The sequence below is a fragment of the Streptomyces sp. NPDC050564 genome, assembly GCF_044457265.1.
In the GTDB taxonomy this organism is placed as follows: Bacteria; Actinomycetota; Actinomycetes; order Streptomycetales; family Streptomycetaceae; genus Streptomyces.
In genome coordinates this window covers 57,672-142,130 of sequence record NZ_JBITGS010000029.1, presented here as the reverse complement: position 1 = coordinate 142,130, position 84,459 = coordinate 57,672, and the positions used below count along the sequence as shown (strand labels likewise).

Here is an 84,459-nt window from a genome sequence, read left to right as displayed (position 1 = left end):
AGCCTCGCCATGCCCGCCGCGTCCCGTGACACGTCCGGGTACGTCTCGCTGTAGCTGCCCTCCAGCCAGGAGTTGGCGAGGACGGCGGGCCCGCCGTGGCCGGGGCCCCACACGCACAGCGCGTCAAGACCGCGCGCCGTGATGACGCGGTTGAGATGGGTGTGGACGAGGTTGAGGCCGGGCGAGGTGCCCCAGTGACCGAGGAGGCGCGGTTTGATGTGCGCGGGCGTGAGGGGCTCGGTCAGGAGCGGATTGGCCAGCAGGTAGATCTGGCCCACGGCAAGGTAGTTGGCGGCCCGCCAGTGGGCGTCCAGGGTGCGCAGTTCCTCATCGGTCAGTACGGTGCTGTCCTGGTGTTCGACCTTGGGCATGGTCACTCCGTAAGTCATTGAGGTACGTCATCGAGGTACGGCGTCGAGGTACGGCGTCGAGCGGAGCAGACGGCGTGGCCGGCGGCACGAGCAGAGGGAGACTCCGAGCATCCAAGACCCCGGGCGCCCGAGACCCCGGGGTCACGCGGACCGTGCCGTGAACTGCCGGGCGGCGGGCCGCCCCGGTGTCGGGCGCATGCGCCCGACCGCGTGATCCGGATCTCTGCGCTCCCGCTCACGCGGCACGCCCCTGAGTCGGTCACGGCGTTCACACCAACTGCGGTACGACGGCGACCGGGCAGGCCGCGTGGTGCAGCACGGCGTGCGCGACCCGGCCCAGCCCGAAATGGCCGTGGCGACGCTCGGCCCCGACGACGAGCAGGTCGGCGGTGGCCGAGGCGTCGAGCAGGGCCTTACGGGTGGAGCCCTCGACGGTGCGCCGGTGCACCTCCACGGACGGGTGGTCGGCCGCAGCGGCGCGCAGCGCGGCGTCCGGGGTGTCCGCGGCCCCCTGCTCGTGGAGAGCAGCGGAGTCTCCGGCCGGCCGCGGGCCGCCGGTGGCCTCGTGCGCAGGGCGGCGCGAGGACCCTACAACCTCCAGAGCGACCTGCCGTTTCTCCGCCTCCTGGAAGGCGAAGCGCACGGCCGCGGAGTTCTGCGGCTCCTCGCCGACTCCCAGCACGATGCGTTGCCGTGTTCCGGACTTCGCCTGGTTGTCGTGGCTGCCGCGCAGCACGATCACCGGGCAGTGGGCGCGGGCGGCGACAGTGAGGCCGACGGAGCCGAGCAGTAGTTCGGCGATGGCGCTGCGGCCTCGGGCGCCGAGGATCAGAGCGGTGGCGTTGTGGCTCTCGCGCAGCAGTGCGGAGACCGGCTCTTCGGGCAGCAGATCGGTGGAGACCTTCAACTCGACGTCGCGACGGTGTGCCCGCCGAGCGGCTGCGTCGACGATGTCCTCGGCCATCACCTGTTCCGAGGGGCGGTCCGGTCCCTGAGCGAGCGAGGTGCCCTCGTAGCGCTCCCAGAGCGAGGCGTACACCAGCCGGAGCGGCAGTCCGTGCAGGCCGGCCTCGTCCGTCGCCCAGTCCACGGCACGCAGGCTCGACTCGGAACCGTCGACGCCCACGACCAGAGGCAGCTCCATGATCCTCACCTTCCGTCGGGGAACGGGTGGACGCTCCGCGCGTCGAGCGGGCCGTGCGAGACGTCCTGGAAGGATTCGTCGACCGAGGCCAGGGGGCGGGACAGGGAGACCACCCGGGTGTGCCCCGCCGCGTGCGGCAGGAACACCTCGTCGGGGTTCTGCCGGATGCCCACGCCGGAGCCGATCACGCCGTGGCACATACCCGGGGCCGCGACACGAACGCGGACCTGGCCTGCGCCGGGCATCGGATCGCGGGACTCCTCGATCACCAGGGACTTTCCGAAGGCCGGTACGACGGCTGCCTGCATGCTCTGTCTCTCCTCGGGGCGAATCAGTCGTGCGGGACGAAAGCCGCGGGTGCCGCGGCATGGTGGAGTACGGCGCGGCGCATGGTCTCCACCTCCTGCAAATCGGGGCATCCGATTCCAGCGTCGTGTCCAGGGTGTTCGCGCTGGAGGGGCCAGAGGTACTCGGCGGGGGCCGATCGGCCCTATGAACGGCCCCCGCGGCGGCAACGTGCAGAGCCGACTCGGCCGGTGGATCCGGCCGTCGGCGCGGGCGCGCGGCACGACGTACGCCCGCTGCCGCTGGACGAGGCCTGCGCTTGCCGAAGCCGGCGTGTGGTGCCGGATGGTCCGGGTGTGAAGCGCCGCGTGGTTCGGGTCGAGGCACTGGCACACAATGGAACCGGCAGGTTCGTACGTCCGTCCGGGAGGCCGGTCATGAACGCTCCCCCCACCGCCGGCATGCTGCGGGCGCTGCCCGCCGAGTACAGGCAGCGACTGATGCATATCGCCCTCGAGGTGTCGTTCCCCCAGGGAATCCGCCTCTTCCACGAGGGCGGACGCGCCGACCGGTTCTGGATCATCCGCTCCGGCACGATCGCTCTCGACATGCGCGTGCCCGGCCGCCGGGCGGCCGTCATCGAGACCCTCGGACCCGACGAACTCGTCGGCTGGTCCTGGCTGTTCGCCCCGCACTGCTGGCATCTGGGGGCCGAGACGACTGCCCCGGTGCGCGCGTACGAGTTCGACGCCATGGCCGTACGGGCGCTGTGCCACGACGACCCCGCGCTGGGCCTCGCGGTCGCCGAGTGGGTGGGCGGCATCGTCGCCCACCGTCTGCGCTCGGCCCGCACCCGGCTCCTGGACCTGTATGCCCCGTACGGCAGCGGCAGTCCCCGATGACCGAACGGTGAAGCGACGCGACGACCGAGGAGCCACCCGCACGGCACACCGCAGACCTGACGCGGGGTGTTCCTCCGAGACGACGCGGACATCGCGGAGGCATTCCGCGCGGCGGTCGTGCCGTACCTCTGTCCTGGTGGATAGTCCCGGCGCGGCCCGGCGGCCCACAACCCGGCCTGGCCGGATACCGCCCTTCACGAATCGATGACTGTCGCTGCAGGTGACCACGGCCCCCTGAGCGCCGATACTGCCGGGAGTGGACTACTCGGCTCCCTCACGTGCACAGCACCAGATCCATGACAACCCGTCAGGAAAGCGGCGACGCGTCGGCGACAACCCCGCCGAAACCCCCTCCCGGCCGCCGCGGACCATCGAGATCAACATCCGGCCGTACGTGCGCTGACCAGGAGAGATACCGGTCAGAGGCTAAGCTGAAAATCTCACCAGGAGGTTCCCATGAAGATGCTCATCAACGTGGCGGAGACGGTGGTCGCGGACGCGCTGCGGGGTATGGCCGCGGCGCATCCGGAGCTGACGGTGGATGTCGAGAACCGGGTGATCGTACGGCGGGACGCCCCGGTGGCCGGAAAGGTAGGTCTCGTCTCCGGCGGCGGCTCGGGGCACGAGCCCCTGCACGGCGGATTCGTGGGTCCTGGAATGCTGTCGGCGGCTTGTCCCGGAGAGGTGTTCACCTCTCCGGTGCCGGACCAGATGGTGCGTGCGGCGGCCGCCGTGGACAGCGGTGCGGGCGTGCTGTTCATCGTGAAGAACTACACGGGCGACGTACTCAACTTCGACATGGCGGCCGAACTCGCCGAGGATGAGGGCATCCAGATCGCGAAGGTCCTGGTCAACGACGACGTGGCCGTCACCGACAGCCTCTACACGGCGGGGCGGCGCGGCACCGGGGCGACGTTGTTCGTGGAGAAGATCGCGGGTGCCGCCGCCGAGGAGGGCGCGCCGCTGGAGCGGGTCCAGGCGCTGGCCCGGCAGGTCAACGAGAACTCCCGGAGTTTCGGCGTCGCACTCAGTGCCTGCACCACTCCGGCCAAGGGCAGCCCGACCTTCGACCTGCCGCCCGGGGAGCTGGAACTGGGCGTCGGTATCCATGGCGAGCCGGGCCGCGAGCGGCGGGCGATGATGACCTCGAGCGAGATCGCCGACTTCTCGGTGCACGCGATCCTGGAGGACATGAACCCGCGCAATCCGGTGCTGCTGCTGGTCAACGGCATGGGCGCGACTCCGCTCCTGGAGCTGTACGGCTACAACGCGGAGGTGCAGCGGGTGCTGGGCGAGCGCGGAGTCCCCGTGGCGCGCACGCTCGTCGGTAACTACGTCACCTCGCTGGACATGGCCGGCGCCTCGGTGACGTTGTGCCAGGTGGACGAGGAGTTGCTGCGGCTGTGGGACGCTCCGGTGAAGACGCCGGGCCTGCGCTGGGGCGTGTGAACCCGGTCAACAGGCGGTCGGCTGCCGCCGATCGGCAACCGGTCGAAGCTCGTCACGCGCAGTCAACGCTCCTCCCCCTTCAACGCTCCTCCCCGCGTTCAAGCTCTTCCCTACCGTCAACGCTCCTCCCCCGCCCACCGACGCTCGCTCCACACAGTGACCGCTCGCACCAGGCAACCACGCAAGGAGATTCCGTGCTCGACGCCGATTTCTTCCGCCGTTGGATGACGGCTACCGCCGCGTCCGTGGATCGCGAGGCGGAACGGCTCACCGCCCTGGACTCACCGATCGGCGACGCCGACCACGGCAGCAATCTGCAGCGCGGCTTCACCGCCGTGGTGGCCACGCTCGAGAAGGAGGCGCCGGACACGCCCGGCGCCGTCCTGATGCTCGCCGGGCGGCAGCTGGTCTCCACGGTCGGCGGTGCGTCGGGACCGTTGTACGGCACCCTGCTGCGCCGGACCGGCAAGGCGCTCGGGGATTCCGCCGAGGTCACCGAGGAACAGTTCACGGACGCGCTGCGCACGGGCATCGACGCGGTGATGGCGCTGGGCGGAGCCACGCCCGGCGACAAGACCATGATCGACGCGCTGGTGCCCGCGGTCGACGCGCTCGCCGACTCGTTCGGCGCGGCGCAGGCCGCCGCCGAGGAGGGCGCTGTCGCGACGATCCCGCTGCAGGCCCGCAAGGGCCGGGCGAGCTATCTGGGCGAGCGCAGCATCGGGCACCAGGATCCCGGTGCCACGTCCTCGGCTCTCCTGATCGCGGCGCTCGTGGAGGCGGCTGGTGAGTGACTCCACGGACAAGCTCGTGGGGATCGTCCTGGTCTCTCACAGTGCCGCCGTCGCCGCCTCCGTGGCCGAGCTGGCGACGGGCCTCGCCGGTGGCGGCACGACCGCTCCGGTCGCTCCGGCGGGCGGCACCGTGGACGGCCGTCTCGGCACGAGCGCGGAGCTGATCGCCGCCGCGGCCGCGTCCGCGGACCGTGGCGTCGGAATCGCCGTCCTCGCCGACCTGGGCAGTGCGGTCCTCACCGTGAAGGCGCTGCTCGCCGAGGGCGGCGAACTCCCCGACAACACCCGTCTGGTGGACGCGCCCTTCATCGAGGGTGCGGTGGCCGCGGTCGTCACCGCCTCGGCGGGCGCGGACCTCGCCGCCGTCGAGGCGGCGGCCGTGGAGGCCTACACGTACCGGAAGGCGTGAGCCCCGGGAGCACGGGTTCCGGGCCTGATCAGGAAAGTCCTTCGGCCGCGACGGCGAGGGCCGAGCGAATGGTCGCCACCAGCTCGGCCTGTGCCGTCTCGGCGTCGGGTTCCTCCTCGTCGGTGCGCCACGCATAGTGCTCGACCGCCGTGCGCAGCGCAGCGTTGAGCATGGCGGCCCGGATTTCCGACCGCAGGTCGACGGCGGCCAGGCCGGCGCGGTCGGCGAGCGCGCGGGCAAAGACCGGCTCGGCCTCGTCGTGGGCCTGGAGCCAGACCGCGCGCAGGCCCGGCTCGGTGCGGGTCAGCCTCAGCAGCGCGCGGACCTTGGGCAGGTGCGGCCTCGCCATCGGGCGGTCGCCGGTCGTGGCCGCCCCTTCCAGTGCGTCCTCCAGCGGTTGGTCGGGGCGCCATGCGCGCAGCGCGCAGGCGATCGCCTCGATCCCGGCCGCGAACAGGGGGCTGACGCAGCTCTCCTTGCTCGGGAAGTAGCGCCACAGGGTCCGTGCGGAGACGCCGACCGCCTGTCCGATCTGCTCGCCGGTGGTCGCGACCACGCCCTGGGAGACGAACAGCTCCACCGCGGCGCGCGCGATCTCCAGCCGGATCTCCTCCTTGCGCTGCTCGGTCAGCGGAGGCCGTCCCGTTCGGCCGCCCGCTCGGCCGGGAGGTTCGGTGATGGCGCCGTCCGGCACTGGTGACTCCCTCGGTTCCGCCTGCGGCTGCTGCCCTGCACTGCGGTGAGTCTAACGATCTCGAAAAAGGCTCCCGGACTTTATGTCACTCAAGGACATTAAGTCGTACGGTGTGCAGCGCGGCGAATTCGCCGCGCCTCGCACGCACCCCTTCGGGAGAACGTCATGACCACCACTGGAGAGCGCCGTCAAGGACATCGTGTCGGCCGGCGGTACCGCCGTGGCCATCACGGGCGACCTGAGCGAGCAGGCCGTCGTCGACCGGGTGACCGCGACCGCGGTGGAGCGGTTCGGCGGGGTGGACGTGCTGGTGAACAACGCCGGCATCATGGACCGCATGTCTGCGGCGGGAGACGTGAGCGACGCGGAGTGGGAGCGGGTCATCCGGGTGAACCTCACCGCCCCCTTCCTGCTCACCCGGGCGGTGCTGCCGCACATGCTGGACGCCGGCAAGGGCGCCATCGTGAACACCGCGTCCGAGGCGAGCCTGCGCGGCAGCGCCGCGGGGGCCGCGTACACCGCCTCGAAGGACGGCATCGCGGGCTTCACGAAGTCCCTTGCCGTGACCTACCGGGACAAGGGCATCCGCGCCAACGCCATAGCCCCGGGCGGCACGCAGACCGGCATGGTTCCGGATGTCGAGCAGGGCGCGACGGGCCCCACGGCCATCCTCGCGTACATGGGCAACGTCGGCCGCGTCGCGAGCGCGGACGAGCAGGCCGCCGCCATCGTGTTCCTGGCCTCGGACGCCGCGAGCAACATCAACGGGGTGATCCTGCCCGTCGACAACGGCTGGGCCGCGGTCTGACTACCACCCGGGGCCGGGCCCGGCGGCCGCTCCGCGGTCGCGGACGAACTGCCCGGCCGGCCGCTCCCCCGCCGCCACGGCGGCCGCGTGGTCCTCGATGGGCGACATCCGGGAGTTCCTGAAGACGATGTACGTGACACCGGAGTCCGTCCCGCCACCCTGCGGGTCGGGGCGGATACCGAGCGCCTTGGCGGTGGCCTACGAGGCTTCGCCGATGGGGTCGCGCGGTCCCGCGTCGCCGACGACCGCGTACTGGACCCGGTCCCGGTAGATCACCGCGACGAACGACCCGCCGCGAACACCGCTTTCACGAGGGTCCCAGATGTCGCCGGCACTGGGCACGACGACGTACGGGAGGGTCTCGGCGCTCAAGTACCGCCCGTCGGACTGCTGGTTGGTCTCGGAGAAGAGCGGGTCGGTCTGCCGGTTGCACAGGGGGCCGGGCCCGCCGTCACAGTCGATGTCCAGGTCGGCCTTCCAGAACACCGCTTCCCGTGTACCGCATACGGGGATGTCGGCGCGGACTCCATCGTCGCTGCGGCAGCGCCCCTTCGAGACGGGGACACAGCCGCGCGGACGGCGTGCACGGACGCTCCGGCGGGCGCCGTGCGGCCGAGGGCTCGAGCCGCAGTCGGCTCGGGCCACTCGACCGCTCTCGCCGGCGCGGGATCAGCGACGACAGCGGTCCGCGCCGTGGACGTGAACTCCCCTGGGACAAGGGCGAGTTCACGTCACGTCAGGCATCAGCATACGTACCCCCGCGCCGGTCCGGCCAACAGCCGCCCATCCTCTTGATGTGACCGCGCCAGCCGTGTCTTATAGGTACAGACCAATCCCGTCGAGGTAAGGCAGGCCCGTGCGACGCGTTCCCCTTGCTTTGCTCCGCGGCGTCATGTGCGGGTCACTGCTCCTCCTGGCGTCGTGCGGGTGGGGTGCGCACCAGGACAGCCAGGGCGAACGACTCCCCTCGGCGCCGATGGGCGTCACCGCCGCGGCGGGCAGTGCGACCAGCGTGCACGTCATGTGGAACCTGGCTTCCGAGGATCCCGAGGTCACCCGCTACGAGGTGTATCGCGGCACCACAAAGGTCAAAGAAGTGCCCGGCGCGGAGCACATGGTGGACGTCACCCGGCTCCAACCGTCCACCACATACGTCTTCACGGTCCGGGCCCGGAACGCCGCCGGGAACTCCGGGCCGCCCAGCAAGCAGGTGCGCGCCACCACACCGGCGGCGGTCGCGGCCGATCACACTGCGCCCACCCGCCCCGGCCGACCGCACGGCCAGGCGGTCGGGAGCCGGGCGGCCCAGCTGTCCTGGGAGAAGTCGACGGACGACCGCGGCGTGGCCTCGTACGACATCTATCAGGGCACCTCGAAGATCCACAGCGTCGGCGGCGCGCAGACGGCGACGGTGGTCACCGGGCTGCGGCCCGGCACCCACTACTCCTTCACCGTGCGGGCGCGCGACGCGGCGGACAATCTCTCGCCCGGGAGCGACCCCGTCCGGCTCACCACCGCGCCGGGGTCGGACGACGGCCGGGGCACGGCGCCGACCGGCTTTCGCGCGACGACCCACCGCGCGGAGGGGGCGTACTACCTCGATCTGTCGTGGGACGCGCCGGAGGTGGACGGAGTGATCACGGAGTACCAGATCCATCTCGACGGGCGTCCGGTGACCTCGCTCGTGTGGGGCGGCATCCCGCCGCGCGGGAAGTCCACGTACAGCTTCTATGTGGGCCGGGATGCCGGGGTCGGGCACCGGGTGCGGATCAGGGCGAAGCTGCCGGACGGCACATGGAGCGGATTCTCGACGGAGCGCACGGTGACTACGGGAAGCCGACCATAGGCACGACCTAGAGTTGGTCGCATGTCCCATAGGGAAATCAATGCCGCCGCACCCCTCGATCTCTCCCTGCTGCGCACCTTCCTCACGGTGCACCGGTCCGGCTCCTTCACGGCGGCCGCGCGGCTGCTGAGCCTTTCCCAGCCGACGGTGACGACCCAGATGCGGTCGCTGGAGGAGCAGTTGGGCCGGGAGCTGTTCGAGCGGGGGCCGCGGGGCGTGGTGCCGACGTCGGTGGCGGACGAGCTGGCCGCGCAGGTCGCGGCACCGCTGGACGCGCTCGCGGCGGTCGCGGACCGCGGCGGCATCGGTGCCGACCAGCCGCCAGACCCGGTTCATGTGGCGGGTCCGGCCGAACTGCTGTGCGTGAAGGCGCTGCCCGCGCTTGCGCCGCTGACGGAACAGGGGGTGCGGCTGCGGATCAGCACCGGGCTGACCGACGACCTCCTGGAGGGACTGCGCGGCGGCCGCTTCGATCTGGTGATCGCCACAACCCGGCCGCGCGGGCGCACCCTGACATCCGTGCCGCTGATGGACGAGGAGTTCGTGCTCGTCGCCTCCCGGGCGTGGGCCGAGCGCATCGGCCCGGAGCGAGTGGCTGCCGAGGGGGCCGCCGCGCTGCACGGGGTGCCCCTGGTGACGTACGCCGAGGATCTGCCCATCGCCCGCCGCTACTGGCGGCATGTCTTCGGCGTACGGCTGACCGGGCAGGCCGCGATCACGGTGCCCGATCTGCGCGGCGTCCTCGCGGCGGTCGCCGCCGGCGCCGGGATCACGGTGCTCCCCCGGTATCTGTGCCTGGACGAGTTGGCCTCCGGCGCCCTGGTGCCCCTGCTGTCGCCCGAGGATCCGCCGATCAACACCGGGTATCTCACCCAGCGGCCCGGCGCCTCGGACAACCCCCATGTGGCACTCGTCCGGGAGCGACTGCTGCAGGCGGGCCGCTCGTGGTGACCGACGGCCGACTGCCGCGACAAACCCCCCGGCAATCCGCCGTACGAAGGTATTCATCACCTGCCCGGTCCCCCTCCGGGTGCGGACCGGGCCGGTGGCGCATTGGCTCTCCCTGAGGCAGCACGGGCCTTTCCAATCCTCGGCGGCGCATGGGAAGTACCGCCAACCGTGCCGCTGGAGGGCAGTCCAAATGCGAACTACTCAGATACCTCTCCGCTCCGGCCTGACCGTGGCCGCCGCCGCTGCGCTGCCGCTCACCCTGGCCGCTCCGTCGGCCGTCGCGTACGGTTCCGGAATCTCCGTGAGCACCACCGGCACCAGCGTCTCGGTCACCACCAGCGCGTGCCCGAGCAACGGCAGCAGCTTCGGCAACGCCGCCCTGCTCACCAGTGGACAGGCGAACTTCTCCCAAGGGCGCCAAGCGTCGTTGACGGGGACGAGCAGCAGTCAGTCCGCGAACTGGTCCGGCGTGAGCCCCGGCACCTACACGGTCATCGTGGTCTGCGCGAACGGAACGACGGCGGGCACCCAGTCCATCATCGTCTCGTCCCCCACGACCCCCAAGACCCCCAAAGCCCCCACGATCTCCTCGACGGCTTCGCCGTCGCGCGGAGTCATGGGCGGTTTCGGCGGAGCCGTCCGGGACTACGGCACGCTCACCCTGGTGGGCGGCGGCGCACTGGTCGGCACCGGCATCGTGGCGGCGGCCTGGTACCTGCGCCGCCGGGCCAAGCCCAACCGGCTCTGATTCAAGGGACCGTCACACCGGCAGCCGTCCACCCGACTCCGGTCGGAGGGACGGCCGCCGGTGCGGTGACCGCTACTTGGGCGCGGGCCCGGGCGGCCGCTCGAACTCCTCAAGCGCGTGGGTCAGCCACTGGGTCCAGAAGGTCTCCAGGTCGATGCCGGCGCGCAGCACGAGGTGCCGCAGGCGGTCCTGTGGGGTGTCCTTGTCCGGCGGGAAGTCGCGTTCCTGGATCTCCTCGTACTCCGCCAACTGCCGCTGGTGCAGCGCGAGATGACGGCGCAGGTCGGCCTCGACGCCTGCGGTGCCGACGACGGCCGAGGCGCGCAGCCGCAGCAGCATCGTGTCGCGCAGCGGCTTCGGATCCTGGGAGGCCGCGGTCCAGCGGGCGAGTTCGGCGCGGCCCGCGGGCAGGACCTCATAGCTCTTCTTCTGTCCCCGGGCCGGCTGCTCGGAGGGCAGGGCGCGAATGTAGCCCTCGGCCTCCAGTTTTCCCAGCTCGCGATAGATCTGCTGATGCGTCGCCGACCAGAAGTAGCCGATCGACTTGTCGAACCGCCGGGTCAGTTCGAGGCCCGACGACGGCTTCTCGAGCAGGGCGGTGAGGATCGCGTGCGGGAGTGACATGGGGTCATCCTAGGGAGGGCCGCCCCGGAGACCGGGCGCCCGGCCGCGGCCCGCCGGACGCCGCCACGGCCTTCCCGCCTCTCGCCCCTAGAGCGCCGCCGCCAGCTCCGTGCCCTGCTTGATGGCACGCTTGGCGTCCAGCTCGGCGGCCACGTCCGCGCCCCCGATCAGGTGCACGCTGCGCCCCGCGGCGAGCAGCTCCTCGTACAGGTCGCGGCGCGGCTCCTGTCCGGTGCACAGCACGATCGTGTCGACCTCCAGGACCTGGCTGTGCCCCTCGACGGTGACGTGCAGTCCGGCGTCGTCGATCCGGTCGTACTGGACGCCCGGGACCATGGTGACACCCCGGTGCTTGAGCTCGGTGCGGTGGATCCAGCCGGTGGTCTTGCCCAGTCCGGCGCCGACCTTGGAGGTCTTGCGCTGCAGAAGGTGGACGGTGCGCGGGGGCGCGGGCCGTTCCGGCGCGGCGAGACCGCCCGGGGCCCGGTAGTCCATGTCGACGCCCCAGTTGCGGAAGTACGTCGCCGGGTCCTCGCTCGCCTTGTCGCCGCTGTCGGTCAGGAACTCGGCGACATCGAAGCCGATGCCGCCGGCGCCGAGGATCGCGACGCGGTCGCCGACGGGAGCGTTGTCGCGCAGCACGTCGAGGTAGCCCACGACGCTGGGGTGGTCGACGCCGGGAATCTCGGGGGTGCGGGGGCTGACGCCCGTCGCGACGACGACCTCGTCGTAGCCGTCCAATCCGTCCGCGGTGACGCGGGTGTTCAACCGGACGTCCACGCCGTGCAGTTCGAGCTGTGTACGGAAGTAGCGGATCGTCTCGTCGAACTCCTGCTTGCCGGGGACCTTGCGGGCGACGTTGAGCTGGCCGCCGATCTGGGGGGCGGCGTCGTAGAGGGTGACGTCGTGGCCGCGCTCGGCCGCGTTGACCGCACAGGCGAGTCCGGCCGGACCGGCGCCGACGACGGCGACGCGCTTGCGCAGCCGGGTCGGCGAGAGGACGAGCTCGGTCTCGTGGCAGGCGCGCGGGTTGACCAGGCAGGAGGTGATCTTGCCGCTGAAGGTGTGGTCGAGACAGGCCTGGTTGCAGCCGATGCAGGTGTTGATGGCCTCGGGGCGACCGGCTTCCGCCTTGGCGACGAAGTCTGGGTCGGCGAGCATCGGGCGGGCCAGCGACACCATGTCGGCGTGGCCGTCCGCGAGCAACTGCTCAGCGATTTCGGGAGTGTTGATGCGGTTGGTCGTCACGAGCGGGACGGAGACGGCGCCCATGACCTTCTTGGTCACCCAGGCGTACGCGCCGCGCGGCACCGAGGTCGCGATGGTGGGGATACGGGCCTCGTGCCAGCCGATGCCGGTGTTGATGATGGTCGCACCGGCGGCCTCGACGGCCTTGGCGAGCGTGACGACCTCGTCGAGGGAGGAGCCGCCCGGCACCAGGTCGAGCATCGACAGGCGGTAGATGATGATGAAGTCCTCGCCGACCGCCTCGCGTACGCGCCGGACGATCTCGACGGGGAAGCGCATGCGGTTCTCGTACGAGCCGCCCCAGCGGTCCTCGCGCCGGTTCGTCTGGGCCGCGATGAACTCGTTGATCAGATAGCCCTCGGAGCCCATGATCTCCACGCCGTCGTACCCGGCCCGCCGGGCGAGGCGGGCGGCGCGCGCGTAGTCGTCGATGGTCTGCTCGACCTCGGCGTCGCTGAGCGCGTGCGGCGGGAAGGGGCTGATCGGTGCCTGCAGAGCGCTCGGGGCGACCAGGTCCTGGTGATAGGCGTACCGCCCGAAGTGCAGGATCTGCATCGCGATCTTGCTGCCCTCGCGGTGCACCGCGGCGGTGATCTCTGCGTGCTGCTCGGCCTCCGCCTCGGTGGTCAGCTTGGCGCCGCCCTCGTACGGCCGTCCCGCCTCGTTGGGCGCGATGCCGCCGGTGACGATCAGGCCGACGCCGCCGCGCGCCCGGGTGGCGTAGAACTCCGCCATCCGTTCGAAGCCGCGCTCGGCCTCCTCCAGGCCCACGTGCATGGAGCCCATGAGCACGCGGTTGGGCAGCGTGGTGAAGCCCAGGTCGAGCGGGTTCAGCAGGTGCGGGTAACGGCTCATCGGGGGCCCTCCGTGCGCGGTGTCGTGCGTCTGTTGTAGACGACAGGCCGCACTTTATGCAACTAGTTGCATAATGACGAGGGTCACTCGGCCGAGGGCCGGCCGGGCGACGAGTGCGCCGACCGGTGCGGGCCGGTCGGCCATCACCAGGTGGCCCGCATCGGGGACGGCGACCATCGTGACGTTGGGGCCGGCGTCGAGTCCGGCCCCTTCCGCCACGGTCAGCCGGCCGTGGAGATTGCGGCCGACGGCCACTTCGCAGGCCTGCTCGTCCTTGTGCCGCCGGCCTTCTCGGCGCCCGACGAGCCCGAGGCGTCCGTCGTCGCCGACCGTCCGGGGCGGCTGCGACATCGGAGCCCTGACAGCCGCAGAGTGGCGCGCCGGACGGGGGAACCCGACGATCCCTTACCGAACACGGCACGTCGGACGCACCGGCCCCGTGACTACGGCCGGATGCCGATCACGACGTTGGCGTACATCTCCCGCGAGACCTCCAGCCGCGTGATCAGACCGCTGCGGGCGAAGGTCTCGACGGCCAGGGGTGCCTGGTGTTCGCTCGTCTCGACGAGGAGACAGCCACCGGGGGCCAGCCAGCGGGACGCCTCGGCGGCGACCCGGCGCACGAGGTCGAGCCCGTCCGCGCCGCCGTCCAGAGCGACCAGGGGTTCATGATCGCGGGCCTCCGAGGGCAGCAGGCCGACCTCTTCGGTGGGGACGTAGGGCACATTGGCGGCCAGGACGTCGACGCGGCCGCGCAGCGTGTCGGGCAGGGCGGCGAAGAGGTCGCCCTCGTGGACGAGTCCGCCGAACGGCGCGACGTTGCGGCGGGCACAGCGCACCGCGGCCGGTTCGACGTCGGCGGCGTGCAGTTCGGGCCCGCCGAGGGCCGCGGCCAGAGCGGCTCCCACCGCGCCCGAGCCGCAGCACAGGTCCACGACGACGGACGCGTTCTTCGCGAGCGCCACGGCCTGGTCGACGAGGAACTCGGTGCGGCGGCGGGGCACGAAGACACCCGGTTCCACGCCGATGCGCAAACCGTGGAACTCGGCCCAACCGAGGACGTGTTCGAGGGGGAGTCCCGTCACGCGCCGGTCCACCATGGCCGTGACCTCGTCGGGGGTGCGGGCGGTGGAGAGGATCAACTCCGCCTCGTCCTCGGCGAAGACACAGCCTGCGGAACGGAGCGTTGCGACGACGGAAGCAGAAAGAGGGGTCATGAATGCGAGAGCCTTTCGAGGGGCCGAAGGGCGCTCTCGCGCTCACCTACAGGCGGTGAGCCGCATTGCCTCGAGGTGAGAGCACCCGACCTGACGCAGCGGTAATGGGTCTCACCCCCTCGACAACTCCTCGGCTGGGGCGGTCCGCAGCCGGGACGGCCACCTTACAGGAACCCTCAGACGGCGACCGACTCCGCCAGCTCTTCCTCGGCTTCCTCCACTTGGGGAACGGCCTCTTCCCGTACGGGGCCAAGGGCACGTGCCCGCTCGACGACGCCGGCGACGGCGGTGACCAGCAGGCCGACCACCAGCCAGGCGACCAGCGTTCCCACGTTGCCGGACAGACCGTCGCGGTCGAAGTAGAGGACGCTGCGGATGCCCTCGACGAATCCGGCGCCGTTCCAGAAGGCGTGCAGGGTGCCGAAGAAGCCGTTCTGGAGTTCCGGACGGAACAGGCCACCGGAGCTGGTGAAGTTGAGCATCACGAAGAGGACCATCATGGCGAGCGTGGTCCACCGCTTGAGGAAGGTGTGCAGCCCGACGCCGATGAAAAGGATGCCCGCGGAGTAGAGCCAGCTCATCCCCCACACGGTCGTGAGGTCGTGGTGGGCGAGGTGGAAGACGGGTCCGGCGAGCGCCGCGCCGATGACGCTCACGACCCCGGACACCCCGACGGCCAGCAGCGCGCGTATCCGCAGGGGCAGCCCCGCGCCCGCGGCACCGAGCGTGGCGACGGACGCGTAGGCGCCGATGCTCACCGCGATCAGCAGGAAGAACAGGCCCTGGCCCGTGGGGTCGTCGTCGACCGGCGGGGCGACGTCGGTGACCTTCAGTACCTCGCCCCGCTGGGCGGCGACCGGAGTGAAGACCTTCTCGACCGCCATGGCGCCCATGTCGGACGCGGCGGTGGCGACGACCAGTTCAGGCGACTTCGCACTCGGCACGTAAGCGCCGGTGATATCGCGGGACTTGAGCAGGTCCACCGCCTCGGTGCGGTCCGGGACGGTGCGGACGTCGAGCTTGTCCCCCGCCCTGTCCTTGACCGTCTGGGCGAACACCTTCGCCTTGGGGCCGGCGCCGACGACGGCGACGGGCAGGTGATGCGGCTCCGGCGTCACGAACGCGCCCATGTACGCCAGCCCCATGCCGAAACACATCATCAGAGGCGTGACCAGGTGCGTGAGCACATGGCGCAGGGCCGGGGAACGCAGGCCGGTGACCACGGATCCTCCATTGGTTGGCAAATACAACTCCCTATCAAGTTGTACTATACAACCAGAAGCGTGGAGGGAGGTCCCGTGAAGGCACCCGAAGAGTCCGATGAGACCGTTGTCACCAGCAGCGCGCCGATGGACACGGCCGGCACGCTCGCGGACACGGCTGGTATGCCGACGGCCGACGGGCCGGTGCCCGCAGCGTCGGCCGCCGAGTCGGCTGTCGAGACCATTCAGCGCGAGATGACCATCTTCGCCCGGCGGGCCCGGGCCTCGGCGGGGCGCATGCACCCCGAGCTGTCCCTGGTCTCGTACACGCTGCTCGGTCATCTGGAGGAGAGCGGCGGCTGCCGTGCCACCGACCTGGCCTCGCACTATGCGCTCGACAAGTCCACCGTGAGCCGTCAGGTGGCCGCGCTGGAGCGGGCCGGGCTCATCGAGCGCCGGCTGGACCCCGAGGACCACCGGGTGCAGGTCCTGCATCTGACGGAGGCGGGCACCCGGATTCTCGCCCAGGTCACCGAGAGCCGCCGTGACGCGTTCCGGGAGCGGCTCTCGGGCTGGGCGGAGGACGATCTGAAACGGTTCGCCGCGTATCTCGTGCACTACAACACGGGATACGAACCGCCCGTCAGAAAGGGAGCCGCGAGCTGAGGAGCTCTCCAGCCCGCGGTCTCCGGGTCCTCGTCGTCAGGTCGCAGGGTCCGCGTCGTCATTCGTTCGCCCGGTCCAGTCGTCATCGGGCTCCGACGACCCGTTCGTCCCCCAGCCGCTCCGGCACACGCGCCGCCATGAAACGAGTGGTGCGGCGCAGTCGGAAGCCCAGGGATTCGTAGAGGCGAATGGCATTGGTGTTGCCCGCGGCGGTGTGCAGGAAAGGGGTCTCGCCGCGCTCACGGATGCCGTCGGCGACGGCCAGGACGAGCCGGCCGGCCAGTCCCTCGCCGCGGAAGCCGGGGTCGGTGCAGACCGCGCTGATCTCGGTCCAGCCCGGGGGGTGCAACCGCTCCCCCGCCATGGCGATCAGGGCACCGTTCCGGCGAATTCCGAGGTAGGTGCCCAGCTCGACGGTGCGTGGCAGGAAGGGGCCGGGTCTGGTCCGCTCGACCAGGTCGAGCATCTCGGGCACGTCGGCGGGGCCGAGCCGCACGGCCTCGGCGTCCGGCGCCGTGGCGATCCCGTCGTCGACCAGTTGGACGCCGTCCAGACTGAAAGTCACCTCCCAGCCGTCGGGGGTCTGCCCGGTGAAGCCCGCCAGCGGGGCCTCGCCACCGGGGCCCACCAGGGCTGCCAGGTCCGCCCAGTCGTCGGCATCCGGCTCGTCGGGCAGGGCCAGCCACGGAGATACGTCCGCGGGGTAGCGCAGGACGCGGCCGCGGCGTTCGGCGAAGTGGGCGTGCGGCCCGGTCAGGGAGCGGAGGGCGGGATTGTCCAGCGGGTGCGGGCCGAGCGGCGAATCGAGCCCCGGATGCTCAGGCGAGTGCGCGCTCATGCGGACACCTCGATCACGATCTTGCCGCGCGCGTGACCGTCCTCGACGGTGCGCGGTGCCTCACCGGCCCGGTCGAGCGGGAACGTCCGCGTCACGAACGGCCGTAGCTTTCCGTCCACCACGAGCTGCGCCACCTCGTCGAGCACGGCGGCGGTCCGGGCGCGCGCGACGGGTACACCGCCGAGCCGGGCGACCGTCTCCCGGTCGGCACCCGTGATCAGCTTCGTACGGTCGGCCAGCAGCGTGGCCGCGGCTTCCAGCACCTCGCCTCCGACGAGGTCGAACACGGCGTCCACGCCGTCCGGCGCCGCCGCGCGCACCCGCTCCGCGAAGTCGGGCCCCGACGGGACGTGCACGGCTCCGAGCAACTCGACGAAGTCCTTCTTGCCGTCGCTCGCGACCCCGACGACGCGCAGCCCGAAGGCGCGCGCGATCTGTGTGGCGGCGACGCCGACCCCGCCGCCCACGCCGGTGATCAGCACGGTCGCGCCGGACGGAAGGTCCAGCTGGCGGATTCCGTCGTACGCGGTCGCCGCCGCGACAGGCAGGGCCGCGGCGTCCGTGGTCGACAACTGGGCGGGCTTGTGCGCGGTGACGGCCACGGGAAGGAGCGTGTACTGGGCGTATCCGCCGGCCACCGGGTTACCGAAGACCTCGTCTCCCGGGCCGAACCCGGTCACGTCGGCGCCCACCTCCACGACGACCCCGGCGACCTCGTTGCCGAACACCGCGGGCAGTTCGGGCTCCGCGGCGCCCGGGCGGCGGTACCCCGTCCGCTGCTTCCAGTCGACCGGGTTCACACCGGCCGCGCGCACGGCGACGAGGATCTGGCCGGGGCCCGGGCTCGGCCGGTCCTGCTCCACCAGGGCCTCGGTCTCCGGGCCGCCGTACCGCGTGAAGACGTACGCCTTGGGCATCTGCTCCCTCACTCTCCTTCGCTGTCATCGGTCGCGGGGCCACTGTCACCGGTTGTAGTTGTACGGGCCACCGGACTGGCTCTAGCGGCAAGGAAGATCGCGGCGAGGCTATTCCCCGGCTTCGGGAGAGTTCATACGTCCGCAATGATCGGGGCCCTGGCCCTGGCCCGGACCGGAGCACGGTGCACCACCCCGTACGGTTGAATGCGTAAGCAATGGTCACGCTCGATCCGCGGGCCGCCGTCCCGGACGGCCTGGAGGCACCACCCGTATGAATGTCACGCGAGGCTTCACCGGGCGTCCGCGCGCCCACAACAGCGGACTGCCACCGGGGCAGTACGACGCGGGCGACGACTGGCCGGTCCTGTCCGCCGAGGTCACACCCGACCTGACTCCCGGCGACTGGACCTTCCGGATCGACGGTCTGGTGGCCGAGCCGCGCACCTGGGACTGGGAGCAGGCGCACGCGCTTCCCGCCTCGGCGTACGAGGGTGACATCCACTGCGTGACGAGCTGGTCGAAGTTCGGGGTGCGCTTCGGGGGTGTGTCCCTGGACGCGTTCCTCGACGTCGCACGTCCGGACGCGACCGCCACCCACGCGGTGGCGTACTCGCACACCGGGTACACCACGAACCTTCCGCTGGCCGACCTCACCGGCGGCCGCGCCTGGATCGTGTGGGAGTACGACGGGAAGCCGCTGCCGGCCGAGCACGGCGGCCCGGTGCGGCTGATCGTGCCGCATCTGTACTTCTGGAAGAGCGCCAAGTGGATCGCGGGCCTGAGGATCCTCGACCACGACGAGCCGGGCTTCTGGGAGCAGAACGGCTATCACGCACGCGGCAACCCCTGGGAAGAGCAGCGCTACTCCGGTGACTGAGACGGCCGTATCCCCGATGACCGAGACCTTCATACCCCCGACGGCCTTCGCCGTGCCCGGGCGGATCGCCGTGAGCAATGGTGCCGCGGCCACCTGGCAGACGGCCACGCTCACCGAGATCCGCCAGGAGACACCGCACGCCGCCACCTTCCGCTTCGCGGTTCCCCGGTGGATGGGGCATCTGCCCGGGCAGCATCTGATGCTGCGGCTGACCGCCGAGGACGGGTATGTGGCGCAGCGCCATTACTCCATCGCGTCGCCGCCCGACGACGCCGGGCACATCGAGCTGACGCTCGATCATGTCGAGGGCGGTGAGGTCTCCGGCTGGTTCCACACCGTCGCCGAGCCCGGCGACTCGGTCGAGGTGCGCGGCCCGCTCAGCGGCTTCTTCGCCTGGCCCGGCGACCGGCCCGCGCTGCTCATCGGCGCCGGCTCCGGTGTCGTACCGCTGATGTCGATGCTGCGCCACCACCGCGCGCGGTCCCTGGATGTGCCGCTGCGGCTGCTCGTCTCGGCGCGCAGCCCCGAAGAGCTCATCTACGCGCGGGAGTACGGCGCGGAGACCACGCCCGTGTTCACGCGCCGCGCACTGGACGGTGTGCCGGTGGGGCGTATGACGGCCGCCCATGTGGCGCCGCTCCTGGCCGATCAGCCTCCCGGTGGGTGGGAGGCCTATGTGTGCGGCTCCAACGGGTTCGCGGAGCACGCCTCGCGGTTGCTGGTGGAAGCAGGTCAGCCCGTGGACCGGATTCGTATCGAGCGGTTCGGCTGAGACGTTTGCCGGGTCACGCCGTCAGTTGTGCGGCACGACCACCACGGGACACATGGCGTGGCGGATGAGTGAGTGCGCGGCACGGCCCAGGCCCTCGCCCGAACGGCGCCCGATGACGAGCAGGCCGGCCCGGGTGGACGCTTTCAGCAGATGGTGCCCGGGGTGGCCGTAGACGACCTGCTCGCAGACGGGTGTCTCGGGGAACTTGTGGCGCCACGGCTGCAACGTGCTGGTCAGCACGTGCCACTTGCCGTCCTCCCGCTCGACCGTGTCGCCGGGCAGGGGCACCACGGGCGCGTAGCCGCGCAGCGGTGGCAGGGTCCAGGTGTGCACCACATGCAGCGGCGCCGAGCGGAACGCGGCCGTGTCGAAGGCGTAGCGGATGAGGTCGTCCGCCGGATGGTCCAGGTCGAGGCCGAGGACCACCGGAAGGTACGGGGCGGCGCTCGGTGATGTGCCGTCGACGGCGGGCATCCGTTCGTCCTCGGGGAGTTCGCCCGCGCGCACCACGACGACCGGGCGTTCGGCGCGGGCCGCGACGCCCAGGGCCACCGAGCCGATCAGGAATCCGGCGAATCCGGTGAAGCCGTGTGAGCCGAGGACCAGGGTCTCGGCGTCCGCTGCCTCCGCGAGCAGCGCGGGGACGGCGGGGGTGTCGGTGGTACGGGCGATGATGTCCAGCGCCGGGTGGGCGTACGACAGTTGGATCGCCGCGCGGTCGAGTGCAGAGCGGGTACGCCCGGCCGGGACGTCGACGTCCGGGATCCGCGCGGGCACGACGGGTTCCGGACCCGCGTGCAGCAGACGCAGAGGGAGACGACGGCGCCCGGCCTCGCGGGCGGCCCAGTCGGCGGCGTCCAGACTGGCGCGCGAGCCGTCGATGCCTACGGTGATGGTGCGGGTGCCGATGGCCATGGCTCCTGCCTTCCGGGAGTTCGGCGGTCGGCCGGTCCAGGGTTGCCGTTCGTCGCGCGGAGTGGAGGGCGAGTTCCACAGCGGGCGCGATTCAGTCGCACGGGGCTGGAATCGGCGCGGGGTCCGCTGTGAACGCTGGCAGCCGTGCGCGGTCCGTCGGGAGAGGCGAACCGGCCTCCCCCCGGGGGGCCGTTCGGCCCGCGGGGCAGGGGCGGACGGGCCGCTCGGCCCAAGCCCGCGAGGAGGTGCCGCTCCGACGTCGTCGGCGCGCGAGCCGAACCGCAGTGGACGCGGCGAACGGCGTGACGCGTGCGGCGCACTCCCCCAGGGCAGCCACGCGCCCCCTGTGAAGGGACCGTTCGGCCCTGTCGACGTATGCCGTAGTGCGCGACGATCGATCGTGGGCCCCAGCCTCCGGGGCCGCAGCGTCCGGGGAGCAGTGGACATGGACGAACCACAGCACGCGCCGCCTTTGCCACCCGTGCGTGTGTTTCTGCTCGACGACCACGAGGTGGTCCGCCGGGGACTGCACGACCTCATCGACGCCGAGCCGGACATGAAGGTTGTCGGGGAGGCCGGAACGAGCGCGCAGGCGCTGGTCCGTGGACCGGCGCTGCGGCCGGACGTGGCGATCCTCGACGTCCGGCTCCCGGACAGCGACGGGATCACCGTCTGCCGTGAACTGCGGTCGAGGATGCCGGGGTTGGCGTGTCTGATGCTGACGTCGTTCGACGACGACGATGCGCTGCTGGACGCGATCATGGCGGGTGCGTCCGGCTATGTGCTCAAGCAGATCAGGGGCTCGGACCTGGTCTCGGCGGTCCGCACGGTCGCCTCCGGGCAGTCGATGCTCGATCCGGCGACGACCGCGCGGCTGATGAGCGCCCTCCGGGATCCTCAGGGCGAGGGCGCCGCACAGCAGGAGGAGGACGCCCGGCTGGCCGGGCTCTCCGAGCGGGAGCAGGAGATCCTCGCCCTCATCGGCGAGGGGCTCACCAACCGGCAGATCGGCGAGCGGCTGTACCTCTCCGAGAAGACGGTGAAGAACGGCATTTCGCGGCTGCTCGCCAAGTTGGGGGTGGAGCGGCGCATCCAGGCCGCGGTGATCGCGGCACAGTTCCCGCCGCGGCCGGGGCCGGACGGCTGACGTGGGCGGGACGGACTCAGCGTGACCGGAGCGCTACCCGCCACTCCAGGCGTGTGCCACCTTCCTGACGTGCCGTCACGGTCAGGTGCCCGCCCAGCCCTTCGGCCCGTTCCGCGAGGTTGCGCAGTCCACTGCGGCGACCGCCGTCCGTCTCCATGCCGACGCCGTTGTCGTCGACGCGGAGCGTGAGGTGCCCCTCACGCACGACGAGGGCCACCTTCGCCGCGGTGGCCGCCGCGTGCCGGGCCACATTGGTGAGGGCCTCGCCGACGACCGCGACGGCGTTCTCGGCGATGGCGCCCGGGACGTCCACGTCGATCAGCCCCTCCATACGCAGGGCGGGTGTGAAACCGAGCACGCCGGCCGCCTCCTCCAGGGCGCGCACGACGCGGATGCGCAGTCCGGCGTCGGGGGTCTCATGGGCGCGCAGGCCGAAGATGGTCGACCGGATGATCTTGATGGTGGTGTCCAGGTCGTCGACGGCCCGGCCGAGCCGTTCGGCGGCCTGCGGATGCTGCACGAAACGCTGGGCGCTCTGCAGGGTCATCCCGTCGCGAACAACCGCTGGATCGCCAGGTCGTGCAGGTCGCGCGCGATCCGGTCGCGGTCTTCCAGCAAGCTCATCTGCTCGGCGTCGCGCCGGCGTTCCGCCAGATCCATCGCGAGGGCGGCCTGCCCGGCGAACCCGAGCAGCGGCGCGGTCTCGACCTCCGTGAAGGGCGGCCGCCCGGCGCCCCGGGCCAGCATCAGGACACCGCGCAGCCCCTCACGGGTGCCCATGGGCACGGCGACGGCGGGCCCGGGGCCCTCCCAGCGGTCGGGGCCGTACGTGATCCGGGTGTCCTTGCGTACGTCGACGGTGGCTACGAGCGTGCCCGCGGTCAGTGCGGCGCCGGCGAATGTGCCCTCCCGGGGCAGCACGAGTCCCAGGTGGTTCTCGGCCTGGTGCCCCAGCGCGAGCGCCCCGCGCAGGTCCGCGGTGCCCTCGACCACCAGGTCGACCGCCCAGGTCGGCCCCTGTGATCTCCCGGGCCCGCTCCAGCATGACTTCCCTGACCTGCGGCTCGGGCACTCCCGACAGCAGCCCGCTGGTGATCTCCGCGCCCGCCTCCAGCCAGCGTTCCCTGAGCCTGACCTCGGCATACAGGCGGGCGTTCTCGATGGCCACACCGGCGGCCACGGCGAGCGTGGCGAGGACGGCCTCGTCCTCGGGGTCGAACTCTCCCCCACCGCTCTTCTCGGTCAGATAGAGGTTGCCGAAGACCGTGTCGCGCACCCGGATCGGAGCCCCGGGAAAGCTGCGCATCGGCGGATGGTGCGGCGGGAATCCGGGCGACGCGGGATGCTCGGACAGCTCCGCGAGCCTCAACTGTTCCGGGTTCCTGATGAGTTCACCGAGCAGACCGTGCCCGGAGGGCAGGTCGCCGATGGCCGCCCACACCTCGTCGCTCACGCCCACGGGGATGAACTGCGCGAGTTGCTGTCGCTGTCCGATCACACCCAGCGCTCCGTACTCGGCGTTCACCAGGACGACGGCGGCCTCGACGATACGGCGCAGCACCTGCGCCAGGTCGAGCCCGCGCCCCACCGACAGCACCGCCTCCAGCAGGCTCTGCAGCCGGTCGCGGGTGCCGCGGACGGCTTCGATCCGCCCCTGCAACTCCTCCAGCAACTCGTCCAGGCGCAGCTTCGGCACCCCGGCCCCGTCCCCGCCCATGCGCCCCTCCCCGGTCAGAGCCGACGAGACGTCACCGCTCGGTCCCTCACGGTAGCCGCTGAACGGGGCTGTGGCAGCGAGGAGTTCAATGTGGCCGTGACACTGCGATGCTGCCTGCGCACGACTTCACGACCTGACTCACCCACGGGGGACGGGGATGCACGACGCCCGCACCGCGGAGGCCACTCGGACACCGGTGGGAGGCAAGGCTTGGCGACCTCCGGCGGCACACGTACGGTGTGATCATCCGCACCTCTGATGTCAAAGGTGGTCCTTCATGGCCTTGTTCGACCTCCCCCTCGACGAGCTCCGCGACTACCGCAGCGCGTCCGCCGAGCCAGAGGACTTCGACGCCTTCTGGGCCAAGACGCTCCAGGAGGCCCGTGAGCACGACCTCGCCGCGCGCTTCGAGGCGTTCGAGACCTCCCTGAAGACCGTCAAGGTGTACGACGTCACCTTCGCCGGTTTCGGGGGGCACCCGGTCAAGGGCTGGCTGACCGTCCCGGCCTGGGCGAATGGGCCCCTGGCCACCGTCATCGAGTTCGTCGGGTACGGCGGCGGACGCGGCCTTGCGCACACGCATCTGCTGTGGGCCTCGGCGGGCTTCGCGCACTTCGTGATGGACACGCGCGGTCAGGGCAGCGCCTGGGGCGGCGGCGAGACCCCGGACCCGGTGGGAAGCGCGCCCGCGTACCCCGGTTTCATGACGCGCGGAATCGAGGACCCCGAGGGCTACTACTACCGGCGGCTGTTCACGGACGCGGTACGCGCAGTAGAGGCCGCCCGCTCGCATCCGCTGGTCGACGCGGAGCGCATGGCGGCCCTCGGCGGCAGCCAGGGCGGCGGCATCACCCTCGCGGTGGGCGGTCTGGTGCCGGACCTGGCCGCGATCGTGCCCGATGTGCCGTTCCTGTGCGACTTCCCGCGCGCCACGGTGATCACGGACCGCAACCCCTACCGCGAGATCGGCAACTACCTCAAGACCCACCGCGGCCGCACCGATCAGGCGCTGCGCACGCTCTCCTACTTCGACGGAGTGCACTTCGCCGCGCGCGGCCGGGCGCCCGCCCTGTTCTCGGTCGCCCTGGAGGACCAGACCTGCCCACCGTCGACGGTCTTCGCGGCGTTCAACGCGTGGGCGCACCACGACAAGAAGATCGAGGTGTACGACTTCAACGACCACGAGGGCGGCGGCCCCTACCAGGAGGCGGCCCAGCTGCGCTGGCTGCCCGACCACCTCTGAGGCCCGCAATGGACACGGCTCGGGCGGCGCGGCACTTCGTCAGGGTGTAGGAACAGGCCTGGGCGGCGCACGACGTCGAGGCAATCCCGGAGTTGTAAGCCATCGGCTGCGTCCACCGGTCCATGCCGTTCCGTGAGCCCCACCGGGGCCGGGACGAACTCGCCGCGTATGCACGGTGGTCCTTCACGGCCGAGCAGACGATCGGCGTTCGAATCTCCGAACCGATCGTCGGGCACGACGGTCTGGCCGTCGCCGAATTCCGCGTCCTGGCGGAGGAGGACGGTCAGCCGTCGTCGCCGGCGGGCTGCGTCTTCGTGCGCTTCGACGCGGCGGGGCCGGCCGTGGCGGCGCGCGACTAGGGTGCTGCACCTTGGCGAAGGCAACCTTCCGCCCACCTTGACCACAGGCTCCCCACCGGAGTGACTCCCCCTCGTCAACGGGGCCACCGGAACGGCTCCAACGCCGTCATCACATCGGTCACTGCCAGATCATCCTGCCTGACGACACTTGGGCGGTCGTGTTATAGGGAGGTATAAGGAGGCCGGTGACTTGCCTGGAGAGTCGTACGGCGGTACATACGGGGCACGCGCGCTGGGGAATCGGGGGGACGGGGATGGTAGTGCTGTGGCGCCTGGGAGTGCAGTCGAGGCGGGAGCAACAAGAGGAAGAGCGGCAGGCGGAGCGTACGCGGCTGCTGCGAAAGCCGCTCGAAGAGCTCGTGGAAGGGCTTCCGGAATTTCGAGGGATCGTGCCGCTGCTGGTATGTGATTTCGAGTTCATGGATTCGGAGGCGGAGGATTCCTTAGAAGAGCGAGATTGGCTGACAGTGCGTCGCATGACGATCGGCGCTTTCAGCGCAGCAAAAGCTCGCGGTGACGTGGCATCTGAGTTCGTTGATAACGACGAGCAGCGAAAAAGGATCAATTCAGAGGAGGTTGCCAAGATCCTGGAGGCTCGGAGGGAGAAGATTGCCGCCTTCATCGATGAGCTATCCGGGGTACGGGCGCGGAGGCGCTACGCGCGAGGATTTTACTTGGGGGTGGGGGCCAGTATCCTGGTGTTGGTACTGGTTGGGCTGGTCATGAAAGACCTCGTAATCACGCTTCGCAGTCCACTGAACGGGGGAAAGCAGCTCAACCCAAAGGAATTCTTCGCCTATAGGGATTCGCTGGCGTGCCTTGGGGGCGGTTCGTTGGGTGCCTCAATCAGCGTGCTGCTACGTCTCGGAGCCGAACATCGGGTTCCGCACCGCACAACATCGAAGAGGACGGCCCTCTACCGCATCACCTTGGGCTGGCTGTTCGCAGCCGGGATCTTATGTATGGTCAAAGGTCATATCGTGGCGGTCTTCCCAGATCCGACAGAGACTCTACTGAAGAGCGATGATCCGTTCAATAATGCTGCTGTCGCGCAGTCGTTCTTCTTCTGGGTTGGGATCGGGATTCTGGCGGGATTCAACGAACGGTGGGTCAAACGGCTGATCTCGCAGCCGATTAGCGACAAGGACAAGGGTGCGTAGCTCTGCTCAGTGACGCCCATCCTCCTGAGTGCCCAAGGCGGGCGGGTTGTTCCTCACAAAACATGCCAACTCCCGCCGGGGGTGGCGTTACGGCCAGAATCGGCTCCCCGCATCCGGCCTCCGGCCGCGGATCAGTGCGGCCGTAGCGGCCCGAGTGAGTCGGTGCAGCCAGCCCCCGGTCCGTCAGTCGCTTCAGCCTGGCCCGCATATAACCGACGAACCGTCACGAAATTTTGAGGCTAAAATGCGGAGTCGAGGTTGTGACCTTGGGGGTGAAGGTGAGGTTCCGATGGACAGTGCTGTCGAATGCTGGGTGAAGATCACCGACTGGCTGAGGGAATGCGCGCCCGGTACCTACGCGCAGCTTTCGTCGCCGGCCACGCCGGAGATGATCCATGGGACCGAGCAGAGGATCGGTTCGGTGATCCACCCTGACCTGAGGAGCATTCTCCTGGTCAACAACGGATGCGACAAGCCGGGCATGGACCGCACGACTCTGATAAGCCCGAACTACTGCGACGTGACGAATAATGGTCTCGGCATTCTTGGTCTGACGCACATCGAGGCGGTCCATGAGCACATGATGTGGATTCACCGCAACGCGGTCGAGGAGGGTGCCGCTGACGAAGATGACCCCCTGTGGAAACCCTCATATATTCCCGTCACGTCTGAATGGGACGGCTTTTACGGCACCTTCGTCGACTCGGGGACCGGCGAGGTCGGACGTTGGGCCGAAGGGGAGACGACGAAGCGTCACCAAGGCACCTCCCTGGCAGACCTCCTCACGGATGCGTTCGAGCGGCTTCGTCACGCCCACCTGAATGATGAAGGATTCCCGAGGGTCGACAACGGGTTCCTCATGTGGAACAAATACTGACCCTGAACACGAATGTGCGGCCCTGCGAATCATCGCAGGGCCGCGCATTTTCGTTCTACAGGGTGAACCCGTTCAGGTCCAGCCAGTATTCGTCGCCGTCCAGCAGACGGTTCTTGTTACTGAACCCGTATGCTCCGCCGAACGCGGACATGGAGCCGGAGTTCTGCCGCCCCGACATGCTGGAGCGTCCACACCCCTCGCGCCAGGTCGGATTCGGGAAGTCGGCACGCAGGTCGATGTACCACGAGCCGTCGGCCCTCTTGCCGACGAAGGTCTGTACGCACTCGTTGCCGTTGGTCTTCACCGGGTTTGTGCCGCCGATGCTCGCCGGCGTTCCGCCGCTCTGGTAGGAGGCGGCGAAGGCAATCTCGTCACAACTGACGGTGTCAGATGCGGATTGCAGGGCCGTACCCGGGCCGTTCTGCGGAAGGTAGGGGGTGAAGTTGTCCACGGTTCTTCCACAGATGGTGGAGCGGTTGACGTCCCGCTGTGTCTTGGTGGGGTCGGAAGGCGCCATCACCTCCTCCCCGAGGTACTTCAGCGGCTCTCCCTGCCCCTTGAGTCCAAAGTGGCTGGGAAGCTTGTTCTGCATCAGCCAGGCATGCGCAGCCGCCGCCGACCACTTCTTGGTGTTCATGACGTACGTCGGCTTGTACCAGCCGAAGACGCAGCCCGGCGTGGTCTTGGCCTTGGTGTCGCAGCGAACGACGAGGGCGTCCTTTTCCACGACGGCGTTGTCCTTCGTGGCAGACCCGTTGAGGGAGGCGTTGGCCTCCCAATAGGGGGTGATGTCCCCCTTGATGCCCGTTGTTCCGCTCTGATCCCAGGTGAGGTTCCTGGTGTAGGTGGCAGTGTGCGGGTCGCCCTTGGTCCAGGTGTCGGATCCTGCCCACTGAGGTGTGCTGACTGAGCAGTACCCGCGGCATTTCGCGTCGAAGATGAACCGCGCCGTGTAGATTCCGTCCGTCATGGAGAGAAGACTGACGTTCGCTTCTTCCTTGATGGTGGCGGAATTCGGATCCGGGTGGACACTCAGGCGTACGTTGAACGTCGCGCTTCCGATATACGCGCCGGTGCTGGAGTCGTACGCGGAGATTTTGATGTCGTCGTACGCGCATGCGGAGGTGCGGTTGTAGGTGATGGACTTCTCCGTCACCGAGCACGTATCCGTGTCGTTGCCGCTCACCGCGGCGGTGGCGTTAACGTTCGACGCCGACATCGCGGACAGTGCGGCTCCGCCCCCAGGGGTGAAGAAGGGCTCGTCGATACTCTGCGGCGTGGTGTAGTCCGCCGGGTCCGGAGCGGAGTCGTCCGGGGCCGGGAAAGTGCCGTTGTCGGGGATGCCGGAGTAGTCGCCGGGGACGAACGCGACGGCGTCGTAGGCGATGTCAGCGGATCCGTCGCCGCCATTGAAGTTGTCCAGGGTCACCTTGGGGACGACGTCGCCGAAGCGGTAGCTGCCGAGGTCGACCCACTTGTTGGACTGGTTGTCCTTCTGGGAGATCGTCTTGGTCTCGGTGCCCCACTGGGTGGTGATCTTGTAGTTGGCAGCGCCCGTCTGCGCTCCGTGATCGGGGACGAACGCGAACACCTTGGCCTGGCCGCCATACTCGGTGATCTTCCGGCCCAGGGTCCAGGTGCCGGTGACCTTCATACGGTCGCCGGGCGCTGGGTACGACTCGGGGCTGCGGGTGTGGGTGAACCAGAAGTGGTTGCCGTATCCGGCGCCGATCTGATGGGTGTCGATCTTGCCGGGATAGGTGGTGATGGTCTGCCCGGTGTCGGCGTCGATGATGTCGGAGGGCTGGTAGTTGAGGGTGAACGTTCCGTCGGACTTGGCCGCGCCGCAGCCGCGTGAGTCGGAGCCGGCCGGAGTGGTGCCGTCGGGGATGTCGTCCACGATCAGCGCGCCGGAGTCCAGGCCGCTGGTGCATTTCGGCGGGTAGGAGTTGGCGTCGGCCTGCTCGGGGTAGCTGGTGTTGAAGCGGTGGACCTGGTGGCCGCACTCGGCCTGCTTGTCACAGTCCTTCCACTGGGCCGGTTTGTCCCACCAGCAGTGCAGCCAGTGCGGGTTGGTGTCGCTGTCACCGGAGTCGAGGGTGCAGGCGCCTTGACCGGGGTCGTTGGAATCGGTGTCGCTGATCTTGGACGGGTCACAGTTGTTGGATGCGTCGCAGAACAGGTCGATCGGCGGCTTGACCGCAGTGCGCTCGGCCACGGTGTTCCACCAGGCGGCCAGGTAGCCGGGGCGGAAGTCGTTGACGCCGAACATGGCGGAGATGGGGCGCGCTGCCCATCCGAGGACCTTCTCCTCATACGGCCAGTCCTGCGGGTGCGCGGCGTGGGAGTAGTCGTCCTTGGACGGGTCGGTGGCGTTTTGCAGGAACGGAACCCGGTTGGCCTTCCACAGGGCGTTGGCCGGGTTGTTGGTCCAACCGAGGCCCATGTGTCCTTCGGAGTCCGGGGTGTTGTAGAAGCCGGAGTTGTAGGCCCACAGAGCGAAGAACCAGTTCTCGATCCACTGAGGGTTGCCGCCGTTGATCTTCATCCCGGCGTAGTAGGTGTCGTTCCACTTGTGGGAGAGAATCTGCACGCCGTAGGCGATGTTGGTGGCGTAGTCCAGGGCGACGGCGTCCTGCGTGTTGGGCGGAAGGGCGGTTTCGCCGTCCTTCGTCTTGCCCGCGAGGCGCATGCCGTCGGTGGCCTGCGTAATGCCGTAGCCGCAGTCGGCCTTGGAGAAGTTGATCCGCCAGGGGTCGGCCTGCGTGCCGTCGGAGGTGTACTGGGTGCCGTAGTAGTTGCCTATGAGGCTATTGGCAGTCACACCGGGCACAGCGAAGCGGGTGGCCTGCCACATGTTGGATTCCTGCGCGGTGACGCCGAGCATCACCTGTGAGGGAATGTGCCAGCGGTCGGTGACGGCCGGGTCCTCGTTGTCGAGGGTGCCGTTGGGGTCGCCGGCGAGGACGACCGGCGGGAACAGCCCCTGCGGGCTGTAGGAGTCCATGCCGGTGTTCTTCCAGTTTGCCGGCCGGTTGATGTGCAGCGAGCCGACGACGGCCTGGTCCACTGCCCACTCCACCTGTCGGGGAGTCGGCTGGAATGCCTGCTTCTTGGCATCGTTGCGGGCCACCGCACAGTAGCGCTCATCAGCGCCCTCGCTCGGACCGATCGGCGACGCCGTCAGCACCTGGGTGCGCGCCATCTGCGTGGACATACCCGCGCTGTCACCGCTGACCGACGGCTTCGCGGACGATTCTTTCCCCGTCGGGATGCCCAGCGCCGGGGAGGGGCGGCTTCCGGCCTCGGCCCGCTTGGCGGACAGCTGAGGTGTGGCGTCCAGCTCGGTGTGCTTGCCGGTGGCGACCACGTCCAGAGTGATCCGTGCATCCCGGACCTGCTTGGCCTCCTCGGGCGTGATCAGACTGGTCTTGCCGTCCGCCCAAGACGTGGACGCGCCCGCGTGGCCCAGACTCGACATGCGGGCACCCTTGGCAAGATGCCCCGGGTTCTTCACCGCACCCGGCAGAGTCCCCTTGCTCTTGGCCTCACCCGTGAGGAACACCGTGCCGCCAGGGGTGGCGGACAGGTCCCAGTCGGTGAGTTTTCCTTCAGCCACCGTCTTCGGGGTGGTCTTCTTCCCCATGACCTGCGCAACGTCCAGGTGCTTGGCCCAGGACTTCGCCTTGGTCTTCTTAGTGTCGGCTTCCCGGTCGATGAACGTCACGCCGTCGCCGCTGTCAGCCGCTATCTGGAACGGCACATGCTTCGTTACGGCGAGGACGGTTTCCTTTCGCCCGTTGATGCGGACGAGCTTGTTGCCGTGGCCGGCCACGATGCCGTGCCGGGTCGGGACAGCTGAGGTGACCTGACCAGGGAAGGCGACCGGCTGGGATTGTTTGCCTGTGGCTGCGTCCACGGTGATCAGACGGGTCTTCTGCTCCTTGTCCCCGTCGTAGGTCAGCTGGGTGAACACCACATCGTCCCCGGTGCCGCAGCCCGGAGAGAAGTAGGCCAGCGACGCGGTGAACGGCAGCTTGGTGACCTTGCCGCTGCCCAGGTCGACAACGGCGGTGAACGCGCCGCGCACCATGAGCTCGGGGTTGTTGGTGAATGTCCTGGGCGCATAGGCGATAGCCGCGTACTTCCCGGAACCGGTCACGCACGCGTTACCGATCCAGCTGTCCGCATCGAATCCGTCTTCGCGCAGGGTGGCTACGGTGGTGAACTTGTAGCCGTCTGTTTCCTTGCCTGTCAGGACATGGAAGCCGGTGCCGTCGCCGGAGGTGGACAGGGCCACATCCTTGGAAGAAGAGTAGTTCTTTCCCAGGACGGAAGTGCGGTCCTTCTTGCTGACCTCGTGGGGCTTGCTCGTTGTTTTCGGCAGGCTTTTGCCGCCTTGAACGGCGTTGTCGGGGACCTTCGGTCCCTGAGCCTGCGCGGAGGTGGACAGGGACGAGGCGATAATCGCTGTCGCTGCCGCTATCTCCACCGCGCGTTTCCACTGTCTTATACGCACAGTAAAGGTGTTCCCTTTTCTATTTTCGGTCGACGATGGGAGTGAATTCATCGACGTAAATCTTCGGAATCTGCGGAACCGGACCCATGCCTTCCGAGCCGATTACGGCGTCATCCCGTCCGGTTTTGCCCGGAGGGACATCCTGAAGCCAGAACCGGTTGTGCGCGGTCCAGCCCTTACCGTCAGCGATGCTGATCTGGATCGAGTACGTCGCATCCCGCTGGTAGGTATTGGCCACCTCGATCTCGGTACGCACACCGCTGCTTTCCGGCGTGGCACGAACGATCAGGTCTCCGTACTCCAAGACACGCGTACGGCCTTCGGAGTGCACCGAAGCCACAGGCGATGGACGCACTTGCGGACTGCTCTGCTCCGTGGTCGGAGTCGCCGGCCGCTGCGACGCGGGGGCCCTGTCAGCGGCGCCGTCCGTACACCCGGCGGCCAGCACGCACGCCGCCATCAGGCACAGTGCCCGGACCATGCACGGTCCAGGCACTACTGCACCAGCCTTCACCGGGCGGAAGCCGCCATCTGCTTGCGCGCGGCGGCGATTTCCTTGCCGTGCTGCTCCTCAATGCCGGTCAGCTGGCTCTTGTTGTCGGCGATCTGCTTGTCCTGGATCGCAGACTCCACACCGAACCAAGTCTTCACCAGGTCCGTCTGCTTCTTGCAGTCGATGTCGTCGACCGCCAGAGCGATGGACTCCTGCGACGGCTCCCCATCGTTGGTGACGCCCTGGTCCATCGCCTTGTACGGATCGGCAAGTCCCTTGTGTCCCTTGCCGTCCATGCATGAAGACCACGCGGCGATGGCCTTGATGACCTTGTCGTCCTTCATCGACTGCACCAGGCTGTCCCCGGCGAGCTGCGCCACGAAGGTCGAGTCGGCTTCCTTCACGTCGAGTTGATCCTTGGACCAGCCGATGCAGCCGCCCGTCTTCAACTTCTTTCCGTTGTATTCCGCCCGAGCGGGCTTCGTGCCCTGGCCGGGTCTGGCGACCGGCTCTCCCGCCTTGACTTCCTTGGGGGCCTTGGGCAGTTCGGGCTTGGTGTGGCCGGTCAGGACCTCGACCTCGACACCGGACAGATCACGCATGGTCTGCTCGGTGTGCTCCTGCAGCGCAGGGGGGAGCTCGTAGCCATACTTCTCGGCCTCAGCCCGGTCGGTGATGCCATAACGGCGTTCGATGTTGGCGTCGTTGTCACTGGGAGGCGGGTTGGCGCCGGCTCGCGGCAGCGTCAGGTCGATGCCATAGTCCTTCATACAGGACTGCTGAAGATCGTTGGCCGCCTGCTCGACGGTGACCTGGTCCTCGTAAGAGGCCATGTACGCCTCCAGCGGAAGGGTCAGATCCTTGGTCAGGCCACTGGTGGGAATCTTCTTGGGCCAGTTTTCCTTGTTCACGATCGGTTTGCCGTCGGCCGCGTTCTTCGTGGTGTCCGGAGTCGTGCCGGAGGAGCAGGCACTGACCAGGAGAGCTGAAGCGGTCAGGGCGACTGCGGTGGCTGTCCGCTTGATGTGCTTCACGGGGTTTCCTTCTTATGCGAAGTGGGAGGACGCGTTGTTGTTCTTAAGGGCGGAGATCAGGTTGGTGATGTTGCAGTCTCCGTAGGGTTCGTTCTTCGCGAAGTACTGAGATGTGCCGCCGTAGCCGGAGTTGAAGTACACGCGGTAGTTGTCGCCTTCGGCGCAGTTCTGCACGGATGCCGCATTGTTCTTCATGTACTGGCCGTTGCCATTGCCGCCGTTGCCGAAGACGTACCGGTAGGTCGTCAGTGAGGATCCCTGGTATTGGCTCGTACCCCAGTGGTCGGACACGTTGCCGTAGAACGTCGTGAACGCCGACTTGTAGTAGCCATCCTGGATGGCAATGTCCTTCGAGTTGTAGAACAGCCACAGATCACCGTACGAGCAGGAGATCCATGGAACATCACAGTTGTCGCTGACGTTGTACTCCGCCGCATGCGCCGGACCGGCGGTCGCCATCACAGCCGCTACGGCCGCGAAGGACGTAGCGAAGGCGGCTGTCTTCTTCTTGAAGCGGATACCCCTCATCACATCTCCATCGATAGATCATTTATGCGAGAAGGATCTTCACATCACGGTGGGTGTCATGACCATGGCCGTTGCATGATCGAGACCTGCCTGGGTTCGTCACGTGTGACCGAGGGCTCGTAGGGGCCGGTGGTAGTCGCGGCTGGTGCCGGCCGCGATGTGCTTCACTCCAGCTGCCCGGAGGGCTCTGACGGATCAACCGGAGCCGAAGCCCACTGTCGCCGACGTCGCGACGAGCACGGTGACTGGCATGCGTCCGCCCTTCGGTACCTGTTCAATCGCATACTCGGGCAGCTCTGTCACTGCCTTCAGGGGCGCGAGCTGTTGGACAAACGAACCGCCTTCCCCACCGAACTGGCCACCAAAACCTGCGTGTTGACAAAGTGAGGTGTCTGGCGCATCCTCACCAAGCCGCGCCTGCACGTACGTCACGCAGCCGCGCTCCTGCGTGCCCGGCGGGTTGACCAACATCGAGATTCGCACGCTGCCCGACGACCTTCGCCGCAGACAGCCGCCCACGACCGGCATGAGCATCCCGGAAACCGATCAACCCAGCTACTTGGCCTGCGACTTCAGGATGAACAGAGATGAGCGGACGGCGGCCGCGTACCGTCGGCGCATCGCTGGGCTGCGGAACGATGACGGGCCTCGGGACTGGCGGCCCTGGTAGCCGCTACTCGTCGTCCTCCAGGCGGGCGAGAGCGTCTTTACCTGGTCGTTGAAGGCGACCACGGTCGGGGTCATTGCGTGTGCGCTGACCTCGGTCCGGAAGACGGTGACGTAGCGCTGGAAGCGGGCGGACCGGAGGGAGCCGCCGCCTTCGACCGCAAGACTCGCGGTGCTGACGGCGGCTTCCAACTCGCCGTTCAGTAGCAGGCTTTGGGCGAGCGCCATGCGGCAGATCCCCGGAGTGCGGCGCGTACTTCGGATCGGTGTCGTTCACTGCGCGCGGTGCGTGATCGACGGCTTCGCGGCGCATCATGAGGTCACGGAAGCAGTGGCACAGGTTCGCCCATGAGTTCCGCGGAGTCGAAGTAGCTGAGCCACGCGGGATCTTCGGTTGAGTCGGCCTGCTCGAAGTGGCGTTCCGCTTCGTTCATCGCACGGCCCGCGCCGATCGGATCGCCCGCGTTGGACGAAGCGCGAGCCTCCAAGGCTGAGTTGAGCGCCATGGCGCACAACCTGGCCCGGCCCTGGGGTGTGTATCGAAAGTGCCTGGTGAGGATGGCAGAGAGCCCATTTGTGATCCAGAATGATTGGATGGTCACGCTTGAGACTCCCCGTTTGATCCTGCGTCGCTGGCGCGAGGAAGACGTTGCGCCCATGGCTGCCGTCCATGCCGACCCCGAGGTCATGCGGTGGATCCGTGACGGCAGCGTCCGTGACGAACAGCAGACTCGCGGCGGGGTCCAGGCATGGGAGAGCGAGTGGGAGTCACAGGGCTTCGGCCTGTTCGCCGTGGAGATCCGGTCCACTGGCGAGCTGGCCGGGTTCACCGGCCTTTCGGTGCCCGACTTCTTGCCGGAGGTACTGCCGGCGGTTGAGGTCGGCTGGCGGCTGGGACGTTCCCACTGGGGGCAGGGCTTGGCCACCGAGGCCGCTGAGGCCGCTGTACGGTTCGGGTTCGAAGAGCGGGGGCTGGAGCGGATCGTCAGCATCACTCAAGTGGGCAACGAGGCCTCCGAACGGATCATGACCAAACTGGGGATGCATCTGGTCCGTGAGACCGTCAATCCCACCTGCGGTCGGCGAGTACGGGTGTTCGAGTTGTCGTCGGACCGGTACGTCACCACCACTCGTTGATGGCGGCAACCAGGACGGTAGCCTCGTAGCGGACCGCGAGTCGTACCTGGTGGCCACGGCTCGATGTCTCTTGAGGCGATTGATGCCGCACTCGACCGCGTGCCGGGCCTTGTAGTCCTCTGGTTCGAACTTCGGTGGCCGGCCACCGCTGGACCCGCGCTTCTTGCGGTTGCGGACCTGGTCGGCCCTGTCCGGAATGGTGCAGCGGTTACCGCGACGCTGCGGGTAGGCGCGCTTCTTGCGGGACGCGTACGCCTTGTCCGCCCGCACCCGTCGTAGGCGCACGCGGGGCCTGCCGCACCCCAGTCGGGGCACCCGGATGCGGCCCAGCACGACCTCGAACTGCGGAGAATCCCCGCGCTGCCCAGCCATGATCACGATGGACATGGGCTTCTGCCTCTGTTCAACGGCCAGGTGCAGCTTGGTGGTAAGACCGCCGCGGGAGCGTCCTGGCCCGTGGTCGTCCGGCTCGCAGGCGACACCGCCAGGCGGTTCCCGTTGGAACCATCAGGAGCCCTCCGGTTCGCTGCCTCACCCAGAGGCAGGCCCATCGGCCCGCCGTCCTCCCTGCGGCGCCCGGGGACGTGGCGGCGGGCGGTGGGTACGGCTCCGCGGCCGAACGACAGATGCGGTCCAGCGCCTTCCCTCCAGTCCGACCAGTCGGTACGTTCAACTGGCCCGGCTCCTTCCGGGTTCATTCGCGGACGCATGACGGAGGTCCCATGTCCCAGCACGCGCCTGATGTGCAAGGCCACTGCGATGCGCGCTTCTCGGCGGTGCGCGCCGCGTTCGAGGAGAACTTCCGCGAGCGCGACGAACTGGGAGCGGCCGTGACCGTCACGTTGGACGGGGAGACCGTGGTGGACCTGTGGGGCGGCTGGGCCGACGCGGCGCGCAGCCGCCGCTGGGAGCGCGAGACGCTGGTCAACGTGTGGTCGACGTCGAAGGGGCCGACCTCACTGTGTGCCCACATCCTGGCCGATCGGGGGCTGCTCGACTTCGACGCCCCGGTGGCCACGTACTGGCCGGAGTTCGCGGCGGCGGGCAAGGAGTCGGTCCTCGTGCGGCATCTGCTGTCGCACCGGGCGGGGCTGTCCGGGCTGCGTGAGCCGCACACGCTCGCACAGCTCTGCGACTGGGAGCTGACCGTCGAGCGCCTCACGGCCCAGGAGCCCTGGTGGGAGCCCGGGTCGCAGTCCGGCTATCACGCGCTCACGTTCGGCCACCTGGTCGGCGAGGTGGTGCGGCGGGTCTCGGGGCTGCTGCCGGGCGCGTTCCTGGAGCGGGAGGTGACCGGGCCCCTCGGCATCGACTTCACCATCGGACTGCCGGAGAAGGAGGCCGACCGGGCGGCCGAGCTGGTGCATCCGCCGGCCGCGTCCAGCAGTGAACAGGCCGCGATCTTCGCCCAGTTGGCGCCCGCAGCACTGGCCGCGCTGGCCAATCCGCTCGTCGGTGCGACCGAGGCGAACACGCCACAGTGGCGGGCGGCCGAGATCCCGGCCGCGAACGGCCACGGGACGGCCCGCGCGGTCGCCGCGCTGTACGCGATCTTCGCCCGGCGAGGCGCGTACGGCTCCCGGCAGGTGCTCTCGCCGGAGGCCGCCGAGCGGGTGCGCGAGGGGCAGGGCAGCTGCCGTGATCTGGTGCTGGGCGCCGGGTTCGAGAACGAGACCGAGATCGGGCTCGGGCTGTGGCTGAGCGGTCCCAACGGGTCGTACGGACCCAACCCGCGCGCTTTCGGACACGACGGCTTCGGCGGCTCCTGCGGCCTCGCCGACCCGGAGGCGGGCGTCTCCCTCGGGTACGTCATGAACCGCATGGGCCCGCACATCGCCGACGACCCAAGGAAGATGGCGCTCGTGGACGCCCTGTACGGCGCGCTCTGAGCACGTCCGCACCGTACGGAGGGTGCGGGCTGAAATCGGCCGAACTACCCAGCCGCTCTTTCCTGGTGGTTTAGACCAATGCTAGATGTGGTGCCGCAATGAGCCCGCACGGCTACGTCTTGTCACCACACAGGAGGCGCGGACATGGCCCGCACCACCCATCCATCCGACCACGAACCGCTGTACTCGCGGATCGCCACGCAACTGCTCGGCGAACTGCGCGACGGTTCCATTCCGCCCGGTGAACGACTGCCGGGAGAACGGGAGTTGGCCACCCGCTTCGGCGTGAGCCGGGAAACCGTACGACAGGCGCTGCAGATGCTGCGACGCAGCGGTCTGGTCTCCACCGACCGGCGCGGCAGCCACGCCACGCTGCCCGGCACCACCGCCGAGCACGTCCCGTCCCTCGACTTCCCCGTCGGCGCGCACACCGCCGAACCGTGCGCAGTCCAGCGGACCAGGGTGAACTGGGAGGCTCCCCCACCGGAACACGCACACGCGCTCGGACTCGCCCCACGACGCCCGACGCTGGTCCACCGCTACGAATCGGCGGCAGCGGACGGCACCGGGCTGCGGACGGCCGTGACCTCCTTCTCCACGGTCGCGGTGACCGAGGTCGAGGAGCTGGCACGCTATCGCGACCGCGCGGACGGCACCGCGGAGGCGCAGTTGCGCCGGGCGTACGACTGGATGCGCAGGGCCGGGCTGACCCTGCACCACCGGGACTCGATCACCCGGCTCCCGCAGTCCGTGCGGGTCACCCGGCGGGTGCACGACCAGTACGACCGGCCCTTGGAGATCACCGATCTGGTGGTGGACGCCCAACAGGACACCCTGGTCTACGAGTTCACCCTGCCGGCGGCCGGATGACCTCTCCCGGGCGGCGGAAGTACAACGTGCGGTGGAGCCCGTGGGACCGAGTTCCTCGGCGACGTCCTTCCCGAAGCTGGGCGCCTGCCCGCGTTCCACGCTGCGGGACGCGCTGGACTCTTCGGGGAGCATGAGGAGGGTGAGGGCTACGATGCGAGCACATCCTCGCCCGGACCGACTTCGCCGAGGACCCCGCCCGTATCGACCGCCCCCACGTCCTTCCCTCACCGCCTCCGCGTTCGCGGACGGGAGAGATCTGCCCCCGCCCTGGGCGGGGGCAGACCCGGCTCAGCTCTCCTCGGCCAACCCGGAGGCGGCGGCCGAGGCGCGCCCGGACCACATCGAGGAAGTCAGCGAGACCCCCGCGCCGACCAGCAGTACCGCGACCACGACCCATGACGCACGGCCGACCGCGTCGGTGAAGGCGACCCGTGGATCATGGACTTGGCGGACGCGATCGTCGAAGCGTGAGGTCATCAGCGTGCCGAGCACGCTGGTGCCGAGCACGGCGCCGATCTGACGGGCGGCGTTCACCGTGCCGCCCGCCTCGCCCTCGCGGCCACGCGGCACATGGCTGACGGCGAGCGCGGTGGACGGCGCGTTGGCGAGACCGCAGCCGAGACCGAAGACTACGAGGGCGGCGGCGTATCCGCCGAACGTGGTGCCGGGGTCGACGCGTGCGAAGAGCGTGGCTCCGACAGCCGCGAGCAGCAGACCCGCGGTGATCAGGGTGCGCGGCCCCAGGCGTCGTACGAGCACTCCGGCGAGCACCGAGGCGGCGATGAACGTGCCGAATTCCGCCAGGAGTTGAGCGCCCACCTCCAGGGCCGTCAGCCCCCGCACCCGTTGCAGCCAGAGCACCTCCAGGAGGGAGAGGCCGACGAAGCCGAACAGGACGGCCGCGGCGAGCAGCAGCGAGGCGCCGTAGGACGGGTCGCGCATCAGACGCAGGTCGACCATGGGGGCCGTACGGCGCAGTTCGACCACGGCGAATGCGGCAAGGAGGACGACCGCTGTGGCGGCGGCCGCGAGGGCCCGTCCGGATCCGTAGCCGTGATGGCCGCCGTCGATCAGCCAGAAGACCATGAGGGCGAGTCCGCCGATGGCCGTCGACTGGCCTGCCCAGTCGAGGCGTTGGGAAGGGTTGCGCGACTCCTCCACATGGCGCAGGGCGACCGCCGCACCGAGCGCAGCGACGACCAGGTTGAGCCAGAACGCGGTGTGCCAGGTCCACCAGCGCAGGGCCAGGCCCGCGGTGACGGGGCCGATCGCGAGGCCGAGTCCTGAGGTGGCCGCCCAGGCCGCGATCGCTCCGGCACGGCGCCGGGGGTCGGGGACGGCGTGGGTGATGAGCGCGAGCGAGCTGGGCGTGATGAGGGCGCCGCCGAGGCCCGCGACCGCCTGTCCGGCGAGGACGGCGGCCAGGTTCCCGGCGAAGACCAGCACCACTCCGCCCGCTGCCATCGCGGCGGCCCCGGCGAGGAAGACGCGCCGACGTCCCCACCGGTCGGCGAGCGCGCCCGCCCCCAGCACACAGGAGGCGACGACCAGCGTGTACATGCTGGGCACCCACACCAGGTCGGCCGCGGCGATGTGCAGGTCGTCCTGGACGGCACTGAGGGTGCCGATCGTCTGGGTGGTCTGCAGGAAGACAGTGAACAGGCCCAGACAGGCGGCGATCAGGACCGGCAACGGGCGCTCCCCATGGGCGAGTCGCGGCTCGGTCGCCGTGTCGCGCAGGTCAGACGCCATCGGGCACCCCACCGGACAGCGTGGCCTCGACCTGGCGGATGACATCGTCTGCGAGCACGCCGGCGTCGGCGAACGCGGCCCGCCCGCCCTGTGCGCCTTCCCCTGACGACCACAAGGGGTCGATGCGGGCCACGACGTCATCCGTCGCATGCGTGCTGTCGGGCAGAGGGGCCTTCATGTTTCCTCGCACGGTCGGTCCCGAAGGGGGAGATGAGTAGTTAGTTTGAAAATCAGACCCACTATACCGCGTGAGTTTGAAAAACAAACGGACTCTGCTCCAGCGCGTGCCGGCTCAACCTGTCCGCGGCAGAGTGGCGGGCGAGTCCGTCCCGAGGCGGACATGGATGCCGTCGCCCTCGACCCGTGCGGAGGTGGCTTCGAGTCCGAGTGGGTAGTCCCGCTCCTTCGCCCGTCCCTCGACGGCCGCACGCATCCGGTCGGTCATCGCGTCCGGTGCGGTCCTGCCCATGATCTCCACCGCGATGACCGTTGTCCTGACCCGCCCGTCCTTGATCTCGGGCCGCAGGGTCACGGTTCCGAGGCCCGCCCGCCCCACCACCAGCGTCAAGGTGTCCGCGCGGGGATCGGTCCGCACTCCGGTGACCGGCATGCCGCCGAAATCCCCCATCATGCGGGCCACGGCGCTCGGAGGGATCAGCACCGCCACACGGGCCGCGGCCACGGTGGCGCGTCCCGGATCGCCCCCGATGAGGCGTACGTCGTCGAGCTGCGCGTGGACCTGGGCGTCGAGCACCCGGCCGAACTGCGCGTGGGCGCTGTCCACCTCGACGAACGGCAGCCGCTTGTCCGCGAGTTGGAGCAGTGCCGGGCGGGACGCGAGACCGATGTCGAGGTCGCCGTCCAACGCCCGCGACGCCGCGGTCCGTATGCGGTCCTGGAGCACCGAGCGCGCGAGCAACTCTGCGCCGACGGGAACGGCCACGAGCACTCCGGCCGTGGCCAGAGCGATCCAGGTGCGGCGCCTCATGCCGATGCCCCCGACTCCTCGGCGGCGTCCGGCTCCCGGCGCCGTCCGGGCTCCAGTGCTGTAGGGGGCGCCTCCGGGTCCAGGTGCGGCAGAACGCGGTCGAGCGGGCGCGGCAGCCACCAGTTGGCCCTGCCGAACAGGTACATGGTGGCGGGGACGAGGAGCAGGCGCACCACCGTCGCGTCGATGACCACGCTCACCCCGAGACCCAGCGCAAGCATCTTGATCACGACGTTGGTCGAGAGCAGGAAGGCGAGGAACACACTGGTCATGACGATCGCCGCACAGCTGATGACCCGTCCGGTGGCCGCCAGCCCGCCCGCCACACCGGCGTGGTTGTCGCGGGTTTCCAGCCACTCCTCGCGGATCCGTGCGAGCAGGAAGACCTCGTAGTCCATCGAGAGACCGAAGACGATGGCGAACATCATCATGGGGACGTACGACTCGACCGGCACCCGCTCCGTCACGCCGAACAGGGCACCGCCCCAGCCCCACTGGAAGACGGCGACCACGACACCGTAGGCCGCCCCGATCGACAGCAGATTGAGCAGGGCCGCCTTGACCGCGACAAGGAGGCTGCGGAAGGCGCAGAGCAGCAGGAGGAACGCGGCGCCGACGACGACCGCGACCACCCACGGGAGCCGGTTCACCATGGCATCGCGGAAGGCGGTCTGGACCGCGGTGGTGCCGGTGACGTAGGCGTCCGCGCCGGTACCGGCGAGGGCCTCGGGCAGTACCTGGTCGTCCAGGCGGTGCACCAGGTCGGTGGTCGACTCGTCCTCCGGCCCCTGACGGGGGACGACCGTGGAGGTGAGCAGGTCACCATCCCGCGTGGGGGCGGGATCGGAGACGGAGACCACGTCGGCGGTACGGGAGAGGGCACCGCGCACGTCGTTGGCGACCTCGTCCCGGTCCGCACGGCCGGCGTCCAGCGACACGACCACGGTGAGCGGGCCGTTGGTTCCCGCGCCGAACCCGTGCGCGATCAGGTCGTACGCCCTGCGCTCGGTGTAGTCCATCGGACTGGCGCCCGCGTCGATGTGGCCGAGCCGCATCGACGCGACCGGGACACTGAGTACGCCGAGGATCAGCAGGCCCGCGACGAGGAAGAGCCAGGGCCTGCGGCCCACGGTCGCTGCCCAGCGTCGCCATGTGTCGTCGCCGCCCCCGGGTTCGGCCACCGGCGGGCGTACGTTCCAGCGGTCGATGCGGTGCCCGACGAGTCCGAGCAGGGCCGGTGTCAGAGTGAGCGAGGCGAGCGCGGCGACCAGCACCGTGATCCCGGCGGCCGCGCCGAGGGTGCCGATGAACGAGACGCCCGAGGCGTACAGGCCCGCCAGCGCCATGGCGACCGTGGCCGCGGCGACGAGCACCGCACGGCCGCTGGTGGCGAGCGTACGCCCGGCCGCTTCCTCGGGCGGGACGCCGGAGGCCAGCAACCCGCGGTGCCGTGTGGTGAGGAAGAGCGCGTAGTCGAGGCCGACACCCAGCCCCATCATGGTGGCCAGCGTGGGTGCGGCCGCGCCGAAGGTGACGGCCGCGGCGACCAGGCCGAGGACGGCCAGTCCTCCGGCCAGTCCGACGACCGCCGTGACCAACGGCAGCCCGGCGGCCGCGATGCTGCCGAAGCCGATCAGCAGCACGACCACGGCGGTCACCAGGCCGATCGTCTCGGACAGGCCGTGGGCGGCCTCCGGACGGGCGAGCTGACCGAGCGGACCGCCGTAGTCCACGCTCACGTGATCGTCGCGCAGGTCCGCGACCGCCTCGTCGACCTGGTCCACGTACGACGGGTCGAAGGTGGCCGGATTCTCGGCGAAGCGGACGGTGGCGTAACCGATCGTGCCGTCCGCGGAGACGGCGCCGGGTGTGGTGAACGGGTCCGCGACAGTCAACACGTCCGGCAGGCGGTCGAGTTCGTCCAGCGCGGCCTCGACGGACGTCCGGTGGGCGCCGAGCCCGTCGTCCGCCTCGAGGACGATCTGCGCGCCGAAGCCCTTCAGGTCGGAGCCGTGCTCCTCCAGCAGGTCGGCGCCCTGTTGCGCGGTGGTTCCCGGCAGGGAGAACTCGTCCTCGTAGACGCCGCCCCAGACCTTGTCGGCGGCGAAGGCGGTGACGAGGACGAGCAGCCAGGTCACGATCGCCCACCGGGCGTTGCGGGCACACCACCGTCCGACACGGTGCAGGGCGCCGGGCGGCGGAGCGGACGGAACGGGGCACGCGGTGTCCGGTGCGGAAACAGTCATGGCGTGATCCTGTGAGCCGCAGGTGTGCGGCGGATCAGCGGAATGTTCGAGGAATGTCAGGGCGTCCCGTCGCGGTCTCCGCGGCACGTGGTGCCGGGCTAGCATCGCATCGCCGGTACAAGGATTCGAATCCCGATGGAGGTGAGGGGGACGGCATGCCGGACAGCAAGGGCCTCGTCCTGGTTATCGAGGACGAACGGCACATCGCCGACCTCCAGCGGCTGTACCTGACGCGCGAGGGCTTCGGGGTGCACGTGGAACCGGACGGCCTGGCGGGGCTCGCGGCGGCGCGGCGGCTGCGTCCCGTAGCGATAGTCCTGGACATCGCACTGCCCGGTCTGGACGGCGTCGAGGTGTGCCGCAGGCTGCGCGAGGACGGCGACTGGACGCCGGTCCTGCTGGTCACGGCCCGCGACGACGAGGCAGATCGCATCCTCGGCCTGGAGCTCGGCGCGGACGACTACATCACGAAGCCGTTCTCGCCCCGGGAACTGGTCGCCCGGGTCAAGACCGTGTTGCGACGAGCTTCCGGCCCGCCCGGCGGGACGATCCGGCGCCTGGGCAGGGTCGTGGTGGATCCGGTGCGCCGTACGGCGGAGGCGGACGGGCAGCCCGTAGAACTGACGGCCACCGAGTTCGATCTGCTCGCCCATCTGCTGCGCCATCCCGGCCGGGTCTTCCCGCGGGAGCAATTGCTCGCCCAGGTGTGGGGACAGGCCGACTACCGGGGAAGCCGGACCGTGGACGTGCACGTCGCGCAGCTGCGCGCCAAGCTCGGCGACGCCAGCCCGATCCGGACGGTGCGCGGTGTCGGCTACAGCGCGGCGGATGCCGCGCGGTGAAGCCCGGCGCACCACGGCTCGGCGCCCTCGCCCATCGCCTCCGCCGGTTCGGCGCCGGTCGCCGGTGGAGTCGGCCGGGCACCGTCACGCGCAGCATCACTGTGGTGACGACGGCGGTCGCCCTGGTCGCCGTACTCCTCACCGGCATCACCAGCTGGTACCTGATCCGCACCGGCGCGGAGGCGCAGCAGCGCGACCAACTCCGGCGCCAGGCCGAGGTGTTGAGCCGGACCCCCGCCATCTCACAGCTTCTGCTCGACCGCGAGCAACGGCTCGCCGGGTCGAACGGGGAACAGATCGCCGTCATCACCCCCGACGGCGACGCGGTCGGGCCGGCCGCCGATGCCGTGGGCTCCCGAACGCGGGCGAGCCTGCTCGACGGCGATTCCGTCTCCACGGACGCGTATCTGGGCGGCGAGCACGTCCTGGTGGAGGGCCGCCCCGCGAACGCGGGCAGCGCCGTCGTCCTGACGCAGCCCTACACGGTCGTGGGCGACAGCGTGAGCCGCATGCGTAGAGCGCTGCCGCTCCCGTTCGCGGTGGGCCTGGTGGGCGCGGGGCTGGCCGGCCTGCTGCTGGCCCGATGGCTCTCACGCCCAGTCACCGCTGCCGCGACCACCGCGCGGCGGCTCGCCGACGGCGAACGCGGCCTGCGCGCGGCACCCGGCGGACCGCGCGAACTCACCGATCTGACCAGGGCGTTGAACATTCTGGACGAGGCGCTGACGCGCAGTGAGGACAGGCAGCGCGCGTTCCTGCTCTCCGTCTCGCACGAGCTGCGCACCCCGCTCACCGCGACCCTCGGTTACGCGGAGGCGCTCGCTGACGGAGTGGTCGGGCCCGAGGAACTGCCCATGGTCGGCGAAACGCTGCTCAGCGAGACCAGACGCTTGGAACGGTTCGTGCAGGATCTGCTGGATCTCGCCCAGTTGGAGGCCTACGACTTCCGTGTCGAGACACAGCCGGTCGATCTCGACGCGCTGGTGGCGAAGGCCGGCACGGTCTGGGCGGACCGCTGCGCACGCCACGGCGTGCGGTTCCGCGTAGAGCGGCCGGGCAGGCCGTTGACCGTCGACACGGACGGCGTCCGGGTCCGCCAAGTGATCGACGGCCTCGCGGAGAACGCGCTGCGGGTAACCCCCGCGGGCGCACCGCTGGTGCTGGCCCTCGCACCGGACGACGACGGAGCACGTCTCGAGGTGCGCGACGGCGGCCCCGGCCTGACACCGGAGGACGCCGTGATCGCCTTCGAACGGGGCACGCTGCACGCCCGCTACCAGGGCATCCGTCCGGTCGGAACCGGCCTCGGCCTGGCCATCGTGCACCGTCTCACCCAGCGGCTGGACGGTTCGGTGACGGCACAGGGACACGGGCCCGAGGGCGGGGCCTGCTTCACCGTACGGCTGCCACGAGGCCCTCGGCCGGCAAGGACCTGACAGGGGGCAGATCCTGCGCGTGCCGGCAATGCCGATCCTGCGCGTGCCGGCCATGACGTGCGGGACGGCCCATACGAACACCCACCTGCCGCTGCCCTCACCGACTCCGCCCGGCCGAGGGAACCCTCGCCACCACCATCCGGCACCGTGGGCTCCCGTCCCGTCGATACCCGAATTCGGGCAGCGCGTGAAGATCGACCTCGAAACCGGCCCACGTCAGCTCCCGCCGCACGTCACCGAGCCGGAACGCCCGGTAGTACATGACGAACGGCGGACGCCAGAGGGCATTGCGCACCCGCATCAGCGCGTCGAAGCCCAGCAGGGCCCAGTACCAGGGCGAGCTCGGCCGGGGCGGGGCCGTGATCGGGAAGGCGAAGCGCCCGCCAGGACGCAGCACGGAGTGGACCTGGGCGAACAGGCCCGGCAGCTCGCCGGGCAGGAAGTGCCCGAAGGCACCGAAGCTCACGACCAGGTCGAAGGCGGGGCCGAAGGGGAGGGCGCGGGCGTCGCCGCGTACCCACGTGACACGGGGCCGGGGCGGCGGGGCCGCAGTGGACGACGGGCCGGCGCCACCCAGCCGCCCGCGACCCACCGCCAGCATTCCCGCGCTGATGTCGACGCCCGTGACGCTCTCCCGGCACAGCGTGCCCAGGACGTCCATGCCGGCCCCGGTGCCACAGCACAGATCGAGTCCCGCGTCGAACGGGCCCATGGGGCGCAGCGCCCGTCCCACCGCGTCGAGGATCGAGTCCGGTGTCCGGAACGGCGTGTGGTCGAACTTCGGCGCGAGCAGGTCGTAGCCGCGTTCGACCGACGAGAGGGCCTGGACGGCCAGTTCGCGGAGGGTGGGACCTTGCGGGGTGAACATCGCCTTCAGCTTAGGGGCAGCGGGCGCGGTGTGCGCTGATCTATGGTCCCCTGCATGACTTCGTTCCGCCCCGCCCCCGCCTGGCTGGCCGACGCCGTCTTCTACCAGATCTACCCGCAGTCGTTCGCCGACTCGAACGGCGACGGCATCGGCGACTTCAACGGAATCGCCGAGCGCCTCGACCACCTTGCGTGGCTGGGCGTCAACACCGTGTGGCTCAACCCCTGCTTCGTCTCACCGTTCCGCGACGCCGGATACGACGTCTGCGACTATTTCGCCGCCGCGCCCCGCTACGGCTCGAACGACGACCTCGCCAAGCTGGTGGACGAAGCGGGCCGCCGCGGCATTCGCGTCCTGCTGGACCTCGTGGCGGGTCACACCTCCGACGAGCACCCATGGTTCAGGACCGCCGCGAACGATCCGACCGACGACCGGTACATCTGGGCGCCCGAAGGCCGGCCCGACGGCTTCGTCCCCTCCCCCGGTACCCGCCCGGGCGGGTACCTTCCGAACTTCTTCGCTTTCCAGCCCGCCCTCAACTTCGGTTACGCACGCGACAATCCGGCCGAACCCTGGCGTCGCCCGGTCGACGCCGAGGGCCCGCGCGCCAACCGGGCGGCCCTGCGCGCGATCATGGACCACTGGCTCGGTCTCGGCCTGTCCGGCTTCCGCGTCGACATGGCCGCGTCGCTGGTGAAGGACGACGCCGACAAGAAGGAAACCGCCAGGATCTGGGCGGAGTTGCGCCACTGGCTGGACAGCGCCCATCCGAAGGCAGTGCTGCTCTCGGAGTGGGGCGAGCCGGAGGTGTCCGTCCCCGCGGGCTTCCACGCGGACTTCTTCCTCCAGTTCGGCGGCCCCACCGACGGCCGCGCCCTGCGCTCCTTGTGGAGCAACGCCGAGGGCACGGTCAACGAGGCCTGGGACCCGCTCGACTGCTTCTTCGACCCCAGCGGCCAGGGCTCGCCGCGCCCCTTCGTCGAGGCCTGGCACCAGGCGTCCGCGGCTGTCGGCGACAGCGGCTTCATCTCCCTGCCCACCGCCAATCACGACTTCTCCCGCCTCAACTGCGGCCCCCGCACGGCCGATCAGCTGCCCGCCGCCTTCGCCTTCCAGCTCACCTGGCCGACGCTCCCGGCGATCTACTACGGCGACGAGATCGGGATGCGCTACGTCCCGGGCCTGCCCGACAAGGAAGGCAGCGTGCTGGGACCCCGCTACAACCGCGCCGGCTCTCGCACCCCGATGCAGTGGGACGACAGCCCGAACGCCGGCTTCTCCACCGCCGCGCACGACCATCTCTACCTCCCGCTCGACCCGTCCCCGGACCGCCCGACGGTCGCGGCCCAGCGCGCCGACGACACCTCCCTCCTGCATCTCGTACGCCGCCTCCTCGCGCTCCGCACCGGCACGCCGGAACTGGGCCCGGGCGCCACGGTGGAGGTTCTGCACAGCGGCTATCCGTTCGTCTACGTGCGGGGCGGGCGGTATCTGGTGGTGGTCAATCCGCAGCGGGATACGGTGAGTTACGCGTACGACGAGGCCGTTGACGCACGCCCCGTGGAGGCCACTGGCATCCACGTCCATGACGGAACCCTCACCGCTCGGGGATTCGCCTATGGCATCTTCGAGCTCGGCCGGCGGACCGAGCGGTGAGCCAACTGTCGTTCTCGACATATGGTTCGGTGCGTGCTTCACTTGTGATATGGCATCAATTCGCCTGACTCGGCCGACACTTGAGGTCCTCAAGGTGTTGCTGACCGCCACGCCGGACAACCCGGCGTGGGGGCTGCGGATCTGCGAGGAGGCCGATCTCGGCTCCGGCACGGTCTATCCGATTCTCGAACGGCTCGTCGACGCGGGATGGGCGGTGCGCAGAGCCGAGACCGGCGAACATCCCGGTCGCCCGAAGCGCTACTACTACGAGCTCACGGCCGCGGGGCGGCTGGCCACCCATCGCGCGAGCGAACGAAAGCCGCGGCTCTTCGGGCTGCGCCCGGCCGGCGACGGGGGTGCGGCATGAATGTGGACGAACGGCACGAAGAGCCAGTCCCGACGGCCGGGCCGTTCGCGGTGGTCGCCGTGCTGACCCCCGTGCTGGCCGGAACGTTCGCCGCCATCTGCCTACTCGTCGGCTACGCGCTGAAGATGCTGAGCCCTGCTCCCTCGTTCGCCGGCACCCTGCTCACCACTGGCTGGGTCTTCGGGGCCGTCACGGCGGCCGCCATCCTGGTCGCCGCGATCGGCCTGCTGTTCACGGCTCTCCGCAACGGCAGCTCTTCGGTCGAGGAGACGGACACTCCCACCCCGTCCGTCCCCCAGCGCCGCCCGAGCCGCGCGGGCAACGGCACGCTGGGCTTCGCCGCGTTCGTCGCCGGACGCCGTCGCACCCATCTCCGTGAGGAGTGGGCGGCGATCCTCGCCGGTGACCCGGAGCAGGGCATTGTGCTGTCCTCTCGCGCGCGGATGCGTTACGCGCTCGGCTTCCTGTGGGCGGCCGTCCGGCTGCGCGTCCGTGACCTCGCCGCTCCCCTGTGGGCACCGGTGGACTGGCTGCTGAGCGTGGAGTCACGCACGAACGGCTTCATCGCAGCCGTCGTCGGCACGCAGGCGATCTACATCGTCGGCCACGGCGGTCTCCCGGCCCTCGTCACGGAGGTCTGGGAACCCTGCGGGATCGTGGGCGGCGCCCTCTACGTCCTGGCCCGCTGGCTCCGCCGTATCCGCGGCATCGAGCTCGCCACGGCGACACGGGACGACCCGCCCGGGGAGTGAGAGGCAAGCAGCGAGACGCCCCGCTTCGGAGCCGAAGGCGGGGCGTCGTCGTGCTGCGGATTCGATCCCGCGGACCATGGCCTGTCCTTCGGATCACGCCCGGGCCAGTTGTCGGGCGCCATGAGCCGAAGTCGGCGTGATCCGAAAGGCATGCCCTAGCCGACCGTCAGCACGATCGCACCCGCGTAGCTGCCTCCCGCCTCGATGGCCGTCGCGGTGCCGTCGTCGACCGTCATGGTCAGGAACCTGCCACCGGGCGCGCGCACGGTCGCGTCGGAGAGGAAGCCGCCGTCCACCGGAACCCCGGCCAGCAGCAGGCTGCCCGCGCCGACCAGCGCGAGGCCGCCGACCGCGACCGGGCGTACGCCGATTCGGGTGACCAGGGCCTGGCCCGCGTACGAGCCGACGACGGCCGTCGCGGGCATCACGACGTTGTCGAGGCCGAACCGCAACGGTGAGTAGCCGAGCACGCCCTGTCCGTACTGGGAGAGCGTGTACGACATCCCGAAGGCGCAGCTGCCCAGCAAGAACACGACGATGTTGCCCCCGCTCACCGACCGTGTGCGCAGCAGCCGCGGCGGCCCCAGGGGCTGCGCGGACCGTGCCTCGACGCGGACGAAGAGCAGTGCCAGCGCGGCCGCGACGGCGAACAGCCCGACCGTCTGCGCGGACAGCCACCCGGCGCGGCGTGCCTCGACGACGGCGTACACACACGCCACGAGCGCGGCGGTGACCATGAGCCCCCCGGCCGGGTCGTACGAGCGGGTGCGCGCCTCGGCACGGCTCTCCCGGAGCAGCCGTGGGCTCAGCGTGAGCAGGAGCAGCGCGACCGGCACGTTCAGGAAGAAGACCCACTGCCAGCCGAGCACGTCGGTGAGCGGTCCGCCGATCAGCAGCGCGGCCGTGGCGCCGAAGCCGCCGCTGCCGGACCAGATGGCGAGGGCCTTGTTCCGTTCGGGCCCCTCCTCGAAGGTGTTGAGGAGGAGAGACAGCGCGGTCGGCGCCATCACGGCGGCGGAGATGCCCTGCACGGCGCGCGCCGCCACGAGCACGCCCGCGCTCCAGGCGAAGCCGCACAGCAGCGAGGACACTCCGAACAACAGCGTGCCCGTCATGAAGACGCGGCGGCGGCCCAGGAGATCGGCGACCCGGCCGCCGAGCAGCAGCAGCCCGCCGAAGCTCAGCAGATAGGCGCTCATGACCCATTGCGCGCCCGCCGCCGAGAAGCCGAGGCCGTCCGCGATGGACGGCAGCGCGAGCACGACGATCTGCGAGTCCAGGATGACCATGAATCCGGCCAGGCAGAGCAGGGCGAGGGCGCGCCAGCGGCGGGGGTCGGGGGTGGTGACGGACATGGCCGTGGGCGTTGTCGTGGCAGTCATGGCTCAGCTCCCCAGACGGAGGCCGGCGAGCCAGACGTCCGGGGCGCCGACCCCTGGCCCGACCTCCGGGGCGCCTTGACCCGGCACGTCCGGCACCGGCGCGGCCGGGCTGCCGGACGGGGGCAGGGCGCCCGATGCGGCCGACGCGCCGGACACCTGCGGCGTCGTCTGCCTGCGGCGCCCGAGCAACCGCGCGAGGGCCTTCCTGACGGGCGGTGTGGGGACGGGGACGGGAGCGGTGGCGGTCACGGGAGCCTCCGGTGTCGCGATCGGGTCCTTGCACCCCACCGACGAACGACCCCTACGCCGATCGACACTCCGCGAGCCGTTTCTCCAGGAAGCGCCGCTCGGCGTCGTTCTCCACCAGCTCCAGCGCGCCGGCGTACGCCTCCGCGGCCTCCGCCGTGCGCCCAGTCCGACGCAGCAGGTCGGCACGAGTGGCGGGCAGCAAGTGATAGCCCTCCAGCTCGCCCTCCCGTTCCAGCTCCGCCACCAGGGCCAGTCCTGCCTCCGGGCTCTCGGCCATGCCCACGGCCACCGCCCGGTTGAGCCGCACCACGGCGGAGGGCACGAAGCGCTCCAACTCGCCGTACAGGGCCGCGATGTCGGCCCAGTCCGTGTCCTCGGCGGTGGCGGCGGTGGTGTGGCAGGCCGAGATGGCGGCCTGGATCTGGTAAGGCCCCGGACGACCGCGGCGCAAGGCGGTTTCCAGCAGGGCGGCGCCCTCGTCGACCGATGCCTTGTCCCAGGCCGTACGGTCCTGGTCCTCCAGCGTCACCAGCTCGCCCGCCGCGTCGACCCGGGTGCCGCGCCGCGCGTCGTGCAGCAGCAACAACGCGAGCAGGCCGAGCGCTTCGGGCTCGTCGGGCATCAGCCGGGCCAGCACGCGGGCGAGCCGGATCGCCTCCGCGCACAGGTTCGTGCGCACCAGATCGGCGCCGGCCGTGGCGGCGTACCCCTCGTTGAAGAGCAGGTAGAGCACGCCGAGAACGCCCGTCGTGCGTTCGGGGAGGAGATGCGCGGGCGGTACGCGGTACGGAATGCCCGCGTTGCGGATCTTCCGCTTGGCACGGACCAGGCGCTGCGCCATGGTCGCCTCGGGAACGAGGAACGCGTGGGCGATCTCGGGCGTGGTCAGCCCGGCGAGGGTGCGCAGGGTCAGCGCCACCCGGGCCTCGATGGGCAGCGCGGGGTGGCAGCAGGTGAAGATCAGCCGCAGCCGGTCGTCCTGGACTCCGCTGCCGTCTTCGTGTTCCGGGTCGTACGGCCCCTCGTCGCGCGCCAGCACGGCCACCTCCCGCAGCTTCTGTGCCCCCACCGCCTCCCGGCGCAGCACGTCCAGGGCGCGGTTGCGCGCGGTCGTGGTCAGCCAGGCGCCTGGGCGGCGCGGCACACCATTGCGCCGCCACCGGTCCAGGGCCTGGGCGAAGGCGTCCTGCGCGCACTCCTCGGCGAGGTCCCAGTCGCCGGTCACCCGGATCAGGGTGGCGACGACCTGACCCCACTCCTCGCGGAAGGCGGCGGCGACTGCCTCTTCGGCGTCCGGCGCTCCCGGACTCTCGTTCACGCCCGAACCCGCCGCCTCCTCGCTCTCGTTCACTCCCAGACCGGCCGCACCTCCACCGAGCCGCCGCCCAGCGCCGCCGGGTGCCGGGACGCGAGCGCGATGGCCTCGTCGAGGTCGGCGACCTCGATGATGTCGAAGCCCGCGACGTACTCCTTGGACTCCACGAACGGGCCGTCGCTGAGCAAGACTTCGTCGCCCTGGACGCGGACGGTGGTGGCGTCGGTGGACGGACGCAGCCGGGCGCCGCCCTTCACCACGTCGCGGCTGCGGACCTCGTCGATGTACGAGGTGAAGCGGGGGTCGTCGGCGATCTCCTCGGGGCTGAGTTCCTCACCGCCGACCGGGGTGCAGATGAACAGGACGTACTTCATGACCGACCCTCCGTGATCTCGGCGTGGAACGGGACCGACGTGTGCTGGTGGACGATCTGCCAGCGGTCGCCGGCCGCGCGGTACCCCGTGGTGACTCGCGCCGTGGTGTCCAGCGGGTCGCCGCTTGCGAGCGTGGCACGCATCCGCACGAGCGCGTGGCTGAACGCGACGCTCTCGTCGACCCGGACGCGGAGGTCGAGCACCTCGCGCTCCACGGGTCCGGCCAGCGTCGAGAACCACAACTCCTCGGCCTTGCGCAGGGCCTCGATTCCGCTCTGCTCCAGACCGCTCACGGGGTGGAACACCTCGACGTCCGGCGCGTAACACGCCATCGCCCGGTCGAAGTCCCGCTCGCGGGCGGCGGCGGTCAGCTCCGCGTCCAGCCGGCGGATCTCCCCCTCGGGGTCCTCGTCCTCCCAGAACGCACGCACCTCCATGGCCCCGATGGACGCCACGGGATGCTTGGCAGCCGCCTCGACAGCCTCCTCCATCGTGTCGCACTCGAGGATGTCGAACCCGGCGACGTACTCCTTCGTCTCCGCGAACGGCCCGTCGGTGCGCAGCACTTCGCCGTCGCGCACCCGCACGGTGACCGCCTCGGCGGGGAGCCGCAGCCGATGGCCGTGCAGCCGTACGCCGCGCTCGGCACCCAATTCCTCGACCCAGGGCTCGACGGGCGCCATGCCGGAGGCGTCGGCGGTGTCGTCGCCGCAGACCAGCAGCATGTACTTCATGGTTCCTCCAAATGCTCATGAGGTCCTGACACCCCACCGACGAACGGGACGGCTCCGAATCGACACCCTTCCAGATTCTCCTGCGTACGGCCGGAGGTACGAAGGAGCCGGGGCGCGCGCCCCGGCTCCGTTCTGGTGGACCCACGTACTAGACGGCCGCCGCCTCCGCCGCCGACTCCCCCGTGACGCCGACCGCCGCGCGGGCGGTGTCCTTGCGCACCAGCAGCAGCGTGACCACCGCGCCGAGCAGTGAGGCGCAGCCGCAGATCACCACTCCGATGGCCATGCCGTGACCGAGCGCGGTCTGGGCCGCCGCCCTGGCGCTGTCGCTGCCCGCGTTGACGACGGCGAGCGGTCCGGCCGTCGACTCCATGCCCGCGTCCGCGCCACTGAGCTTGCCGACCAGCGCCGAGGACGCGGCGCTCATCGCGATGGTGCTGATGACAGCCGGGCCGAGGCCCTGGCCGAACTCGCGCACCAGGCTGGTGGCGCCGCTGGCCATGCCGGTCAACTCGATCGGCACGGCGTTCACCGCCGCGGAGGTCAACGAGGACACGACGCAGATGAAGCCGATGCCGAGCAGCAGCACCGGGCCGATGAAGGCCGCGAGGGACGTCGTGGTGATGGGCAGCGCGGCGATCCAGAACTGTCCCGCGGCCATCGGCAGCAGTCCGCCCATCAGCAGCCAGCGGCGTCGACGCGGGTGAGCATCTTGCTGAGCACCGGCGCCAGCAGCAGGGGAATCAGCTGCAGGATCACGAAGGGCATGCTGGCCCGCACGGCGCTCAGGTGCATGACCGCGCCGAGCCGGATCGACACGCAGTACGCGGTGCCGATGAAGCCGAACATGCCGGCCAGCGCGACGACGGCGGCCGCGGCGAACGACGGGATCTTCAGCAGGTCCAGGTTGAACATGGGCGAGGCGGCGCGGGTCTCCGCGACGATGAAGCCGACGAGGGCGACGGCCGCCAGGGACAGCGAGCCCACGATCGCCGCGCTGCCCCAGCCGCGGTCGCCGCCCTCGATGATGCCCCAGAGCAGGGCGGTGAGACCGACGGCGATGGTGATCTGGCCGGGCCAGTCCAGGCTGCGCCCCTCGGGAGCCTTGGAGTCGGTGACGAGCTTCCAGCACGCGACGGCGACGACCAGGCCGAGGACGACCGGCGGCACGAACGCCCAGCGGAAGTCGGCGACCGTGGCGAGCACGCCGGAGGACAGCGGCCCCACGGCGGAGGCGATGGAGATGCTGAGCGCCCACGTGGAGACGGCCCTGACACGGTCCTTCTCGTCGGGTGTGGCCGCCGCGATGACCGCGAGGGAGCTGGGGAAGAGCGCGGCGGCCCCGACGCCGGCCAGGGCCTGACCGGTCCACATCATGGTGATGTTCTGGGAGGTGGCGTTGAGGAGTTCACCGAGCGCCAGGACCAGTCCGCCGAGCACGAGAAGGCGCTTGCGGCCGAAGAGATCTCCGACCACTCCGAAATTCAGCTCCAGAATCGCGGTGGGGAGAATGAAGGCGGAGGTGACCCAGGCGACTTGGGAACCCGACGCACCGAATGCGACCTGGATTTCTCCATTGATGGGGGACGGAACGGTAATGCACAGCTGCGCGGCGGCAACTGCGAGACAGCAGGCTATGGGCGTGCCTCTGTCGAGTCTTTTCACGAGATTGGTCATCCCGTACTCCATCTCACTCGGAAAAAGTAGTGCTGCGCTCTATCAGTTCGACGAGATTGCCCTCGGGGTCGGCGACCCAGGCCATCCGGATGCCCGGCTCGGGGGACGGCCCGGGCTTCATGACCTCGCCCGCCCCATGCGCCACCAGGGCCGCGTAGACGGGGTCGAGTTCGGGGGTGGTGACCGCGAAGTGCCCGTAACCCTCGATGAGGGCGGCGGTCAGCGGGTCGCGCGCCCGCAGGCCGGGCGCGGAACCGGGCCGGGCGAGGAGTTCGATGCGCCAGCCGTGCGGATGCTCCAGGACGACACCGCCCAGTCCGGGTCCTTCGAGGGTGAACTCGAAGACCTTCTTCAGCCCGAACGCCTCCTGGTACCAGGCGGTTTGGGCGGCCAGATCGCGTACGTTGACGCCGACGTGGTGATTGCCGTGTCCCTTGTCCAGTGCCGCCGGTGTGCGGTGCTGGAAGCGTAGGTACGGCGTTTGGCGAGAACAAGAAAAGGGTCGGCTCAGGGCCATCGCGGTGTCGCATGGCTGGTATGCGCCCGGTCAGCCGCGAAGTTTCCCTGCAGCTCGTAGAGTCAGCCGCGGGAGCTGCCCGGCCGCACCGGGAGCGCTCGTACGCTGTTGCCCACGAAGCTGGAGTGGCGGGAGAGTTCCGCCTCGGACACGGCGAGGTCGAGGTCGGGGAAGCGGGTGAACAGCCGCTCCAGCGCGATGGTGGACTCCAGGCGTGCCAGCGGGGCGCCCAGACAGTAGTGAGCGCCGTGCCCGAGGGAGAGGTGCCGGGCAGCGCCGGGCCTGCCGGGCCGGGTCACGTCGAAGCGGTCGGCGTCGGGTCCGTGCGCGGCTCGATCGCGCCCCGCGGCCGAGTAACCGGCGAGCACCGGTGTGCCCTTGGGGATCACGGTTCCGTCCAGGATGAGATCCCGCACCGGATACCGGAACGGGAAGTAACTGACGGGCGCGTCCCAGCGCAGCGTCTCCTCGACGACGTCCGCCCAGCTCGCCTCGCCCTTCGTGACCAGGTCCAGTTGATCCCGGTGGCCGCACAACGCCCGTACGGCATTGGTGATGAGGTTCAGCGTGGTCTCGTGCCCGGCAATGATCATCAGCACCAGCGTGCCGATGAGTTCCTCCTGGCTGAGCCGGTCGCCCTCCTCGTCCCGGGCGGCGATCAGCGCGCTGGTGAGGTCGTCGCCGGGTTCCTCGGCACGCGCGGAGGCCACGGCGCTCAGGACGGCCACCAGCTCCCGGTTCGCGGCGAGGGCCTGCTCGGGGCCGATGTCCGTGGCGACCACCTGGTTCGACAAATGGTGCAGCCGGTCGCGGTACTCCGCGTCGACTCCGAGCAGTTCGCCGATGACCCCCATCGGCAACGGCAGCGCGAAGTGCCGACGCAGATCCGCGACTCCCCCACCGTCTTCGGCCGCCTGGTGAAGGTCGTCGAGCAACCCGGTCGTCAACTCATCGATACGGGGGCGCAGTTGCTCCACTCGACGTGCGGTGAACGCCTTGCTGACCAGCGACCGCAGCCGCCGGTGGTCCTGCCCGTCGGCGGTCGTCATCCCCCGTACGGTCGCGAAGGTCGTCAACGGCCATCCGGCGGCTATCCGCCCCTCCCTCAGCGCCGTGAAGTGCTCCGCCCCCTTGGCGACTTCGGGGTGTGCGAGGAGCTCCTTCAACGCCTCGTGTCCGAGCACCGCCACGCCCGCCACCTCACCGGGCAGCACCACCGGTGCGACGGCACCCCCCGCGAGCAGCCGCGCGTTGTCGGCGTGCGGGCAACCGCCCGCCGGGTCCATACGGTGCGGTGCGACGGGTGAGGTGTCCACCAATTCTCCTTGCCGAGGTACCGAGTCGGGCCGTACGACGATCGATTCTGCCCGCTCACAGCACCGTACGCAGCAGCTCGGCGAAGCCCTTGGGGCTGGTGATGGCCTTGATGATGTACGAGGCATAGTGACCGTACTTGGCGCGGTACGCCGCGTCGACGGCATCGTTGATCTCCTCGTCGACGTCGACGAGCGTGACGTCCCTGCCCACGGCTCCGGCCTGGACATGGCCCTCCTGGCGGGCCCGGGTGCCCCGGTACCAGTCGGACGTGGGGCCGTTGACGGACCGGACGTCGATGTCGTCGCCGACGCGGACGACCCAGATGGTCCGCCGACTCCCCTGTGGGAGCGCTACGACGTGCAGGGCAGTACCCATGGGCGCAAGACCTTCCACCACCCCGAGGTCGGCGACCTCACTCTGGGCTACCAGTCCATGAAGCTCGAAGGCACCCCCGGCCACTGCCTGATCGCGTACTTCGCCGAACCGGGCACCCCTGAGTACGACACCCTGGTCCTTCTGGACCTGCTCGCGTCCGAGGCCTCGTCGAACGGGGCCGCACCGGCCGGCGGACCACCGCAGACCACGCGGAGCGGGTCCCCTGCGCCCTGACGCGGCCGGCGCGTCGTCACGCGTCCAGGTCGTCCGCGAAGTGCCGGAAGCCGTGCCGGTCCTGGTGCAGGCCCCACAGAACGTCCGCGAGCACCGTCGGGTCCTTCCTGGCATGTCCCGGGATGATCTCGCCGGGGATGATCAGCTGCGCGACGTGGATGCCCTCGCCCGCGAGCGTGTCGTGAAGCAGATGGCCGTAGGCGCTCTCGGCGGCGAAGGCGATCGACGTACCGGCTCGGCCGGGGTGCGGGACCACGGCGGATCCGCCATTGACGAAGAGGACGGTGCCGCGGCCCAATGCGCGCATGCCGGGCAGCACCTGCTGTACGGCGGCCACGGGTCCGTACACGGAGAACTCGATCGGTCCGACGAGGTCGGTGGCGCTGGTCTCCAGGACCGGCCGCATGAAGTCCCGGTGCGGGAGGGGGCTGTACTGCAGCACCTCGATCGGGCCCAGGGTCGCGGTCGCCGCGTCTAGAGCTGCCCCCAGGGCTTTCGGGTCGCGTACGTCGGCGGCGAAACCGCGCGCCGTGATGCCCTCGCGGGCCAGGTCGGCGGCGAGGCCGCTCGTCCGCTCGTGGGTGCGCGCGATGAGCGCTACGTCGAATCCCTCGCCGCCGAACCGCCGTGCGACGGCGGCTCCGAGGCCGGGTCCCGCTCCGATGATGGCGATGGTGGTCATGGTCCTGGCTTCCTTGTATGGCCTGGGGTCCGGCTTGTACGGCCTGGGGTCCTGGTGGTCCTGGTGGTCCTGAAGCTACTGGGGTTGTGGTGATCGTGGCGGTCAGCCCAGTGTCGTGGCGATGACGAAGCGGTGCCACACGCCGGAGGCAAGGGCACGGTCATGCCCGCGCCCTCTTCGACGACTGGAAGAACCAGATCCGCGGCTGTGTCGCCCGTCTGCGTACCCTGGCCGGGACCGACCCCGACGCCCCCGACCTCACCGGGCTCGTCGACGAACTCCTCCTCAAGAGCTCGGACTTCGCGCGCCTGTGGGAGCGGTACGACGTCAAGGGGAACGCCTCGGGCCGCAAGACCTTCCATCACCCCCGGGTCGGCGACGTCACCTTCGGTTAGCAGGTCAGGGAGCTGGAGGGCGCCCACGGCCACCTCCTGGACGGCGGCCGAGCGTCCCCGGTCCTCGGCTACGGGGCCGGTTTGACCTTTTTCATCGTGAAGTGCGAGATGACGTTCTTGATGCGCGGAATGGTCATGACACGCGTACTGAGGAAGGTTTCGTAGGCGGCCAGATCGGCGACGGCCACGCGGACGAAGTAGTCGGGGCTGCCGAACAGCCGGCGCAACTCGATGACCTCGTCCGCCTGCACCAGAGTCTCCTCGAAACGCTCGACGGTCTCCGCGTCCTGGGCGTCGAGGGTGAGGTCGATCAGGACCTCGAAGATGCGTCCCACGGCGGCGGGGTCGATGACGGCACGGTAGCCGCGGATGACGCCGTCGGCCTCCAGCCGCTGAACGCGCCGCAGGCAGGGCCCGGTGGTGAGCCCGACCCGCTGGGCCAGCTCGACGTTCGTCAGCCGCCCGTCCCGCTCCAGCTCGGCAATGATTGCCCGATCGGTCGCATCCATGGCAAGAAGATTGCACCGTGCCTGGCCGGATGCGCAATATTTGCAACCACATGGCACGGGTTTCACGGGACCATGGACGGGTGCAACAAGACACTTCGACCCTCATGTCCGCTCCCCCATCGGCTGCGGCCACCCGGCGGCAGCAGATATCCGCGGGCGTGCGCGACTCCTTCTCCGCGGGACTGGGAATCTTCCCGCTCGGGATCACACTGGGCCTGCTGGTCATCCAGGCGCATCTGCCGTGGTGGCTCGCTCCCGCCCTGTCCCTGTCCGCGTTCGCCGGTTCTCTGGAGCTGCTGCTGGTGGGCATGATGGCCACCGTCACGCCGCTGGCAGCGGTCGCGCTGACCGTCCTGGTGGTCAACTTCCGGCATGTGTTCTATGCCTTCTCGTTCCCCCTCCACCTGGTCAGGAACCCGTTCGCGAAGGCGTACGCCGTCTACGCGATGATCGACGAGGCGTACGCCGTCAACGCCTCCCTGCCCGACCGTGAGCGTTCCGCACCCCGGCTCCTCACGATGCAGATCGCCTGCGAGACCTACTGGGTGGGCGGCGGTCTGGTCGGTGTCGCCCTCGGTGCGGCCCTGCCCGCGCCGATCAAGGGCCTGGAGTTCGCCCTGTGCGCGCTGTTCACCGTGCTCACGCTGGACGCGTTCCGCTCGCGCAGCGCAGTCCTGTCGGTTCTGCTCGCCGGCGTGAGCGTGGCCGTCGCCCTCGTGCTCACCCCGGGCGTGGCCATGCTGACCGCGATGCTCCTGTTCGTCGCCCTGCTGCTGGCCCGTCACACCCTCACCGCCCGGCGCCCCGACGAGGAGGCCGCCGATGCCTAGCACCTCGTACCTCCTCGCCGTCCTCGCGATCGTCTTCACGATCACCCTCGCGCTGCGCGCCGTCCCCTTCGCGGTACTGCGCACGCTGCGCACCTCGGCGGTCGTGCGGCAGTTGTCGGCGTGGATGCCGGTGGGCGTTCTCGCGATCCTCGGGGTGACCGCCCTGCACGGCGCCATCGCCGCCGAGCCGCATGCCACATGGTGCGCACTGCTCGCGGTCGCCGTCACGGCGGGCGTCCACCTCGCCTGTGGCCGTCGCACGATCCTGAGCGTAGGCATCGGCACCGCCGTCTACGTCGTCCTCGTCAACGCGCTGTGAATCACCGCCCGGCGCGTCGCCGTACGCTCCTCCACCGAGGGGGCGTCATGACTGATCCGAGTGGTCCGACGGCAGCGACCACGAGGATCTTCTTGAACGCGCGAAACTCGATCGGTCGTTCTTTCGCTGGATCCTTCTGGCCGGGTTCTTGCTCTGCGTGTTCTGCTTCGCGTGGCTCAGCCGGGCCTTCGCCCATCGCGACCCCTACTGGAGCGTCAGGCTGCGGCCGGGGCGGTCTCACCCGACGTCCAGCACCGCCTTGCCCCGCAACCGCCGGTTCCCCAGGGCCTCCACCGCGTCCGCGATCTTGTCCCACGGCCCGCGCCAGCCGATCGGCACACGCAGCTTTCCCGTGCCGACCAGGTCGAGCAACCGGCGCAACTGCGGTTGCCGGTCGGTGAGTCCGACGCCGTTGTAGACGGACACGATCGCCTTCGGTGCACGGCTGCCCAGGGTGGAGCCCACGGGTAGGGTCGCCTCCTGCCCGGAGGCCCAGCCGACGCTCTGCAGGCTTCCGCCCGGGGCGAGCAGGGCGTACGCCAGGGCCAGTTGGTCGCCGCCCACGGTGTCGACGACGACATCGACCGGCTCTGTCACCCGGGCGAGGCCGATCGCGACCTCGTCCGCGCCGAGGTCGGCCAACCCCCGGGCGCTCTCCTCGGAACCGGAGACGGCGACGACGGACGCGCCGCCCATGGCCGCGAGTTGCACGGCGAACCCGCCGACGCCGCCGGACGCGCCGGTCACCAGCACCCTGCGGCCCAGCAGTGGTCCCGCCTGCTCCAGCGCCCGCATGGCCGTGCCGGCGGCGACCGGCAGTGTGGCCGCCTCGCCCAGGTCGACCCCGTCGGGCACCACGGCCACGTCCGCCACGTCCATGGCCCGCAGCGCGCCGAAGCCGCCCCCGTCCGCAAAGCCCACCACCCGGCTGCCGACCTCCGGCCCGCGGCCGTCGGCCGCGGCGGCCACGACGACACCGGCCGCGTCGAAGCCGAGCACGTCCCCGGGCTCGGCCCGTTCCGCGAAGAACAGTTCGGCCGCGTTGAGCGAGGTGTGCCGGACCTCGACCAGGGCCTGGCCGGGGCCGGGTACGGGATCCGGGGCCTCGCCCAGTCGCAGCTTCCCGGGGACCGCGGGGTCAACGATCAGTGCGCGCATGACAGGTACCTTCCCTCGTCGACGGCTACTCGCCACGCACCAACTCCCGCAGATCCGGAGTTCTTCCCACCGCCTCCCCCGCCGTCGACGGTCGACCGAGATCGGTGGACCGTGACCCTCGCTCAACTCCTGCGCGTGAGCCGCTGAGTCGCACATCACAGCCAGAAGCGGTCGCCGGGTGGTACTGTGCAGTCAGCACTTGTGTACGCCCCGTCTCGGGCGCCGGTGCCGGTTCCACCTCATTTCGCTGACACGCCCGTCATTCTCCGACCGGCGGACCAGCTTCTCACCACCACCTCTTGAGCACGGCCACGGGTAGTCGTTCCCGTCCGCCGTTCACGAGGTGCTGTCTCTTGGCCGCACGGAGACGTGAGCACGCCGCCTCCCCCGCCGGCCCATCCCCCTTCCCTTCCACATGACCTCATGAATCCGTCCTTGAAAGGACCCGCATCATGACCACCACACTCGAACACCCTCCCGTACAGCAGCAGCTCCCCGCCCGGGCCTCCGGTGTCCTCGACATCGCGCACAACGGGCAGGGGTACCTGCGCGCCGCCGACAGCTGCCTGCCCACACCGACCGACGTCCAGGTCTCCGCCGCGCTGATCCGCCGCTCCGGCCTGCGCAAGGGCGACACCGTCGAAGGGGCACGCGGCGGGCCCCGCGCGCTCGCCGAGGTCGAGCGGATCAACGGCCGTACACCCGAAGAGCTGCGCCGCCGCCCGCACTTCCGCGACCTCACCCCGCTGCACCCGCGCGACCGGATCCGCCTGGAACACCCGGCGAGCGGTCCGGCCGGGCGCCTCGTCGATCTGGTCTCGCCGGTCGGCAAGGGTCAACGCGGTCTGATCGTCGCCCCGCCCAAGACCGGCAAGACGGTGCTGCTCCAGCAGATCGCCGCCGCCGTCGCGGGCAACCATCCCGAATGCCACCTGATGGTGCTGCTCCTCGACGAGCGGCCCGAAGAGGTGACCGACATGCGGCGCTCCGTTCGGGGCGAGGTCTACGCCTCGACCTTCGACAAGACGCCGAAACAGCACATCGCGCTCGCCGACCTCGTCATCGAACGTGCCAAGCGGCTCGTCGAGCAGGGCGAGGACGTCGTCATCCTGATGGACTCCCTCACCCGGCTGTGCCGAGCGCACAACAACGCGGCCGCCTCCGGTGGCCGCACCCTCAGCGGCGGCGTCGACGCGGCCGCGGTGCACGGCCCCAAGCGGTTCTTCGGCGCCGCACGCCTCGCCGAGGAGGGCGGCTCGCTCACCATCCTCGCCACCGCCCTGGTGGAGACCGGCTCCCGCGCCGACGACTACTTCTTCGAAGAACTCAAGAGCACCGGCAACATGGAGCTCCGCCTCGACCGGGCTCTGGCAGCCCGGCGCGTCTTCCCAGCCGTCGACATCACCCCGTCGGGCACCCGCCGCGAGGAACTCCTGCTGCCCTCCGCCGAGTTGGCAGCCGTACGAGGGCTGCGGCGCGCCCTGCAGACGCGGGACGGCCAGGCGAACCTCGAAACCCTCCTGGAGCGGCTGCGCGCCACCCCGGACAACGCAACCTTCCTCCGCCAGGTCCAGCCGACCCTGCCCGCCGCCTGACAGCTCCCACGTGCGGCATCCGGGTACTGGATCCCGCCGCTCGGCCCTGGCAGCCCGGCGGACGGCGACTCCGTTCCTACGTTGGCGGAATGACTATCGGATTCTCATCCCGCGCCGCCACCCCCCGCGCCGCCTCCCGCGCCCGCCTCGCTCGCGCCGCCGTCTCCTGTTCCGCCGTCTGCGTGGTCGGCGCGCTGGCCCTCGCGCCGAGTGCGGCCGTCGCCCGGACGGCCACGGACCCCGGCGCGCCCCGACCCACGGCATCGCAGCCGCCGTTGTACAGACCCGGGACACAGGTGCGGCCGCGGGCCGGGGCACCCGAGGTCCCCGAGGACGTCTCCGCCCTGTCCTGGCTGGTGGCCGACGCCCGCACCGGCGATGTACTCGCGGCCCACGACGCTCACGTCAAGCTGCCGCCCGCCAGCACCTTGAAGACCCTCTTCGCCCTCACGGTGCTCCCGGTGCTGCCCGGCGGCATCCGGCACACCGTCAAGGCGGCGGAGCTGGCGGACGTGGGGGCCGGGAGCAGCCTGGTGGGCGTCTCCGAAGGCCACAGCTACCGCGTGGCCGACCTGTGGCGCGGTGTCTTCCTCAACTCCGGCAACGACGCCGTACATGTGCTGGCCGCGATGAACGGCGGCTGGAAGACGACGGCCGCCCGGATGCAGGCCAAGGCCCGTTCGCTGGGCGCCCTCGATACTCACGTCGTCTCACCCGACGGGTACGACACACCCGGTCAGGTCTCGTCGGCGTACGACCTGGCGGTCTTCGGGCGGGCCGGGCTGCGCAACGCGGACTTCGCGCGGTACTGCTCCACCGTCGAGGCCATGTTCCCCGGCGAAGACGGCGCATACGAGATCGAGAACACCAACCGGCTGCTGACCGGCGCCGACGGGGTGGAGCCGTACCCGGGCCTGATCGGCATCAAGAACGGCTACACCAGCGAGGCGGGTAACACGCTCGTCGCCGCCGCGCGACGCGGCGGGCGCACGCTCGTCGTCACCGTGATGAACCCTCAGGCGGGCGGCGGGTTCGCCGTCTACGAGGAGGCGCGCTCGCTGCTCGACTGGGGCTTCAAGGCAGCCGGGCACGTCGATCCCGTCGGATCGCTGCTCGACACGCGTGGCGTTCCAGCGGCCGGACCCGCCGCCCGGCCCGCTCCCGCGGCGCTCCCGGACAGCGACGAAGCCGACTGGCCCGAAGTCGCCGGTATCACGGGCGCCGCGGGGCTGGGCGCCGGCGGCGTGGCCCTCGCCCTGTGGCTCAAGAACGGGCGGCCCACACGGGGCTGACCGATCGGCAGCCACAGCAGCAGCCCCAGTGTGATCCACGTATACGTGTTGCTGCCGAGGAATCCGTCGAGGCCCGACGCGTCGTCGAACCAGAGCCACACCACGCTGCTGCACAGCACCACGTACAGGGCGCCCGCGACCCGCAGTCGGCGCCGGTGCAGCAGCACGGCGAACGACGGCAGCAGCCAGACGAGATGGTGCACCCAGGTGATCGGGCTGACGAGGCAGGCCGCGAGCCCGGTGAGGGCGAACGCGGCCGTCCAGTCCTCGTCGGCCAGCGCGCGCGAGGTCCGCCACGCCCATACGCACAGGACCAGCAGAGCAGCCGTCGCCCAGGCGGCCCTGCTCGGTTCGTCCGGTGCCACGAGCCGTGCCAGGACACCTTGCAACGACTGGTTGGAGACATAGGCGAGACGGCCGATGCGGGTCGTGTCCCACAACGCGTCGGTCCAATAGAAGCGTGAGGCGCCCGGGGCCGCCCAGGCGGCAAGGGCGGTGGCCGCAGCGGCGACGGCCGTGGCGACGCCGGCCGCGCGCCAGCGACGGGCGAGCAGCAGCAGGCCGATGAAGAGCGCGGGGGTGAGTTTGACCGCCGCGGCCAGGCCGATGCCGACGCCCGCCCGGCGTCCCCGTCCGGTGGACAGCAGCCAGGCGTCGCTCAGCACGAGGGCGAGGAGCAGGAGGTTCACCTGGCCGAAGCTGAAGGTGTCACGGACCGGCTCGAACAGGGCCAGCAGACAGCCCGTCAGGGCGTAGCCGAACCAGCCGTAGCGGCGCAGCGCGGGCCCCACCAGGATCCACACGATGGCGGCGATGGCGGCAAGGTTGAGCAGTAGTTCGACCGCGATCGCCGTGCGCAGCCCGACCAGCGCCATCGGCAGCATGCCGAGGGCCGCGAAGGGCGGATAGGTGAAGCCGTACGTCGTCCCCGGCACGTGGTAGTCGTAGATCCGGCCGCCGTGGTGGACCCAGGCGTCGACCGTCCCGTAGTACACGCGCAGGTCGAACCAGTCGCGCAGCAGCGGCACCGTGGCGGTGAACACGCCGACGGCGGCGGCGAGTCCGAGTACGAAGAGCAACCGCCGGCGATCGGTACTCAGCGCTCTCATGCCCGTCAACACCCGCGTACCGCCCCGCTCACCGTCCAGCCCTCTCTTGCCGTCCCTGCCTCTCATGCCGTCCGCCCGATCACCGATGTCTGCGCCGCCTGGTGGGCCTGCCAGAGCACGACGAGCGCGAGCACTCCGCCGGAGACGGCCAGGATCACCTGTTCGGCGTCCGGCGGTCCCCCGCTCGGCAGCACGGCGAGCGCGAGCACCGCGCTGGCTGCCGCGACACGGTGGCGCACCGAGGCACTGGGCGCCGCCGCGGCGATGAGGAACAGTCCCCACAGCGCGTACCAGGGCCGGATCGCCGGGCCGAACACGGCCACCGCGGCCAGGCTCAGGCCCAACGCGTAGATCGGGCCGGGCCGTAGGCGCAGCCATATGAACAGGACCACGATCACGGTCAGCGCGAGTCCGGCCGCGTGCCAGACGGGCATGGCCAGCGGTGCGAGGCCGCTGCCGAGCTTTTCCAGCAGGGCGCCGGTGGCGCGGCCGAGAACGCTGGTGGGCGACCAGTTGTGCGGCGAGACAGGGGTCTTCAGGGCCGCGATCCAGCCGTATCCCGTACCGGTCGCGGCGGTCGCGGCGACCGTGGTGGCGAGGGCGACCACGGTGGTGGTCAGGGCGGACTTCACCATGCCCCGGCGTCCGCGTAGCGCGACGACCGCCAGCAGGCCGAGCGCGGCGGGCGCCTTGACCAGCGCGGCGAGCGTGATGAGGACGACGCCCAGGACATGCCACCGGCCGCGCGCGGCCACGAGTCCGACTCCGAGCAGGCCGAGCATGATGGCGTCGTTGTGCGCGCCGGCCACCAGGTGGAGCAGGACGAGGGGGTTGAGCGCCCCCAGCCACAGCGCGGCGGCCGGATCGGCGCCGCTGTGCCGGGCGAGACGGGGCAGCGCCGCCGCCATCAGGGCGACGCCGAGCAGGGCGACCAGGCGCATACCGAGCAGTCCCGCCGGTATCTCCCCGCGCGTCAGGCCGGACAGTGCCGAGGCGACGGCGAGGAAGACGGGGCCGTACGGCGTCGTGGTCTGCTGCCACACCGGCGCGACCTCGTCGGCGAGCGGGCCGCCCAGCTGCGCCGGTCCGTGCGCGTAGACGTCGATGTGCGCGTCGACCATCGCGCCCTGCGCGAGATAGCTGTACACGTCCCGGCTGAACAGGGGCGGCGCGAGCAGCAGCGGGGCCGCCCACACGGCCAGAACGAGCAGCAGGGAACGCGGGGTCGGCGGCTCGGGGCCGCGTACGACGGTGCCGAGGAGCGCCCAGGCGGCGATCAGCAGCACGACGCCGAAGTAAACGCCGACCAGGCCGAGCACGGCACGCCCCGACTCGGGGGCGAGGAGATCCCTCGCGGGCAGCGCCCCGGCCGTTTCACCTCCCAGCGCGAGGAAGGCGGTACCGGCCAGGCCCAGAGCCTGGCAGCGGCGGAGATCGACGGGGAAAGCCATGGCCAACACTCGGAAAGCGTGTCAACGCCGGGTGGCCGGAAGGCGACGTGTGGCCCTCCGCGCGGGGGCCTTCGTGTGACCTCCGCGTGGGCGCTCCGCCGGGTTCGCCGGAATGCCCCCGGTGGTTCGTCGGCTGCCGGCCCGTGGTGGCTCGTCGCGCAGTTCCCCACGCCCCTTCGAAGCGCCGCCCTGCCCCGTGGTCCGAAAGAGCCACTCAGAACACCGACACCCCTGTCAGTGTCGTGAAGCGGTCCAGGGCCGCCACCCCCGCCACCGAGTTGCCCCGCTGATCCAGGCCGGGACTCCAGACGCACAGCGTGCAGCGGCCGGGCACCACCGCGATGATGCCGCCGCCCACCCCGCTCTTGCCGGGCAGGCCCACGCGGTACGCGAAGTCGCCGGCCGCGTCGTACGTCCCGCAGGTGAGCATGACCGCGTTGACCTGCTTGGCCTGGCTCTGGGTGAGCAGCCGGGAGCCGTCGGCGCGGATGCCGTGCCGGGCCAGGAAACCGGTGGCGAGTGCCAGGTCGGCGCAGGACGCCTCGATCGAGCACTGCCGGAAATACTGGTCGAGGAGCACCGGTACCGGGTTGTCGATGTTGCCGTACGACGCCATGAAGTGGCCGAGCGCGGCGTTGCGGTCGCCGTGCGCGGCCTCGGAGGCGGCGACGTCCCTGTCGAAGGTGAGCTGCGGATTGCCGCTCTCGGCGCGCAGGAACTCCAGGAGCGTGCCCGCCGCGTCACCCGTCCGGGTCTGCAGCCGGTCGGTGACGACGAGGGCGCCCGCGTTGATGAAGGGGTTGCGCGGAATACCGTTCTCGTACTCCAACTGGACCAGGGAGTTGAAGGGGTTGCCGGAGGGCTCGCGGCCGACGTGCTCCCAGAGTTCGTCGCCCTCGCGGGCCAGGTCGAGGGCGAGGGTGAAGACCTTGGTGATGGACTGCGTGGAGAACGGCTGCCGCCAGTCCCCCACGCCGTACACCGTGCCGTCGAGCTCCGCGACGGCCATGCCGAAGCGGCGCGGGTCGCAGGCGGCGAGCGCCGGGATGTAGTCGGCGGGCCGCCCGCGCCCCGGCGTCTGCGCGATCTCGGTGGCGATGCGCTCCAGGACCGGCTGGAAGGTGAAGGAGGACGGAGAGGCGGACATGATCACCATTCTGCCGCCAGGCCGGTCGCGCTGCCCAATGGCTGCCCGGGCGACGTGGTGGCGCTGCTCACCGGCCGTTCGGCCGAGGTGGACCCGCTGCTCGTCGCCCGATCGATCGGCGCGGTCGCGCCACCCGTCGGCCGGTCAGGAAGGTACCGGGGCACTGCCCGCGACCACCTCGGGCCGCAGCAGCTCGGCGAGCCGCTCGGCAGGCAACAGCCCCTTCTCCAGGACGAGTTCGGCCACTCCGCGGCCGCTCGCGAGGGCTTCCTTCGCGATGTCGGTGGCCGCCGTGTACCCGATGTGCGGGTTGAGCGCGGTCACCAGCCCGATGGAGTTCTCCACGGCGGCGCGCAGTTCCTCGGTGTTCGCCGTGATGCCCGCGACGCACCGCTCGGCGAGGGTCAGACAGGCGGTCCGCAGGTGGGTGATGGACTCGGACAGGGAGTGCAGGATGATCGGCTCGAAGGCGTTGAGCTGGAGTTGACCGGCTTCCGCGGCCATGGTGATGGTGACGTCGTTGCCGATCACCTCGAAGGCGACCTGGTTGACCACTTCGGGGATGACCGGGTTGACCTTGCCGGGCATGATGCTCGAACCCGCCTGCACCGGCGGCAGGTTGATCTCGTTGAGGCCCGCGCGCGGCCCGGAGGACAGCAGCCGCAGGTCGTTGCAGCTCTTGGAGAGCTTGACCGCGATCCGCTTGAGCACACCCGACATCTGGACGAAAGCACCGCAGTCCTGAGTCGCCTCGACCAGGTTGGCGGCGGTGACCAGCGGCAGCCCCGTGATGTCCGCGAGGTGGCGGCGCGCCGACTCGGCGTATCCGGCGGGGGCGTTGAGCCCGGTCCCGATGGCGGTGGCACCGAGGTTGATCTCGTGGATCAGCTCGACGGCCTCGGCGAGCCGGCTGCGGTCCTCGTCCAGCATCACCGCGAACGCCGAGAACTCCTGCCCCAGCGTCATGGGCACCGCGTCCTGGAGCTGCGTACGCCCCATCTTCAGTACGTCGCGGAACTCGACGGCCTTGGCCGCGAACGCGTCCTGGAGCACGGCCATCGCCTTGAGCAGCCCGCGCACCGCGAAGACGGTGGCGACCTTGACGGCGGTCGGGTAGACGTCGTTGGTGGACTGGCCGAGGTTGACGTCCTCGTTGGGGTGAAGGTGCGGGTAGTCGCCCTTGTCATGGCCGAGGAGTTCCAACGCCCGGTTGGCGACGACCTCGTTGGCGTTCATGTTCGTCGAGGTGCCGGCACCGCCCTGGATGACGTCGACGACGAACTGCTCGTGCAGTTTGCCGTCCCGGATCTCCCGGCAGGCCTCGACGATGGCGACGGCCTTGCGGGGCTCGAGGAGCCCGAGTTCCTCATTCGCGCGGGCGGCGGCCTCCTTGACGGCGGCGAGGGCGTCGATCAGGTGCGGGTAGGCGGAGATCGGGGTGCCGGTGATGGGGAAGTTCTCCGTGGCGCGCAGGGTGTGGATGCCCCAGTACGCGTCGGCGGGGACGTCGCGGTCTCCGAGCAGGTCGTGTTCGCTGCGGTGGGCTGCGGCGGTCATATCGGTGAGGGTCTTCTTTCGGAAGGGGGTGAGTCAGGCGTACGTGGGGTGTGTGAGGGAATCGAGGGCTGGGGCCGGCCGGATGTGCCCGACCACCGCGCCGCCCCCGAGGAGCGGCGCGCCCGCGAACTCGGCGAGCGCCGCCGGGTCGACCCCGCAGCGAGCGAGGGCGGCCGCGGCCACCGGGACGCGTGCCCGGTCGGCACCGTCCGCGATCTTCACGGCGACGGCCCGGCCGTCCGGCAACGCCGCGACCTGCACGCCTTCGAAGCCGTCCTTGGTGAGCAGCCCCGGCACGGCCCGCATCAGCGCGGCGACGTCGCGGCCGGACCCGGAGGCCATCTCGGCGTGCTCGCGCATCGAGTCGGCGACCCGCGCCTCGGGGGTGCCCGGCGCGGCGGTGGTGATCCGGGCGGCGGCGCGGGCGAGCCCGTGCAGCGAGACGGAGAACAGGGGCGCGCCGCAGCCGTCGACGGTCACCCGGGCGATGGCCTGTCCGGTGAGGTCCTCGACGATCTCCGCGATGGCCTGCTGGAGCGGGTGCGCCGGGTCGAGGTAGTCGTCGAGCGACCACCCGTTGAGGTGGGCCGTGTACAGCATGGCCGCGTGCTTGCCGGAGCAGTTCTGGGCGAGTTGGGAGGGCATACGTCCGTCGCGCACCCAGGCCTCGCGTACCACAGGGTCGAACGGCAGGTCGGCGACATTGCGCAGCCGGTCCTCCGGCAGTCCCGCCAGCTCCAGGATCCGCCGCGTCCCGGCGAGATGCCGTTCCTCGCCGGAGTGGCTGGCCGCGGTCAGCGAGAGCAGCTCGCCCTCCAGCGGCAGCCCGGCCCGCAGCATGGCCACGGCCTGGACGGGCTTGAGCGCCGAGCGCGGGTAGAAGGCCGCCTCGATGTCCCCGATCTGCAGCTCTACGGTGCCGTCGGCGGCCAGCACCACCACCGAGCCGTAGTGGATGCCTTCGACGACGCCGCCGCGTACGAGCCGGGCGACGGGCGCGTGCAGGGGTTCCCGGATCACCGGGGCCGCGGTGACCGAACTGCCATAGGCCATGGCCGGGTTCACGCGTCTGCTCCGTCGCGTATCCCGGCGACCCGACGGCGCACTCCGTACCAACCCGCGACGAGCGCGGTCACGATCAGGGGGAGGCACAGCACGGTCGTGCGGCCCGCTCCCCCGTCGGCGTACATCAGCGCGAGCACGGAGACGAGGAAGCCGATGGTGACGATCTCGGTCCAGGGCGAGCCGGGCAGGCGGTAGCTCGGGCTGGACAGCTCCCCGTTCTGGGTCTTCCGCCAGAACAGCAGGTGACAGAGCATGATCATGCCCCAGGTGGCGAGGATGCCGATCGCCGCGAAGTTGAGCACGATCTCGAAGGCGTCTGCGGGCACCACGAAGTTGAGGCCGACACCGAGGACGCAGATGCCGCTGGTGAGCAGGATGCCGCCGTACGGGACCTGGCTGCGGCTCATCACCCCGGTGAACTTCGGCGCCGAGCCGGACATCGCCATCGAGCGCAGGATGCGGCCGGTGGAGTACAGGCCGGAGTTGAGGGACGACATGGCGGCGGTGAGGACGACGAGGTTCATGACGCCGCCCGCGGCCGGGATGCCGATGTGGGACAGCACGGTGACGAAGGGGCTCTGGTCCGCGCTGTACTTGCTCCAGGGCAGCAGCATCGACAGGAGGACCACGGAGCCGACGTAGAACAGTCCGACGCGCCACATGATCGAGTTGATGGCCTTCGGCATGATCTTCTCGGGGTTCGCGGTCTCGCCCGCCGCGACGCCGACCAGCTCGACAGAGGCGTAGGCGAAGACGACGCCCTGGATGATCAGCAGCATCGGCAGCAGACCGTTGGGGAAGATGCCGCCGTTGTCGGTGATCAGGGACGGGCCCGGGTTGTGGCCGTCGACGGGGTGCTGGGTGACCAGCAGGAAGATGCCGATGAGCATGAAGACGACAAGAGCGCTGACCTTGATGATCGCGAACCAGAACTCCAGTTCGCCGAACATGCGCACGGATATCAGGTTCACCGTGAGGACGACCGCGAGCGCGATGAGCGCGATCACCCACTGCGGGATGTCGGAGAACATGCCCCAGTAGTGGGTGTAGACGGCCACGGCGGTGATGTCGGCGATCCCGGTGGTGGCCCAGTTCAGGAAGTACATCCAGCCCGCGACGTACGCGCCCTTCTCGCCCAGGAACTCACGGGCGTACGACACGAAGGCGCCGGACGAGGGCCGGTACAGGACAAGTTCGCCGAGGGCGCGGACGACAAGGAAGGCGAACAGGCCGCAGACGGCGTAGGCGACGAAGAGGGAGGGCCCGGCGTCGGAGAGGCGGCCGCCTGCGCCGAGGAAGAGGCCGGTGCCGATGGCACCGCCGATGGCGATCATGTTGACATGCCGGGACTTCAGCGACTTGCTGTAGCCGGCGTCTCCGGCGTCGATGTGCGCGGCCGGCTTCGCCGACGATGGGGCCTCTTGCTGGAGGGACTGCTCGCTCACGCCTCGGGTCCGCCTTCCGTGGGGGTGTCCGTGTGCGCGGGGCGCACGATGTCGGTGAGGGTGGTCTCCACGCGGTCGAGGTGATGGGACATCGCCTCCACCGCGTCGTGTTCACTGCCGTCGATCAGCGCCTCGACGATCGCCCGGTGCTCGCGGTTGGACTGCTCGCGCCGGCCGCCGAGTTCGTTCAGGAACGCCGACTGGCGGGCCAGCGCGTCCCGGATCTCCTCGATGACCCGGCGGAAGACCGGGTTCTGGGACGCCTCGGCCACAGCGATGTGGAAGACCGTGTCCATCGCGACCCACGCCGTGGTGTCGGTCTCCCGCTCCATCCGCTCCAGCAGATGGGCCAGCTGGTCGAGGTTCTCCGGGCTGCGGCGCACCGCCGCGTACCCGGCGACGGGGATCTCGACGTGGCGGCGCACTTCGAGCAGGTCACTCGCCGCGTAGTCGCCGAAGGTGGGGTCCTCGACCGTGTTGGCGATCACGAAGGTGCCCTTGCCGGTACGGGACACGGTCAGGCCCATGACCTGCAGGGCCCGCAGCGCCTCGCGGAGCACGGGGCGGCTGACTTCGAGTCGGCGGCAGAGCTCCGCCTCGGAGGGGAGCTTGTCGCCGATGGCGTACTCGCCGCGCTCGATGGCGCCGCGGAGGTGGGTGAGTACCGCTTCCATGGCGCTGACGCGCCGCGGTACCGAGCCACCTGTCTGGCTGTCTGACAGGTTCACGGAGGTGATCCTCCGGGTGACCGGAGGGGGCTGTCAAGGGCGGCGAAAAGAAAAATTCAGGGGGCGTGAAGCCTGAAAACCGGCTTTACGCCCCCTGTGATCAGCGGTTTCTGTGCCCGGCTGACCGCTTCAGCCGTTTCCGCGATCAGTCGACCGCCTCAGCTGTCGAGGACTCCGGTGGCCAGCAGCCCGAACAGCGCCACGCCGATGACGACCCGGTAGATCACGAACGCGTTGAAGGAGTGCTTGGCGACGAACTTCAGCAGCCAGGCGATCGAGCCGTACGCGACCACGAAGGAGACAAGGGTGCCGACGGCCAGCGGGGCGGCGCCCACGCCCGTGCCCAGGGCATCCTTCAGTTCGTACAGACCGGCGCCGGTCAGCGCGGGGATGCCGAGGAAGAAGGACAGCCGGGTGGCCGCGACCCGGTCCAGGTCGAGGATGAGCGCCGTGGACATGGTGGCGCCGGAGCGCGAGAAACCCGGGAAGAGCAGGGCGAGGATCTGGGAGCTGCCGACCAGCATCGCGTCCTTGAACGAGGTGTCGTCCTCACCGCGCTTGTGCCGGCCCATCTGGTCCGCCGCCCACATCACACCACTGCCGACGATCAGCGAAGCTGCGACCACCCACAGCGAGGCGAGCGGGCCCTCGATGAGCGGCTTCGCCGCCAGGCCCACGACCACGATCGGGATGGTCGCGTAGATGACCCACCAGGCGAACTTGTAGTCGTGGTGGTGACGCTCCTCCTTGTCGCGCAGGCCGCGCCCCCAGGCGGAGACGATCCGCACGATGTCCTTGAAGAAGTACACGAGCACGGCGGCGATCGCGCCGACCTGGATGACCGCGGAGAAGCCGACGACGGCGTTGTCGTCGACAGGGATGCCCATCAGCCCTTCGGTGATCTTGAGATGGCCGGTGGAGGAGACGGGGAGGAACTCGGTCACCCCCTCGACGGCTCCGAGGACGACGGCCTGACCGACGTTGATGACGCTCATGGGATCCAGTTCTGAGGAGTTGGTCGACAGTGCTGTAGACGGTGCTGGGGGACAGTCTTACCTATACGCGCGGACGCCCGGCGCCTAGGCCCCCAAAGCTTGCGCAAACGAGACCCCGGCGAACGCCGCACCCAGGCCGGCCGTCACGCTGAGGACCACGTTGGCGGTGGCGTAGAACGCCGCGCCGGTCTCGGCCAGCCGCAGCGTCTCGTACGAGAACGTCGAGTACGTGGTCAGCGCCCCGCACAGGCCCGTGCCGATCAGCAGCTGCAGGTGCGGGGAGGCGTGGCCCGCCGAGGCCGCGCCGGTGAGGAGCCCCAGGACCAGAGAGCCTGTCACATTGACGACGAGGGTGCCCCAGGGGAAGACCGTGTCGTGTTTCATCTGCACCGCCCGGTCGGTCAGATAGCGCAGTGGCGCGCCGACCGCGGCGCCGATGATCACCAGCAGCCAGTTCACAACGACTTCTCACCTTTCCCGGCCGCGTCGGCTGTCCCCTCCGCGGCGTCGGGGCCGTGGCCGGTTTCCTCGGAGGCGCCGCCCCGTCCGACATACCGGATGACCTCGCACTCGTCGAGGATCACCAGCCCCTCGGTGACGAGTTCGTCGAGCTTCGGCAGGAAGGCCCGTACGCGCTCCTCGGTGTCCACGATCACGATGGCCACCGGGAGGTCCTCACTCAGCGAAAGCAGCCGCGAGGTGTGGATCAGGGAGGAGGCGCCGAAGCCCTCGATGCCCCGGAAGACACTGGCGCCCGCGAGGCCGGCCGCGTGGGCGCGGTGCACGATCTCCGTGTAGAGCGGCTTGCGGTGCCAGGTGTCGTTCTCGCCGATGAAGATCGTTACCCGCAGGGCGCTGCCTGTCAGCCTCGTCATCGCTTCCTCCATGCCAGGGCACGGCGTACCGCCGTCACCGCGAGCCACACTGCCGCGAGCGCCGCGAAGAGGGTCGCGGCGAGGTAGCCGAGCCCGGTCCCGGGGTGGCCCGCGTCGAGAAGTTTCTGGATGTCGACGGCGTATGTCGAGAAGGTGGTGAATCCGCCGAGCACGCCGGTGCCGAAGAAGGGCCGGACCAGCCGGTGGGCCGCCCACACATCGGTGATGACGACCATGAAGGCGCCGATCACGGCACAGCCGACGACATTGACCCAGAAAATGGCCCAGGGAAATCCGCCCTCCTGCACGGGCCACAGCTGCGCCGCTGCGTAGCGTGCCGTGGCGCCGACGGCGCCGCCGAGCGCGACCATCGCGACGACGGATCCCTGGCCGTGCCAGGGAGACGCCGCCTTCCGCGTGGGCAGGCGGACAGGGGCCGGGGTGTCGGGTTCGTCGACCCGCTCTGGGTGCGGGACTGTCATGTACGTACTTCTCCTACTCGCCGGGCCCCGGGCGCCGGGGCGCACGTCATCGCAAGTAGGGACCGTTGGCGGCAGCCTTGCCGCGGTTCGGGTACGGCGGGCCCCACCGCCGCGCCGCGACACAAGATCGCGGCCGGTGAACAGGGTAACGCCGGGGGTCCCGGCCGCGCACATTCGGCTCAGCCCGTGACCGCCGGCCGGGCACACCGGCTCCCTTCGCGACGACCGGTCGGGGGCAGCGGCTCCCTTCGCGACGACCGGTCGGGGGCAGCGGCTCCCTCCGCGAGGGCCGGCCGGCCGCATCGACTCAGTCCGCGGCAGCGGGGAGGTCGCACACGGCGATCCCCCGTTCCCAGATGCTCCCCAGGACCAGTCGGCCATCGGCCTCGCAGGCGCTGGTGACCATGCGGAACCGTGCGCGGCGGCGTTCGAGGTGATGGAGGACACGGCCCTCGTCGTCGACCGCGACGACCCCGGCGGTGCCCGGGGGACGGAACGGCGCGCGCACCGCGAGGCGGGCGGCGGTATGCCGCAGCGCGGGGCCCCGGCGGTGGAGGAGTTCCAGGGCGGCGACGCGCGGTCCGGCCAGCGCGACCCAGATCGGTCCGCCGGGAGCGCGCCAGAGGTTGTCGGGCTGACCGGGCAGATCGTCCACGAAGGTCTCGCCGCGGCCCTGCTTCGGCCCGGCGAGCCAGTAACGGGTGAGGCGCCGCTCGCCGGTCTCCGCGACGACGAGGAAGGACTCGTCCGCGGCGGGTGCGAGGCCGTTGGCGAACTGCAGCCCTTCCAGGAGCACTTCGGGTTCCTCCTCCCCCGGCGCGAGGCGCAGCAGGCGGCCGGTTCCGGTGTGCTCGACGAGGTCGCCGATCCACTGCTCCAGGGGGTAACTCCGGCTGGAGACGGTGAAGTAGAGCGTGCCGTCCGACAGTGCGACCACGTTGCTGCAAAAACGCAGGGGTTCGCCGCCCACCGTGTCGGCGAGGACGCGCACGATGCCGTCGTCGAGCCCGATCCGCAGCAGTCCACGCCGGGCGTCGCAGACCAACAGGCCCTCGTCCGGGAGGAGTTCGAGACCCAAGGGCCGGCCGCCCGTCTCCGCGAGCACCCGGACGCGGGTGCGGTCAGGATCGCCGATTCCCTCCACGCGCACGATGCGGCCGTCCTCCAGGCCGGTCAGCACCCGGCCCCGGGAGTCGGCCACCACGTCCTCCGGGCCACGGCCGTCGAGCGTGACGAGGCGCCGGGCTACGAGCGGGGTGGGGCGGCCGGTGGCGCGCGAGTGAACCATGGGTGCCTCCTGCGGTCGGTGGGCCACGCCGTTACCAGCCCTTCTCGAAGAAGTGCGCGACCTCGGCGATCCGCCATTCGTCGCGCCGGTAGAAGGTCCGGCGTCTGATCTTCTTGGCCCGCAGCAGACCGACCCCGGTGAGCAGGTCGAGATGCGTGCGCGCCACGGCGCGGCTCACACCGAGCTTGGCGGCGAGGGCTTCCGGGCTGACACCGTCCTCGATGAGATCGCCGTGGCGCTGCGGTGGGAAGTGCGCGGCGGGGTCCCGCAGCCACTCCAGAATGTCCAGGCGTCGCCCACTGACGGGAACCTTCAGCATCTCGTCCCCCTCCGAACCGGTGGTCTCCCGCTACTGTCCCGCAGCCCGGGGCGGCACGCACGGGCTTCCGCGACCCTGGCCGGGCCCGAACGGGTAGAGCTCCGCGGGCCGAACGGCCCCGGGGGCGCTTCGGGCCCGGCCGCCGGGGCAGCCGGGCCCTCAGGGAGCTCAGCGGTGACTGAACACCGACATGGCTGGAAGCGCCTTGTCGTCGAAGCCGAACAGGGCCTGGTTCTCCCAGCCGTTGCCCGACGTGGCATCGGTCGGATCCCAGCCGTTGCCGGTGACCGCCGTCCAGGTGGCCTCCCAGTAGAAGACGCCGAGACCCCGGCCGTTGGGGACGGCCTCCACGATGTTCATCACGTCCCGCAGCCAGGCGGTCTGCCCGGCCGTCGAGGCCGGGTAGCCGGAGACCAGCTCACCGGTCGTGTCGATCTGGTTGACGAGCGAGTCGTCGCTGTCCAGACGGAAGGGGTAGGCCGTCTCGGCGACGAACACCGGCTTGCGGTAGCGGGCCGCCGCGTCGTCCAGGGTGGTCTGGAAGTCGTAGAGCGAACCGTGCCAGTAGCCGTAGTACGAGAGCCCGATGGCGTCGAAGTTCACGCCGTTGGCCACCGCGTTGTCGAACCACCAGCGGGTGCCCGTCAGGTCGCCGCCCTTGGCGAGGTGCAGCGCCACCACGGTGGACGAGGAGACCGCCTTGGCCGCGCTGTAGCCGGAGTTCAGCAGTCCGGCGAGCTGCGACCAGTTGTCCGTGGAGCCCTCGGACCACAGCATGCCGCCGTTGATCTCGTTGCCGATCTGCACCATGTCGGCCGTGGTGCCCTGCGACTTCAGCGCGTTCAGCACGTCGTAGGTGTGGTTGTAGACGTCCGTCTTCAACTGGCTGTACGAGTGCCCCGCCCAGGCGGCCGGTTTCGTCTGGGCACCCGGGTCGGCCCAGGTGTCCGAATAGTGGAAGTCGACCAGGAGCTTCATGCCCTGCGCCTTGATGCGCTTGGCCATCGCCAGGACGCGCACCTTGTTGTTGTAGCCGTCGGCCGGGTTCACCCACACCTTGAGGCGGGCGTAGTTCATTCCGGAGGACTTGAGGATGGCGAGCGCGTCACCGGTGGTGCCGGAGCTGGTCCTGTAGACCCCGCCGAGGGCCTCGCTCTTGGCGAGGGAGGAGATGTCGGAGCCCTTGACGGACAGCCCGGTCGTGCCCGAAGTGAACGTCAGGTCGTCGACGTTGATCCAGTTTCCCGCGTTGGCGTCGGAGTAGATGCTGATCGTGCACTGGTTGTTGGTCACCGCGACGGGCACGACGAGGTGGATCCACCCGCTGCTGGAGACCGGCAGGTCGGTGCGCTGCTCGGTACCGCCGCAGTTCTTCAGGGCGAGATAGGCGGAGTTCTGACCGCCGCCCGAGCGCACCCATGCGGTGAGCTTGTAGGTCCCGTTGGTCAGCCCGGAAAGGTACTGGTACGTCTCCACCTTGTACGCGGAGGCCGAGTAGTGAGTCAGGCGGTAACTCCCGCCGTGGCCGCCGGACTCCACGTAGGAGGCGCCGGTGTCTCCGTACTCCGACCAGCCGGTGGGCGTGGCGACGCCGGAGCCGTCGGTCTCGAATCCGGCGTTCGTGAGAGTGCTCGCCGCCTGCGCCGTCTGCGCGGGGAGTGCCGTGAGGGCGAGCCCGGCCGCGAGCGGCAGCAGCAGGGCCCTGAGTGTGCGTCTGGGATGGAACATCTTCGTCCGTCGTCCCTTCAACGTGATGGGGATGGGGGTGCCCCCGCTGTGGAGCCCCTGGGGGCGACCCCTCCGCCCGCGGCTCGTGCGCTCACGCGGGCGGAGGGGAGTCGGCTCCGCCGTGCGGGTCGTGCGACCCGCACGGCGGACATCTGAAAGCAGCTCAGCCGGCGGACATCGGCTCAGCTGTCGCGTCGTACGACCCGCACGGCGGTGATCAGCTCAGCCGTCGAGTCGTACGACCCGCACGGCACCCGCGGGTACCGCGAGGCGGCCCGCGGCGCGTTCGCCCGTCAGGAGCTCGGTGCCGTACGCGTCCAGCGGCACCTTGGCGTCCGACGCGGCGTGGTTGATGGCGAAGACGTACGTGCCCGACTCGCCGGTGCGGCGGACGACTTCGACATCGCGGGGCAGGTCGGTACGCGGAGCGATGCGCGCGTCGTCCAACGCCCAGCCGATCAGGGCGTCCAGACCCTGCGCCCCCAGGCGCGTGGACACGTACCAGGCCGAGCCCTCGCCGAGGCGATGCCGGGTGACGGCCGGGTGGCCCGCGGTGAGTCCGTCGGCGTACGTCCAGACGGTCTCGGCGCCGCGCGGCACCACGAACTCGGTCCATACGTCGCCGGTGAGCTCCGAGCCGTCGGGACCGGTGATCCGCACCAGGTCGCCCTGGAGGAGGGGTGAGAACTCCTCGACGGTCAGGCCGAGTACGTCGCGCAGGGGGCCCGGGTAGGCACCCTCGTGCACGGCGTCGTGCTCGTCGACGATGCCGGAGAAGTACGAGACGACGAGGGTGCCGCCGCTCTCGACGTACTCCTTGAGGTTGGTCCCGGCGGCCTCGGTCATCAGGTAGAGCGCGGGGACGACGACAAGGGGATACGCCGACAAGTCGGCTTCCGGGTGCGCGAAGTCGACCGTGAGGTGGCGGTCGTAGAGCGCCTCGTAGAACGCGTCGGCGCGCTCGCGCGGGTCGTGGTCCTCGCTGGGGCGCCACTGGAGGTTCTGCGCCCACCAGGAGTGCCAGTCCCACAGCACGGCGACGTCGGCGACGGTGCGGGTGCCCTTGAGCGGAGCCAACGAGTCGACGGACGCACCGAGTTCGACGACCTCGCGCCACACCCGGGAGTCGGTGCCCGCGTGCGGCAGCATCGACGAGTGGAACTTCTCGGCGCCGCGCCGGGACTGCCGCCACTGGAAGAACATGGCGCCGTCCGACCCGCGCGCCACGTGCGCGAGGGAGTTGCGGGCCATCTGACCGGGGGCCTTCGCGGGGTTGCGGGCTTGCCAGTTGACGCCCGACGTGGAGTGTTCGAGCAGCAACCAGGGGGCGCCGCCGGCGACCGAGCGAGTGAGGTCGGCGGCCATCGCGAGGTTCACATGGGTGCGGCGGCCGTCGGTGATCAGGTAGTGGTCGTTGGTGACGAGGTCGACCTCGCTGCCCCAGGCCCAGTAGTCGATGGAGTCGCACTGGCTCAGGGCGGTCATGAAGTTGGTGGTGACCGGGATGCCGGGCGCGAGGCGATGCAGGATGTCCCGCTCGGCCACGAAGTTCTCGCGCATGGTCTCGTCGGCGAAGCGCTTGTAGTCGAGGGCCTGGGTCGGGTTGCCGACGGTCGGGGTCACGCGCGGCGGGTTGACCTGGTCGAAGCCCGCGTACCGCTGGCCCCAGAAGGCAGTCCCCCAGGCCTCGTTGAGCGCCTCGATCGTCCCGTACGTCCGGGTCAGCCAGCGTCGGAAGTGGGCGGCGCAGGACTCGCAGTAGCAGGCCGAGACGGGAACGCCGTACTCGTTGTGGACGTGCCACAGCGCGAGCGCGGGATGGTCGGCGTACCGAGTGGCGAGCCGTGTGGTGATGTTCGCGGCGGCGGCGCGGTAGTCGGTGTTGCTGTGGCAGATGGCGGCGCGTGAGCCGAACTCGTAGCGGGTGCCGTCCGCGGCGACGGGCAGCGCGTCGGGGTGCTCGCGGTAGAACCAGGCGGGCGGCGCCACGGTCGGTGTACCGAGGTCGGCGCGTATGCCGTTCTCGTGCAGCAGGTCGAGCAGGCGGTCGAGCCAGCCGAAGTCGTAGCTGCCCCGCACCGGTTCCAGCAGCGCCCAGGAGAAGATCCCGACGCTCACCATCGTGACGCCGGCCTCGCGCATCAGCCGGACGTCCTCGCGCCAGACGCTTTCCGGCCACTGCTCGGGGTTGTAGTCCCCACCGAAGGCGAGCCTGGTGAGGCCCCTGGGGGTGGTCTCCGGCATGGATCTCTCCCGACGTGTCGATCATTTGGGAACGTGCACACACAGCGCCAGCGGCGCGATCCCAACATAACCGCACAGCAACAACCATTGACAAGTGTCCGGGATGTTTCTCTACTGTGAACGCTCACAGAAGCATGGCAGGTCTTCGCAGCAGGCGAAGACCCTGGTCAGGGGAGAACGATCCATGCCCATCACGAAGCACAACCGCCTCGTGGCCACCACCATCGCCGTCGCACTCGGTGCCGCCTCACTCGCCGCTTGCGGCTCGGAGGACAAGGACAGCGACGCCCAGTCCGGACCCGCGTCGCTGACGTACTGGACCTGGGCCCCGGGCATGGACAAGGTCGTGGACCTGTGGAACAAGGGGCCGGGGAAGAAGCAGCAGATCACCGTCACGGTGAAGAAGCAGGCGTCGGGCGACGACCTGGTCACCAAGATCCTCACCGCGCACAAGGCCAAGAAGGCCCCGGACCTGGTCCAGGCCGAGTACCAGGCACTGCCGACACTGGTCAGCAATGACGCACTCGCGGACATAGCGGGCGAGACGAAGGACGTGAAGGGCAAGTTCGCCGAGGGCGTCTGGCAGCAGACGACTCTGGGGACGGACGCGGTCTACGCGATCCCGCAGGACATCGGCCCGATGATGTTCTACTACCGCCAGGACCTGTTCAAGAAGTACGGCCTGACGGTCCCGACGACCTGGGAGCAGTTCGCCGAGACCGCCCGCGCCCTCAAGAAGAAGGCCCCGGACAAGGCCCTGACCACCTTCTCCGCCAACGACTCCGGCCTCTTCGCCGGTCTCGCCCAGCAAGCCGGCGCCAAGTGGTGGACGACCTCCGGCGACAAGTGGAAGGTCGGCATCAACGACGCGGCGTCGCAGAAGGTCGCCAAGTTCTGGGGCGGTCTCGTCAAGGAGGGCGTGATCGACAACCAGCCGATGTACCAACCGGCCTGGAACAAGGCGCTGAACACCGGCAAGCAGATCGCCTGGGTGAGCGCCGTGTGGGCACCGGGGACCCTCACCACCGCGGCCCCGGACACCAAAGGCAAGTGGGCGATGGCCCCGCTGCCGCAGTGGTCGGACAGTGAGAACGTCACCGGCAGCTGGGGCGGCTCCTCCACGGCCGTCACCACGGACTCGAAGCACAAGGCGGCCGCCGCCAAGTTCGCCGCCTGGCTGAACACGGACCCGAAGGCGGTGGCCGCGCTCGCGAAGGAGGGCGGCATCTACCCCGCCTCCACCAGCGCTCAGCTCAGTGACGCGTTCATGGAGCCCCCGGCCTACTTCTCCAACCAGACGGACTTCTACACGAAGGCCTCGGAGATCGCGAAGACCACCGCACCTTCCGCCTGGGGCCCGAACGTGAACGTCGCCTACACGTCCTTCAACGACGCCTTCGGCGCCGCCGCGAAGAACAAGTCGGACTTCGGTGCCGCCCTGAAGAGCATGCAGGACGCCACCGTCGCCGACCTGAAGAAGCAGGGCTTCGGGGTCGCTCAGTGACAACGGCACGTCGGAAGTCGTACGGGGTCAAGGGGGCCCCGTACGCTTTCCTCCTCCCCGCGACGCTCCTCTTCGCCCTCTTCTTCGCGCTGCCCATCGGCTACGCGTTCTGGCTCAGCCTGCACAAAGTCCAGGTCAAGGGCCTGGGCCTGGGCGCGGGCGCGCGCAGCGAAGTCTGGGCGGGCCTGGGGAACTACACCGACGCCCTGACCGACAACGAGCTGCTCGACGGCGCCCTGCGGGTACTGGGGTACGGCGCCATCGTGGTTCCGGTGATGCTCGGACTCGCGCTGCTGTTCGCGCTGATGCTCGACACCGACAAGGTGCGCCTGGCCCCCTTCACTCGGCTCGCGATCTTCCTGCCGTACGCCATCCCCGGCGTCGTCGCCGCCTTGCTCTGGGGCTTCCTGTACCTCCCGGACGTCAGCCCCTTCTACTTCATCCTCGACAAACTGGGCATGCCGCAGCCGAACCTGCTGGACGGCGGTCCGCTGTATCTCGCCCTGTCCAACATCGCGGTCTGGGGCGGCACCGGCTTCAATATGATCGTCATCTACACCTCGCTGCAGTCCATTCCGGCCGAGGTGTACGAGGCGGCGAAGCTGGACGGCGCCACGCCCCTGCAGATCGCGCTGAAGATCAAGATTCCGATGGTGACGCCCTCACTGGTGCTCACCTTCTTCTTCTCCATCATCGCGACGATCCAGGTGTTCAGCGAGCCGACCACCCTCAAACCCCTCACCAACTCCGTCTCCACGACGTGGAGTCCGCTGATGAAGGTGTACCGAGACGCGTTCGGCGCGGGCGACATCTACTCGGCTGCCGCCGAGGCCGTGATCATCGCCATCGTCACGCTGTTCCTCTCCTTCGGCTTCCTGCGCGCCGCGAACTCCCGTAACAAGCAGGAGGAAGCACGATGAGTTCTCTTGCCGTACGCAAGGCCGCGCCGGCCGCCGGTACGACCCCCGGGACCGCCCAGGGGCCGCCCCTGCGCCGCCGGATCGCCCTGGTGCCCACGCTGACGCTGCTGCTCGGCGCCCTGTACTGTCTGCTGCCCGTCGCCTGGGTGGTGATCGCCGCCACCAAGTCCGGCCGTGAGCTGTTCTCGACCTTCACCTTCCTGCCGGGCACCGGCTTCAGCCAGAACGTGCAGGACCTCAACGCCTACCGCGACGGCATCTACTGGAAGTGGATGGGCAACTCCGCCCTCTACGCCGGTCTCGGCGCCCTGCTGTCGACCGCCGTGTCGGCGCTCGGCGGTTACGCCCTCGCCGCCTACCGGTTCCGCGGTCGCGAGACCGTCTTCAGCATCCTGATGGCGGGCGTGCTGATGCCGCCGGTGATCCTCGCGATCCCCCAGTATCTGCTGATGGCGAAGGCGGACCTGACGGACTCGTACGCCTCCGTCCTGCTCCCCCTCCTCCTCTCCCCGTACGGCATCTATCTCGCCCGGATCTACGCCGCGGCTGCCGTACCCGGCGACGTGGTCGAGGCCGGGCGGATGGACGGGGCGAGCGAGTGGCGGATCTTCACCCGGATCGCGCTGCCGATGATGGTGCCCGGACTGGTGACGGTGTTCCTGTTCCAGTTCGTGGCGGTGTGGAACAACTTCCTGCTGCCGTACATCATGCTCAGCGACGACGAGAAGTTCCCGATCACGCTCGGCCTGTTCACCCTCCTCAAACAGGGCTCCAACACCCCGGCGCTGTACACGCTGGTGATCACCGGCGCGATGCTCGCGGTCATCCCGCTGGTCGCGCTGTTCCTGGTCATCCAACGGTTCTGGAGCCTCGATCTGCTGTCCGGAGCCGTAAAGTCATGACCATGAGCAACACGGGGGCCCGGCGCAAACCGCCGACGATCCACGACGTCGCCCGCGAGGCGGGGGTCTCACGAGGCACCGTCTCGCGCGTGCTCAACGGCGGGCACTACGTCAGTCCCGCCGCGCAGGAGGCGGTCAACGCCGCCATCCGCAGGACGGGTTACGTCGTGAACCGGCACGCCCGCTCGCTGATCACCGGCCGCTCCGACTCGATCGGCTTCCTGCTGACCGAGCCCCAGGAGAGGTTCTTCGAGGACCCCAACTTCAATGTCCTGCTGCGCGGCTGCACTCAGGCGCTGGCCGCGCACGACGTTCCCCTCCTGCTGATGCTCGCGGGCACCGAGGACGAGCGGCGGCGCCTCACGCGATACATCACCGCGGGTCATGTCGACGGAGTGCTGCTGGTCTCCAGCCACTCCGGCGATCCGGTCGCGGAGCAGCTGCGCGAGGCGGGCGTGCCGCTGGTCGCCTGCGGCAAGCCCATCGGCATGGGCTCCAAGGTGAGCTACGTCGCCGCGGACGACCGTGACGGCGCCCGCGACATGGTCAAGCACCTGCTCTCCCTCGGCCGCCGCCGCATCGGCATGGTCACGGGCCCTCTCGACACCCCCGGCGGAGTCGAGCGACTCGCGGGCTACCGGGAGGTGCTCGCCGAGGCAGGCATCGAG

General features: G+C 70.1%; 83 protein-coding genes and 7 pseudogenes (1 of these 90 cut by a window edge). 35 read left to right on the top strand and 55 right to left on the bottom strand.

Features of this window, described 5'->3' with window-relative positions:
- The 3 genes and pseudogenes from ACIBK0_RS36970 to ACIBK0_RS36960 form a co-directional block, all read right to left on the bottom strand.
- Positions 1 to 371: pseudogene (locus ACIBK0_RS36970) on the bottom strand (phosphoketolase); the annotation flags it as partial.
- Positions 372 to 639: 268 nt separating this feature from the next.
- Positions 640 to 1,515, bottom strand: coding sequence for a universal stress protein (locus tag ACIBK0_RS36965; RefSeq protein ID WP_399089636.1), 876 nt, complete (start codon positions 1,513 to 1,515; stop codon positions 640 to 642).
- A gap of 5 nt (positions 1,516 to 1,520) precedes the next feature.
- Positions 1,521 to 1,823, bottom strand: coding sequence for a hypothetical protein (locus tag ACIBK0_RS36960; RefSeq protein WP_399089633.1), 303 nt, complete (start codon positions 1,821 to 1,823; stop codon positions 1,521 to 1,523).
- A 414-nt stretch (positions 1,824 to 2,237) separates the two neighbouring features.
- Between ACIBK0_RS36960 and ACIBK0_RS36955 the strand changes: the two genes are divergently transcribed.
- From ACIBK0_RS36955 to ACIBK0_RS36935, 5 genes are all read left to right on the top strand, one after another.
- Complete coding sequence (locus ACIBK0_RS36955) at positions 2,238 to 2,702, top strand: cyclic nucleotide-binding domain-containing protein (protein ID WP_399089630.1); 465 nt, start codon at positions 2,238 to 2,240, stop codon at positions 2,700 to 2,702.
- Between the two features lie 256 nt (positions 2,703 to 2,958).
- A complete protein-coding gene (locus tag ACIBK0_RS36950) occupies positions 2,959 to 3,105 on the top strand; it encodes a hypothetical protein (RefSeq protein ID WP_399089627.1) in 147 nt (48 codons plus the stop codon).
- 53 nt (positions 3,106 to 3,158) lie between these two features.
- Positions 3,159 to 4,151, top strand: a complete 993-nt coding sequence (gene dhaK, locus ACIBK0_RS36945) for a dihydroxyacetone kinase subunit DhaK (protein WP_399089624.1) — start codon at positions 3,159 to 3,161, stop codon at positions 4,149 to 4,151.
- 194 nt (positions 4,152 to 4,345) lie between these two features.
- Positions 4,346 to 4,945, top strand: a complete 600-nt coding sequence (gene dhaL / locus ACIBK0_RS36940) for a dihydroxyacetone kinase subunit DhaL (protein ID WP_399089621.1) — start codon at positions 4,346 to 4,348, stop codon at positions 4,943 to 4,945.
- The gene (locus ACIBK0_RS36935) at positions 4,938 to 5,354 is read left to right on the top strand and encodes a PTS-dependent dihydroxyacetone kinase phosphotransferase subunit DhaM (RefSeq protein ID WP_399089618.1); all 417 of its coding nucleotides are present in this window, start codon (positions 4,938 to 4,940) and stop codon (positions 5,352 to 5,354) included. Before dhaL ends, ACIBK0_RS36935 begins: the two co-directional genes overlap by 8 nt.
- Positions 5,355 to 5,382: 28 nt before the next feature.
- Here the strand turns inward: ACIBK0_RS36935 and ACIBK0_RS36930 are convergent, their stop codons facing one another.
- Positions 5,383 to 6,048, bottom strand: coding sequence for a TetR/AcrR family transcriptional regulator (locus ACIBK0_RS36930; RefSeq protein ID WP_399089615.1), 666 nt, complete (start codon positions 6,046 to 6,048; stop codon positions 5,383 to 5,385).
- A 178-nt stretch (positions 6,049 to 6,226) separates the two neighbouring features.
- Between ACIBK0_RS36930 and ACIBK0_RS36925 the strand changes: the two are divergent.
- Positions 6,227 to 6,856 (top strand): annotated as a pseudogene (locus ACIBK0_RS36925) (SDR family NAD(P)-dependent oxidoreductase); the annotation flags it as partial.
- Positions 6,857 to 7,054: 198 nt separating this feature from the next.
- Here the strand turns inward: ACIBK0_RS36925 and ACIBK0_RS36920 are convergent.
- Positions 7,055 to 7,342: a glycoside hydrolase family 75 protein gene (locus ACIBK0_RS36920; protein WP_399089612.1), complete on the bottom strand. Its 288-nt coding sequence runs from the start codon at positions 7,340 to 7,342 to the stop codon at positions 7,055 to 7,057.
- A 370-nt stretch (positions 7,343 to 7,712) separates the two neighbouring features.
- Between ACIBK0_RS36920 and ACIBK0_RS36915 the strand changes: the two genes are divergently transcribed.
- The 3 genes from ACIBK0_RS36915 to ACIBK0_RS36905 all read left to right on the top strand — a co-directional run bounded on the left by ACIBK0_RS36915 (position 7,713) and on the right by ACIBK0_RS36905 (position 10,401).
- Complete coding sequence (locus ACIBK0_RS36915) at positions 7,713 to 8,702, top strand: fibronectin type III domain-containing protein (RefSeq protein WP_399089609.1); 990 nt, start codon at positions 7,713 to 7,715, stop codon at positions 8,700 to 8,702.
- A gap of 21 nt (positions 8,703 to 8,723) precedes the next feature.
- Positions 8,724 to 9,653: a LysR family transcriptional regulator gene (locus tag ACIBK0_RS36910; RefSeq protein WP_399089606.1), complete on the top strand. Its 930-nt coding sequence runs from the start codon at positions 8,724 to 8,726 to the stop codon at positions 9,651 to 9,653.
- A 190-nt stretch (positions 9,654 to 9,843) separates the two neighbouring features.
- Positions 9,844 to 10,401, top strand: coding sequence for a hypothetical protein (locus ACIBK0_RS36905; RefSeq protein WP_399089603.1), 558 nt, complete (start codon positions 9,844 to 9,846; stop codon positions 10,399 to 10,401).
- Positions 10,402 to 10,473: 72 nt separating this feature from the next.
- Here ACIBK0_RS36905 and ACIBK0_RS36900 read toward each other — a convergent pair whose 3' ends face one another.
- The 5 genes from ACIBK0_RS36900 to ACIBK0_RS36880 all read right to left on the bottom strand — a co-directional run bounded on the left by ACIBK0_RS36900 (position 10,474) and on the right by ACIBK0_RS36880 (position 15,505).
- On the bottom strand, positions 10,474 to 11,025 hold the full coding sequence (locus ACIBK0_RS36900; protein ID WP_399089600.1) for a PadR family transcriptional regulator: 552 nt from the start codon (positions 11,023 to 11,025) through the stop codon (positions 10,474 to 10,476).
- Positions 11,026 to 11,112: 87 nt separating this feature from the next.
- Complete coding sequence (locus tag ACIBK0_RS36895) at positions 11,113 to 13,128, bottom strand: FAD-dependent oxidoreductase (protein ID WP_399089597.1); 2,016 nt, start codon at positions 13,126 to 13,128, stop codon at positions 11,113 to 11,115.
- Positions 13,129 to 13,182: 54 nt separating this feature from the next.
- A complete protein-coding gene (locus ACIBK0_RS36890) occupies positions 13,183 to 13,479 on the bottom strand; it encodes a hypothetical protein (RefSeq protein WP_399089594.1) in 297 nt (98 codons plus the stop codon).
- A 92-nt stretch (positions 13,480 to 13,571) separates the two neighbouring features.
- Positions 13,572 to 14,345: a putative protein N(5)-glutamine methyltransferase gene (locus ACIBK0_RS36885; RefSeq protein ID WP_399089591.1), complete on the bottom strand. Its 774-nt coding sequence runs from the start codon at positions 14,343 to 14,345 to the stop codon at positions 13,572 to 13,574.
- A 176-nt stretch (positions 14,346 to 14,521) separates the two neighbouring features.
- The gene (locus tag ACIBK0_RS36880) at positions 14,522 to 15,505 is read right to left on the bottom strand and encodes a hypothetical protein (RefSeq protein WP_399089664.1); all 984 of its coding nucleotides are present in this window, start codon (positions 15,503 to 15,505) and stop codon (positions 14,522 to 14,524) included.
- 225 nt (positions 15,506 to 15,730) lie between these two features.
- Between ACIBK0_RS36880 and ACIBK0_RS36875 the strand changes: the two genes are divergently transcribed.
- The gene (locus tag ACIBK0_RS36875; protein WP_399089661.1) at positions 15,731 to 16,213 is read left to right on the top strand and encodes a MarR family winged helix-turn-helix transcriptional regulator; all 483 of its coding nucleotides are present in this window, start codon (positions 15,731 to 15,733) and stop codon (positions 16,211 to 16,213) included.
- 82 nt (positions 16,214 to 16,295) lie between these two features.
- Here ACIBK0_RS36875 and ACIBK0_RS36870 read toward each other — a convergent pair whose 3' ends face one another.
- Positions 16,296 to 17,051: a GNAT family N-acetyltransferase gene (locus ACIBK0_RS36870; protein ID WP_399089588.1), complete on the bottom strand. Its 756-nt coding sequence runs from the start codon at positions 17,049 to 17,051 to the stop codon at positions 16,296 to 16,298.
- A complete protein-coding gene (locus ACIBK0_RS36865) occupies positions 17,048 to 17,968 on the bottom strand; it encodes an NADP-dependent oxidoreductase (RefSeq protein ID WP_399089585.1) in 921 nt (306 codons plus the stop codon). Before ACIBK0_RS36865 ends, ACIBK0_RS36870 begins: the two co-directional genes overlap by 4 nt.
- A gap of 271 nt (positions 17,969 to 18,239) precedes the next feature.
- Here ACIBK0_RS36865 and ACIBK0_RS36860 point away from each other — a divergent pair, with 271 nt between their 5' ends.
- Positions 18,240 to 18,845, top strand: coding sequence for a sulfite oxidase-like oxidoreductase (locus ACIBK0_RS36860; protein ID WP_399089582.1), 606 nt, complete (start codon positions 18,240 to 18,242; stop codon positions 18,843 to 18,845).
- 16 nt (positions 18,846 to 18,861) lie between these two features.
- Positions 18,862 to 19,617 carry a ferredoxin reductase gene (locus tag ACIBK0_RS36855; protein WP_399089579.1) on the top strand — a complete coding sequence of 252 codons (756 nt, stop codon included), beginning with the start codon at positions 18,862 to 18,864 and terminating at the stop codon, positions 19,615 to 19,617.
- Between the two features lie 21 nt (positions 19,618 to 19,638).
- Here ACIBK0_RS36855 and ACIBK0_RS36850 read toward each other — a convergent pair whose 3' ends face one another.
- Positions 19,639 to 20,532: a universal stress protein gene (locus ACIBK0_RS36850; RefSeq protein ID WP_399089576.1), complete on the bottom strand. Its 894-nt coding sequence runs from the start codon at positions 20,530 to 20,532 to the stop codon at positions 19,639 to 19,641.
- Between the two features lie 445 nt (positions 20,533 to 20,977).
- Here ACIBK0_RS36850 and ACIBK0_RS36845 point away from each other — a divergent pair, with 445 nt between their 5' ends.
- Positions 20,978 to 21,679 carry a response regulator gene (locus tag ACIBK0_RS36845; protein WP_399089573.1) on the top strand — a complete coding sequence of 234 codons (702 nt, stop codon included), beginning with the start codon at positions 20,978 to 20,980 and terminating at the stop codon, positions 21,677 to 21,679.
- Positions 21,680 to 21,695: 16 nt separating this feature from the next.
- On the opposite strand, the pseudogene ACIBK0_RS36840 reads toward ACIBK0_RS36845, so the two are convergent.
- Positions 21,696 to 23,396: pseudogene (locus tag ACIBK0_RS36840) on the bottom strand (GAF domain-containing protein).
- A gap of 277 nt (positions 23,397 to 23,673) precedes the next feature.
- On the opposite strand from ACIBK0_RS36840, the gene ACIBK0_RS36835 reads away from it, so the two are divergent.
- From ACIBK0_RS36835 to ACIBK0_RS36820, 4 genes are all read left to right on the top strand, one after another.
- On the top strand, positions 23,674 to 24,639 hold the full coding sequence (locus ACIBK0_RS36835) for an acetylxylan esterase (RefSeq protein ID WP_399089570.1): 966 nt from the start codon (positions 23,674 to 23,676) through the stop codon (positions 24,637 to 24,639).
- 122 nt (positions 24,640 to 24,761) lie between these two features.
- Entirely contained in the window at positions 24,762 to 24,998 is a 237-nt protein-coding gene (locus tag ACIBK0_RS36830) for a hypothetical protein (RefSeq protein WP_399089567.1), read from the top strand.
- Positions 24,999 to 25,252: 254 nt separating this feature from the next.
- Positions 25,253 to 26,158: a hypothetical protein gene (locus ACIBK0_RS36825; protein ID WP_399089564.1), complete on the top strand. Its 906-nt coding sequence runs from the start codon at positions 25,253 to 25,255 to the stop codon at positions 26,156 to 26,158.
- A gap of 289 nt (positions 26,159 to 26,447) precedes the next feature.
- Positions 26,448 to 27,035 (top strand): SMI1/KNR4 family protein, encoded by a 588-nt coding sequence (locus ACIBK0_RS36820; RefSeq protein ID WP_399089561.1) that lies wholly within the window; start codon positions 26,448 to 26,450, stop codon positions 27,033 to 27,035.
- 55 nt (positions 27,036 to 27,090) lie between these two features.
- Here ACIBK0_RS36820 and ACIBK0_RS36815 read toward each other — a convergent pair whose 3' ends face one another.
- The 7 genes from ACIBK0_RS36815 to ACIBK0_RS36785 form a co-directional block, all read right to left on the bottom strand.
- Positions 27,091 to 31,554 carry a hypothetical protein gene (locus ACIBK0_RS36815; RefSeq protein ID WP_399089558.1) on the bottom strand — a complete coding sequence of 1,488 codons (4,464 nt, stop codon included), beginning with the start codon at positions 31,552 to 31,554 and terminating at the stop codon, positions 27,091 to 27,093.
- A gap of 19 nt (positions 31,555 to 31,573) precedes the next feature.
- Positions 31,574 to 31,858: a hypothetical protein gene (locus ACIBK0_RS36810; RefSeq protein ID WP_399089555.1), complete on the bottom strand. Its 285-nt coding sequence runs from the start codon at positions 31,856 to 31,858 to the stop codon at positions 31,574 to 31,576.
- Between the two features lie 206 nt (positions 31,859 to 32,064).
- Positions 32,065 to 33,081, bottom strand: coding sequence for a hypothetical protein (locus ACIBK0_RS36805; protein ID WP_399089552.1), 1,017 nt, complete (start codon positions 33,079 to 33,081; stop codon positions 32,065 to 32,067).
- Positions 33,082 to 33,093: 12 nt separating this feature from the next.
- Complete coding sequence (locus ACIBK0_RS36800; RefSeq protein WP_399089549.1) at positions 33,094 to 33,609, bottom strand: hypothetical protein; 516 nt, start codon at positions 33,607 to 33,609, stop codon at positions 33,094 to 33,096.
- Between the two features lie 195 nt (positions 33,610 to 33,804).
- Positions 33,805 to 34,041: a hypothetical protein gene (locus tag ACIBK0_RS36795; RefSeq protein WP_399089546.1), complete on the bottom strand. Its 237-nt coding sequence runs from the start codon at positions 34,039 to 34,041 to the stop codon at positions 33,805 to 33,807.
- A 123-nt stretch (positions 34,042 to 34,164) separates the two neighbouring features.
- Positions 34,165 to 34,503 (bottom strand): hypothetical protein, encoded by a 339-nt coding sequence (locus tag ACIBK0_RS36790; protein ID WP_399089543.1) that lies wholly within the window; start codon positions 34,501 to 34,503, stop codon positions 34,165 to 34,167.
- A gap of 92 nt (positions 34,504 to 34,595) precedes the next feature.
- Positions 34,596 to 34,781, bottom strand: a complete 186-nt coding sequence (locus ACIBK0_RS36785) for a hypothetical protein (protein WP_399089540.1) — start codon at positions 34,779 to 34,781, stop codon at positions 34,596 to 34,598.
- A gap of 88 nt (positions 34,782 to 34,869) precedes the next feature.
- Here ACIBK0_RS36785 and ACIBK0_RS36780 point away from each other — a divergent pair, with 88 nt between their 5' ends.
- On the top strand, positions 34,870 to 35,412 hold the full coding sequence (locus ACIBK0_RS36780) for a GNAT family N-acetyltransferase (protein ID WP_399089658.1): 543 nt from the start codon (positions 34,870 to 34,872) through the stop codon (positions 35,410 to 35,412).
- A gap of 87 nt (positions 35,413 to 35,499) precedes the next feature.
- Here the strand turns inward: ACIBK0_RS36780 and ACIBK0_RS36775 are convergent.
- Positions 35,500 to 35,826, bottom strand: a pseudogene (locus ACIBK0_RS36775) (IS5/IS1182 family transposase); the annotation flags it as partial.
- A gap of 308 nt (positions 35,827 to 36,134) precedes the next feature.
- Here ACIBK0_RS36775 and ACIBK0_RS36770 point away from each other — a divergent pair.
- Together ACIBK0_RS36770 and ACIBK0_RS36765 are read left to right on the top strand one after the other, a co-directional pair.
- Entirely contained in the window at positions 36,135 to 37,301 is a 1,167-nt protein-coding gene (locus ACIBK0_RS36770) for a serine hydrolase domain-containing protein (RefSeq protein WP_399089537.1), read from the top strand.
- A gap of 144 nt (positions 37,302 to 37,445) precedes the next feature.
- Positions 37,446 to 38,171: a winged helix-turn-helix domain-containing protein gene (locus ACIBK0_RS36765; RefSeq protein WP_399089534.1), complete on the top strand. Its 726-nt coding sequence runs from the start codon at positions 37,446 to 37,448 to the stop codon at positions 38,169 to 38,171.
- Positions 38,172 to 38,459: 288 nt separating this feature from the next.
- Here the strand turns inward: ACIBK0_RS36765 and ACIBK0_RS36760 are convergent, their stop codons facing one another.
- The 4 genes from ACIBK0_RS36760 to ACIBK0_RS36745 all read right to left on the bottom strand — a co-directional run bounded on the left by ACIBK0_RS36760 (position 38,460) and on the right by ACIBK0_RS36745 (position 43,157).
- Positions 38,460 to 39,923, bottom strand: coding sequence for an MFS transporter (locus ACIBK0_RS36760; protein ID WP_399089531.1), 1,464 nt, complete (start codon positions 39,921 to 39,923; stop codon positions 38,460 to 38,462).
- Positions 39,913 to 40,101, bottom strand: coding sequence for a hypothetical protein (locus ACIBK0_RS36755; protein ID WP_399089528.1), 189 nt, complete (start codon positions 40,099 to 40,101; stop codon positions 39,913 to 39,915). The genes ACIBK0_RS36760 and ACIBK0_RS36755 overlap by 11 nt, the downstream gene beginning before the upstream one ends.
- Positions 40,102 to 40,215: 114 nt before the next feature.
- A complete protein-coding gene (locus tag ACIBK0_RS36750; protein WP_399089525.1) occupies positions 40,216 to 40,911 on the bottom strand; it encodes a DUF2993 domain-containing protein in 696 nt (231 codons plus the stop codon).
- Complete coding sequence (locus tag ACIBK0_RS36745) at positions 40,908 to 43,157, bottom strand: MMPL family transporter (protein ID WP_399089522.1); 2,250 nt, start codon at positions 43,155 to 43,157, stop codon at positions 40,908 to 40,910. Before ACIBK0_RS36745 ends, ACIBK0_RS36750 begins: the two co-directional genes overlap by 4 nt.
- A 155-nt stretch (positions 43,158 to 43,312) precedes the next feature.
- Here ACIBK0_RS36745 and ACIBK0_RS36740 point away from each other — a divergent pair, with 155 nt between their 5' ends.
- Both ACIBK0_RS36740 and ACIBK0_RS36735 read left to right on the top strand, forming a co-directional pair.
- Positions 43,313 to 43,999 (top strand): response regulator transcription factor, encoded by a 687-nt coding sequence (locus tag ACIBK0_RS36740; RefSeq protein ID WP_399089519.1) that lies wholly within the window; start codon positions 43,313 to 43,315, stop codon positions 43,997 to 43,999.
- A gap of 104 nt (positions 44,000 to 44,103) precedes the next feature.
- Positions 44,104 to 45,435: a sensor histidine kinase gene (locus ACIBK0_RS36735; RefSeq protein ID WP_399089515.1), complete on the top strand. Its 1,332-nt coding sequence runs from the start codon at positions 44,104 to 44,106 to the stop codon at positions 45,433 to 45,435.
- Between the two features lie 97 nt (positions 45,436 to 45,532).
- Here ACIBK0_RS36735 and ACIBK0_RS36730 read toward each other — a convergent pair whose 3' ends face one another.
- On the bottom strand, positions 45,533 to 46,303 hold the full coding sequence (locus ACIBK0_RS36730; RefSeq protein ID WP_399089512.1) for a class I SAM-dependent methyltransferase: 771 nt from the start codon (positions 46,301 to 46,303) through the stop codon (positions 45,533 to 45,535).
- A gap of 54 nt (positions 46,304 to 46,357) precedes the next feature.
- On the opposite strand from ACIBK0_RS36730, the gene ACIBK0_RS36725 reads away from it, so the two are divergent.
- From ACIBK0_RS36725 to ACIBK0_RS36715, 3 genes and pseudogenes are all read left to right on the top strand, one after another.
- Entirely contained in the window at positions 46,358 to 47,959 is a 1,602-nt protein-coding gene (locus ACIBK0_RS36725; protein ID WP_399089509.1) for an alpha-amylase family glycosyl hydrolase, read from the top strand.
- Between the two features lie 49 nt (positions 47,960 to 48,008).
- Positions 48,009 to 48,326, top strand: coding sequence for a PadR family transcriptional regulator (locus ACIBK0_RS36720; RefSeq protein WP_399089506.1), 318 nt, complete (start codon positions 48,009 to 48,011; stop codon positions 48,324 to 48,326).
- Between the two features lie 35 nt (positions 48,327 to 48,361).
- A pseudogene (locus ACIBK0_RS36715) lies at positions 48,362 to 48,586 on the top strand (hypothetical protein); the annotation flags it as partial.
- A gap of 647 nt (positions 48,587 to 49,233) precedes the next feature.
- Here ACIBK0_RS36715 and ACIBK0_RS36710 read toward each other — a convergent pair.
- The 10 genes from ACIBK0_RS36710 to ACIBK0_RS36665 all read right to left on the bottom strand — a co-directional run bounded on the left by ACIBK0_RS36710 (position 49,234) and on the right by ACIBK0_RS36665 (position 57,018).
- On the bottom strand, positions 49,234 to 50,460 hold the full coding sequence (locus ACIBK0_RS36710; protein WP_399089503.1) for an MFS transporter: 1,227 nt from the start codon (positions 50,458 to 50,460) through the stop codon (positions 49,234 to 49,236).
- Between the two features lie 3 nt (positions 50,461 to 50,463).
- On the bottom strand, positions 50,464 to 50,709 hold the full coding sequence (locus ACIBK0_RS36705; protein ID WP_399089500.1) for a hypothetical protein: 246 nt from the start codon (positions 50,707 to 50,709) through the stop codon (positions 50,464 to 50,466).
- Between the two features lie 52 nt (positions 50,710 to 50,761).
- Positions 50,762 to 52,027, bottom strand: a complete 1,266-nt coding sequence (locus tag ACIBK0_RS36700; protein ID WP_399089655.1) for an RNA polymerase sigma factor — start codon at positions 52,025 to 52,027, stop codon at positions 50,762 to 50,764.
- A 29-nt stretch (positions 52,028 to 52,056) separates the two neighbouring features.
- The gene (locus ACIBK0_RS36695) at positions 52,057 to 52,398 is read right to left on the bottom strand and encodes a YciI family protein (RefSeq protein ID WP_399089497.1); all 342 of its coding nucleotides are present in this window, start codon (positions 52,396 to 52,398) and stop codon (positions 52,057 to 52,059) included.
- Positions 52,395 to 53,132: a nuclear transport factor 2 family protein gene (locus ACIBK0_RS36690; protein WP_399089494.1), complete on the bottom strand. Its 738-nt coding sequence runs from the start codon at positions 53,130 to 53,132 to the stop codon at positions 52,395 to 52,397. Before ACIBK0_RS36690 ends, ACIBK0_RS36695 begins: the two co-directional genes overlap by 4 nt.
- Positions 53,133 to 53,280: 148 nt before the next feature.
- Entirely contained in the window at positions 53,281 to 53,811 is a 531-nt protein-coding gene (locus tag ACIBK0_RS36685) for a hypothetical protein (RefSeq protein WP_399089491.1), read from the bottom strand.
- Positions 53,811 to 54,809: an MFS transporter gene (locus ACIBK0_RS36680; RefSeq protein WP_399089488.1), complete on the bottom strand. Its 999-nt coding sequence runs from the start codon at positions 54,807 to 54,809 to the stop codon at positions 53,811 to 53,813. Before ACIBK0_RS36680 ends, ACIBK0_RS36685 begins: the two co-directional genes overlap by 1 nt.
- Before the next feature lie 13 nt (positions 54,810 to 54,822).
- Complete coding sequence (locus tag ACIBK0_RS36675) at positions 54,823 to 55,326, bottom strand: VOC family protein (RefSeq protein ID WP_399089485.1); 504 nt, start codon at positions 55,324 to 55,326, stop codon at positions 54,823 to 54,825.
- Positions 55,327 to 55,388: 62 nt separating this feature from the next.
- Positions 55,389 to 56,612 (bottom strand): cytochrome P450, encoded by a 1,224-nt coding sequence (locus tag ACIBK0_RS36670; protein WP_399089652.1) that lies wholly within the window; start codon positions 56,610 to 56,612, stop codon positions 55,389 to 55,391.
- An 85-nt stretch (positions 56,613 to 56,697) separates the two neighbouring features.
- Positions 56,698 to 57,018, bottom strand: coding sequence for a DUF2255 family protein (locus ACIBK0_RS36665; protein WP_399089482.1), 321 nt, complete (start codon positions 57,016 to 57,018; stop codon positions 56,698 to 56,700).
- Between ACIBK0_RS36665 and ACIBK0_RS36660 the strand changes: the two genes are divergently transcribed.
- The gene (locus ACIBK0_RS36660; RefSeq protein WP_399089479.1) at positions 57,001 to 57,252 is read left to right on the top strand and encodes a hypothetical protein; all 252 of its coding nucleotides are present in this window, start codon (positions 57,001 to 57,003) and stop codon (positions 57,250 to 57,252) included. The genes ACIBK0_RS36665 and ACIBK0_RS36660 overlap by 18 nt on opposite strands.
- Positions 57,253 to 57,268: 16 nt before the next feature.
- Here the strand turns inward: ACIBK0_RS36660 and ACIBK0_RS36655 are convergent, their stop codons facing one another.
- Complete coding sequence (locus ACIBK0_RS36655) at positions 57,269 to 57,934, bottom strand: SDR family NAD(P)-dependent oxidoreductase (protein WP_399089476.1); 666 nt, start codon at positions 57,932 to 57,934, stop codon at positions 57,269 to 57,271.
- A 155-nt stretch (positions 57,935 to 58,089) separates the two neighbouring features.
- On the opposite strand from ACIBK0_RS36655, the pseudogene ACIBK0_RS36650 reads away from it, so the two are divergent.
- Positions 58,090 to 58,320, top strand: a pseudogene (locus ACIBK0_RS36650) (transcriptional regulator); the annotation flags it as partial.
- 77 nt (positions 58,321 to 58,397) lie between these two features.
- On the opposite strand, the gene ACIBK0_RS36645 reads toward ACIBK0_RS36650, so the two are convergent.
- Positions 58,398 to 58,838, bottom strand: a complete 441-nt coding sequence (locus ACIBK0_RS36645; RefSeq protein ID WP_399089473.1) for an Lrp/AsnC family transcriptional regulator — start codon at positions 58,836 to 58,838, stop codon at positions 58,398 to 58,400.
- Positions 58,839 to 58,942: 104 nt separating this feature from the next.
- Between ACIBK0_RS36645 and ACIBK0_RS36640 the strand changes: the two genes are divergently transcribed.
- Together ACIBK0_RS36640 and ACIBK0_RS36635 are read left to right on the top strand one after the other, a co-directional pair.
- Complete coding sequence (locus tag ACIBK0_RS36640) at positions 58,943 to 59,668, top strand: AzlC family ABC transporter permease (protein WP_399089470.1); 726 nt, start codon at positions 58,943 to 58,945, stop codon at positions 59,666 to 59,668.
- A complete protein-coding gene (locus tag ACIBK0_RS36635; protein WP_399089467.1) occupies positions 59,661 to 59,987 on the top strand; it encodes a branched-chain amino acid transporter permease in 327 nt (108 codons plus the stop codon). The genes ACIBK0_RS36640 and ACIBK0_RS36635 overlap by 8 nt, the downstream gene beginning before the upstream one ends.
- 237 nt (positions 59,988 to 60,224) lie before the next feature.
- Here ACIBK0_RS36635 and ACIBK0_RS36630 read toward each other — a convergent pair whose 3' ends face one another.
- Entirely contained in the window at positions 60,225 to 61,145 is a 921-nt protein-coding gene (locus ACIBK0_RS36630; protein ID WP_399089464.1) for a zinc-binding dehydrogenase, read from the bottom strand.
- Positions 61,146 to 61,597: 452 nt separating this feature from the next.
- Here ACIBK0_RS36630 and rho point away from each other — a divergent pair, with 452 nt between their 5' ends.
- Both rho and ACIBK0_RS36620 read left to right on the top strand, forming a co-directional pair.
- Complete coding sequence (gene rho / locus ACIBK0_RS36625) at positions 61,598 to 62,740, top strand: transcription termination factor Rho (protein WP_399089461.1); 1,143 nt, start codon at positions 61,598 to 61,600, stop codon at positions 62,738 to 62,740.
- An 89-nt stretch (positions 62,741 to 62,829) separates the two neighbouring features.
- Positions 62,830 to 63,744 (top strand): annotated as a pseudogene (locus ACIBK0_RS36620) (D-alanyl-D-alanine carboxypeptidase family protein); the annotation flags it as partial.
- A gap of 35 nt (positions 63,745 to 63,779) precedes the next feature.
- Here the strand turns inward: ACIBK0_RS36620 and ACIBK0_RS36615 are convergent.
- The 15 genes from ACIBK0_RS36615 to ACIBK0_RS36545 all read right to left on the bottom strand — a co-directional run bounded on the left by ACIBK0_RS36615 (position 63,780) and on the right by ACIBK0_RS36545 (position 80,465).
- On the bottom strand, positions 63,780 to 65,141 hold the full coding sequence (locus ACIBK0_RS36615) for a glycosyltransferase 87 family protein (protein ID WP_399089458.1): 1,362 nt from the start codon (positions 65,139 to 65,141) through the stop codon (positions 63,780 to 63,782).
- A gap of 62 nt (positions 65,142 to 65,203) precedes the next feature.
- Entirely contained in the window at positions 65,204 to 66,592 is a 1,389-nt protein-coding gene (gene mptB / locus ACIBK0_RS36610) for a polyprenol phosphomannose-dependent alpha 1,6 mannosyltransferase MptB (protein WP_399089455.1), read from the bottom strand.
- 214 nt (positions 66,593 to 66,806) lie between these two features.
- Entirely contained in the window at positions 66,807 to 67,748 is a 942-nt protein-coding gene (locus ACIBK0_RS36605; RefSeq protein WP_399089452.1) for a glutaminase, read from the bottom strand.
- A 135-nt stretch (positions 67,749 to 67,883) separates the two neighbouring features.
- The gene (gene aspA / locus ACIBK0_RS36600) at positions 67,884 to 69,296 is read right to left on the bottom strand and encodes an aspartate ammonia-lyase (protein WP_399089449.1); all 1,413 of its coding nucleotides are present in this window, start codon (positions 69,294 to 69,296) and stop codon (positions 67,884 to 67,886) included.
- A 33-nt stretch (positions 69,297 to 69,329) separates the two neighbouring features.
- Positions 69,330 to 70,349 carry an asparaginase gene (locus ACIBK0_RS36595; protein WP_399089649.1) on the bottom strand — a complete coding sequence of 340 codons (1,020 nt, stop codon included), beginning with the start codon at positions 70,347 to 70,349 and terminating at the stop codon, positions 69,330 to 69,332.
- Between the two features lie 8 nt (positions 70,350 to 70,357).
- Complete coding sequence (locus ACIBK0_RS36590) at positions 70,358 to 71,806, bottom strand: amino acid permease (protein WP_399089446.1); 1,449 nt, start codon at positions 71,804 to 71,806, stop codon at positions 70,358 to 70,360.
- Positions 71,803 to 72,480 (bottom strand): FadR/GntR family transcriptional regulator, encoded by a 678-nt coding sequence (locus tag ACIBK0_RS36585; RefSeq protein WP_399089646.1) that lies wholly within the window; start codon positions 72,478 to 72,480, stop codon positions 71,803 to 71,805. The genes ACIBK0_RS36590 and ACIBK0_RS36585 overlap by 4 nt, the downstream gene beginning before the upstream one ends.
- Before the next feature lie 212 nt (positions 72,481 to 72,692).
- Entirely contained in the window at positions 72,693 to 73,529 is an 837-nt protein-coding gene (locus ACIBK0_RS36580; RefSeq protein WP_399089443.1) for an undecaprenyl-diphosphate phosphatase, read from the bottom strand.
- 84 nt (positions 73,530 to 73,613) lie between these two features.
- Positions 73,614 to 73,988 carry a fluoride efflux transporter CrcB gene (crcB, locus tag ACIBK0_RS36575; protein WP_399089440.1) on the bottom strand — a complete coding sequence of 125 codons (375 nt, stop codon included), beginning with the start codon at positions 73,986 to 73,988 and terminating at the stop codon, positions 73,614 to 73,616.
- The gene (locus ACIBK0_RS36570) at positions 73,985 to 74,404 is read right to left on the bottom strand and encodes a DUF190 domain-containing protein (protein WP_399089437.1); all 420 of its coding nucleotides are present in this window, start codon (positions 74,402 to 74,404) and stop codon (positions 73,985 to 73,987) included. Before ACIBK0_RS36570 ends, crcB (ACIBK0_RS36575) begins: the two co-directional genes overlap by 4 nt.
- Complete coding sequence (gene crcB / locus ACIBK0_RS36565; RefSeq protein WP_399089434.1) at positions 74,401 to 74,886, bottom strand: fluoride efflux transporter CrcB; 486 nt, start codon at positions 74,884 to 74,886, stop codon at positions 74,401 to 74,403. The genes ACIBK0_RS36570 and crcB (ACIBK0_RS36565) overlap by 4 nt, the downstream gene beginning before the upstream one ends.
- A 307-nt stretch (positions 74,887 to 75,193) precedes the next feature.
- Complete coding sequence (locus tag ACIBK0_RS36560; protein ID WP_399089431.1) at positions 75,194 to 76,174, bottom strand: SMP-30/gluconolactonase/LRE family protein; 981 nt, start codon at positions 76,172 to 76,174, stop codon at positions 75,194 to 75,196.
- Between the two features lie 31 nt (positions 76,175 to 76,205).
- The gene (locus ACIBK0_RS36555) at positions 76,206 to 76,493 is read right to left on the bottom strand and encodes an ArsR family transcriptional regulator (RefSeq protein ID WP_399089428.1); all 288 of its coding nucleotides are present in this window, start codon (positions 76,491 to 76,493) and stop codon (positions 76,206 to 76,208) included.
- 168 nt (positions 76,494 to 76,661) lie between these two features.
- Positions 76,662 to 78,221: a glycosyl hydrolase 53 family protein gene (locus ACIBK0_RS36550; protein ID WP_399089425.1), complete on the bottom strand. Its 1,560-nt coding sequence runs from the start codon at positions 78,219 to 78,221 to the stop codon at positions 76,662 to 76,664.
- Positions 78,222 to 78,443: 222 nt separating this feature from the next.
- The gene (locus ACIBK0_RS36545; protein WP_399089422.1) at positions 78,444 to 80,465 is read right to left on the bottom strand and encodes a beta-galactosidase; all 2,022 of its coding nucleotides are present in this window, start codon (positions 80,463 to 80,465) and stop codon (positions 78,444 to 78,446) included.
- Positions 80,466 to 80,649: 184 nt separating this feature from the next.
- Between ACIBK0_RS36545 and ACIBK0_RS36540 the strand changes: the two genes are divergently transcribed.
- The 4 genes in view from ACIBK0_RS36540 to ACIBK0_RS36525 are tightly spaced (each overlapping or abutting the next) and all read left to right on the top strand, a layout consistent with a single transcriptional unit that may run on beyond the window.
- A complete protein-coding gene (locus ACIBK0_RS36540; RefSeq protein ID WP_399089418.1) occupies positions 80,650 to 81,969 on the top strand; it encodes an ABC transporter substrate-binding protein in 1,320 nt (439 codons plus the stop codon).
- Positions 81,966 to 82,889, top strand: a complete 924-nt coding sequence (locus tag ACIBK0_RS36535) for a carbohydrate ABC transporter permease (RefSeq protein WP_399089415.1) — start codon at positions 81,966 to 81,968, stop codon at positions 82,887 to 82,889. Before ACIBK0_RS36540 ends, ACIBK0_RS36535 begins: the two co-directional genes overlap by 4 nt.
- Positions 82,886 to 83,791, top strand: a complete 906-nt coding sequence (locus ACIBK0_RS36530) for a carbohydrate ABC transporter permease (RefSeq protein ID WP_399089412.1) — start codon at positions 82,886 to 82,888, stop codon at positions 83,789 to 83,791. The genes ACIBK0_RS36535 and ACIBK0_RS36530 overlap by 4 nt, the downstream gene beginning before the upstream one ends.
- Positions 83,788 to 84,459 carry the 5' portion of a LacI family DNA-binding transcriptional regulator gene (locus ACIBK0_RS36525; RefSeq protein ID WP_399089409.1) on the top strand. Its footprint extends 360 nt past the window's final position, so 672 of the gene's 1,032 nt are visible here — the first part of the coding sequence; its start codon is at positions 83,788 to 83,790; its stop codon lies off the right edge, out of view. Before ACIBK0_RS36530 ends, ACIBK0_RS36525 begins: the two co-directional genes overlap by 4 nt.

Coding starts and splice junctions, on each gene's coding strand:
- ACIBK0_RS36965 (WP_399089636.1), bottom strand. CDS start 1,515: ATGGAGCTGCCTCTGGTCGTGGGCGTCGACGGTTCCGAGTCGAGCCTG.
- ACIBK0_RS36960 (WP_399089633.1), bottom strand. CDS start 1,823: ATGCAGGCAGCCGTCGTACCGGCCTTCGGAAAGTCCCTGGTGATCGAG.
- ACIBK0_RS36955 (WP_399089630.1), top strand. CDS start 2,238: ATGAACGCTCCCCCCACCGCCGGCATGCTGCGGGCGCTGCCCGCCGAG.
- dhaK (WP_399089624.1), top strand. CDS start 3,159: ATGAAGATGCTCATCAACGTGGCGGAGACGGTGGTCGCGGACGCGCTG.
- ACIBK0_RS36910 (WP_399089606.1), top strand. CDS start 8,724: ATGTCCCATAGGGAAATCAATGCCGCCGCACCCCTCGATCTCTCCCTG.
- ACIBK0_RS36905 (WP_399089603.1), top strand. CDS start 9,844: ATGCGAACTACTCAGATACCTCTCCGCTCCGGCCTGACCGTGGCCGCC.
- ACIBK0_RS36900 (WP_399089600.1), bottom strand. CDS start 11,025: ATGTCACTCCCGCACGCGATCCTCACCGCCCTGCTCGAGAAGCCGTCG.
- ACIBK0_RS36895 (WP_399089597.1), bottom strand. CDS start 13,128: ATGAGCCGTTACCCGCACCTGCTGAACCCGCTCGACCTGGGCTTCACC.
- ACIBK0_RS36890 (WP_399089594.1), bottom strand. CDS start 13,479: ATGTCGCAGCCGCCCCGGACGGTCGGCGACGACGGACGCCTCGGGCTC.
- ACIBK0_RS36885 (WP_399089591.1), bottom strand. CDS start 14,345: ATGACCCCTCTTTCTGCTTCCGTCGTCGCAACGCTCCGTTCCGCAGGC.
- ACIBK0_RS36880 (WP_399089664.1), bottom strand. CDS start 15,505: ATGATGTGTTTCGGCATGGGGCTGGCGTACATGGGCGCGTTCGTGACG.
- ACIBK0_RS36875 (WP_399089661.1), top strand. CDS start 15,731: ATGCCGACGGCCGACGGGCCGGTGCCCGCAGCGTCGGCCGCCGAGTCG.
- ACIBK0_RS36870 (WP_399089588.1), bottom strand. CDS start 17,051: ATGAGCGCGCACTCGCCTGAGCATCCGGGGCTCGATTCGCCGCTCGGC.
- ACIBK0_RS36865 (WP_399089585.1), bottom strand. CDS start 17,968: ATGCCCAAGGCGTACGTCTTCACGCGGTACGGCGGCCCGGAGACCGAG.
- ACIBK0_RS36860 (WP_399089582.1), top strand. CDS start 18,240: ATGAATGTCACGCGAGGCTTCACCGGGCGTCCGCGCGCCCACAACAGC.
- ACIBK0_RS36855 (WP_399089579.1), top strand. CDS start 18,862: ATGACCGAGACCTTCATACCCCCGACGGCCTTCGCCGTGCCCGGGCGG.
- ACIBK0_RS36850 (WP_399089576.1), bottom strand. CDS start 20,532: ATGGCCATCGGCACCCGCACCATCACCGTAGGCATCGACGGCTCGCGC.
- ACIBK0_RS36845 (WP_399089573.1), top strand. CDS start 20,978: ATGGACGAACCACAGCACGCGCCGCCTTTGCCACCCGTGCGTGTGTTT.
- ACIBK0_RS36835 (WP_399089570.1), top strand. CDS start 23,674: ATGGCCTTGTTCGACCTCCCCCTCGACGAGCTCCGCGACTACCGCAGC.
- ACIBK0_RS36830 (WP_399089567.1), top strand. CDS start 24,762: ATGCCGTTCCGTGAGCCCCACCGGGGCCGGGACGAACTCGCCGCGTAT.
- ACIBK0_RS36825 (WP_399089564.1), top strand. CDS start 25,253: ATGGTAGTGCTGTGGCGCCTGGGAGTGCAGTCGAGGCGGGAGCAACAA.
- ACIBK0_RS36820 (WP_399089561.1), top strand. CDS start 26,448: ATGGACAGTGCTGTCGAATGCTGGGTGAAGATCACCGACTGGCTGAGG.
- ACIBK0_RS36800 (WP_399089549.1), bottom strand. CDS start 33,609: ATGAGGGGTATCCGCTTCAAGAAGAAGACAGCCGCCTTCGCTACGTCC.
- ACIBK0_RS36790 (WP_399089543.1), bottom strand. CDS start 34,503: ATGGCGCTCGCCCAAAGCCTGCTACTGAACGGCGAGTTGGAAGCCGCC.
- ACIBK0_RS36785 (WP_399089540.1), bottom strand. CDS start 34,781: ATGGCGCTCAACTCAGCCTTGGAGGCTCGCGCTTCGTCCAACGCGGGC.
- ACIBK0_RS36780 (WP_399089658.1), top strand. CDS start 34,870: ATGGTCACGCTTGAGACTCCCCGTTTGATCCTGCGTCGCTGGCGCGAG.
- ACIBK0_RS36770 (WP_399089537.1), top strand. CDS start 36,135: ATGTCCCAGCACGCGCCTGATGTGCAAGGCCACTGCGATGCGCGCTTC.
- ACIBK0_RS36765 (WP_399089534.1), top strand. CDS start 37,446: ATGGCCCGCACCACCCATCCATCCGACCACGAACCGCTGTACTCGCGG.
- ACIBK0_RS36760 (WP_399089531.1), bottom strand. CDS start 39,923: ATGGCGTCTGACCTGCGCGACACGGCGACCGAGCCGCGACTCGCCCAT.
- ACIBK0_RS36755 (WP_399089528.1), bottom strand. CDS start 40,101: ATGAAGGCCCCTCTGCCCGACAGCACGCATGCGACGGATGACGTCGTG.
- ACIBK0_RS36750 (WP_399089525.1), bottom strand. CDS start 40,911: ATGAGGCGCCGCACCTGGATCGCTCTGGCCACGGCCGGAGTGCTCGTG.
- ACIBK0_RS36745 (WP_399089522.1), bottom strand. CDS start 43,157: ATGACTGTTTCCGCACCGGACACCGCGTGCCCCGTTCCGTCCGCTCCG.
- ACIBK0_RS36740 (WP_399089519.1), top strand. CDS start 43,313: ATGCCGGACAGCAAGGGCCTCGTCCTGGTTATCGAGGACGAACGGCAC.
- ACIBK0_RS36730 (WP_399089512.1), bottom strand. CDS start 46,303: ATGTTCACCCCGCAAGGTCCCACCCTCCGCGAACTGGCCGTCCAGGCC.
- ACIBK0_RS36725 (WP_399089509.1), top strand. CDS start 46,358: ATGACTTCGTTCCGCCCCGCCCCCGCCTGGCTGGCCGACGCCGTCTTC.
- ACIBK0_RS36720 (WP_399089506.1), top strand. CDS start 48,009: ATGGCATCAATTCGCCTGACTCGGCCGACACTTGAGGTCCTCAAGGTG.
- ACIBK0_RS36710 (WP_399089503.1), bottom strand. CDS start 50,460: ATGACTGCCACGACAACGCCCACGGCCATGTCCGTCACCACCCCCGAC.
- ACIBK0_RS36695 (WP_399089497.1), bottom strand. CDS start 52,398: ATGAAGTACGTCCTGTTCATCTGCACCCCGGTCGGCGGTGAGGAACTC.
- ACIBK0_RS36690 (WP_399089494.1), bottom strand. CDS start 53,132: ATGAAGTACATGCTGCTGGTCTGCGGCGACGACACCGCCGACGCCTCC.
- ACIBK0_RS36685 (WP_399089491.1), bottom strand. CDS start 53,811: ATGGGCGGACTGCTGCCGATGGCCGCGGGACAGTTCTGGATCGCCGCG.
- ACIBK0_RS36680 (WP_399089488.1), bottom strand. CDS start 54,809: ATGACCAATCTCGTGAAAAGACTCGACAGAGGCACGCCCATAGCCTGC.
- ACIBK0_RS36675 (WP_399089485.1), bottom strand. CDS start 55,326: ATGGCCCTGAGCCGACCCTTTTCTTGTTCTCGCCAAACGCCGTACCTA.
- ACIBK0_RS36670 (WP_399089652.1), bottom strand. CDS start 56,612: ATGGACCCGGCGGGCGGTTGCCCGCACGCCGACAACGCGCGGCTGCTC.
- ACIBK0_RS36665 (WP_399089482.1), bottom strand. CDS start 57,018: ATGGGTACTGCCCTGCACGTCGTAGCGCTCCCACAGGGGAGTCGGCGG.
- ACIBK0_RS36655 (WP_399089476.1), bottom strand. CDS start 57,934: ATGACCACCATCGCCATCATCGGAGCGGGACCCGGCCTCGGAGCCGCC.
- ACIBK0_RS36645 (WP_399089473.1), bottom strand. CDS start 58,838: ATGGATGCGACCGATCGGGCAATCATTGCCGAGCTGGAGCGGGACGGG.
- ACIBK0_RS36640 (WP_399089470.1), top strand. CDS start 58,943: ATGTCCGCTCCCCCATCGGCTGCGGCCACCCGGCGGCAGCAGATATCC.
- ACIBK0_RS36635 (WP_399089467.1), top strand. CDS start 59,661: ATGCCTAGCACCTCGTACCTCCTCGCCGTCCTCGCGATCGTCTTCACG.
- ACIBK0_RS36630 (WP_399089464.1), bottom strand. CDS start 61,145: ATGCGCGCACTGATCGTTGACCCCGCGGTCCCCGGGAAGCTGCGACTG.
- rho (WP_399089461.1), top strand. CDS start 61,598: ATGACCACCACACTCGAACACCCTCCCGTACAGCAGCAGCTCCCCGCC.
- ACIBK0_RS36615 (WP_399089458.1), bottom strand. CDS start 65,141: ATGAGAGCGCTGAGTACCGATCGCCGGCGGTTGCTCTTCGTACTCGGA.
- mptB (WP_399089455.1), bottom strand. CDS start 66,592: ATGGCTTTCCCCGTCGATCTCCGCCGCTGCCAGGCTCTGGGCCTGGCC.
- ACIBK0_RS36605 (WP_399089452.1), bottom strand. CDS start 67,748: ATGGTGATCATGTCCGCCTCTCCGTCCTCCTTCACCTTCCAGCCGGTC.
- aspA (WP_399089449.1), bottom strand. CDS start 69,296: ATGACCGCCGCAGCCCACCGCAGCGAACACGACCTGCTCGGAGACCGC.
- ACIBK0_RS36595 (WP_399089649.1), bottom strand. CDS start 70,349: ATGGCCTATGGCAGTTCGGTCACCGCGGCCCCGGTGATCCGGGAACCC.
- ACIBK0_RS36585 (WP_399089646.1), bottom strand. CDS start 72,480: ATGGAAGCGGTACTCACCCACCTCCGCGGCGCCATCGAGCGCGGCGAG.
- ACIBK0_RS36580 (WP_399089443.1), bottom strand. CDS start 73,529: ATGAGCGTCATCAACGTCGGTCAGGCCGTCGTCCTCGGAGCCGTCGAG.
- ACIBK0_RS36570 (WP_399089437.1), bottom strand. CDS start 74,404: ATGACGAGGCTGACAGGCAGCGCCCTGCGGGTAACGATCTTCATCGGC.
- crcB (WP_399089434.1), bottom strand. CDS start 74,886: ATGACAGTCCCGCACCCAGAGCGGGTCGACGAACCCGACACCCCGGCC.
- ACIBK0_RS36560 (WP_399089431.1), bottom strand. CDS start 76,174: ATGGTTCACTCGCGCGCCACCGGCCGCCCCACCCCGCTCGTAGCCCGG.
- ACIBK0_RS36555 (WP_399089428.1), bottom strand. CDS start 76,493: ATGCTGAAGGTTCCCGTCAGTGGGCGACGCCTGGACATTCTGGAGTGG.
- ACIBK0_RS36550 (WP_399089425.1), bottom strand. CDS start 78,221: ATGTTCCATCCCAGACGCACACTCAGGGCCCTGCTGCTGCCGCTCGCG.
- ACIBK0_RS36545 (WP_399089422.1), bottom strand. CDS start 80,465: ATGCCGGAGACCACCCCCAGGGGCCTCACCAGGCTCGCCTTCGGTGGG.
- ACIBK0_RS36540 (WP_399089418.1), top strand. CDS start 80,650: ATGCCCATCACGAAGCACAACCGCCTCGTGGCCACCACCATCGCCGTC.
- ACIBK0_RS36530 (WP_399089412.1), top strand. CDS start 82,886: ATGAGTTCTCTTGCCGTACGCAAGGCCGCGCCGGCCGCCGGTACGACC.